This window comes from Brachybacterium fresconis (assembly GCF_017876515.1).
Classification (GTDB): domain Bacteria; phylum Actinomycetota; class Actinomycetes; order Actinomycetales; family Dermabacteraceae; genus Brachybacterium; species Brachybacterium fresconis.
Window position 1 is genome coordinate 4,052,133 of the sequence record NZ_JAGIOC010000001.1, and the last position, 114,422, is coordinate 4,166,554.

Here is a 114,422-nt window from a genome sequence, read left to right on the forward strand (position 1 = left end):
CCCACGGACACCAGGACAAGATGCTCGACGCCCTGCGCACCGCCCGGAAGGTGCTCGGGGACCGCGATGCGACACCGGTGCGCTTGGCGGCCGGGAACATCGTGACCGCCGAGGGGACCCGCGAGCTGATCGAGGCCGGTGCCGACATCGTCAAGGTCGGCGTCGGCCCCGGCGCCATGTGCACCACCCGGATGATGACCGGCGTCGGCCGCCCCCAGTTCTCCGCCGTCCTGGAGTGCGCCGCCGAGGCGCGGCGCCTGGGCGGGCACGTGTGGGCCGACGGCGGCGTCCGCCACCCCCGCGACGTCGCGCTCGCGCTCGCCGCCGGGGCGTCCAACGTGATGGTCGGCTCCTGGTTCGCCGGGACCTACGAGTCCCCCGGCCAGATGCGGGCCGACGAGAACGGCCGCCGCTACAAGGAGAGCTTCGGCATGGCCTCCAAGCGCGCCGTCTCCCACCGCACCGCCCACCAGGACGCCTTCGCCCGGGCCCGCAAGGGTCTGTTCGAGGAGGGCATCTCCACCTCGCGCATGTACCTGGCGGAGACCGGCGGCGGGGTGGAGGACCTGATCGACGAGATCACCGCCGGGGTGCGCTCCTCCTTCACCTATGCGGGCGCCACCAGCACCGCGGAGTTCCGTGAGCGGGCCGTGATCGGCCTCCAGAGCGCCGCCGGGTACGCGGAGGGGCGTCCGGTGAGCGGTTCCTGGAGCTGACGGCCCGGTAGGATGTCTCCCATGACGACTCTCGTGATCGGTGGCGCCGGGTACATCGGATCGCACGTGGTGCGACTCCTCCTCGACCAGGGGCAGAAGGTTCTCGTGGTCGACGACCTCTCCACGGGGATCCTGGCGCGGACCGAGGGCGCCGAGCTGATCGATCTCGACATCACCGGGCCCGACGCGAGCGAGAAGCTCGCCTTCCAGCTGCGCGCCTCCGGGGCCGACTCGGTGATCCACTTCGCCGCGCACAAGCAGGTCGGGGAGTCCGTGGCGAACCCCGAGATGTATTGGCACGACAACATTGGCGGTCTCGCCAACGTGCTGGCCGCCTGTGCGAGCGCCGAGGTGCGGGACGTGGTCTTCTCCTCGTCGGCGGCCGTCTACGGCATCCCGGACGTGGACCTCGTGACCGAGGACCTCACCCCGCGGCCGATCAACCCCTACGGCGCCACGAAGTACGTGGGGGAGTGGATGCTGGCCGATTCCGAACGTGCCCACGGCATGCGCACCGTCGCGCTGCGCTACTTCAACGTCGCCGGCGCCGGGTGGCCCGAGCTCGCCGACACCGCCGTGATGAACCTGGTGCCGATCGTGCTGGACCGCCTCGAACAGGGCAAGGCCCCCGTCGTCTTCGGCGACGACTACGACACCCCGGACGGCACCTGCATCCGGGACTACGTCCACGTCCTCGACCTCGCCCATGCGCACATCGCGGCGCTGGACTACCTGCGCGGCGAGGACCGTCCCCACCGGGTGTTCAACGTCGGGACCGGGGAGGGCTCGAGCGTGCTCGAGGTGATCGACGCGATCGCCCGCGCCAAGGGCATCGAGATCACGCCGGAGATGGGGGAGAGGCGCGCCGGGGACCCGGCCCGCTTGATCTGCTCGGGAGACCGCATCGCTGCGCAGCTCGGGTGGAAATCCGAGCACGGACTGGATGACATCGTCCGCTCCGCGGTCGAGGCCCGGTCACGGACCGTCACCGCCGATGTCGAGGCCTACCCCGGGGCCTGACGGCAGAGGCCCGCGACGGTCGGGCCGCCCTCGGGCGGCTCAGGTGAGGTAGCGGTAGATCGGATCGTGGGGATCGATGCGCTCGATGTCCATGTTCGAGGCCGCCATGCGCGACATCAGCGGCTCGAGGTCGCGGCGATCGCCGATCTCGAGGCCCACCAGCGCGGGCCCCTCCTCGCGGTTGTTGCGCTTGATGTAGTCGAACAGCACGATGTCGTCGTTCGGCCCCAGCACGCGGTCCAGGAACCGGCGCAGCGCCCCCGGCTCCTGCGGGAACGTGACCAGGAAGTAGTGCTTGAGCCCTTCGTGGACCAGGGACCGCTCGATGATCTCGTGGTACCGCGAGACGTCGTTGTTGCCGCCGGAGAGGACCACCACGATGTCGCCGGTCTCCTCCCCCGGGGAGGCGGAGTCCGCGGCCGGCAGCCCCAGGTGCTCGATCCCGCCGGTGGCGACGGCGGTGGCGGCCAGGGCCCCGGCGGGCTCGGCGATGATGCCGTCGACCTGGTAGAGCTCCAGCATCTCGGTGCACACCGCGCCCTCGTCGACCGCGGTCAGCTCGGGTTCGATGGCCTGCACCATGCGCAGCGGCTCCCCACCGACCCGACGCACTGCGGCGCCGTCGACGAAGCGGTCCATCTCGTGCAGGGTCACGGGATGCCCCGCTCGCAGGGCCGCCGCCATCGACACGGCACCGGCCGGCTCCACGCCGACGATCCGCACCGCCGGGGTGCGCTCCCGCAACCAGGCGCCGCAGCCGCCCAGCAGACCGCCGCCCCCCACGGGGAGCACCATCGTGCCGACCTCACGACCCTGCTCGGTGCGCAGCTGGTCCACGGCCTCGAGAGCCACGGTGCCCTGTCCGGCCATGATCGTCGGGTGGTCGAAGGGCGGGACCTGGGTGGCGCCGGTGCGGTCGGCGTCGTCGGCCGCGGCCTCGGCGGCGTCATCGAAGGTATCGCCCACCAGCACCAGCTCGACGAGGTCCCCGCCGATCGCGGTGATCCGCTCGCGCTTCTGGCGCGGAGTGCTGCCGGGGACATAGATCCGGCCGTGGATGCCGAGGGTGTGGCAGGCCTGGGCGACGCCTTGGGCGTGGTTGCCGGCGCTGGCCGCCACGACCCCGGCCTCCCGGGACGCCTGGTCCAGGGTGTCGAGGAAGAGCTGAGCGCCCCGCAGCTTGTACGAGCGCACCGACTGCAGGTCCTCGCGTTTGAGCCACACCGGGACCCCGGCGAGCTCGCTGAGGCGCCGGCTGCGGTGCAGAGGGGTGCGCCGCAGCACCGGGGCCAGGCGTTCCGCGGCGGCTTCCACGTCCTCGGCGGTCAGGGCCATGGTGGTGCTCTCGGTGGTCATCGCTCCTCCTCGCCGATCCGGGTCAGGCCGTGGTATCGCCGTCGATCCGAGCCAGGACGCGGTCGATGTCGTCGTAGGTGACCTGGGGATTGGTGCCCAGCAGCAGGGGCATGCCGGAGATCTGGGGGATCCCGAGGGCGGGGGGCAGTCCGACGGTGCTGACGACGAGGTCGGCGTGGAAATCGGCCGAGAGCAGGTCCATCACGGTGGCCTGGACCACGTGGGCGTCGCGGCCGCGGGACGTGAGGTGATCGCGCACCTGCTCCGCGACCAGCGCGGAGGTGGCGATCCCCGCGCCGCACACGATGGCGATGGTGAGCATGCGAACTCCTGAGGCGGTCGAGGACGGGGCGCCGGTCGACGGCCCCGGGGCGTGCAGGTCGGCAGGGTGCCACGGCACCCCGGCGATCATCGATTCTGTCATGCGTGTCCGGGCGGGCACGCGGGAACCCGAGGGTGGATGCTCAGGAGGCGAGGACCTCGTCGAGGATCGACTCGGCATCGGCCTCATCGGTCTTCTCCGCGAGGGCGAGCTCGGAGACCAGGATCTGACGCGCCTTGGCCAGCATGCGCTTCTCCCCGGCGGACAGGCCGCGGTCCTGATCCCGGCGCCAGAGATCGCGCACGACCTCGGCCACCTTCTTGACGTCTCCGGAGGCCAGCTTCTCGACGTTCGCCTTGTAACGACGCGACCAGTTGGTGGGCTCCTCGGTGTAGGGCTGACGCAGCACCTCGAAGACCTCGTCGAGACCTTCCTTGTCCACGACGTCGCGCACGCCGACGAGGTCGACGTTGTCAGCAGGGACCTCGATGGTCAGATCGCCCTGGGCGACCTTGAGCTTGAGGTAGGTGCGATCCTCGCCCTTGATGGTGCGGGTCTTGACCTCCTCGATGAGTGCGGCACCGTGGTGCGGGTAGACGACGGTCTCGCCGACAGCAAAATTCATGTGGTGGGTCCCCTTTCCGCGGGCCAGTCTAGCACCGGTGTGCCGTGCTAGGATCCGCGCCCTCGCGCAAATCCGCAGTTCATGGCCCTTTCTTGCTGGCCCGGGGGACCGTACGAGGGCGTCATGAGCCCAGGGCACGGGGGCGGTCCGCGGGATCCCGCCGCGACGGCCGGATCCGGTGCCGAGGTGGGGTAACCTGTCAGGGCTGTCCCCAGAACGTCCCGCCGTCCTCAGCGGCACCGAACAGGAGTCCCCCGTGAGCCGTACTCGCCGTCTCGTGCTCTCTGCAGCAGCCGTGGGCCTCGCCCTCTCTGCTTCCGGGTGCGCCTACTTCAGTCCGGTGCAGACACACGAGTTCTACCAGGCGGGCGACGGCAACAACGCCAACATCGAGCAGGCGGGCCGGCTCTACGCCGGCGTGCGCAACGCGCTCATCGTCTCCGATGCCGACGGCAGCAACCCGACGTTCTCGGCGACCGTGAAGAACTATTCGGAGGAGACCACGACGGTCGAGCTGGAGGGCGTCGCCGAGGGCACCACCATCTTCGCGACCTCCGTCTCCGTCCCGGCCGGCGAGACCGCCGAGGTCGGCCCCGGCGAGGGCCGTCAGGACGTCCCGATCACCGAGCTGCCCGCGAAGCCCGGCGAGCTGATCGACCTCGAGGTCACGGCGGCGGGCGAGACCACCACCATCAAGGTTCCGGTGATGCCGGTCTCGCTGGAGCACTACGGCCCGCCCGAGGCAGCCTGAGCGGGACCCGCTCAGCGGAGCCCAGGGCTCCGACGACCACCTCGGGAACGCCCCGCAGCCAGGCTGCGGGGCGTTCTTCATGGGAGAGTCAGCCGGCGGTCCCGGCGGAGTCGAACTTGTAGCCCAATCCGCGCACCGTCACCAGGTGCACGGGATTCTTGGGATCGTCCTCGATCTTGGCGCGCAGGCGCTTGACGTGGACGTCGAGGGTCTTGGTGTCGCCCACGTAGTTCGCGCCCCACACCCGGTCGATCAGCTGACCGCGCGTGAGCACCCGGTCCACATTGCGCAGCAGCATCTCCAGCAGCTCGAACTCCTTCAGCGGGAGCGAGACGTCCTCGCCGCGGACCTGGACCACATGCCGCTCGACATCCATCATGATGCCGCCCGCCGTCAGCGTCGCGTCCTCCTCGACCTCGGTCGGGTCCTGGCCGCGACGCAGCACCGCCTTGATGCGGGCGAGCAGCTCCCGCGAGGAGTACGGCTTGGTCACGTAGTCGTCGGCACCCAGCTCGAGCCCCAGGACCTTGTCGAACTCGTCGTCCTTCGCCGTGAGCATGATGACCGGGACGCTCGAGGTGCGTCGGATCTCCCGGCAGACCTCCGTGCCGCTCATCCCCGGCAGCATGAGATCCAACAGCACCAGGTCGGCGCCGTGCACCGAGAAGATCCGCACGCCGTCGGTGCCGTTGTCGGCGACCGCGACCTCGTATCCCTCCTTGCGCAGCGAGTAGGACAGGGGATCGGAGAACGACTCCTCGTCCTCCACGATCAGGATCCGCGTCATGTCAGCTTCCCTTTCTCTGCGCGTGGCCGTTCGCCACGCCGCGTGTCGTTCTGCGGGGCCCGGGAGTCCCGTCCGTGCTCTGAACCGTCCGGGCCTCGCCCGTCACGTCGGCCCGGCGCTCGCCGGCACCGGGTGCCGGGCCGTCGACCGTCCCGGGCGATGTCCGCGACTCCGCGGTGTCCGCGGGGTGGGAGCTCGGGGCCGTGATCGTCTCGGTGCGGCCCATCTCCGGCAGGTGGAGCGTGAAGGTCGATCCCTGACCGGGCATCGACCAGGCGGTGACCTCGCCCCCGTGGTCGGTCGCGATGTGCTTGACGATCGCGAGCCCCAGACCGGACCCGCCGGTGGTGCGGGAACGGGCGCGGTCGACCCGGAAGAAGCGCTCGAAGACCCGCTCGAGGTGCTCCTTGGTGATCCCGATGCCCTCATCCTTGACGGACAGCTCGACCATTCCGCCATCGCGCCTCACCGACACCCCCACCCGGGTCCCGGGCTCCGAGTACGCGATCGCGTTGGAGATCAGGTTCGACAGCGCGGTGGTCAGCATCGAGGCGGAGCCGAAGACCCGCAGACCGCTCGGCGCCCCGGTCGCCAGCTCGATGCTCGAACCGAGCGCGAGGTTGCGGCTGAGGGAGACCGCGTCGTCGACGACGTCGTCGATCTCGACCGGCTCCGCGTCCGGCAGGGAGGAGCTTCCCTGGACCCGGGAGAGCTCGATGATCTCCTGCACCAGGTGGGAGAGGCGGCGGGACTCGACCTGCATCCGCTCGGCGAAGCGGCGCACGGCGTCCGGGTCCTCGGCCGCGTCCTCCATGGTCTCGCCGAGCAGGGTGATCGCCCCCACCGGCGTCTTCAGCTCATGGGACACGTTGGCCACGAAGTCACGCCGGGTCTCCTCGACGCGGACGGCGCGGGTGAGGTCATCGGCCAGCAGCAGTGCCCCGTGCTCTCCGAGCGCCCCGATGCGCACGTCGATCACGGCGTCGGTGTCGCGCTGGCTGGAGCGGCGCAGGGTGAGACGCTCGTCGCGGAATCCTCCGTTGCGCCCGACGTCGGCCGCCAGCTCCATCAGCTCGGAGTTGGCCAGCCGGGGGTAGTCGCCCTCGGCGGCGCGCACGATGCCGTAGGAGTAGGCCAGCGGCGAGGCCCGCAGCACGTCGCCGCTGGCGTCGAGCACGACGTACGCCGAGGACAGGATGGCCAGCACCTCGGCGGTCGCCTCGGGGACGCCCTGCTGGCCGACCGACGGGATCGTGGCACGCCGACGGTCCGACCGCACGAACGCCGACGTCGCCGCGCAGCCGATCACGAGGCCGATCGCCGCAGCGAGCAGGAGGAGGGCAGTCAGGGGCACACCGACAGCCTAGGCCCCGCATCGCGTCGACCTCGCGGGGGACGGTCCCTCCGCGGGGACAGGGGGCCAGGAGTTCACGGGGCGGATGCCTGCCGTTCACCCCGGTGCGGTGGCCGTTCATCGGGCCTTGCGATACTGCGGGGTGAGGAACCCGTCGGACGAAGGAGAAACCATCATGCGCGAGGCGTACCAGAGCGACCTGCGGCATATCGTCGATGATCTGGTCGACATGGCCGACCTGGTCGGGAGGGCGCTCGAGGGGGCGACCCGCTCGCTGCTCGAGGGCGATCTGGGGCTGGCCGAGCGGGTGATCGCCGCGGACCCCCACATCGATGAGCGGCAGGTGGAGCTGGACGCCAAGGCGGTCGAGCTGCTCGCCCGGCAGGCCCCCGTCGCCACCGATCTGAGGCTGCTGGTCGCAGCGATGCGCATGAGCTCCTCGCTCGAGCGCATGGGCGACCTGTGCGCGCACGTGGCGCTGGTGGCCCGTCGCACGCACCCGTCGACGGCCGTCCCCGAGCAGCATCAGGAGCAGATCGCCCGGATGTCGTCCCTGGCGGGCGCCGCCCTGGCGGAAGCCGCCCAGGTGATCGCCGAGCGCGATCTGGCGCTGGCCGCCCAGGTGGAGAAGGACGACGACGAGATCGACGAGCTGATGCTGGAGATCGCCCGGGAGATCTCCCGCGGCGAGGGGTACTCCAACCGTCAGGTCGTCGATCTCACGCTGCTGATCCGCTTCTACGAGCGCATCGGCGACCACGCCGTCTCCCTCGTGCGCCGGGTCGGCTTCCTGGTCACCGGGGATTCCCTGGACACCCTGCACGAGAGTGTGGACGTCCCCGAGTTCTGAGTCCGTCGCGCGCTCCGTCCCGATCCACGGAGTCGTCATAGCAGGGCCGGCCCCACAGGAGCGCGCGGAACCCTCCACCGGAGGGTTCGACCCGCCGCCTACGCGCCGTTGTGCGCTGCACTTCCATCATCGGAAGCACAGCGCACAACGGCGGGTTGCTTTGGGGACGGGGCCGAGCCGGGGACAGGTCAGCCGGGGACGGGGCCGAGCCGGGGACAGGGCAACCGGGGACGGAGCCGAGCCGGGGACGGGGCTGAGCCGGGCCGAGCCGGGGGTCAGCCCCGGTTGGGGCGGGGACGCCGGCTGGTCAGGCGCTCGGTGCCCGACTTGGCGCCGCGCTTGGCCGCCATCCGCAGTCCTTGCAGCAGGACGCCGGAGACGGTCGCCCACAGCAGCATCTTCCAGATCGGCTGATCGTCCTCGGGGTCCTTGATGGCCTCGATCTCGGACTTCGGCAGGCCGTCCTTCTTGGCCTGCTTGCGGCGCTTCTCGGCGTCCTTCTGGGCGGCCTTGTTCGCCTTCACGGTCGGGGCGTCCTCCCCGAATACGGCGCCCCACCCCTTGGCGGCGGCCTTGTTGCCGACCTGGGACGCGATGATTCCTGCCACCGGGACGGCGATCTTGACGAGTGGATTGGCCACGGGATTCCTCCAGGTGTCGGTCAACGGCGGCGGACGGGACGTGAGATCAGTAGGTCCCGGCGTTCTGAGCGTAATAGGTTCCCATGTCATCCGTGCGCAGCGCCTCGCGCAGCACGTCCATCGCGTCCTCGTCGGTCGCCACGACGCTCGCCCCGCCGGAGGTGGTGGTCGGGCTCCCGTGCGGGACCGAGAGGTAGTGGATATCGCTGCCGCGGACCGAGCGCATCGAGAGCCCGAGCTCGACCATCTTCCCGCCGGTCAGCCCCGCATCGGTCGTGAGATACGGGGAGATGGACTCGATGGTGCTGGAGAGCTTGCCCGGATCGCTCAGGGTGTCGGCGCTGATCAGCTTGCTCGCGATGCCCTGGAGCACCGCCTGCTGATTCCGGTTGCGCTGGAAATCACCGCCGGAGAACTGCTTGCGCTCGCGGACGAAGGCCAGGGCCTCCTCGCCGTTGAGCGTCTGGGTGCCCTCGGTGAACTGATGGCCCTGCGCCTCGAAGGACTCCGGGATCTTCACGTCGACGCCGCCCAGGGTGTCGACCAGCCCCTCGATCCCCTCGAAGTCGATGAGGGCGACGTGGTCGATCGGCACCCCGACATAGTTCTCGACCGTGGTCACCGCCAGCCCCACCCCGCCGTAGGCCAGCGCGGAGTTGACGCGGTCCTTGCCGTGGCCGGGGACGTCGACGTAGAGGTCGCGCGGGAAGGAGGTGACGTAGACGCTCTTGTTGTCGTCGGAGATGTGCACCAGCATCATCACGTCCGAGCGCTGGCCGCTGACCCCCTCGGAGGCGGCGTCCTCAGGGGCGCGCTTGTCGGAGCCCAGCAGCAGGATGTTGCGGCCGGATCCTTCGATCTCCTCGGGGCGCTCCCCGTCGGAGGCGCCCCGGGTGATCTGCACGACCGTGCGCTTCTCGTAGGAGTTGCCGAGGCCGTGGAGGTAGTTCGCGACCACCAGACCCACTCCCAGCACGAGGACCGCGACCAGGCCGAGTCCGAGCAGTGCGAACTTGCGCCCACGGCGTTGGCGGGGGTCGGGCTGATCAGCGTCCTCCCAATCGGACGGGAGGTCGACGTCGTCGGGGGCGTTCATAGGGCTCGCTCTCACAGGAGCCGCCGCGGCGGCCGAGGTCCGGAGGATCTAGGTGGGGGCGCTTCCGGACTGCCGAGGCACCCGGGTGTACGCGAGATCCCATACTAGACGCCCGGCGCTGCGTCCCTTGGCCTCGAAGCTGGTCTTCACACGACCCTCGAATCGTGGGGCCCAACCGGTCCGGGGCATTCCCTCCGGCACGGCATCGCTGCTGTGGTCCCCGGGGCGGGGGCCCTCGGGGTGGGCGAGCTCGAGCTCCTCGCGGGCGTCGAGGAGGCGCCGCATGTGGTGGGCGTACTGCGCCCAGTCCGTGGCCAGGCGGAACGTCGCTCCGTCGGCCAGCAAGGGCAGCACCGCATCCAGGAACGGCGGGTTGATCAGCCGACGCTTGTGGTGGCGGGACTTGGGCCAGGGGTCCGAGAAGTACACCCACAGCTGCGCGATGGATGCTTCCGGCAGCAGGACGGGCAGGCTGCGCTGGGCGTCCAGCGGCAGCAGGCGGATGTTCTCCTGGAGACCCGCGCGCTCGAGGCGGCTGAGGGTCTGGGCGAGACCCGGGCGATACACCTCCACGGCCAGATGGTCCCGCTCGGGATGCTCGGCCGCGGCCGCGGCGATGTTCTCGCCCAGGCCGCTGCCCACCTCGACGACGAGCTCGGCGCGGCGGCCGAAGATCTCCTCGAGGTCGAAGGACGCCTCCGGGTCCGGCAGGGTGTCGCGCTCCCCGCGCGCCGGGTCGAGCACGTACCGGTCCGACCAGCGGTCCCAGGCCTTCTGCCTCCCGGACGAGAGCCGTTCGCCGCGGCGGACGAAGGAGACGATCTCGCGCGGCGGCTTGGGGGCGCGGCCGTCAGCGGACACGACGGACGGCACCGTCCTCGACCACCACGTCGATCTGGGGCAGGTGCCGGGTGGCCGGGCCGGCCAGCACCTCGCCGGTGTCGGCGTCGAACTTGGAGCCGTGGCACGGGCAGTCCAGCTCGTCCTGGAGCTGGCTCAGGGCACAGCCGTTGTGGGTGCAGTAGCCGGAGTAGGCGGTGAGGTCGTCGCCGGCGCCGCGGACCAGCAGCACGAAGGGCTGCTGACCGCCGAAGTTGACCATGGTGCTGGCGTTCTCCGGGACCTCGTCCAGGGGGACGGATCCGTCGTCGGCGCGGAGCGGCTCCGGATTGTCGGAGCCCTCCTCCTGGGGTCCGCAGGCGGCCAGGGTGCCGACACCTACGGCGGAGGTGGGCAGCAGGAGGGCATGACGACGAGAGAGGCACGGACGGCGTTCCATGCCTCCAGGGTAGCGATCATTGCTGGGGGGAGCGCCCGTCCGAGACCGGGCTGCGACGGTCCGGACGTGGAGGTCCGCCGCCGGGCTCCGATGCGCGCCGGGTGCTGACCGCTCAGACGTCCGCGGCCTCGACCTGCCGCGGGTCCCAGGCGCGCAGGCCCTCGGCCCGCCAGCCGCGCGCCGTCACCGCGTCGAGGGCCTCTCGTCGGCGGGCCGGCGTGAGACGGTCGAGGTAGAGGGTGCCCTCGAGGTGGTCGACCTCGTGCTGCAGCGCCCGTGCGAGCACGCCGCCGGTGTCCTCGACGACGACCTCCTGTCCGTCCAGGTCCATCCCGGTGACCCGCGCCCCGCGATGGCGGGCGGTCGGGAAGCCCTCGCCGGGCACCGACAGGCAGCCCTCCAGGGTCTCGTCATCCAGCGCGATACCGCCGAAGCGCTCCAGCCGCGGATTGACGACCACGCCGCGCTGCTCGATGCCCTGGGCGTCCTCGCAGGAGTAGACGAACAGCCGCCAGCGCGCGCCTACCTGAGGGGCGGCAAGACCGGCGCCGTCAGCCGCGTCGTTCGTCTCGAACATGTCCGCGACCAGGGTGCGGATGTCGTCGGTGACCTCGCGGACGCGGCGGGTGCGCTGGGTGAGGGCACGATGGCCGACGATCGTGATCGGGCGGACGCTCATGCGGCGGGGCCTCCTGTGCTCGGGGGGTCGGGGGGATCCGTCGGCCCGGAGGGGTCCGGGGGCCCGGAGGGATCCGGGGAGTCGCTGGGATCCGAGGGGTCGGCGGGATCCGAGGGGTCGGGGGCCGGGGGGACGGTGCGCTTCCTGGGTGGGTTCACCGCCAGCGGATTGCGGGCGTCGACGATCCACGGACCGCGCGCCCGGTGCAGGCTCGTCCCGGCGTGCGCGGCCGCGGCCACCTCACGGCTGAGCTCCTCGGTCTCGGCGGCGTCCCGGGCCAGGAAGTCCAGCGTATGGGTCGCATGGGAATCCAGCACGATGCTGTCCCAGGCAGGCAGTCCGCTCGCGATCTGTCGGGCGCGCAGGAACTCTGCGTCCAGCGCGGCGCCGGTGACGATCACGATGTTGGCCAGCCACAGCAGCAGCAGGATCGCGATCAGCCCGTTCAGCACGGTCAGCACCTCCGTGACGCGGGTCGCGTACTCCAGCAGGCGACCGGCGGCGATCGCGGATCCGAAGATCACCAGCACCGAGATGACCGACCCCAGGGACATCAGCCGGTAGCGGGGCAGACGCACATTGGGGAAGAGGTAGTAGGCCAGGGACACGCCGATGATCAGGATCACCAGCAGGATCGGCCACTTCACCAGGTTCCACGCGTTGAAGGCGATGCGGGGGATGCCGATGAAGTCGCCGATGCGCTGGGAGGCCTCGCCGCCGACGATGATCATGCCCAGGGCCAGCAGCACCACCGCCACGATCAGCACCGTCTCGCCGAACACGATGGTGCGGAACCACAGGAACGGCCGGCCCTCCCGGGTGTCGTAGACGCGGTGCAGCGCACGGTGGAACGCCGCGACGCCGTTGGAGGCCGACAGCAGCGAGCCGACGGTGCCCAGCGCGAGCCCCAGCAGCCCGCCGTTGCTCGTGGTGACCGCGTGGATGGCCGTGAGGAACGGGCGCGGGTCCAGGGTCGGGAAGATCTCGCTGAACATCCCCGACAGTGCCTCCAAGGTCTCGGCCTCGATGCCGATCAGCGACATCATCGACACCGCCGCGACCGCGCCCGGGAACAGCGAGAGCACCAGATAGAACGTCATGGTGCCCGCCACGTCCCACACCTGGATGTCCAGCAGGCGCATCCGGACCCGGTTCAGGACATGCAGGATGCTCAACCGGGGCCGGGGGTACTCGACCACCGGCTTCGGCCGACGGGGGCGGGATGCGGTCACCGTGCGCTCGTGCTCCGGGCTGTGGGGGAAGGTCAGGACGCCCGGAGCCTATGCCACCAGGGCCCCGGATGCCGGGATCAGGCAGGAGGTGCGCCGTGCCGGACCGGAGCTGTCAGGCGGGGCCTGCCGGGCTGTCCGGCCCCGGGGCGGGCCGGTCAGCGGTGGGGCTCAGGCCTCCTCGATGATGTCGTCGGGATCGGTCAGAGCCGGATACTCCCAGGGGTCCTCGGGGTCCCTGGGGACGAACGAGGTCATGATCGACCCGTCAGCACGCTGGTCACCGAGGCCGACGGGGGAGGCCAGCACCGCGTCGTCGAGCACGGGGCCCTGGTCCGGCAACGGCACCGAGGTGCTCGCGGCGGTGACGAGGACGCTCCGGCCGCGCACCGAGACCTCGACCTCGCTGCCGCTCACGAGCGTGAGGATGATCTCCTCGCGCAGCAGGCGGACCCGGAGGCGGGAGCCCCGCACCGTCAGAGGGAAGGACAGCTCCGGCCAGCCCTCGGGCAGGCGAGGGTCGAAGGAGAGCCGCCCCTGATCGTGCCGCATCCCGCCGAAGCCGTGCACCAGGGCGTTCCACACCCCGCCCGCGGAGGCGACGTGCACCCCGTCGGCGGTGTTGCCGTGCAGATTGCCGAGGTCGACGAACAGCCCGGCCCGGAAATAGTCCAGCGCCGCCTTCTGATGGCCCACCTCGGCGGCCATGATCGACTGCACCACGGCCGACAGCGAGGAGTCACCGGTGGTGATCGGGTCGTAGTACTCGAAGTCCGCGCGCTTCTCCTCGGCCGTGAACTCGCCGCCGCGCAGGAACAGGGCGAGAACCACATCAGCCTGTTTGAGCACCTGGAAGCGGTAGATGACCAGGGGATGGAAGTTCAGAAGCAGCGGAAAGACCTCGGCAGGGGTGCTGGAGAGGTCCCAGACCTCGCGCTCGAGGAAGCGGTCCTCCTGGAGGTGGATGCCCAGGGCCTCGTCCTTGGCGACGTACATCCCCTCGGCGCAGGCGTCCCACTGCTCGAGCTCCAGCTCATCGAGCTCGAGCTCCGCCAGCAGCACCTGGTACGCGGCCTCGTCGGCGTCCCGCAGCTCGCGCACCGCCCGCGCGGCTCGGCGCAGGTTGTGGCGGGCCATGACGTTGGTGAACATGTTGTTGTTGACCACGGTCGTGTACTCGTCGGGCCCGGTCACCCCGTTGATGTGGAAGCTGGCGTCCCCGTCGGCGGTCAGCCGCCAGAACCCCAGATCGGCCCACAACCGTGCGGTCTCGACCAGGACCCTCACCCCGTCGCGATGCTGGAAATCCACATCGCCGGTGACGTCCACGTACTGGGAGAAGGCATAGGCCACGTCGGCGTTGATGTGGTACTGCGCGGTGCCCGCCGCGTAATAGGCCGAGGCCTCGTCCCCGTTGATGGTGCGCCAGGGGAACAGCGCCCCGCGCTGGTTGAGCTCGCGGGCGCGCTCGCGCGCCTTGGGCAGCAGGTTGCTGCGGAAGCGCAGCGCATTGCGGGCCCAGCGGGGCTCGGTGAAGGTCAGGAAGGGCACGACGTAGATCTCGGTGTCCCAGAAGTAGTGGCCCTCGTATCCCGAGCCGGTGAGCCCCTTGGCGGGGATGCCCCACTGGTCGGAGCGGGCGGCGGCCTGGGCGAGCTGGAACAGGCACCAGCGGGTGGCCTGCTGCTCGACGGGCCGGCCCGGCAGCTGGACGTCCGAGCGCTCCCAGAAGTCCGCGAGGTAGTCGCGCTGGTCCTGGTACTGGGGCTCGAACCCGTCGGCCCGCACCCGATCCAGCGTGCGCCGGCAGCGGTCGAACAGCTCGCGGTGGGGGACCGAGCGGGAGGAGTGGTAGGAGATCGCCTTGCGGACCGTCAGGGAGCCTCCCTCCTCGAGTCGCGCGCGGAAGACCTGCCGACCGCGGTCCTCGCTGGTCTCCACCAGGCGCTCGACCTCGGCGTCCGACTCGACGCTGTGATCCGCGCCGACGGCGAGGGTCATGCCCGAGGTGGCCACGCGGTAGCCCAGCAGCATCCGTCGCTCGCTGTGCCAGTCCTGGAGCGGCTCGAGCACCCGATGGGAGAAGGCCGTGGCCCGTCGGGGATCGTCGGAATCGGTGACCGGTGCCCCATCCACCCCGCGCCCGTAGTCGTCGGTGATGTCCTGACGGTTGATGATCTGGGAGGAGACCGCGATCGGGGCGGATCCGTCGAGCATCGTGACCTGCAGAGTCATCAGCGCCAGGTGCCGCTGGGTGAAGGAGACCAGGCGGGAGGTGGAGACCTTCACCCGTTTGCCGGCGGGAGTGCGCCAGATCAGCTCCCTCCGCAGCACGCCCTCGCGGAAGTCGATCCAGCGCTCGTACTCCACCAGGTCCGCGATCGACAGCAGCAGCGGCTCGTCGTCGACGTAGAGCTTCATGACGGTCGAATCCGGCACCGAGATCATGGTCTGTCCGGTCCGGGCGAAGCCGAAGGCGGATTCGGCGTGATTGATCTGCCAGGTCTCGTGGAAGCCGTTGAGATAGGTGCCGTGGCTGTGGACGTCGCGGCCCTCCGCCGGGGTGCCACGCATCCCGAGGTAGCCGTTGGCGGTGGTGAACAAGGTCTCCATCAGCCCCAGGTCCCCTCCGGGGCGGGACTCCACCAGTCGCCATTCGTCCAGCGGCAGGCGGGTGCGGTCGACGGGGTCGGCGGGCAGCGAGCGCAGGCGGGTCACGCGATCTCCCCCAGGTCGGTCACGACGAGGGTGGCCCCGGCGGCGGCGAGCGCGTCGGCCCCGACGCCGCGGTCCACCCCGACGACGGCCCCGAAGCCGCCGTCGGCCCCGGCGCGCACGCCGGAGACCGCGTCCTCGTAGACCACCGCGTCGGCGGGGTCGACCCCCAGCAGGCGGGCGGCATGGTCGAAGGTAGCGGAGGAGGGCTTGCCGGGAAGACCCTTCTCGGCGGCGACGTTCCCATCGACGACGTGCTCGAACCGCGCGAGCAGACCGGCGCCGCGCAGCACCTCCTCGGCGTTGCGCGAGGACGAGACGATCGCGAGACGGGAGCGCGGCGGCAGGGCGTCGAGGTAGGCGAGGGTGCCCGGATACGGGGCGACGCCTTCGGTCCGGATCAGAGTCAGCACCAGGTCGTTCTTGCGGTTGCCGAGCCCGCGGACCGTCTCCTGCCCGGCCGGCTGGTCGCCGGGATCCTCGTCGTCGCCGTCGGGCAGCTCGAGGTCGCGGGAGGCGAGGAACGCACGCACCCCGTCATAGCGGGGCCGGCCGTCGACATGGGCGAAGTAGTCCGCGTCGGTGTAGGGCTCGGCGATCCCGCGTCCGGTGAGGAAGTCGCCGAACATGCGGGCCCAGGCGCGCATGTGGACCTCGGCGGTCGGCGTGATGACGCCGTCGAGGTCGAACAGATGGGCGGAGAAGGCGGACGGTCGGAAGGCGGCCTCGGCTATCACGCGTGCCATCGTACGGCGAGGTCCTCGCCCATCGGGTTCCGGTTCGTCCCCAGCGGATCCCGCCCCGTGGCGCCGGATGCGCCGGTCGACTAGTCTGCCAGCGTCCGCTCCCGCAGCGTCCGCCCCACGGTCGCGCCGGCGCGGAACAGGTCCGACCCTGCCGAGGAGAAGATGGCTGTCACTCAGTCGCCGTCCGTGGTCGATGCCGTGCGGCGTGCGCTCGAGATCGAAGACGTCGGGGATCATGACGCCGACGGGCGCCCCCTGGTGCGCACGACCGCGACCCTGACCACGAACGTCGCCCGGTCCCCGGCCCAGCTGTGGCCGCTGCTGACCGACCCCGCGCGCCTGGCCACCTGGTTCGGACCGGTGACCGGGGACCTGCGCGAAGGGGGACGATTCGCCGCGCCCGGCGCCCACGGGGCCGTGCGCCGGGTCGTCCCGCCCCATCTGCTCTCCCTGAGCTGGGAGCAGGACGGCACCGTCGATCCCCTGCTGATCCGCCTGGACCCCGAGGACGACGGCACCACCTCGCTGCGCCTGCGCTACACCACGCTCTACGATCGCGCACGATTCGACTCCGTCGGTCCGGGCCTGCGGGCACTGGACTGGGAGATCGCGCTGCTGGGGCTCGCCGCGGCCGCCGACGGCTGGCGCACCGTGTGCATGACCGAGGTGCCCACGCCGACGCCCGCATGGCTGACCGGGCCCGAGGGCCGCGAGATGCTGCGTGCCTGGTCGGTGCGCTGGGCGGCCGAGGCCGTCGCCGCCGGGGTCGACGAGGGCACCGCCCGCCGGGGGGAGAGGGCGACCACGAGCGCCTATCTCGACTGAGAGTCCGGCAGCGCTGCGGTCGCCCCCGCCCGTCCGCCCGCCGGGAACTGTTTGCCCGGGCTCACTATCCGGTGACAGACTCGCGCGGTGACCACCCCCGAGCCCGCGTCTCCCTCCGGGAGGTCGCGGCCCGCGAGACAGGTGCTGTGGTCCCTGGCCCCCTCGGTGTACATCCCCAGCCTGCTGGAGTTCTCCGGGCTGGCCGCCCTGATGCCGGTGATCCCGCTGCTGGCCCTCGATCTCGGATTCAGCGCCTGGCAGGCCGCGGCGCTGACGACGATCTTCGGGCTGACCTCGTTCCTGGGACCGATCCCGGCCGGGCATCTCATCTCCCGGGTCGGGGCGCGCAGCGCCCTGGTGGTCACCGGATGTCTGCTGGTGGTCGCGAACGTGATCGCCTTCGTGGTGCTCACGCCGGCGGTCCATGACGGGGCCACCCCGGTCCATCGCGTCGCCCTGGTGGTGCTGCTGCTGGTGATGGCCACGAACACGCAGGTGTGGCAGCTGGGGCGACAGGCCTACCTGGGCACGGCCCTGCCACCGATGATGCGGGCGCGCGGGATGACGCTGTTCGGCGGGGTGATCCGCATCGGCCAGGTGATCGGCCCGCTGCTGGGCGCGGTGGTAATGGCCACCGGCTCCGACACGGGGGTGTTCCTGCTGTTCGCGGTGACCGCAGCCGCCGCCACCGTGATGATCGCGGTCTTCCTCCCGCCGGGGGAGGCGCAGCTGGGCCCGGCGCGCCCGCGCGGACAGCGCCCGTCCCGCAGCCCGGCGCGGAAGACGTTGAATCGCGCTGTGCTGGCCCGGATGGCGGTCGTGGGGCTCGGGATCACGCCGGTGATGATGGCGCGGGTGAACCGGCCGGTGATCGTGCCGCTGCTGGGCGCGGCGCTGGGGCTGGACTCGGTATGGATCTCGATCGTGTTCGGCCTCAGCGCCGTCCTCGAGATCCTGCTGGTGATCCCGGCGGGGACCCTCATGGATCGCCATGGTCGTGCCGCCGTGGCGGTGCCGTGCGCGGTGCTGATGGGGGCCGGATACCTGCTGCTGGCGATCCTGGGGACCGCCTGGGCCGGGCAGGGGCAGAGCCTCGCTCTGCTCGCCCTGCTGCTGCCGAGTCTGCTGATCGGGATCGGCAACGGTCTGGGGTCGGGGATCGTCATGACGCTGGGGATCGATGTGTCCCCGGTGCACGACCGCACCCGCTACCTCGCCTGGTGGAACACGATGCTCGGTGCGGGGCGGCTCGCTGCGCCGCTGGTCGTCACCGGGGTCGCCCTGTTCGCCCCGATCACCGTGGCCGGGGCCGCGATGGGCGGCCTGTGCGTCGTCGGCGGAGCGTGGCTGGCGCGGGTCCTGCCGCGGGTCACACCGTCGGGAGGGACGAGGGCGCGGTGATGCGGAGCCCGATGACACGGAGCGCTCCGCCATCGTCGCGACTCCGCCCCGCGGCCGTCGGGCGCGCGGGGCGGGCGGAGCGACCGGAGGCGACCGGCGAGATGCGCGCAGCGCCGGGGGAGGGAGACCGCGAGGTGCGCGGTGCGTCCCGGGAGGGGGAGTGTCAGGCGGCGTCGCCGGGGGCGCCGGCCGCGACGGCACGCTCGGCGGTGTCCTGGATGAGGTGATCAGCCTGCTCGATGGTGATCGAGCGGGCGATCGCGATCTCGGCGGCGAGCGGGGCGATCGCCTGCTTGAGCAGGTTGCGCTCCGCCAGGCTGGAGGGCGTCCCACCCGAGTCGCCGAGGATGCCGCGGATGACTCCGATGCGATCCGAGATCCGTCCCGACTGCAACTGCATGGTCAGGGACTTGATCCGGTGGGCCCAGGAGGCCTTCTTCGCCGGCGGCTCGATCGGCTCGGCGAGCTGGACGAGGAGCTCACCGATCTCCTTCTCCACGAGCACGGCGCGCAGCCCGATGACGTCCCTGCCGTCGGCCGGCACGGAGATTCGCATCTCGTCCCCGATGACCTCCATGTCGACGTACTCCCGATCGGTTCCGCGGACGGCGCGGGTGCAGGTGGAGACGATGCGCACCGGGCCGTGGACCGGATGGGTGAGCACGTCGCCGGGGGTCGGGGCAGCGGTGTCGACGGACGCAGTGGCGACGGACAAGGGGAAACCTCCTGGACGGACCTGTGCGCCGTCGGTACCGCGGACCCGTCAGGGCAGGGCGGCCGTGCTCCGGGCCGCGATGACCCGGATCGGGGCGCGGCATCAGGGATATGGAGACGACTCGAGTGCTGCTCGACCTGCAGGAACAGGGTGGCGGCACCTACGACAGCGCCCTCCCATGATCTCATGGATCTGACACGATATCTAGAGGGTGACGTTTCCGGATGCGTCACACGTTCCGATGGGCGCGCGGACACCTGCCCCGGTCCACGAGCGCGCCCGCTGCGACCGGTCGACGGGCGCCATCGAGGAACAGACCGAAGTCGGAGGTCCGCCGGCGGTCCCGTGAGGATGATGAGGGGATGAGAGTCTCCGCAGCCCGTCCCGAGGGGAAGGATCGCACGCCCGTCCGCTTCGAGGACGTCGGCGTCGACCTCGACCAGAACGTGCTGCTGCGGGAGGCGACCGGTCGTGCGGAGGCGGGGGAGGTGCTGGCCCTGACCGGCGCGAACGGATCCGGCAAGACGACGCTGCTGCGCGTCCTCGCCGGCCTGCTCGCGCCCACCGAGGGCACGGTGCGCATCGCGGGCCGACGTCCTGATGACCGCGACCGGACCTTCCGCTCGGCGCTGGCAGCGCTGATCGGGCCGCCGCAGACGGCCCGCGATCTCACCGTCGTCGAGCATCTGCAGTTCATCGGCGCCACCTGGGGCACCGGGGCGAAGGATGCCCGCGCCCGGGCGCGGCAGCTGCTCGAGGAGCTGCAGATCTCCCACCTCGGGGGCCGTTTCCCCCATGAGCTCTCCAGCGGGCAGTCGCAGCTGGTCGCCCTCGCGCTCACGCTGGCCCGCCCGTGCAGCGTGCTGCTGCTGGACGAGCCCGAGCAGCGCCTGGACGCCGACCGCCTGGGCCTGGTGATCGGGGCGATCCGGTCCCGCGCCGAGTCCGGCAGCGCCATCGTGCTCGCCAGCCACAGTCCCCGTCTGCTCGAGGAGCTCGCCGATTCCCGCCTGCACCTTCAGGAGCAGCGGTGAACGGTTCGCTCGGTCCCGTGCGGGAGGTGTGGGCGCAGCGCGCCGAGGCCCGCACGACGGGAGACGTGCTCTACCTGGTGTACGTGGCCGTGCTCGGCCTGCTGGTCATCGGCGTCCCGGCGCTGCGGGCCGCCGGCGCCGGCCTGGCCCGACCGGACGTGCTGCCGGTGCTGGTCCTGGACCGGGCTCCCCAGGTCGGAACCGCTCTCACCCTCGCCGGGGGAGCAGCCGTGATGCTGCTCGGTGCCGTGCGAGGCCCTGCCCTGCTCTCCCCGTTCTTCACCGCGACGCTGGCCGCGAGCGGGATCCCGCGCCGCCGTGTGCTCTGGCGCCCCCTCGCCCGGGCCGTGACGGCGCTGGTGCTGGCCATGATCGTCCTGGCCGCTCTGATCGGCACCACCCTGATCGCTGCCGGGCGGGCGGGAACGGGCGCCGTGGTCGCCTTCGCCCTCGCCGCCGCGGGCACCGGTCTGCTGCTGACGGTCGCCTGGCTGCTCGGCCAGCTGCTGGCCGACGCCGCCCGTCGGATCCTCGCCGCGGTCCTCGCCGGCCTCGCAGCCGGGGCGCTGCTGCTGCCCGCGGGCCTCGGGATCGGTGGGGCCTATCCGACGTCGAACGCGCCGTCGACGCCCTCGGTGGTCGGCCTGCTGGTGATCGGGGCGCTCGCCCTCGGAGTGTCCGTGCCGCTGCTGGATCGGCTGCGCGGCGCCGTGCTCCAGGAGCAGGCGATCCGCTGGGAATCCGCCACCATGGCGGCGACCAGCATGGACATGGCCGGGGCCGCGGGGCTGCTGCGGGCCCTGCCCAGCACCGGTCGCCGCCTGCGGGCGATCGGTCCCGGCCCGCTGATGGCGCTGTACGCCCGACGGGACGCGATCGCCTGGCTGCGCAGCCCGGACCGCCTGGCGACCGGGGTGCTCGGCGTGCTCGCCGCCGCTGCCGCCCTCGCCGGGGCCACGCTCCTCACCGGACCGCTGGCCTGGTGCGGGGTGCTCGTCGGCTCTCTCGCCCTGTGGGCCGCGAGCGGGACCTTCGTGGACGGTATGCGCCACGGCGTGCACACGCTCGGGGCACCGCGGCTGTTCGGCCAATCCGCCGGGGGTCAGGTCCTGCTGCATGCGATCGCCCCGCTGCTGGCGCTGATCGTGCTCGGAGCGCTCGGCGGCAGCACGATGGGACTCGTGGCCGCCGACGGGGCGGGCGCGGTGATCGAGGCGTCCCTCCTGCCCGTCGCGCTGGCACCGGTGCTCATCGCGGGCCGGGCCCGGGATGCCGCGAAGGGGCCGATGCCGCTCGCGCTCAGCACGCCGATGCCCACCCCGCAGGGGGACCTGTCGGTGATCACGATGCTCGCCTGGCAGTCCGATGCGGTGCTGCTGGCGCTTGCGGGCGGGGCCGTCCTGCTGGCCGTCGGCCCGCTCGGCACGGCCTGGCCGTTGGCCGCCGCCGGTGCCCTGACCGCGCTGATGATCCTGATGACCCGGGGGCGCCTGCGCGCCCTGCGCTCGTGACGAGGGAAGGACCTGACCGATGGATATCCGCACCACGCCGAACCCGCTGATCCGCTGGGCGGGTCGCGCCCTGGGGACCGTGAACGCCCGGCATCCGTGGAGCCACAACGACCACTTCCATCCCTGGGTCCTGGGCGCTCTGCCCGGGCCGACCGCCCGGGTGCTCGACGTCGGGTGCGGGCGCGGGGAGCTGCTGGCCGCCCTGGCCGGGATCGCGGGAGAGGTGGACGGGATCGACGCGGACCAGGAGATGGCCTACCTCGCCGCCACCCGGTTCCAGGACGTCCCGCACGTGCGCGTCCGCCGTCGCACCCTCGCCGAGCACGCCGCGCTTCCCGAGCTCGCCGAGAGCTACGACGCGATCACGATGATCGCCTCGCTGCACCACATGCCGCTCGACGCCGCACTCTCCGAAGCCCGGCAGCTCCTGCGCCCCGGCGGGCGACTGCTGGTGGTCACGCTGACCACGCCCGTGGGCGCGCTCGACCAGGCCTGGGACGTGGCCAACGCGCTCACCAATCCGCTGATCGGACTGGTCAAGCATCCGCAGCCGGTGCGCGAGCCGGGCCCTGGGCGGCCGCAGCCGGTCCGGGACCCGGCGTGGTCGATCGCCGAGCTGCGGGAGCAGGCCGCCGCACAGCTTCCCGGTGCCGTGATCCGGCGGCGGGAGGGGTTCCGCGCCACCCTGCGCTGGCAGAAGCCGGGACGAGGGCGCTGACGCCGCGAGGGCGCCGGCACCGCGAGGGCGCTGACGTCGTGAGGGCGCCGGAACCGTGGGGGATGGCCTCGGGGGCGAAGCGGGGGCCGCCTCCCGCGACGACGCGGGTCAGGCCCGTCGGTGCTGGGCGATGACCTCGCCGAGGCGCTCGACCGCCCCCGCGATGACCTCGGGGGAGTGCGTCACGAAGCTCAGGCGCATGGTGGAGAGATCGGCGTGGTCGGCGTAGAAGGACCAGCCCGGAAGGTAGGCGACACCGGCCGCGACGGCGTCGGCGAGCATCCGCTGAGCGTCGTAGCCCTCGCCGAGCGCGGCCCACAGGAACATGCCGCCGTCGGGATGGGTCAGATGAGCACCCTCCGGCAGCACCGGCGCGATCGCGGAGGCCATCGCGTCGCGCCGTTCGCGATAGACGGCGCTGACCCGCGCGACGTGGCCGTCGAGGTCGGCGGTGTCCAGGTAGCGGGCCACGGTCAGCTGGTCCACCACGGAGGACTGCATCGAGATCGCGGCCTTGGCGACGGCCAGGGTGTCCAGGATCGGGCCCTCGGCGCGGATCCAGCCGATGCGCAGACCCGGGCTCATGAGCTTGCTCATGGAGTTCAGCAGCAGCGTGCGCTCACCCATCCCCGGCAGGGACGCGATCGGTGCCCAGGTGCTGCCCGTGAAGCTGAGCGCCCCGTACGGATCGTCCTCGACGAGGGGGACGCTCGTGCGCAGCAGGACGTCGGCCACCGCCTGTCGGCGGGCGACGGGCATGGTCCGGCCGGTGGGGTTCTGGAAGGTGGGGATCAGGTACACCATCCGCGGGTGATGGGTGCGGATCGCCTCCTCGAGCGCCTCCGGCACCACCCCGTCGTCGTCGGTGTCCACCCCGATCATGCGGGCGCCGTGCACGGCGAAGGCCTGGACGGCCGCGAGATAGGTGGGAGACTCCACCAGCACCACGTCGCCCGGCTCCAGCAGGGCCTCGGCCACGACGAACAGCCCTTCCTGCGATCCGGAGGTGACCCGGATCTGGGAGGCATCGGTGGGCAGGTCCCGCGAGAGCCGACGGGCGGCCTGCTCGCGAAGCTCCACCTCGCCCTCGCTGACCCCGTACTGCAGGGCGCGGTGCCCCTGGTGGCTCAGCACCCAGTCGTAGCAGGCGGCGACGTCCTCGAGGTCGAACAGCTCCGGGTCCGGGATGCCGCCGGCGAAGGAGACGACGTCCTGGCGGGCGGCGAGGGCGAAGATGTCCTTCAGCGGCGAGGACTCCATGCCCGCGTAACGGGCGGCGACGGGGAAGCGGTACGGCGCGGAGGGCGGGGGCATGGTCATCGGCCCATCGTGTCACGCGGTCAGGGCGCCCTCGAGGGCCAGCAGTGCCTGTTTCGTCTCGATCCCGCCCGCATAGCCGGTCAGCGACCCGCTGGTGCCCAGCACGCGGTGGCACGGCACCACGATCGAGATCGGGTTCGAGCCCACCGCCGCCCCGACGGCCTGGGCCGCGCGAGGACGCTCGAGGTCCTGCGCGATCCGGCCGTAGGTGGTGGTGGTGCCGCGAGGAATCGTCCGCAGCCGGGCCCAGACCGCGTGCTGGAACGCGGTCCCGCGCGGGGCCAGCGGCAGGTCGAAGTCCTCGCGCTCGCCGGCCAGGTAGGCGAGCAGCTGCTCCGCGGCGGCATCCAGCAGCGGATCCGCCGCCGGAGTCGGTTCCCCGAGCCGATCCGGCGCCGGGAAGTGGGACTGCTCCTCGCGCCACAGACCGGTGACGGCATCGCCCTCGGCGGCGATCACGTAGGTGCCCAGCGGGGTGGGCAGCCGACGGTGGCGGGGTCTCGACCCGGCGTGGTCGGCGCCGGGCGGGCGAGGTGTCGGTGAGGGGGTCGTGGACATGTCGGAGGTCCTTCCGTGAGGTCGGGAGAGTCGGTCGTCGGTGGTCGGTGGTCGGTGGTCGGTCGTCGGTGGTCGGTGGTCGGTGGTCGGTGGTGCGGTCCCGGGGCGGTTGTCAGCGGGTCGAGTCCCGACCGCGGGTCCTCGCCGCGGCGCGCTGCGTGGCCTGGTGCTGCCACAGGTGGGCGGCGGCGTACGAGCGCCAGGGGGAGGCGGCCTCGAGCGTTCGCCGCAGGGCGGCGTGGTCATCGGCCAGGCCCAGGTCGCGGGCTGCGCCGAGCAGGGCGACGTCCCGGACGGGGGCGACGTCGACCGCGCGCACGCCGCGCAGCAGCACGTAGTCCGCGGTCCACGGCCCGATGCCGCGCAGCGCCAGCAGGCGCTCGCGCAGCTCATCGATGCTCCCCGCCAGGGGAAGGCCCTGCTCGTCCTCGGCGATCGCCGGGACCGCGGAGACCAGCGTCTCCCGGCGAGCACGCGGCCCGCGGAACCACTGCGGTGCCGCGGCCGCTGCGGCGGCGGGATCCACCGGGGCGCGGTGGACGCCGGCCAGGTGCAGCGGCTCCGGCAGCGCGGCTGCCAGCAGATCCGTGGCCCGGCCGATCTGCTCCCGAGCCTGCGCCGTGGTGATCTGCTGTCCGGTGATCGCCCACAGCAGTGCTTCGGCGAGGCTCGGGGTCCCCGGCAGTCGCACCCCCGGCCGCGCCGTGAGCAGGGGGGCGAGGGCGGGCAGGGCGGATGCCAGCCCGGCGTCGATGCCGACGGGGTCCGCGTCGAGGTCCAGCAGCCGCCGCACCAGCGCGATCGCCGCGGCATGGTCTCGCAGGTCCGTCAGGCGCATCGTCACCGGCAGCGCCCCGTCGGCTCCGAGATCGACCTGCACCACGCCCGGCCCGTGGGGCAGCTGCACCGCCCGCGTCCAGAGCAGGCCGGTGACGTCCTCGACGCCGGGCACGGCCCGGTGGGCGAACCAGGCGGCGAGACCGGGGCCGTCGAAGGGGCGACGCACGGCCAGGCGCGCCATGACCACGGCGACGTCGTCGGCCGCAGGGACCGAGCTCACGGACTCACCGTCGGGCGCTCGGGAGCCCCGGATCCGCTCCCGGACCACCGAGGGGGCGTGGCCGAAGACCTCGGTGAAGGTCTCGTGGAACTGACGTTCGCTGCCGAAGCCGGCCGCATGCGCGATCCGTGCCAGCGGCAGCTGGGAGCCGACGACCAGCTCTCGGGCGCGTCGAGCTCGGCGCAGACGCGCATGGGCGAGGGCGCCCGCGCCGGTGGCCGCGATCAGGGCGCGGTGCAGCGTCCGCTCGGAGACCGCCAGGCGTCGGGCGAGGGAGGGCACCGTGCCCTCCTCGTCGAGAGCTCCCGCGTCGATCAGGCGCAGCGCCCGGCCGGAGAGCGAGCCCTGCGGATCGTCATCGGGGCTCCCGGGCGGGGCCGTCGGCCCGCAGCGCTTGCAGGCGCGGTAGCCGCCGGCGAGTGCCGCCGCGGCCGACGGCACGAACTCGACGCCGCCGCGCTGCGGTGTCCGGGCCGGGCAGGAGGGACGGCAGAAGATGCCGGTGGAGCGCACGCACGTGAAGAACATCCCGTCGAAACGGGTGTCCCGGGCGCGGATCGCGGCATAGCGCTCGTCATCGGTCATCACGGTCATGCATCCAGTGAACCGCGTCGCGGCCTGCGACACCAGCGGAAATCGGACAGCGCGGTCGAGGGCGTTCCAGCTGGACCGCCGGGTGGCGGGTGGGAGAGCAGGGGTGACCTGGCGCGAGAGCCCCTCGCGGGCGGAGAATAGGAGGATGGGGACATGTGCGATGCCGGAGCCGACGACGGCCGGACGGCACGATGCCCTCGTGGACCGGCTGCGCCGTGCCGGGTGCGTCTTCGCCGAGCAGGAGGCGACGGTCCTCGAGGGGGCCGCCTCGGATTCGCCGGAGCTGGAGCGCCTGTGCGCCCGCCGCGAGGCCGGGGAGTTCCTCGAGCACGTGGTCGGCGTCGTCGAGCTCTGCGGAGAGCGCCTGGCCGTCGGCCCTGGAAGCTTCGTGCCGCGCCAGCGCACCGCGCTGCTGATCGAGGCGGCCCTCGCCGAGGCGCAGCGACGGAGCCGACCCGTCGTCGTCGAGGCCTACTGCGGCGTCGCCCCCGTCGCCGCGCTGATCGGACGCCGGGTGCCCGCCGCCACTCTGCACGTGACCGACAGCGACCCCCGCCCGCTCGTCCACGCCCGCCAGAACCTTCCCCGCAGTGCCGGCGTGCACCGCGGATCCGGCCTGGAGGCTCTGCCGCGAGAGCTCGCGGGCACGGTGGACCTGCTGGTCGCCGTGCCTCCGTACGTCCCCGCCGGGCAATGGGACCTGATGCCGCGCGAACCGAGGGAGTGCGAACCCGCCGCGGCGCTCGTCGCCGGGAGGGACGGGCTCGACGAGATCCGGCGCCTGGTGGCAGAGGCGCCGCGCTGGCTCGCCCCCGGCGGGGTTCTGCTGATCGAGATGCATCGTGACCAAGCGCCGCCCGCGCTCGCCGCCGCCCGGGGGATCGATGCTTGCGCTGACTGGGGGACGGCGGACGGCGAGGACGGCGAGACGGTCCTTCTGCGCGCGACGATGCCGGCTCCCCTCCCGGACTCCGGTGCCCCCGCCGCGCCGATTCCCCCTGCCGCCTCCGCTCCGGCGGGCCCGGCCCCGGACCTCGTGCTGCTGCGGAGGGTGCGCGACCGGATCGACCGTGACCACGCGCAGCCCCTGGACGTCGAGTCCCTCGCGCGGTCGGTGCACCTCTCCGGCGGGCATCTCAGCCGCCGCTTCCGGCAGGAGTACGGAGAATCGCCCTACTCCTACCTCATGACCCGTCGGATCGAACGGGCGATGGCCCTGCTGCGGCACACCGACCGCTCCATCACCGACATCTGCATGGCCGTCGGCTTCTCCTCGCTGGGCACCTTCAGCACCCGCTTCAAGGAGCTGCTCGGAGTGTCGCCGTCGGCCTATCGCGCCCAGGGCGCCGAGGTGCTGGATTCGATGCCGCCGTGCATCGCGCGGCGCGTGACCAGACCGATCAGGAATCGAGAAGCGCCGGAGCCGGACCGCGCTTAGATTCGCGGTATGGCACCTGCACCCCGCTCCGCGTCCATCACCTGCTCCATCCACTCCAGCTTCCTGCCCCACACCGACGCCGACGCCTCCCTCGCCTTCTACAGTGACGTGCTCGGCTTCGAGGTGCGCCTCGACATCGGCGGCGGCCGGATGCGGTGGATGACCGTGGGCCCGCCCGGCCAGGACACCGCGATCGTGCTGCATCCGCTGTTCGAGGGCAACGGCATCACCCCCGAGGAGAACGCGGTGCTCGCCTCGCTCATCGCGAAGGGCTCCTACTTCGGGGTGAACCTCGCCGCCGAGGACCTCGATGCGACCTTCGCCGCCCTCGAGGAGGCAGGGGCCGATATCGTCCAGGAGCCCATCGATCAGGACTACGGGCTGCGCGACTGCGCCGTGCGTGACCCCGCCGGAAACCTCCTGCGCATCCAGCAGTCCGCCTGAGAGCGGCATGGGGAAGGGCACCGAGGCGTCGATGCACCACTCGCCCCCGAAAGTCCGCCGGGGAGCGGGATGGGAAGGGGGCGTCGGGGTCCAGCAGGCCCCGACGAGCAGGACGGCCCACCGGCGAGCCGGACCCGCTGGTGGCAAAGGTGCGGCGATGAGAAGAGCCGCGACCCGGAGGACGGGCCGCGGCTCTCGCGCTGGAGCGGGCGACGGGAATCGAACCCGCGTAATCAGTTTGGAAGACTGAGGCTCTACCATTGAGCTACGCCCGCGGACCGCACCATTGAACCAGATCAGCGCCCCGAAGGCACATCCGCAGTGGGCCAGAAGACATGGATCTGCTCACAGCGCCCCGGCACGAATCAGGCGCGGGGCAGGGGGAACGGGTAATATCCCCTGGGTTGCCCTCCGGGGTGTAGCTCAGCTTGGTAGAGCACCCGCTTTGGGAGCGGGAAGTCGCAGGTTCAAATCCTGTCACCCCGACTCCGTCTCCGGGTCGCCACCGCGTGCGAGCTCCGAGGCGTCCGTGAGAACAGACCATAGACCGACCATCCACAGGGAGACCTGACCAGTGAAGACCGAGTCCGAGAAGCTCAGCCCCACCCGGGTGAAGCTCACCGTCGAGGTGCCCTTCGACGAGCTGCAGCCGGCCGTCGAGACCGCCACGAAGAAGATCGCCGACCAGGTGCAGATCCCCGGCTTCCGCAAGGGCAAGGTCCCCTCCAAGCTCGTCGAGCAGCGCTTCGGCCGCCCCGCGATCATGCAGGAGGCCGTCAACGACGCGCTTCCCGACTACTACCAGCAGGCTGCGGCCGAGGCGGAGATCAAGCCCGTCGGCCGTCCCGAGGTCGAGGTCAGCGAGATCCCGGGCCTGGACGGCTCCTCGGAGGGGAACCTCGTGTTCGTCGTCGAGCAGGACGTGCGCCCCGAGATCGACCTGCCCGACTTCTCGACCCTCGAGGTCGAGATCGAGGAGCCCACCGTCGACGACGACGCCGTCGAGGTGCGCCTGACCGAGCTGCGCGAGCGCTTCGGCACCCTGGTGGGCGTGGACCGCCCCGCCGAGGACCGGGACTTCGTCTCGGTCGACCTCGTCGCCACCATCGAGGGCGAAGAGATCGAGACCGTCGAGGGCGTGTCCTACCAGATCGGTGAGGGCAACATGCTCGAGGGCCTGGACGAGGCCCTGATCGGCCTCTCGGCCGAGGAGACCACCACCTTCACCTCGAAGCTCGCCGGCGGAGATCGCGCCGGTGAGGAGGCCGAGGTGAAGGTGACCGCGCAGTCCGTCAAGGTGCGCGAGCTGCCCGAGGCCGACGACGAGTTCGCCGAGATGGCCTCCGAGTTCGACACCATCGACGAGCTCAAGGACGACCTGCGCACCCAGGCTGCGGCCGACGCCGAGGGCAATCGTGTGGCCCTGGCCCGCAACGCCCTGCTCGAGAAGCTCCTGGGAGAGCTCGAGATCCCCGTGCCCGAGCAGCTGGTCCAGGACGAGATCAACGCTCACCTCGAGAACGAGGGCAAGGAGGAGGGCGATCCGCACGGCGAGGAGATCCGTGAGGACACCGCCAAGGCCGTCCGCGCCCAGTTCCTGCTGGACGAGATCAACGCGACCCGCGAGGTCAGCGTCGAGCAGGACGACCTCATGAACTACATGACGCAGCTGTCGGCGCAGTACGGCATCGAGCAGAACCAGCTGCTGCAGATGCTGGCCCAGTCCGGCCAGCTCGAGCAGATCTTCGGCGAGGTGCAGCGCTCCAAGGCGCTCGAGGTCGTCCTGGCGGACGTCATCGTCAAGAACGCCGCCGGCGAGACGCTGGACCTGGACCTGCAGACCCCGGAGGAGGCGTCCGAGGACGAGTCCGACGAGGCCGTGGCCGAGACCGAGCAGGCCGACGCCCCGGCCGAGGCTGAGCAGGCCGAGGAGCCCGCCGCCGAGGAGAAGCCGGCCAAGAAGGCTCCGGCGAAGAAGGCTCCGGCGAAGAAGGCCGCTGCCGAGACAGTCGACGCCGACGCGGCTCCGGCCAAGAAGACCCCGGCGAAGAAGGCCCCGGCCAAGAAGGCTGATGCCGAGAAGGCCCCGGCCAAGAAGGCGCCGGCCAAGAAGGCCGACGCCGAGAAGGCTGACGACACCGAGGCGTGATCCTCGTGCCCGGCCTCGGCGCCGGGTGAGTCGACGACGGGCCGTCGCCCCCTTGCGGGGCGGCGGCCCGTCGGCGTGTCCGCGGTGTCATCGCTGGTGCTGGTGCTGGTGCTGGTGCTGGTGCTGGTGCTGGTGCTGGTGCTGGTGCTGGGGTCGGAGGACGGTGGGGTGGAGGGCGAGTACCTGCGGCTGCTGCACCGCGCCGTGCTCGCCGCGCCTCACCGCTGCGTTCAGGGTGTCCTCTGCGCCATCGGTGCGATGGCGCCGACTGCTGTGTCCAGGGAGCCGTCCGCGCCTACCGGTGAGACGGTGCCGATCGCTGCGTCCGGGGAGCTGTCCGCGCCTACCGGTGCGATGGTGCCGATCGCTGCGTCCTGTCGCTTCGACAGCCCACCGTTGCGTTCGCGGTGCTCTCCAGGTCTCGAAGCGCCATCTGTGCACCGGTGGGTGTCACAGGGACCGCTCGGGGCTGACGGCCGGGGCCCGGGCGACTCGATGCCGCGTCGGAGGAGCGCACGAGCCGTCATCTCCCGGCAACGGTCGGCAGGGATGGCGGCGGGACACGGTGCGGGCATGCGCGAGGGCCCGGCCTCCGTGTGGAGACCGGGCCCTCGGCGAACTGTGCTGCGTGGATCAGCGGTAGGTCACGAAGCCGATTGGGTTGCCCCAGATGCCGCGCTCGACGACCTGCTGCTTGGAGCCGGAGGCGTCGATGATCTCGCCGTTGCCGGCGTAGATCGCGACGTGGCCGGACCAGGCGACGATGTCGCCGGGCTGGGCCTCGGACTGCGAGATCCAGCGACCGCCGTTGGCGATCTGGCTGCTGGTGCGCGGGATGTCGATGCCGGCCGCCTCATAGGCGTAGTTCACGAGGCCGGAGCAGTCCATGCCGCCGAGGCTCGCGCCGCCCCAGCTGTAGGGGGTGCCGAGAGCGGAACGGGCGGCGTCCACGATGGAGCTGCTGTTCGAGGAGGACGGGGCCGGAGCCGAGGTGCCGCCGGAGGGGACCGAGGAGCTGCCGTTGAGGGCACCGAAGGTCTCCGGGCCGACGACGCCATCGACCTGCAGGCCGTTGGTGGCCTGGTAGTCCTTGACCGCACCGAAGGTGCGCGGGCCGAAGACGCCGTCCTCGGCGAGGTCCGCGCCGTGGTTGTTCAGCTCATCCTGCAGATCTTCCACGGTCGCGCCCTCGGAGCCCCAGCGCAGCTTCTGGCTGGTGTCCAGGTGAGCGGTCGGCGCGGTGGCGACCGGGGCGGCCGGCGCGGTCTGCGCGGCCGGAGCGGGGGAGGTGGCCGGGGCGGCCTGCGCGGCGGAGCCGGCGAACGCGGTCCCGACCAGGACGCCACCGAGGACGGCGGCGCCGCCGACGCCGCGGACGGCGCGCTGGGCGTGGTGGGTGGGGAGCTGGGCGCGTCCGATGGTGCGGTGCGTGTTGTGCTGGGCCATGATGTGCGGATCGTTCCTTCCGTTCCCGGCGCGGGAGGCCAGGGACTACCTGCTTGGTGAGCGACCACCGCTGTCAGGGCGATCGTCGTAGGGGCGATGGGAACCACCGTAGGAGCGCTTCGCCTGCAGGTCTCTGGGCTTGGAAGAGGTCGGCACGGAACTTGACGGGATTTTTGCGAGACCACGGGTCCTCGTGACCAGAACCAGGTCGAACTTGACGCTCCCCGGGGGAGCCAGGACACATGGGTCAAGGTGGCTGAGGTGGCTGAGGTGGCTGAGGTGGCTGAGGTGGCTGAGGTGGCTGAGGTGGCTGAGGTGGCTGAGGTGGCTGAGGTGGCTGAGGTGGCTGAGGTGGCTGAGGTGGCTGAGGTGGCTGCGGAGGCCGGCGTGGAGGCGGCGGCGATGCGCCTGCGGCGAACAGTGCACCGCGGCTTCCGGCGCAGGCAATAGAGTCGACGCAACGACGGATACCGCTACCTAGGAGACCTTGTGACCTCTCAGAGCATCCAGCCCTCCTCGCCCCGCGCCGCAGCCGGCGACGCGCCGATGGGCCTGGACGACAATGTCTACCAGCGCCTGCTGCGCGATCGCATCGTGTGGCTCGGCTCCGAGGTCCGCGACGAGAACGCCAACGCGATCTGCGCCAAGATTCTGCTGTTGGCCGCCGAGGACCCCGACAAGGACATCTTCCTCTACATCAACAGCCCCGGTGGCTCCATCACCGCGGGCATGGCCATCTACGACACGATGCAGTACGTCCAGCCGGACGTCGTCACGATCGGCATGGGCATGGCCGCGTCGATGGGACAGTTCCTGCTGTCCTCCGGCGCCAAGGGCAAGCGGTACGCCACCGCGCACACGCGGGTGCTGATGCACCAGCCGCTCGGCGGCCTCGGCGGCACCGCCACCGACATCAGGATCCAGGCCGACCTCATCCTGTCCATGAAGCGTCAGCTCGCCGAGCTGATCGCCGAGCAGACGGGCAAGAGCATCGAGCAGATCAACGAGGACTCCGACCGGGACCGCTGGTTCACGGCGCCCGAGGCCCTCGAGTACGGCTTCATCGACAAGATCGTCACCGGAGCGGCGGACGTCACCGGCGGCGGCGGCACCGACTGATCGCCCCCGGACGCACCCCGACCCGCTTCGAGCAAGGAGACCTCGTGACTTTCGATCCCCGCACCATCGGCGCCCTGCCGACCGCCCAGGCCGGGCGGACGGCCGCCACGGCCCCCATGCCGACCTCCCGCTACGTGCTTCCCCAGTACGAGGAGCGCACCGCCTACGGCATGAAGCGCCAGGACCCGTACACCAAGCTGTTCGAGGACCGCATCATCTTCCTCGGCGTGCAGGTGGACGACGCCTCCGCCGACGACGTGATGGCCCAGCTGCTGGTCCTGGAGTCCCAGGACCCAGACCGCGACATCACGCTGTACATCAACAGCCCCGGCGGCTCCTTCACGGCGCTGACCGCCATCTACGACACCATGCAGTACATCAAGCCGGAGATCACCACGGTCTGCCTCGGCCAGGCGGCCTCGGCCGCTGCGGTGCTGCTGGCCGCCGGCTCCCCGGGCAAGCGCCTGGCGCTGCCGAACGCCCGGATCCTGATCCACCAGCCCGCCATGGGTGGCGAGGGCGGCGGCGGCCAGGCCTCCGACCTGGAGATCCAGGCCAACGAGATCATGCGCATGCGCGAGTGGCTCGAGACCACCCTCGCCGAGCACACCGGTCGCACCCAGGAGCAGGTCAGCACCGACATCGAGCGCGACAAGATCCTCACGGCGTCCAGCGCGCTGGAGTACGGGCTCGTCGACCAGGTGCTGGAGTCGCGCAAGGCACCGCGGCGACCGATCACCTCGTGACAGCCCGCCGCGCCCGGGGATGAACGCTCCGGGGGTCGCGGCGACCGCAGCTGCTCCGTCGGCCCCTCGCCCTGCTGAGTGCGGGACGGGGGGCCGCACGCTGCGGCACAGCTGACCCGGCGGCGCCCCGCAGGGCCCGCCTCCCGCAGCGGGCCGCGCGGGCACGGTACCGTGGAACGGTTCGCGGATCCCGGGCCGACAGCCCGGGGCGGACGACGAACGCACTGATGGTGGCCCGACGAAAGGACACGGAGATGGCGCGCACGAGCGATGGGGCCGACGTGTTCAAATGCTCCTTCTGCGGGAAGTCGCAGAAGCAGGTCGAACGTCTGATCTCGGGCCCCGGGGTGTACATCTGCGAAGAGTGCATCGAGCTGTGCAACGAGATCATCGCCGAGGAGATCCAGGCCGCGCAGCCCGCCTCCGAGGAGCAGGCCCCGCTGCCGACCCCGCAGGAGATCCACACCTTCCTCGGCGACTACGTCGTGGGCCAGGAGCCCGCCAAGCGGGCCCTCGCGGTCGCGGTCTACAACCACTACAAGCGCGTGCGAGCGCGGGAGGACGAGGCCGTGCCCTCGTCGGCCAAGAGCGCCGCCGACACCCTGGCCGAGGAGACCGACGCTGACCGCGATGAGATCGAGGTCGCGAAGTCGAACGTCATGATGGTCGGCCCCACGGGCTGCGGCAAGACCTATCTCGCCCAGACCCTTGCGCGCATGCTCGACGTCCCCTTCGCGATGGCCGACGCCACCGCCCTGACCGAGGCCGGCTATGTCGGCGAGGACGTCGAGAACATCCTGCTCAAGCTGCTGCAGGCCGCCGACTACGACGTCAAGAAGGCCGAGCGCGGGATCATCTACATCGACGAGGTCGACAAGATCGGCCGCAAGTCGGAGAACCCGTCGATCACCCGTGATGTCTCCGGCGAGGGCGTGCAGCAGGCGCTGCTGAAGATCATCGAGGGCACCGTCGCCGCGGTGCCCCCGCAGGGCGGGCGGAAGCACCCCCACCAGGAGTTCATCCAGATCGACACCACGAACGTGCTGTTCATCGTGGCGGGCGCCTTCGCGGGCATCGAGGACATCATCGGCTCCCGGATCGGCAAGCGGGGCATCGGCTTCGGCGCCGAGCTGCACACACCGCTCGAGCAGGAGGCCATCTACGCCAAGCTGCTGCCCGAGGACCTGCTGAAGTTCGGCCTGATCCCCGAGTTCATCGGGCGCCTGCCGGTCATCACGAGCGTGTCGAACCTGGACCACGAGGCCCTCATCCAGATCCTCACCGAACCGCGCAACGCACTGGTCAAGCAGTTCCAGAAGATGTTCGCTCTGGACGGGGTCGAGCTCGACTTCGAACGCAGCGCGCTGGAAGCGGTCGCCGAGCGCGCGATCGAGCGCGGTACCGGTGCCCGCGGTCTGCGGGCGATCCTCGAGGACTCGCTGCAGGAGGTCATGTTTGACGTCCCCTCGCGCAGCGACGTCGTCAAGGTCGTCATCACCGAGGGCGTCATCACCGAGGGCCGTGCCCCGCTGATGGTCACGGGCAAGGACAGCGACCGCGAGGTCGAGCCCTCCCGGCAGGACCGGTCCGCCTGATGGCGCCCGAACGCGAGGCGAACGATCGCGACGACACCGCCCGGGCCCGCGAGCTGCTGGCCGAGGAGCGTCGCAGCATCGACAACATCGACGCCGCGCTCGTCCACCTTCTCGCCGAGCGCTTCGCACACACCCAGCGCGTCGGCGTCCTCAAGCACGCCCACGGCCTGCCGCCGGCCGACCCGTCCCGGGAACAGGAGCAGATCACGCATCTGCGCTCCCTGGCCGACACCGCGGGCCTCGATCCGGTCTTCGCCGAGGCGTTCATGCGCTTCATCGTCACCGAGGTGATCCGCCATCACGAGCGGATCCGTGACGAGGGGTCCGGCGCCGAGAGCGCCTGACCCCTCGTCCGGCTGGTAATCTGGATCACATGGCAGGATTTCAGTTTCTCGAGTGGCCGGTGATCCGGCAGCTGCGCGGCGCGGATCCGTCCGGCCGGGGCAGCGCGGTCACCTCGCAGGCGACTCGGAACATCGCTCCCCGCACGCGGGATGCGGACACCGTCGTCCAGAGCGTCTGCCCGTACTGCGCCGTCGGGTGCGGGCAGAAGGTCTACGCCAAGGACAACCGGGTCATCCAGATCGAGGGGGACCCGGACTCGCCGATCTCGCGAGGTCGGCTCTGCCCCAAGGGGGCTGCGAGCGAACAGCTGGTCAACTCCGCGCGCCGCGTCACGACGGTCCGCTACCGCCCTCCGTACTCCGCGGACTGGCAGGATCTCGACCTCGACACCGCCCTGGACATGATCACCGACCGCTTCCTCGAAGCGCGGCGCAATCACTGGGAGGAGGAGGACGAGGAGGGCCGCCCGCTGCGGCGGGCGATGGGGATCGCGTCGCTCGGCGGTGCGACCATCGACAACGAGGAGAACTACCTCGCCAAGAAGCTCTTCACCGCAGCCGGTGCCATTCAGATGGAGAATCAGGCGCGCATTTGACACTCCGCCACGGTCCCCGGTCTGGGGACCTCGTTCGGACGCGGTGGGGCCACCCAGTATCTGCAGGACATGGCCAATGCCGATTGCATCGTCATCCAGGGCTCCAACATGGCCGAGGCCCATCCGGTGGGCTACCAGTGGGTCATGGAGGCGCGGTCCCGTGGGGCGCGGGTCATCCACGTCGACCCGCGGTTCTCGCGCACCAGCGCGAACGCCGACAAGCACCTGCCGATCCGAGCGGGCACGGACATCGTGCTCCTCGGCGCCCTCATCAACTACGTGCTCGCTCATGACCTCTGGTTCGAGGATTACGTCAAGGCGTTCACCAACGCCTCCTCGATCCTCGAGGACGACTACGCCGATGCCGAGGACCTCGACGGCCTCTTCTCCGGGTTCGACCCCGCCACGGGCACCTACGACACCTCCTCGTGGCAGTACGCGGATGCGTCCGAGGAGGGTGAGAGCCGGGCGACGGGCACTCCGACGACCCACGGTGAGTCCCATGGCGAGTCGCACGGCTCCGGCGGTCCTCAGCTGGGACGCGGCGTGCCTTCGCGGGACGAGAGCCTCCAGGATCCCCAGTGCGTCTTCCAGATCCTGAAGCGCCACTACGCCCGGTACACCGCGGAGATGGTCGAGGAGGCGTGCGGGATCTCCCGCGCCGACTTCGAGTACCTGGCACGGTCGGTGACGGAGAACTCCGGGCCGGAGCGCACCACCTGCTTCGCGTATGCCGTGGGCTGGACCCAGCACGTCGGCGGCGCGCAGTTCATCCGGGCCGCCGGGGTGCTGCAGCTGCTGCTCGGGAACATGGGCCGCCCGGGCGGGGGGATCATGGCGCTGCGGGGCCACGCCACGATCCAGGGCTCGACCGATATCCCGACCCTGTTCAACCTGCTGCCCGGATACCTGCCGATGCCCAAGGTCGGAGCCCATGATTCGTTCCGGGATTATGTCGACTCGATCGGTACGAAGACCCAGAAGGGCTTCTGGGCGGACTCCGAATCGTATGCGGTGAATCTGCTGAAGGCGTGGTGGGGCGATGCGGCGACCGCGGAGAACGACTGGGCGTTCGACAACCTGCCCCGACTGACCGGCGCCCACGGCACGTACCAGACCACGATGCGGATGCTCGAGGACGGCGTCGACGGGTACTTCCTGCTGGGACAGAACCCCGCCGTGGGCTCCGCCAACGGTCGCCTCCAGCGCCTGGGCATGTCGCATCTGAAATGGATGGTCGTGCGTGACTTCTCCATGATCGAATCGGCCACCTGGTGGAAGGAGGGGCCGGAGATCGAATCGGGCGAGCTGAGGACCGAGGACATCGCCACCGAGATGTTCTTCCTGCCCGCCGCGAACCACACGGAGAAGGCCGGCTCGTTCACCCAGACACAGCGCCTGGTGCAGTGGAGGGAGCGGGCCGTCACCCCGCCCGGAGATTGCACGAGCGAGCTGACGTTCATGCACGAGCTCGGTCAGCGCATCCGGTCGCGGCTGAAGGATTCGCAGGATCCGCGTGACCGCCCGCTGCTGGACCTCACATGGGACTATCCGACCGATGAGCACGGTGAACCGGACCCGGAAGCGGTGCTCAAGGAGATCAACGGCTACCACGTCGGCGGGGAGAAGGACGGCACGCCTCTGTCCTCGTACACGGAGATGACGGCCGACGGCACCACCGCCGGCGGCTGCTGGATCTACGCCGGCGTGTACGCGGACGGGGTCAACCAGGCGGCCCGCCGCAAGCCCGGGAGCGAACAGGACAGCACGGCCGCCGAATGGGCGTGGGCGTGGCCGGCCAACCGCCGGATCCTCTACAACCGCGCCTCCGCCGACGCCGACGGCAAGCCCTGGAGCGAACGCAAGAGATATGTCTGGTGGGACGAAGACACCGAGCAGTGGACCGGGAAGGATGTCCCCGACTTCCCGCCGGACAAGCATCCCCACGACAGCGGGGACGCCGAGAAGGGCGGCTCCGCGGCTCTCGCCGGCAACGATGCGTTCGTCATGCAGGCCGACGGGCGCGGCTGGCTGTTCGCGCCCTCGGGCATGGTGGACGGCCCGCTGCCCACGCACTACGAGGCGGTCGAGTCGGCGATCCCCAACCCGCTGTACGCCCAGCAGGCGAACCCCACGCAGAAGACGATCGCGGACAGCAGCAACATGAACGCACCGGGCATCACCGGAACGGCGGCCCAAGGCGAGGTATATCCGTACGTGTTCACCACCTACCGCCTCACGGAGCATCACACCGCCGGCGGGATGAGTCGCTTCCTGCCGTACCTCGCCGAGCTGCAGCCCGAACTGTTCTGCGAGGTCTCCCCGGAGCTCGCGGACGAGGTCGGGCTGGCGCCGTACGGCTGGGCGACCGTGATCTCCGCCCGGTCGGCGATCGAGGCGCGCGTGCTGATCACCCGTCGCATGTCTCCGTTGCGCGCGGCCGGCCGCACGGTGCACCAGATCGGGATCCCGTACCACTGGGCACAGGGCAGCGAGGCGGTGGTCTCGGGTGACGCGGTCAACGACCTGGTCGGGATGAACCTCGACGCCAACACGCAGATCCAGAACTCGAAGGTCGTCGCCTGCGCGCTGCGACCCGGCCGTCGTCCGCGCGGACCGGCGCTGCGCGATCTGGTGGCAGACTTCCAGCGTCGGGCGGGAATCAGTCCGACGACGGGCGACGAAGCGATCGCACCCGCCGTTCACCCCCCGGAAGCTCGATCCGAGGGCACCCCTGGCCAGGACGATGACGCGGGCCGCGGGGCCGAGCGCACCACGCGAGAGGAGCACTGATGGGATCGATGATCGAATCCACAGGACGTCGGGGCACCGATGCCGGGTTGGAGCACGAGCATTCGCGCAAGGGCTTCTTCACCGACACCTCGATCTGTATCGGATGCAAGGCCTGCGAGGTGGCGTGCAAGGAGTGGAACCGCAACCCCGCCGACGGGGATCTGGAACTGCTCGGGTCGTCCTTCGACAACACCGGGGAGCTGGGTGCGAACACGTGGCGTCACGTCGCATTCGTCGAGCAGGAATCCGAGCGCATCGAGGAGGCCCGGGAATCGGGCCGACGCCTCGTCAGCTTGGGCATGCCCACCGTGGGCCCTCGCTCCGGCGGCCCCCGGCCCGGTGCGCCGTCCGTTCCCGGCGGTCGGCCCGGGGAGGACCTCAGCGACGAGGACACCGCCCCACCGGACACCCCTGAGTTCCGGTGGCTGATGTCCTCGGACGTCTGCAAGCACTGCACCAACGCCGGGTGCCTGGACGTGTGCCCGACCGGAGCGCTGTACCGCACGGAGTTCGGCAGCGTCGTCGTGCAGCAGGACATCTGCAACGGGTGCGGGACCTGTGTGGGCGGGTGCCCGTTCGGCGTGATCGAGCGCCGCGACGACGGCACCATCTCCCCGCGGTCCTCCAGCGAGGAGACCGAGCAGGACGTCCCCGAGCTCGGCACCGCCCACAAGTGCACCCTCTGCCATGACCGGCTGGTCGACGGCGAGACGCCCGCCTGCGCTCAGACCTGCCCGACCACCTCGATCAAGTTCGGTGATCACGAGGACATGGTCGAGTCCGCCGAGGAGCGGGTGCAGCAGCTGCACACTCAGGGCATGACCGAAGCACGTCTCTACGGCGCCAATGCGAACGACGGTGTGGGCGGCATCGGATCGGTGTTCCTGCTGCTCGACGAGCCCGAGGTCTATGGCCTGCCGCCCGACCCCCAGGTGCCCACGAAGGCGCTGCCGCAGATGTACCGCACGGCCGGGGTCGCCGCCCTCGGGATGATCACCGCGACCGCTCTCGCATTCCTCGGAGGGCGCCGGTGACGCACGCAGCGCATTCCGAGTACGACGCGTACCGCCCCCCGGAGCCGCCACGGCGGAAGCGTCGACACGACGGGCGACCCCGTCGGCGGTCCGGATCGGCCGGCGGAGGCGACGGCTCGCGCGAGACGCCCATGGTCGAGGACATCGAGTTCAGCTCCTACTACGGGCGCTCCGTGGTCAAGGCACCGCCGTGGGAGTGGCCGATCGGGCTGTACCTCTTCGTGGGCGGCCTCGCGGGCGGCTCCGCTCTGCTCGGCGCAGGCGGGGACCTCACCGGACGGCCCCGCCTGCGACGCAATGCACGGTTGACCGCGCTCGGCGCGGTCGGCGTCGGCCTCCCGGCGCTGATCCTCGACCTAGGACGCCCGGAGCGCTTCCTGCACATGCTGCGCGTGTTCAAACCGACGTCGCCGATGAGCGTCGGCACGTGGCTGCTGACGGCATTCGGCACGTCCGCCGGGTTCGCCGTGGCCGGAGAGCTGGATCGCATGACCGGCGAGCGCCTGCAGCTGGGCCGTCTGCGACGCCTCCTGCGTGCGGCCGAGGGCGCCGGAGGCGCGACAGCGGCGGTGCTCGGCGCGCCGCTGGCGGCCTACACGGCCGTGCTGCTCGGCGACACCGCCGTCCCGACCTGGGCGGCCTCCCGCAAGGGCTTGGCCTACGTCTTCGTCTCCTCGGCGGGTATCGCCGCCGGTGGGGCCGCACTGGTGACGACCTCCACGCAGGAGTCCGGACCGGCTCGGAGCCTGGCCGTGCTCGGCGTCGTGGGGGACGTGATCGGGATGCGCAGCATGAAGAGGCAGATGCACCCGCTGGAGTCCGAACCGCTCGAGACAGGCGGCGCGGGGCGGAAGCTCCGGCTGGCCGAGGGTCTCGCGATCGCGGGCGGTCTCGGAGCGCTGCTGGGCGGACGCCATCGCGGGATCGCGGTCCTCAGCGGGCTCGCGCTCGCCGGCGCCTCGGCGCTCACCCGCTTCGGTGTGCTGGAGGCCGGTCTGGAATCAGTCAAGGATCCGCGCCGCGTCATCGAGCCGCAGCGTGAGCGGCTCGCTCAGCGCCGCGCGGCCGGTGTCACCGATGACTCGATCACCACCGGCCCTCGTCCTGCGGGCCCCGGGCCCGTGGACCCCGAGCAGACCGGGCCGGGCCCCGAACGGCCCGAGGCCACCGAGCCCGGCTCGCTGGGCACGGGAGCCCCCGAAGGACCGGAGAACAGCGGGCGCTGACCGCGGCGGCACTGCCCGTGGTGAGCACCCTGCGCGGCGGGCGCATCGCGATCCGGCCGTCGCGGCGGGGCCGGGATCAGCGCACCTCGAGCCCCGAACCCTCGACGATCTCGCCGATGACCGGATGGCCGGGCACCTCGCCGACCACCAGCAGACCGCCGGAGGTCTGCGCGTCGGCCAGCAGCAGCAGGTCGTCCTCGGTGATGCCGGGCCCGGTCCGCAGGTGGTCGCGGACCCAGTCGAGGTTCCGTCGGGTGCCGCCGGAGACATAGCCGTCCCGCAGCGCCTCGGCGGCTCCGTCGATCAGCGGCACCGCGGAGCGGTCCACGACCGCTGCGACCCCGGAGGCCCGGGTCATCTTGTGCAGATGGCCCAGCAGCCCGAAGCCCGTCACGTCGGTCGCGGCCCGGGCCCCGGCGTCCAGGGCGGCCCGGGCCGCATCCCGGTTCAGGGTGGTCATGGTCTCGATGGCGGCCGCGGAGACCTCGGCGGTGGACTTCATCCGGTTGTTCAGCAGCCCGACGCCGAGCGGTTTGGTCAGCGTCAGCGGCAGGCCGGGGCGCGCGGCGTCGTTGCGCAGCAGGCGGTCCGGGTCGGCGGTGCCGGTGACGGCCATGCCGTACTTGGGTTCCGGGTCGTCCACGGAGTGACCGCCGATCACGGGCACGCCCGCCTCCTGGGCGATCGCGAGCCCGCCGGCGAGGACCTCGCGCAGCAGCTCCAGCGGCAGCACGCCGCGCGGCCAGCCCACCAGGTTGATCGCCACCACCGGGTCCCCGCCCATCGCGTAGATGTCCGAGAGCGCGTTGGCGGCGGCGATGCGCCCCCAGTCGTAGGCGTCATCCACCACGGGGGTGAAGAAGTCCGCCGTCGACAGCACGGCGGTGCCGCCCGCGATCCGCACCGCGGCGGCGTCGTCCCCGTCGTCGAGCCCCACGATCACCTGCTCGTACTGCTGGCCGGCGAGGGCACCGACCACCTCCTCGAGCTCGCCCGGCGGGATCTTGGAGGCGCAGCCGCCGCCGTGGGCCATCGTCGTCAGGCGGACCGCGGGGATCGCCGCGCTCATCGGCGCCGGGGTGATCGGGGCATCGGAGGTCGCAGGGTCGCAGGCCGGGGAGTCGCTCATGCCCGGAGCCTACCCAGCAGGCCCGGAATGTGCAGGTGGGACGGTGGTACGTTGTCGGCGGAGGCGTACGTGTCCTGGTGGGCGCCCCGGTCTTCAAAACCGGTGAGACCGAGCATCTCGGTCTGGCGGGTTCGATTCCCGTCCGCCTCCGCCAACGCCATGCCGCCCCGAGGAGGTTCACCGTGACCCAGGATTCGGTCAGCCGCCGGGCCACGGAGGACCGTGAGGCGCCGGGAAGCCCCGCGGGTCCGCTGCCCCGGCGGTCGACGGAGGACCCTCGGCGGCGCATCCCGCGCACGGACTCCCTGCTCGCCCACCCGGAGATCGTGCGAGCGAGCGCGACCATGAGCGCTCGCGTGGTGCGCGATCTCGTCCGGGCCGCCCAGGACCGCGCCCGGGGCGGACAGATCGCTCCAGAGCAGGTGCTCGACGAGGTCCTCGCCGCGCTCGGCGACGGCGCCGCCTCCTCGCTGCGCCCGGTGCTGAACGCCACCGGGGTCATCGTGCACACCAACCTCGGCCGGGCGCCGCTGTCCGGCACTGCTCGGGAGGCCGTCCAGGACGCCGCCGGGTACACCGACGTCGAGTTCGACCTCGCCACCGGGGCACGGTCCCGTCGCGGCGCCGGGGCCCGGGCCGCCCTGCGGGCCGCCTGCCCCGAGGCCGAGGACGCGCTGGTGGTCACCAACGGCGCCGCCGCCCTGCTGCTCGCGACGACCGCCCTGGCCGGGGCCGGCGAGGTGGTGCTCAGCCGCGGGGAGATGATCGAGATCGGTGCCGGGTTCCGCCTGCCCGACCTCATCACCTCCACCGGTGCGCGACTCCACGAGGTCGGCACCACCAACCGCACCCACCTGGCGGATTACGAGAACGCCCTCGGGCCCGACACCGGCTGCGTGCTGCGAATCCACACCAGCAACTACCGCGTCATCGGCTTCACCAGCGAGGTCCCCCTCGCCGAGCTCGCCGGCCCCTGCCGCGGCGCGGGTGTCCCTCTGGTCGCCGACGTCGGCAGCGGCCTGCTCGCCCCCGAACCGCTGCTGCCCTCCGAACCCGACGCCGCCACCGCCCTGCGCGACGGCGCAGACGTCGTCCTCGCCAGCGGGGACAAGCTCCTCGGCGGGCCCCAGGCGGGCATCCTGCTGGGGAGGGCCGAGGTCATCGCACGCCTGGCCCGCCATCCGCTGGCCCGAGCGGTCCGCGCCGACAAGCTCACCCTGGCCGCCCTCGAGGCGACCCTGACCGGCCCCACCCCGCCGGTGCTCGCGGCCCTGCGCACCGACGCGGGCCGGCTGCGCGAGCGCACCGCCGCTCTCGCCGAGCGGACGGGCGGGCGGCTCATCGCCCACGACGGCCGCGTCGGCGGAGGGGGAGGGGCCGAGGTGCCGCTGCCCGGCTGGGCGATCGCCCTCGATCCCGAGCTCGCCGGGCCCCTGCGCATCGGCAGCCCCGCGGTCGTGGCGACCGTGCGGGAGGACGCCTGCCTGCTGGACCTGCGCTGCGTCCCCGAGGATCAGGACGACGTGCTGATCGCCGCCGTCGAGGGGGCGCGGGCCCAGGGCGCGACCGCGGAGCCGCCCCGATGAGGCAGGTGGTCGCGACCGCCGGACACGTCGACCACGGCAAATCCACGCTGATCCGCGCCCTGACCGGCACCGACCCGGATCGCCTGCGCGAGGAGAAGCAGCGGGGGCTGACCATCGAGCTCGGCTTCGCCGGGATGACCCTGCCCTCGGGCACGGAGGTGTCCTTCGTCGATGTCCCCGGGCACGAGCGATTCCTGGGCACCATGCTGGCCGGCCTCGGACCCGCCCCGATCGTGTGCTTCGTGATCGCCGCCGACGAGGGCTGGAGCGCCCAGTCCGGCGACCACCGCGATGCTCTGGAGGCGCTCGGCATCGACCAGGGGCTGATCGTCATCACCCGCACCGACCTCGCCCTCGGCGGAACGGACACCACCCTCGATCGGGCCCGCGCCGAGCTGGCCGGGACCGGGCTCGCCGATGCCCCCGCCGTCGCCGTCTCCGCGGTGACGGGGGACGGGATGGACCAGCTGCGGGACCGGCTCGACGAGGTCGTGCGCAGCGCTCCGGCGCCGTCGGCGACACAGCGGGTACGGCTGTGGGTGGACCGCTCCTTCCCGATCTCCGGCGCCGGCACCGTGGTCACCGGCACGCTCCCGGCCGGGACCCTCGCACAGGGGGACCGGCTCGAGCTGGCCGGAGCCCGACGCGGGGGCGTGCTCACCGTCCGCGGTCTCCAGCATCTCGGCGGGCAGACCGACCGGCTCGTCCCGGTCACACGGGCGGCGGTGAACCTGCGCGGGGTGGCCGCCGAGGACATCGGACGCGGCGATGCACTGCTCACCCCCGGGACATGGACGCGCACCGCCGTGCTGGACGTGCGCCGCATGAGCGGTGACGGCTTCGAGAGCGCCCCGGCACAGCTGATGGTCCACCTCGGCACTGCGACCGTCGCGGCCCGGGTGCGGCCGCTGGGAGCGGACCACGCACGCTTCACCCTCGACCGGCCGCTCCCGCTGACGGTCGGGGACCGCCTGGTCCTGCGCGCCACCAGCTCCCGCGCCGTGCGCGGCGGGGCCCTCGTGCTCGACCTCGACCCGCCCCGCCTCGACCGCCGCGGGGACGGCCTGCGCCGAGCCCGGACCCTCACGGCGATGTCGGCCCGGGGGGACGCCGCCGCCGAGGTGGAACGCCGCGGCGCGATGCGCGAGGACACCCTGGTCCGCGCCGGGATCGCGGTGCCCGCGCAGCTCCCGGAGACGCTGGTCCGGCACGGGCCCTGGCTGGTGGACGCCCCCGCGCTGCGGTCCTGGTCCGCACGGCTGCGTGAGCTCGTCGCCGCGGACCGTGACGCCGACGCGCTGTCCCCGGGACTGCCGCGCAAGGCGGCGGCCGACGCCCTGGAACTGCCCGACCCCGATCTGCTGGCCCCCGTCCTCGAAGCCGCCGGACTGCACCAGGTGACCGGGCGCATCCGCGCGACGGCCGACGCCGGCTCCCTGGGCCCGGCCGAGCCCGCGGTGCGTCGGCTCGAACAGCGCCTGGGCGCGCACCCCTTCGTCGCCCCGGAGGCCGACGAGCTGGTCGTGCTGGGCCTGGGTCCGCGCGAGCTCGCCGCAGCCGCCCGGCAGCGGCGACTGCTGCGTCTGCCCGGGGAGGTGATCCTGCTGCCCACGGCGCCGGCGCTGGCCATGCGCGAGCTCGCCGCGCTGCCGCAGCCGTTCACCACCAGCCAGGCCCGGCAGGCACTGGGCACCACGCGGCGCATCGCGATCCCCCTGCTGGAGCACCTCGATGCCCGCGGCTGGACCCGCCGTCCGGACCCGGGCCACCGCGAGATCGTGCGCTGAGCCCCGGCGGCCGGCGCCTCCGGGGGATCGACCGGCGGCCGACGCCTCGCGGGGGATCGACCGGCGGTCAGCGCCGCCCGACGAGCCACTCCCGGTGCGCTGCCAGGAGCGCGTTCTGTGCCGTGGAGTGGTCTCCGGCGCCGAGCAGGGATCCCGGGGAGGTCGGGGACTCCCAGAGCGCCAGCACCTCGATCCGGGACCGGTCGCGGAGCTCGGCGATCGCCACGGTGCGGGACGAGCCCGGCGGCGGCGGCAGCAGCTGATGGAGCTGCTCCCAGCGCACGGACCGCTCCGCCCCGAGGAACCCGCACCAGGTGAAGCCGTCCGCATCGATCTGCAGTCGGGAGCGCCGCGCGCCGCGCAGCACGAAGGCTCCGCCGGCGAGCGCGAGCACGGCCGGGATGAACAAAGCGAGGAAGCCGGCGGACCCCAGCACGATCGTCAGCACGATCGCGGTGATCCCCGCGCCGATGCCGATCAGCATGACCAGGGGCCCGATGACGAGGTTCACGCGCGATCCTGCGCCGCGGATCGTCCGTGGCATGTGCGCCTCCGAAGGGTGGTGAGGTGTGGTGGGGCGGTGCCGACCGGGCCGTGATGCTCCGAGGGCCGCGCCCGGCGGTTCTGCGGGATCCACCCTATGGGGAGAACTCCCCATGGGCGGGACGGCCGGATCGTCGTACGCTCGCTCTCACGTCAGGGTCAGCGGAGGACAGCACGAGGGGAGTGGTCGTGGCCGGATTCTACGGTGGTGACACCGAGCAGATGCGGCAGCACGGCGCAGCGTGCACGCAGGGGGCGCAGCGGCTCGAGGAGCTCGTCTCGAGTGCGCAGTCCGCGATCGACAGCGCGAGCTGGGAGGGCCCGGACGCCGACGCCTTCCGGGAGCGCTGGCACGGCGCCGTGAGGCAGGAGCTGCTGGCCTGCAGCGAGGACGTGCGCGAGCGGGCGCGTCAGCTCGAGCAGCACGCCGAGCAGCAGGACGAGACCTCCAGCGACGGCGGCTTCTTCGACATCGTCTCCGGTCTGCTGCCCGGCGGGCTCCTCGGCCCGTTGATGCCGCTGCCGGCGTTCCCCGGCTCACCGCTGGGCCCGGGGATGCTCGGGGTGCTGGGCAACGGGCTGGGCTCCGGGGGCTCCGGGGGAGGAGGCCCTCTCTTCTACGGCGGCGAGGGATACGGCCCGGGCAATGCCGCCTCGAACACCCGTCCCGTCGGCGGGAGCGACGCGGGCGGATCGCACTGGGACGGCCGCGAGATCGACAATGAGCGCGGCTACTTCGACGGGTACGCGAACACGCGCGCGAGTGCGGGGACCAGCACGACGACCGACGAGTTCGGGTACACCACCCGGACCGCGGGCGCCCGGGCCGGGGCCGAGATCGGATTCGACGAGCAGCTGAACCTGCCGGGCGGGATGTCCTACCAGACCGACGGCCGCCTCGGCGCGGAGGCCTACGCCGAAGCAGGGATCACGACCGGTCCCGACGGGGCGAGCATGGGCGCCTCGGCCGGCGCCGGGGCCTACGGCGACATCCACGGCACCCTGAACGGCCCCCTCGGGTCCAGCAACACGATCGGCGTGACCGGATACGCCGGGGCCGAGGCCCACGTGAACTCCTACGCGCATGTGACGCGCAACGACGAGGGCGACGTCAACGGCTTCACGTTCGGAGCCGACGCCGGAGCGTTCGCCGGGGCCAAGGCCGATGCGGACTTCTCCTCGACCTCGCCGGGCGGCTGGTTCAGCTCGTCGGGCTCCTTCGGCGTCGAGGCGGGTGCCGGCATCGGCGGCAGCTATGGGGGGACCGTCTCGACGGACGAGGTCGGACTGGCCGTCGGCGGCGACATCGCCGCCGCCGTGGGGATCGATGCGGACCTCGCCGTCTCGATCCACCCCAACGAGATCGTCAACGACATCACGCCCGGGGACTACGACCTCGACGATGCCATCGGCGACGCCCAGGGCGCCTTCGAGGGGGCCGGCGACTTCGTCGAGGACACGTGGCCCTTCTGAGTATCAGCCCTGGTTCCGCGGCCGCTTGACCGGCGGCTCGCCCAGCTCGACGTCCTCGGCGAAGATGTCCTCGCCCTCCCCGGCGGCGAGATCGAACCGCTCGATCCGGCCCAGCGCGGTGAGGTCCGCCGACGCGGCCTCGAGATGCGCGAGGGATTCCTGCGGGGCCACCAGCTTCACCTGGAGGATCGGAGTCTTCTGGGAGACCTTCGCGTCCGACTTGATGCGCCGCACCGAGATCGCGGCCTGCGCGACCGATTCCAGGAGCGCGGCGTCCTGCCCGGCCGCGGCCTCGCGCAGCGGCTCCGCGACGGGCCACGCCTGGGTGTGCACGCTGCCGCCGCGCCACCACGACCAGACCTCCTCCGTGGCGAAGACGATCACCGGGGCGAACAGACGCAGCAGCACCTCCAGGGCGATCGCCAGCGCCGCGCGGGCCGACGCGGCCCCGGCCTCGCCCGAGGGTCCGTTGCCATGGGCACGCTCCTTGACCAGCTCGATGTAGTCGTCGCAGAAGGCCCAGAAGAACGGCTCGGCCACCTCGAGGCTGCGGGCGTAGTCCATCTCGTCGAAGGCGGTCGTGGCCTGGTCGACCACGCGGGCGAGGTCCGCCAGCAGGGCGCGGTCCAGCGGATCGGTCACGGCCGACGGGTCAGCGGCCAGGCGTCCGCTCGGGTCCGTCGGGGCGGCCCCGAAGCCGAGGGCGAACTTCGAGGCGTTGAGGATCTTGATCGCCAGACGTCGGCCGATCTTCATCTGCCCCTCGTCGAAGGCGGTGTCCACGCCCTGGCGGGCACGGCCCGCCCAGTAGCGCACCCCGTCGGAGCCGTGCTGGTGCAGCAGACCGATGGGGGTGACCACATTGCCCTTGGACTTGGACATCTTCTTGCGGTCCGGATCCAGGATCCAGCCGTTGATCGAGGCGTGCTTCCACGGCAGGGCGTCCTGCTGCAGATGGGAGCGGACGACGGTGGAGAACAGCCAGGTGCGGATGATGTCGTGGCCCTGGGGGCGCAGATCCATCGGGTAGACCTTCTCGAAGAGCCCGTCGGACTCCGGGCCGGAGTTCCAGCCGCCGGCGAGCTGCGGGCTCAGCGAGGAGGTCGCCCAGGTGTCGAGGATGTCCGGGTCGGCGACGAAGCCGCCGGGCTGATTCCGCTGCGAGGCGTCGTATCCGGCGGGCACGTCGATCGTGGGGTCGATCGGCAGCGACTCGACGGGCGGGGTGAGAACGGTGTCGTAGTCGGTCTCGCCGTCGGCGTCGACCGCGTACCAGAGGGGGAAGGGCACGCCGTAGAAGCGCTGGCGCGAGATCAGCCAGTCCCCGGTCAGGCCTTCGACCCAGTTGCGGTAGCGGGACTCCATGTAGGCGGGGTGCCAGGTCAGCTCGGATCCGCGGGCGATGAGCTCATCGCGCAGACCGCCCTCGGACTGGTCACGGCCTCCGTTGGTCAGGTACCACTGGCGCGAGGTGACGAACTCCAGCGGCTTGTCGCCGTTCTCGTAGAACTTCACCGGGTGGGAGATCTTCTCCGGCTCGCCGACCAGGTCCCCGGAGGCGGTGACCATCTCCACCACGCGCTTCTGGGCGCTGAACACCGTCAGCCCCACCAGCTCGGAGTAGGCCTCCTGGCCCTCGGCGGTGGTGATCCACGGCGCCTCCGGCAGGAACCGGCCGTCGCGGCCCACCACGGAGCGGGTGGGCAGCTCGAGCTCACGCCACCAGGTCACGTCGTTCGTATCGCCGAAGGTGCAGATCATCGCGATGCCGGCGCCCTTGTCCATCTGGGCGAGAGGGTGCGCCATCACGGGCACCTCGACGCCGAACAGGGGAGAGGTCACGGTCGAGCCGAACAGCTCCTGGTAGCGCTCGTCGTCCGGATGGGCCACCAGGGCCACGCAGGCCGGCAGCAGCTCGGGGCGGGTGGTCTCGATGAACACCGTCGGATCGGAGCCCTCCGGCGCGTCCGTTCTGGTGAATCCGATGCGGTGGTAGGCGCCGTCGCGGTCGCGGTCCTCCTGCTCGGCCTGGGCCACGGCGGTGCGGTAGGTGACGTCCCACATGGTGGGGGCCTCCGCCTGGTACGCCTGACCCTTCTCGAAGTTCTCCAGGAAGGCGCGCTGGGAGGTCGCTCGGGAGCGGGCATCGATCGTCTGGTAGCTGTGGTTCCAGTCCACCGACAGGCCCAGGGTGCGGAAGACCTCCTCGAAGGACTTCTCGTCGAGGGTGGTGAGCTGCTCGCACAGCTCGATGAAGTTGCGGCGAGAGATCGGCAGCTGGTTCGCGGCCTTGGAGGACGCGTTCGAGCCGCCTTCCTGCGGGGGCGTGAAGTCCGGGTCGTACGGCAGGCTCGGGTCGCAGCGCACGCCGTAGTAGTTCTGGGCGCGACGTTCGGTGGGCAGGCCGTTGTCGTCCCAGCCCAGCGGGTAGAACACGTTCTTGCCGCGCATGCGCTGATAGCGCACGATCATGTCCGCCTGCGAGTAGCCGAACACATGGCCGATGTGCAGCGAGCCGGACGCCGTCGGCGGCGGGGTGTCGACGCTGAAGACCTGGTCACGGGTGGTGTCCGGGTCGAAGGCGTAGAGCTCCTGCTCGCTCCATACGCCGTCCCACTTCTCCTCGAGGCCCTCGAGGGAGGGACGATCGGGGATGGCAGTACCAGTGTCAGGGCGCGGTGCGGTATCGGTCATGGGGTCATTGTTCCAGGTCTGCGCCTCGGTGCAACGCAGGCGTCCGCAGCGACCGCCCTCGCGCGACGCGGCGGCATGATCGGGCCCCGAGGTTCTCGTGCCGGGCGCGGGCGAGGGCTCCGGTGCCCGACGCGGGTCACGGCACGCGGTTCGTCCACGTCTCGGTGCTGAACTTGGTCTCGACCAGCTCCCGGGCCTTCTCCAGCTCGTCCTCGGTGTAGGTCGAGTCCACGGTGTCGTAGCGGGCGCGGAAGAAGTCCAGGAACCCGTCGATGATCTGCTCGCGGGCCAGGCCGGTCTGCGAGCGCATCGGATCCACGCGCTTGTTCGCGCTGCGGGTTCCCTTGTCCGAGAGCTTCTCCTTGCCGATCCGCAGCACCTCGCCCATCTTGTCCGCGTCGATGTCGTAGCTCATCGTCACGTGGTGCAGCAGCACGCCGCCGGCGAAGCGGCGCTGGGCGGCACCGCCGATCTTGCCCTGCTCCGAGGCGATGTCGTTCAGCGGCACGTAGTGGGCCTTCACCCCGATCTCCGCGAGCGCCCCCATCACCCAATCGTCCAGATAGGCGTAGGCCTGCTCGAAGCTGAGCCCCTCGACCAGCGAGGTGGGCACCACCAGGGAATAGGTGATGCAGTTGCCCTGCTCCATGAACATGGCGCCGCCGCCGGTGATGCGCCGCACCACGCCGATGCCGTGCTTGCGCGCCCCCTCGGCGTCGATCTCGTTGCTCAGCGACTGGTAGGAGCCGATCACCACGAGAGGGGAGTCCCAGTCCCAGATCCGGAAGTGGGGACGGCGGCGACCGGCGATCACCTCGTGGGGCAGCACCTCGTCGAGCGCGACGTGCATCACCGGCGGCAGCGAGACGGCGGGGATCACGTCGAAGGTGAGGTCCTCCCAGCTGGAGGCGTGGCCGAGCGCGCGCCGGGTCGCGATCGCGACCGCCTCCGCGTCGAAGCCGATCATCTCGACGGGATCGGGCCGGGTCTCGAGCCTGGCGGTGACGGCGGCGGAGAGCTCCGCGGCCGTGGCCTCGGTGGACATTCCCTCCAGGGCGGCGTTGAGGTCCTCCAGGGCGTCGTCGGGCTCCAGGAAGAAGTCGCCGAAGACATGGGCGGTGCCGATCCGACCGTCCTCGGCACTCAGCTCCACCGAGACCAGCTTGCCGCCACGGACCTTGTACTGACCATGCATCGTCGTGCTGCTGTCGCGCTCATCCATGCCCCCATCCTCTCGCACCGGAGCGGGCGTGGGCATCAGCTGTGCCGGGCCGGACGCGGGCGGCACGGGCCCGAAGCGGCGGAGGGCGGCACCGAACAGGGCCCGGGTGGATGAGCGGGGTCAGCCGATCCCGCCGCGGGCGTAGATCTCCCGCACCAGGTCCTCGACGGCGGGTTCGGTCAGCGCGAGGTCCCGCACCGTGGTCTGGGCGCCGATCGCCGACAGCAGCGCGGGCACCGTCAGCTCCGCCCCCGAGAAGCGGATGCGGTGGCGGATCCCCTCGGCCTCCACCGCCGCCGTCTCGGCGGAGCCCGGCAGGGCGAGGGCGGCGACCGGCTCGGCGAGGTCGACGACCAGTTCCCGGGGTGCGCCCAGATGCGCACGGAAGGAGTCCAGTGCTCCGTCGTAGGCGACCGTGCCCGCATTGACGACCACGATCCGTTCGCACAGCCGCTCCACGTCGCCCATGTCGTGCGTGGTCAGGAACAGGGTGGTGCCGCGCTCGTCGCGGTCGGTGCGCAGGAAGCGCCGCAGCCCCTCCTTGGAGACCATGTCCAGCCCGATCGTCGGCTCGTCGAGCACCACCAGGTCGGGGGAGTGCAGGAGCGCGGCCGCCACCTCGCCGCGCATTCGCTGGCCGAGCGAGAGCTGGCGCACCGGGCGGCCCAGGAAGCCGCCGAGGTCCAGCCCCTCGACCAGACGATCCAGCCGCGCCTCGCGCCGGCGGTCGGTGAGCCGGTGCATCGCGGCGAGGATCGTGTAGCTCTCCCGCAGCGGCAGGTCCCACCACAGCTGGGAGCGCTGGCCGAACACGACGCCGATCTCGCGGGCGAGGTGCCGCCGCTGGGGCACCGGATCGCGGCCGAGCACGCGCAGGTCCCCGGACGTCGGCCGCAGGATGCCCGTCATCATCTTGATGGTGGTGGACTTCCCGGCTCCGTTCGCGCCGACGAAGCCGACGGACTCGCCCCGGGCGATGGTCAGCGAGACGTCGTCGACCGCGCGCACGATCTGGCGGCGGCGTCGGCGCGAGCCCGCCACCCGCGAGCGCACCACGTAGTCGCGGCGCAGCGAGCTCAGCTCGACGGCCGGCCCGATGGGCGCTGCGGACGGGGGACCGCCGCGGGGATCGGAGGCGTCGATCGAGGCATCGGGTTCGGGGGCGGTCATCCACCTGCTCCTGTGTATCGGCGGACTCCCGCGCGCCAGGCCGTGCCGGCGACGATCCAGGTCAGGAGCGCGGCAGGCAGCCCGGCCCAGCCGGCCCACGCGGGGACCAGCAGGGGACCGGGCAGGTCCAGCAGCGCGAGAGTGGGGGCGTAGGCGATCAGCGTCGCGGGGACGACGAAGGTGAAGAAGGCGCGCAGCGGCAGGGCGAACACCGCGCCCGGGGTGGTGGCGACATAGTTGCCGCCGTAGGTGAAGGCGTTGGCGAACTCTCGGCCGTCGACGAGCCAGAACTGCAGGGCCCCTGCCAGGGTGAACAGCGCACCGAGGATCAGGGCACCGGCCGGCGGGGCCAGGATCGCGAGCGCCACCGTGGCGACGGTGGGCTGGAAGCCGGCGATCCCCAGCGCGGTCACGAACATCGCCAGCCCCACGACGATCCGGCCGATGCGGCGCAGCGACAGGTCCAGGCTGGAGATCTGCAGGAGCACCGGCACGGGTCGGATCAGCAGGGACTCGAGCTTCCCGGACCTGATGGCGCTCGAGAGACCGTCGATCTCCCCGAAGAGCATGTCGGCGATCCCGAAGGCCAGCGCGCCGAGGCCGTAGACCACCGCGACCTGGGGGAGCGTCATCCCGCCCAGGGTGCTGACCTGCGAGAGGATCACCCACAGCTCGAGGAACTCGGTGCCGACGATGAGCACCTGACCGGCGAGGTCGGCCAGGAAGCTGGCGCGGAAAGTCGCCTGGGAGCGGATCCGCGAGCCGTACAGGGTCGCCACCATGCGGGCCGTCGAGACCGGACGATCCGGGTCGCGGCGGCGCGGTGGGCGCGTCGTGCGGGCGGGACGGGGCCTCGGGTCAGCCACCTTGGACCTCCACGCTGCGCACACCCGAACGCAGCATCAGCTGGGCCGCGAGGGCGAGCACCGCCAGCCACGCCCCCTGGACCAGGACCAGGGGGAGTGCCTCGAGGGGCGGGATGCGGCCGGAGAGGGTGTCGATCGGGGTCTGGATCATCGAGGGGAACGGGGTGGCGCGGGCGATGGACAGCAGCCAGTCCGGGAACCACACGATCGGGATCAGGAAACCCGAGAGCAGGTTCATCACGCCGTTGTAGACGACGGTCAGACCCCGCGTCTCCAGCAGCCAGAAGGCCGCGAGGTTGACCATCATGTCGGCCAGGAACGCCACCGTGATCGCCAGCAGGAGCGAGACGGCCCCCAGCAGGTAGGAGAGGGGATCCTTCGGCAGCGCGAGCCCCGTCACCACGGCGCCCACCAGCAGGGGAGGGATGCCGCGCCCCAGCAGCAGGAACGCGGAGCGGCCGAGCTTCTGGGCGTAGTACAGGCCGAGGAACGCGGTGGGCCGCAGCAGGTCGACGGCCACATCGCCCTGGTGGACCCGCTGGGAGACCTCGCGGGTGCCGAAGGCCTCGATCGGCGCGAGCAGGGCCTGCCCGAGCCACACGTAGGTCGCGGCCTGGGCGACGGTGTACCCGCTGAGCTCGCCGCCCGCCGTCGTGATCGCGGCGATCAGGATCGAGGCACGGATGAGCCCGAAGACGGTGTTGGTGAAGACCCCGGCGGCGGTCGCCATCCGATAGGTCGAGTACTGGCGGAAGGCCGAGGCGATCGACCAGTACGTGGGCACTCGCGCGATCCTAGCGAGGTGTGGAGCCTGTCACAAGGTCCATCGCGGCGGGGTTCGCGGCCGGTGCGCGGCTCTAGCCTGACCCGGTCCCGACCCCGCAGCAGAACCGGATCGCTCATGAACACCGCCGCCCGCACCGTGGCCGCCGACAGAACCGACGAGGGGCCCGAGGCGGACCCCGCGCAGGATGCCCCTGGTGCACAGGGTCGCCAGGTGGGTCCCGACGCTCCGGGCGGGCCCGGGGCTCCGGAGGGTTCCGAGGCCGCCGCTCGGCGCCGCTCGCGGTTCGGCCTGCTCCCGCGCATCGTCCTCGCCATCGCACTGGGCATCCTGCTGGGCCTCGTGCTGCCGGAATCGATCGCCCGCGTCTTCACCACCTTCAACGGGCTGTTCTCGGGGTTCCTCGGCTTCCTCATCCCGCTGATCATCGTCGGCCTGGTGACGCCCGCGATCGGCGAGCTGGGCCACGGCGCCGGGAAGATGCTGGCGGCGACCGCGGGCATCGCCTACCTCTCGACGACCCTGTGCGGCGTCTTCGCCCTGGCCCTGTCCCTGCTCCTGCTGCCCCGCATGCTCCAGGGGCAGAGCATCTCCTCGCTGGAGAACCCCGAGGACTCCGCGATCGCCCCCTACGTCGAGCTCGACATCCCGCCTGTGTTCGACGTGATGACGGCGCTCATCCTCGCCTTCTGCCTCGGCATCGGCCTGACCCTGGTGCGCCGGGGCGCGCTGCAGGAATCCTTCGAGCAGCTGCGCACCATCGTCGTGCGCATCATCGAGGCGATCATCATCCCGCTGCTGCCGCTGTACATCTTCGGCATGTTCCTGGGCCTGACCCTGAACGGTCAGATCTGGACCGTGATCGGGACCTTCCTCACCGTGATCCTGCTCGTGCTGGCGATGACCGTGGTGGTGCTGCTGGCGCAGTACGCCGTGGCCGGGTGGGCCATGGGCCGCAACCCTCTGAGGATGCTGTGGACCATGCTCCCGGCCTACGCCACGGCGCTGGGCACCAGCTCCTCGGCCGCGACCATCCCGGTGACCACCGAGTGCACCAAGCGCAACGGCGTCCCGGACGCCATCGCGGACTTCGTCGTGCCGCTGTGCGCGACGATCCACCTGGCCGGCTCGACGCTGAAGATCACCACCTTCGCGGTCGCCATCATGATCGTCACCGGCATGCCGCTGACCATCGGGCCCCTGATCGGCTTCGTCCTCATGCTCGGCGTCGTGATGATCGCCGCTCCCGGCGTCCCGGGCGGCGCGATCATGGCGGCCGCGGGCGTGCTGTCCTCGATCCTCGGCTTCGGCGAGGCGGAGGTCGGGCTGATGATCGCCGCCTACATCGCGATCGACTCCTTCGGCACGGCCACCAACGTCACCGGCGACGGCGCGATCGCGGCGCTGATGGCGCGGCTGTCGAAGGGCCGGGTCTCCGGGCAGCCGCAGACCCCGGAGCATCCTCAGGTCCAGGGGGTCTGAGCTGCCCGAGGTCCCGGAGCGCTCCGCGGCCGTGACGACGGCCTCCGGCGGCTCCGCGGTCCGCCAGGTTCAGGCCCCGTACCCTGAGGTCATGATCGATTCGACCGCCGCTGCGCCCGCCCCACGTTCTTCCGCGCCCGATGCCGCACCGCTGACCGCCGTGGTCACCGGTGCCTCCTCGGGGATCGGCCGCGCGACGGCCGCCCGTCTCGTCGCCGACGGCTGGCGGGTCCTGGCCGTCGCCCGTCGCGAGGACCGTCTGGCCGAGCTGGCGGCCGAGACCGGCTGCGAGGTGCTCGGCGTCGATGTCACCTCCGATGAGTCCGTCGAGCGCCTGGTGGCGCGGACCGAGGAGCTCTTCGCGGGTTCGCTGAACGCCGTCGTGCACGTCGCCGGGGGCGCCCTCGGGGTCGAGCCCGCGGCCGAGGCCGATCTCGCCAAGTGGCAGCGCATGTACGACATCAACGTGCTCGGCGCCGTGCGCGTGACCCGTGCTCTGCTGCCCGCCCTGCGCACGAGCGGACGCGGAGACCTGCTGTTCGTCACGTCCGTCGCCGCGCAGGAGGCCTATCCCGGCGGTTCCGGGTACAACGCCGCGAAGGCCGGGGAGCACATGCTCGCCGGCGCCCTGCGCCTGGAGCTGAACGGCGAACCGATCCGCGTCATCGAGGTCGCTCCCGGCATGGTGGCCACCGAGGAGTTCTCCCTCGTGCGGCTCGGGGACCGGGCGGCGGCCGACGCCGTCTACGACGGGGTCGAGAACCCGCTCACGGCCGAGGACTGCGCCGACGTCATCGCCTATGCCCTGGGCGCTCCGCACCACGTCAACCTCGACCTGGTCACCGTGCGGCCGCTCGCCCAGGCCGCCGCGCACCGCGTGGCCCGACACCAGGGGATCTGAGCGCTCGCCGCACGGACCGGGGGTCGACTACGACCAAAGGTGTAGAAGGATCTCCTCCTCCGGCCCGATGCGCGCCGGTGGCGATGCGGGGGAGGATCGGGTCATCGCCCGATGCGGGACGCCAGGTGCTCCGCAGCACCTGACTCGCGGATCGGACGCTCACCGCCGCACCCGAGCCCCAGGACGTCATCATGGCGACGATGCCCCCCGACCGCTCCTCGCACGACCACCGTGGACGCAAGCCCTCCGTCGGTCGTCCGGCCCTGTTCGTCGTGCTGCTCGCGATCGCCTCGCTCGGCGTGCTCGGACTGCTCGTCGTCGGCCCCAGCATCACGCTTCCGGTCGCGGTGGCCGTGGCCGCCGGGCTGCTGGGGCTGGTCGGAGTCGCCTGGGCGGTGGCCGGCCCTCGTCTGTGACCTGTGCGCGTGTGCGACCGACGCGCGTCGGCGACCGGTTCGCTCCCGCGACCGACGCGCGTCGGCGATCCGCAGGCGGCGAGCCGGCTGCGCTGATCAGACGTCGATCCGGATCTCACCCTCGCCCCGCGAGACGCAGGTGGTTATCTGCTCGGCCTGCTCGTCCTCCCGGAGGAACTCGTCCAGGTGCTCGACCTGTCCGGAGACCAGGGGCACCACGCAGGCGCCGCAGACCCCTCCCTCGCAGGAGTAGTCCATGTCGATGCCGGCGTCCAGGAGCGACTGCAGGAGGGATTGCTCCTCGGCGACCTCGACCGTCATGCCGGACCTGAGGCGCCGGGCCGTGAAAGGCTCTCCGAACAGCGACATCCTCGCTCCTTCCGGGTGGGCCGCCCGGGGTGGCAGCTGGGCTCCCAGTTTCCCATGCCGGAGGTGTCGAGGAGGGGGTGAGTCGCGCCTCACCTGCGGTTTCCTACGCGTCGGCTTCGTCGGACTCCTCGTCCTCCGAGCGCGGGGGCGCGGAGATCGTCGCGGTCCCGGATTCGGCCGGGGAGGCCGAGACGCGAGCGGACGACGGAGCCGTCGTCGCGGACGGGCTCAGCGCGAGAGCAGCCGGGCCGAAGCTCAGCACCAGCAGGGCGGTCGCGCCGAGTGCGGCGGCTCCGGCCGTGGCGCGGCCGGCGAGCCCCCGAGGGACGGAGTGGAGATCATGGGCCGGAGCGAGCGTCGAGGGCAGCTCCGTGCAGACCGCGACCTCCGCCGTCGGCGTCGAGGGGCGCGACGCTGTGCCGGTCTCGTCGTCCATATCGGTTCCTCCTTCGGGAACTGCGGCGATCTGCCGAGGAACCCATTCCAGTCGCTGCAGCTGTGCTGGCGCTGTGCATGCGGATCGGGTTCCCTGTGATCCGTGCATCGCACTCGCGCACCGCCGGATGACCGTCCCGGGACGGACGCGTACACTGGCGCGCATCGGCATCGACCCGGCCATCACCGGTGAGCCGCGGGAAGAACCGCCCACCGCCGACTCGCGGAGGAGGGCGCAGTAGAACCCGCCGGGACCAGCCCGTCACAGCTGAGGAACGAGGGGAAGCTCCCGCACCGGTCCGCCGGTACGGACAGGGCATCAACCGAGGTGGTACCGCGCCGCCGATCTCCGGGTCGACGAGCGTCCTCGGACACCGTGATGTCCCAGCCGTCGTCCCCTGTTCTTCTTCGGAGGTCCGTCCCCATGGTCTACCCGGTCAGCGGAGACCCGCTCGTCCCCTCACCGAACCTGCCGGCGCTCGAGAACGCCATCCAGGAGTTCTGGCGCACCGACGACACCTTCCGCGCCTCGATCGCGCAGCGCGAGGGCGCCGAGGAGTTCGTCTTCTACGACGGTCCGCCCTTCGCCAACGGCCTGCCGCACTACGGACACCTGCTGACCGGCTTCGTCAAGGACGTCGTCCCCCGTTTCCGCACCATGTGCGGCAACAAGGTCGACCGCCGCTTCGGCTGGGACACCCACGGCCTGCCCGCCGAGCTCGAGGCGATGCGCGAGCTGGGCATGACGGAGAAGTCCGAGATCGAGGAGATGGGCCTGCAGGCGTTCAACAACGCCGCCCAGGCGTCGGTGCTGAAGTACACCAAGGAGTGGGAGGACTACGTCACCCGCCAGGCCCGCTGGGTCGACTTCGACAACGACTACAAGACCCTCGACGTCACCTTCATGGAGTCGGTGCTGTGGGCCTTCAAGACCCTGTACGACAAGGGCCGCGCCTACGAGGGCTACTACGTGCTGCCCTACTGCTGGAAGGACCAGACGCCGCTGAGCGCACACGAGCTGCGCATGGACGACGACGTCTACCAGGAGCGTCAGGACCAGACCGTCACGGTCACCTTCCCCTTCTGCGGGGACCGGGCCGAGCGGCTCGGCCTGGACGGGGTGAACGCGCTGGCCTGGACGACGACCCCGTGGACCCTGCCGACGAACTTCTCCCTCGCCGTCGGCCCCGAGCTCGAGTACTCGGTGGTCCCGGCCGGCCCGCTCGGGGCGGCCGACGGCGCCGCCGCGGGCGAGGCCCGCTATCTCATGGCGACCGCGCTGCTCGGCTCCTACGCCACGGAGCTCGGCTACGAGAGCGCCGAGGATGCCCTCGCCGCCTGCGAGGAGCGGGTCTTCCTCGGCTCCGAGCTCGAGCACATGGCCTACCGGCCGCTGTGGACCGTGTACTCCGAGGACCGCGAGAGGTGGGGCACGCAGAACGCCTGGATCGTCACCGTCGCGGATTACGTCTCCACCGACGACGGCACCGGCGTGGTCCACCAGGCCACCGCCTACGGTGAGGCCGATCAGCAGGTCAACGCCGAGTACGGCATCCCCGTGATCGTCTCGGTGGACGAAGGCGCCCAGTTCCTGGACTACTTCGCCGGCACCGAGCTCGACGAGATCGCCGGAGTGCAGGTGTTCGACGCGAATCGTCCGATCATCCGCAACCTCCAGCGCTCCGGGCGCCTGCTGCGCGAGGCCAGCTACGTGCACTCCTACCCGCACTGCTGGCGCTGCCGGAATCCCCTGATCTACAAGGCCGTGAGCTCCTGGTACGTCAAGGTCGCCGACCAGCGCCGGCGCATGCTCGAGCTGAACGAGCAGATCGACTGGGTCCCCGGCAACGTCAAGGACGGCCAGTTCGGCCGCTGGCTCGAGGGCGCCCGCGACTGGGCGATCTCCCGCAACCGCTACTGGGGCTCCCCGATCCCGGTGTGGAAGAGCGACGATGCGAACCATCCCCGCATCGATGTGTACGGCTCCCTGGCGGAGCTCGAGGAGGCCTTCGGCACCCTCCCGCGCGACGAGCACGGCGAGGTCAACCTCCACCGGCCCTACATCGACGAGCTCACCCGCCCCAACCCCGACGATCCGACCGGGAACTCCACGATGCGCCGCGTCGAGGAGGTCTTCGACGTCTGGTTCGACTCCGGCTCGATGCCCTACGCCCAGGTGCACTACCCCTTCGAGAACACCGACTGGTTCGAGTCCCACAACCCCGCGGACTTCATCGTGGAGTACATCGGCCAGACCCGGGGCTGGTTCTACGTCATGCATGTGCTCTCCACCGCGCTGTTCGACCGGCCCGCGTTCACCTCCGTGATCTGCCACGGCATCGTGCTCGGCGAGGACGGGCAGAAGATGTCCAAGTCGCTGCGCAACTACCCCGATGTGCGCGAGATGTTCGACAAGTACGGGGCCGACGCGATGCGCTGGTTCCTCATGAGCTCGCCGATCCTGCGCGGCGGCAACCTCGTCGTCGACGAGCCCAAGATCCGCGACGCCACGCGCCATGTGGTGCTGCCGCTGTGGAACGTCTGGTACTTCCTGGGGCTGTACGCCAACGCCGCCGGGGACAAGGACGAGCAGGGGCGGCCGACGGGCCACCGCGGGGCGACCCGCTACGGGTCCACCGACGTCATGGACCAGTACCTGCTGGCTCGCACCGGCGATCTGGTGCGGCAGGTGCGCGAGCAGATGACCGCGCTCGCGATCGCCGATGCCGCCGAGCTGATCCAGGACTACCTGGACATGCTCACCAATTGGTACGTGCGCCGCTCCCGCGACCGGTTCTGGGAGGGCGATGAACAGGCGATCGACGTGCTCTCGACCTGCCTGGCGACCCTGTGCCAGGTGACGGCGCCGCTGCTGCCCATGGTCACCGAGGAGATCTTCCAGCAGCTGACCGGCGAGCGCTCCGTGCACCTGACGGACTGGCCCGACGACTCCCTGTTCCCCCGCGACGCCGCGCTGGTCGCCCGGATGGACGACGTGCGCGCCATCGCGGGCGTCGGCAACTCCCTGCGCAAGAAGGAGCAGCTGCGGGCACGGCTGCCGCTGGCGGAGCTCACCGTGGTCCACCACGACCCCGCCTCCCTGGAACCCTTCGCCGCCCTGATCGCCGACGAGCTCAACGTCAAGGCGGTGCGCCTGCTGGACGTGGCCAGCGAGGAGGCCCAGGGCATGGGCGTCGAGCAGCGCCTGACCGTCAACGCCCGAGCTGCCGGCCCGCGACTGGGCAAGCAGGTGCAGACGGTCATCAAGGGTTCGAAGTCCGGGGACTGGTCGGTGGACGAGGCCGGCACGGTCGTCTCCGGTGGCATCGCCCTCGAGGCCGGCGAGTACTCGCTCGATCTCGTGGCCGGCCAGTCCGCCGCGATGGAGGGCCGGGCCGTGGGCGTGCTGCGCGGCGGCGACTTCCTGGCCCTGGACATCCGCCTGACCCCCGAGCTCGAGGCCGAGGGCACCGCCCGCGACGTGGTGCGCGCCATCCAATCCGCGCGCCGCGGTGCCGGGCTGGACGTCTCGGACCGGATCCGTCTGACCGTGGACGGCGACGAGCAGGTCGTCGAGGCGGTGGCCGCGCACCGCGAGCTGGTGGCCGGGGAGGTGCTGGCCGTCGAGCTGGCCGTGCCCGCCGCCCCCGCCGACGGTGCCCACTCCGCGAGCGAGAAGGTCACCGCCGGGGCCGTGACCGTCTCGGTCGCCGCCGTGTGAGCTGAGCGCGGCTGGGACCGGGTACGGTCGCGCCGCCGTCCCCGGCCGAGCTGGCGGCACCGCCGTGTCCGGCCGAGCTCTGCGCTGTCGTTGCCACAGCGGACTGTCGCTGACTGAGCTCTGCTTTGTCGTTGCCACAGCGGACTGTCGCTGACTGAGCTCTGCTTTGTCGTTGCCACAGCGGACTATGGCACCGACAAAGCAGAGCTCGGCCGAGGGGAGATGACGCAGAGCTCGGCCCGGGGGCAGACGACGCAGAGCTCGGCCGAGGGGACGGGACGGGGAAGGGTCCGGTGCCGCGGGCACGCGCGGCATGGGACACTCTCACCGGTCGCGACGATCGCGGCCGGCGGGCCGCACGGGTCGACCACTTCCCCGCAGCAGGGCGGCGGCGGGGGCCCGGCCCACGTCGAGAACGGACGGGGACGATGATGGGACGACGACGCCTTCTCACCGCGGGCCTCGCTCTGTCGGCGGCACTTCTCAGCGGCTGCGGGCTGCGCGGAAGGTCGCTGGACCGGACGCTCAACGAGGCGGCCCAGAGCGTCGACGGGGTCACCGCCTCCGCGCTCGAGACGGTCACCGGCGCCGAGTTCCAGCGCGCCATCCGGGGGCGGATCGAAACCTCCGCCGCCGAGCGGGACGCGGTGCTGGAGATCTTCGGGCAGGTGATGTCTGCGCTGGTCGCGGCGGTCGTGGAGCGCGGCGGCTCCGAGAGTGAGACGTCACGCGGGGTGGGAGCGATCACGGCCCTCGGCTCCGACGGCGAGGAGTACGACATGTGGGACCTTCGTCCGGATCTCGAGCGGTCCACGGGGCGGCTCGACGCGGTGATCCTCTCGGACTTCGCCGAGTAGGGGAGCGAGGATCAGCGCTGCTGATCCGGCTCAGGGCTCGCCGCGCCCCACGGTGACGACCTGGGACCGCGCGACGTAGGTGCCGTCGCCCAGATAAACCCCTGCGAGATCGTCCTGGAGCGCGGACAGGGTGGGATCGCTCGCCGTGCTCCGGGCGAGGGATCCCGAATAGCCCCCTGCGGGATCGTGACCCGATCCCATGGAGTCGTGGTTCGCGACCAGCACCGGCACGGGATCGATGCCGGTGACCGGGTAGGGATCCAGAGTCACTTCGTGGCGGTTGGGGGCGCCGAGGTGCGTCCCGCCGGGTTGGGCCCCGCCGAGATCCGTCTCGGCGATCAGGTCTCCGCTGAAGCCCTCGAGACCGGTCCCGGCCTCGTGACTCACGTTCACCGATCGGGTGGTGCCTTGAGCCGGGACGACGGTCTGCACCGGCGAGCCGACCGAGAAGGTGTGCGTGACGTTGTAGGTGCCGGGGTCCCCGGAGGTGCTGTTGAAGCTCGGGTCCGCTGCGAGCTGGTTCGCCACGATCCCTCCCTGGCTGTGTCCGACGATCAGGACATCGGCGCCGGGTGGGACGTCCGCCGCCGCCATCGCTGCCTGCACGTCGTCCATCGCCGCGGGATGCTGGCCGGCGACCAGGCGCAGGTTCGAGCCCCAATCACGGGAGTTGCCCTGCTCGCCGTATGCCCCGGGGACGTCGGTCGCCCCCGCCCCTTCCGTCGGCGGGACCTGCACGATGTAGGAGGGCCGGCCGCCGGAGGCACCGCGGACCTCCTGGATTCCGATCTGGCCCGCCTCCAGCGGGGCCTGCCCCGGGCTGTCCATCCGCAGCGCATCGTTGTCGGCCACCAGGTCCTGCAGATCCCGGGGCGACCGTGCACGTCCGTCGTCCGTGACCACGTCCGTCACGATGCCGCCGGGGCGGTCGTCGAGGAAGGGGGTGTCCTCGCCCGTGACGGCCTCGTACACGCCCACTCCGGCGGATCCCGTGGTCACCAGGGCGGCGGCTCCGAGCTCGGCGTAGGTCGGGACCCGCTCGCCGGTGGCCCAGTCCTCGAGGATCGTGCCGACATGGTCGGCGTCGCGCTGGAACTGCGCGATGCCGTCGGTCCTCACTCCGATGGACCCCAGCCCGTCCTCGACCAGGTCGATGCCGGTGTCGACGCCCCAGCCGATCGCGACGGACGTCACCCCGGCCACGCCGGACAGTCCCTCCTCCAGCGGAGCCTCGAGCCAGTCGGGCATCCACGGCGCATCGTCCTGGCGGTAGCCGTGTGCGATGTCCGCCGCAGGAGCGGGCGGGATCATGGCCCCGCCGCCGTCCGTCCCCGTCCCGCCGCCGTCCGTCCCCGAACTCCCGCCGTCCGGTGCGGAGGTCGCGTCCTGCTCGTCCGCCTCGGTGAGCGCCTGATCGCCGAGGCGGTCCAGCTGATCGCACAGAGCGGTCAGGGAGTCGGTGGCCTGCTCGCGCCACCGTCCGCGGAAGTCCTCGGCGTCCGGGCCCGCCCAGGAGACCGTTCGCACCGCGGCGTCGAGACGTCCGCGTCGATCCTCGAGGGCGCCGGAGGCGGCGTGCAGGCGCCCGGCGTACGAGCGCACCGCGTCGGGGGCCATCCCGTGGAAGCCGTTCATCGCGTTTGCGTCCGGTCGGAGCAGGCGGCGGCGAATCGCAGTCCCTCCTGCAGGACGGGCAGCACGGTGCCCAGCACGTCCCCGTCGGCCACCAGGTGGACCGGGCCGAGAGCCGCCTGCGAGTCATCCATGCGATACAGCGAGCGCTCGCCGCGCACCCACAACCGGGACCAGCTCTCGCTCGTCTCCGGGGCCTGCAGGTGTCGTCCGGAGGGATCGTGCAGCGTCAGCGAGACCGCGGCCCGCGCCCCGTCCGCGGTGAGCGCGTCCAGCAGATGCTCGTCGATCCCGTCGGCGCCGGAGAAGGCCTCCGGCGCAGCGGTGCCGCGGGAGAGCTCGTGACGGACCTGCTCGATCTGCCCCGGGGTGAGCCGGAGACCTGCCGACTCCCGTCGGACCCCGAGGTGGGGCGCGCCGCCGAGACCGACCGGGGCGAGGAGCTCCTCGACCAGGGCCGGGATCCGATCCCTGGAGACGCTGGCCCAGGTCGAGGGGGAGCGGCCGCGGGAGGCCTCGAGTGTCGCCGCGTCGGGGTGCAGCCCGATGCGCAGCCTCCTGGTCGAGGCTCCCTCCGTCGTGGCCACCACGAGCAGGGCGGGGGAGGTGAAGTGCCGGCGGAGGATCTCGGCGGACGTCGGGTCCTCCTGCCCCCTCCTGGCGGGAGCACGCTCCGGGGCCGGCACGAGGGCCCGGTACACGGGATTCCAGACCTCGGGCGGGACGGAGCCGGCGACGACCCGACGGGCCGCCTGCTCCACGTCGGCGGTCAGCGGTGGCATCGCCGTCTCCTCACACGGTCGAGCCGGAGTCCCCGGCGCTGGTGATAGCCCTGAGACTAGGAGCAGGGTCGACGCCGGCCCACGGGGGCCACTCCCCATGTGGACAGTCACCTCCTGGGGAGGAACGATTCCCCCGCGGCCCCTCGTAGACTGATCCCCGCCCCGCCCGCCTCACCCCAAGCCACCCCAGGAGCCTTCGTGCCGAGTTCTCCCCGCCCGGGCCCGTCCCGTCCGGCGCTGTCCCCCGAGCTGCGCGAGGTCTATGCCGCGCTGCTCGATCGCGCCCCGGAGAACCAGATCGAGCCGGACCTCTCGCGCATCATGCGCGTGATGGAGCTGATGGGCGACCCCCAGAACGCCTACCGCTCGATCCGCATCGCCGGCACCAACGGCAAGACCACCACGGCGAGGATCCTCGAGCGGATCCTGCGCGAGGCCGGACTGCGCACGGGACGCACCACCAGCCCCCACCTGCATTCACCGGTCGAGCGGATCGCGATCGACGGCGTCTCCATCGACGAGGAGGGCTTCCTCCAGGCCTACCGCGACGTGGAGCCGTTCGCCGCGGTCGTCGACGCCGAGCAGGAGGCCGCCGGCGGAGTGCGGCTGACCTACTTCGAGTACCTCACGGCGATGTCCTTCCAGGCGTTCGCCTCCGCCCCGGTCGACGTCGCGGTGGTCGAGACCGGGCTCGGCGGCACCTGGGACGCCACCGGCGTCGTCACCCCCGACGTCACCGTGATCACCCCCATCTCACTGGATCACCAGGACTACCTCGGCGACACCATCGCGGAGATCGCGGGGGAGAAGGCCGGGATCCTCACCGCCGAGGCCACGGCGATCCTCGCCAACCAGCCCTATGAGGATGCGGCCGACGTGCTCCGCGAGCGCATCACCGAGCTCGGCGCCGAGGCCGCCGTCGAGGATCAGCAGATCGGCGTTCTCGCCCGCACCCCGGGCGTGGGCGGCCAGATGCTGACCCTGCAGGGGATCGCGGGACGCTACGAGGAGGTCTTCCTCTCGCTGCTGGGCGAGCACCAGGCGCGCAACGCGCTGCTGGCCGTCGCGGCCACCGAGGCGCTGCTCGGCGACGGCGGCACCGTGCTGGACGGGGAGATGCTGGGCACGGCCCTGGCCTCGATCACCTCCCCCGGACGCGCCGAGGTGGTCCGGCAGTCGCCGACCGTCCTGCTGGACGCCGCCCACAACCCCGCCGGGGCCCTGACGCTCGTCGAGACCGTCCGCGAGAACTTCCGCTTCACCCGCACCATCGGCCTGGTCGGCATCCTGCAGGAGAAGGATGCCGAGGAGATCCTCGCGGTGCTGGAGCCGCTGCTGGACTACGTCGTGATCACCCAGTCCTCCTCGCCGCGGGCGATCCCCACCGACGTCCTCGCCGACCTCGCCCGGGACGTCTTCGACGACGAGGACCGCGTCCTCGAGCAGGGTGGCCTGCCGGATGCGATCCAGGCCGCCGTCGACCTCGCCGAGACCGAGGGCGACCAGTTCGGCGGCGTGGTGGTCGCCGGCTCCGTCACGCTCGCCGCCGAGGTGCGGGACCTGCTCGGCGTTCCGTGGGAGGACTGACCATGGCCCTGGACCTGACGCCGTCCCCGCGCCCCCACGGCGCGCAGCGGATGTTCTCCGCGACCACCCTCGTCATCGAGGCCTTCGTCGTGTTCTTCGCGGTCCTGGTCGCCCATCAGCTGGCCCCGGACTCCCGCGTCAGCACCTGGGTCTGGGGCCTGCTGACGGCCCTGGCCCTGGTGGCGTGCTCGGGACTGCTGCGGCGCGGGTCCTGGCCGTACTGGGCCGGGATCGTTCTGCAGGTCCCTACTGTCCTGCTGGGGCTGCGGGTGGGCGCGATGTGGGTGGTCGGTCTCGCCTTCGCGGCGCTGTTCGTCTACGGGGCCTTCAAGGGCCGCCAGCTGGACCGGGAGAAGGACACCGTCGACGCCCGCGTGCGCGCGGCGCAGGGAGAGGACCCCGCAGCACCGGACGACGCCTGATCCGTCGTCGGTCCCGTCGGCCACCGCGGGCGCCCTCGCCCACCGTCGACGCGACCAGCCCCGTCGTTCCCGCGACCCGGTTCGGTACCGGCGCAGGTCGTGGGTACCCTGGTGCCATGACCGCACAGCGCACCCTCGTCCTGCTCAAGCCCGACGCCGTCCAGAGCGGCCTGCGCGGGGAGATCATCCGCCGGATCGAGGCCAAGGGATACGACATCGTCGCCCTGGCCCAGCGCACCGCGAGCGCCGAGGAGCTCGCCGCCCACTACGCCGAGCACGAGGGCAAGCCCTTCTACCCCGGCCTCGTCGAGTACATGAGCGCCTCCCCGCTGGTCGCGATCGTCGCCGAAGGCGTGAACGTGATCCCGGGCTTCCGCTCCCTGGCCGGTGCCACCAACCCCACCGAGGCCGCCCCCGGCACGATCCGCGGCGACCTCGCCTGCGAGGACGACCTCCCGGTCATCCAGAACCTCGTGCACGGCTCGGACTCCGAGGAGTCCGCCACGCGCGAGATCGGCATCTGGTTCCCCGAACTCGGCTGAGCTCCTGGCGCCCGGCGCGTGAGGCGCGTCGCAGCGCAGGGTCCCGCCGATCCCCATCTGCGGCGTGCACACTGTGACCATGGCACTGTCCCTCGTCACCGTCCTGTTCCTGGGGCTCGCCCTGCTGGTCGGGCTCGGGATCCTGGTCTTCGTCGCGGCGCCGCACCTGCGTCGGCGCGGGGACGACGAGGAGTCGACGGCGGATCGGCCCCGGCGCCACTCCTCACGCACCGGCCGCTGACCGGAGCGCCTCGTCGCCCCTCGCGCCCCGGGCGCTGCATGCTGCGCCCGCCCGTCCCCGATACTCGGCTTCGTCGGGAGGGACCCATCGGGGCGTCCTAGACTGGCCGCTGGCCGCGCCGCATCGTCGGCTTCCCCGACCCCGGAGGTGACCCGTGGACCCCAATGACATCCTTGCCCTGATCGCCGGAGGCGGCGGCAGCGTCCTCGTGATCGGCGCCGGCGCCTGGGCCTACGTGCGCAGCCGCGGCAAGAAGAAGTCCTCCGACGATCGCACCTCACGGGACGGCACGGACCCGGCGGACAGGACCGCCGGATCGCGGAGTTCGACCGCCGTCAAGGACCGACCGGCGGCGCCCACGTGGGCGGACACCCTCTCCGCCCCCGCGACGAAGCCGGCCGAGGACCCGAGCGGAGCCACGGCGCCGGAGACGGAGGAGCAGCCGGCGGAGGAGAGCGCACCGACCTCGACGGACGGCGACCCGGGCACCGGATCCGTCGCCGAGGCCCCCCAGGATGCCCCCGCACCCGGCGCCGACACCGCGACCACCGAGGAGCAGGCCGGCACCCCGGAGCAGACCGCCGCCGCAGAGCCCGGGACGGCCGCGCCGGAACCGGCGTCGGACACGACGGCACCGCCCGCCGAGCCCACCACCGCTGCTGCGGAGTCCGACACCGCTGCTGCGGAGCCCACCACTGCTCCCGCGGAGTCCGACACCGCGCCCGCCGGGGCCGACACGGGCGCGCCCGCCCTGGAGACCCCCGAGGCTCCCGCCGATCGCATGGTGCGCCTGCGCGAACGCCTCTCCCGCTCCGGCGCCCTCGGCCGCGGCATCCTCGGTCTGCTCACCCGCGGCAGCATCGACGAGGGGACCTGGGACGAGATCGAGGAGACCCTGCTGCTGGCCGACCTCGGCCCCGACGCGACCGACGAGATGCTGGAGAACCTCCGCCGGCGCATCCAGGTCCTCGGCACCGACGACACCGCGGCCGTCCACGACGCGCTCCGCGAGGAGCTGCTGACGCTCGTCGATCCCTCCCTCGACCGCCGCCTGGCCGCCACCCGGCGCGACGCCCCCGACGGCACGGTGCTCCCCTCCGTGATGCTCATGGTGGGGGTCAACGGCACCGGCAAGACCACCACCGTCGGCAAGCTCGCCCGCGTCCTGGTCGCCGCCGAACGCAGCGTCGTCCTCGGAGCGGCCGACACCTTCCGCGCCGCCGCCGCCGAGCAGCTGACCACCTGGGGGTCCCGCGTCGGCGTCGACACCGTGCGCTCGGACCGCGAGGGTGCCGACCCGGCCGCCGTCGCCTTCGACGCCGTGAAGACCGGCATCGACCAGGAGGTCGACGTGGTCATCATCGACACCGCCGGCCGCCTGCAGAACAAGAAGGGTCTGATGGACGAGCTCGGCAAGGTGCGCCGCGTCGCCGAGAAGGGCCTGCACGGCGACGAGGTCGCCGAGGTGCTCCTGGTCATCGACGCCACGACCGGACAGAACGGCATGCAGCAGGCGCGCGTGTTCTCCGAAGCCGTCAACATCACCGGCATCGTCCTGACCAAGCTCGACGGCACCGCCAAGGGCGGCATCGTCGTCAACGTCCAGCGCGAGCTCGGCGTCCCGGTCAAGATGGTCGGCCTCGGCGAGGGCATGGACGATCTGACCCCCTTCGACCCGCACGGCTTCGTCGACGCGCTGCTGGGCGACTGAGCCTTCCCGCACTCGCCGGCCGCGGGTCGTTCCTCCTGTGAGCTGGTGACCGATGATCTGCAGATCATCGGTCACCAGCTCACAGTCGTCGGTGCGGTGCGGTGCGGTGCGGTGCGGTGCACGGTGAGACGAGGGCGAGGGGGAGCACGGGAGCGTCCACCCGGCGGGACGTCAGGTCACGGAATGATCACAGCGGCCTCCTGCCCTGGGCGCACGGGCCCCTCGGATACACCATGTGGACGACGACCTGCCCGGTCGTGCGGACTGCGGATCACCGCGATGGTCCCAGTCCGGTCCACTCCTGTTCGGAGACGCCATGGAGCCCTTCACCCTCGACACGGGGGCGACCGCGTGGATCCTCATCAGCGCGGCCCTCGTGCTGCTGATGACCCCCGGACTGTCCCTCTTCTACGGCGGGATGGTGCGTGCTCGCACCGTCCTGAACATGATGCTGATGTCCTTCACCGCGATGGCGGTGGTCGCCGTCGCCTGGACTCTGGTCGGATACTCGATCGCCTTCGGCTCCGACGTCGGCGGTCTGTTCGGCAGCCCCCTGGAGCATCTCGGTCTTTCCGGAACCGATGAGCAGTCGATCCTCGCCGGCAGCGGCGTGCCGTTCCTGGTCGCCGCCGGATTCCAGATGACCTTCGCGATCATCTCCACCGCCCTGATCTCCGGGGCGATCGCGGACCGCGTCCGCCTCGGCACCTGGATGGTCTTCTCCGCGGCCTGGGTCGTCATCGTCTACGCCCCGCTGGCCCACATGGTGTGGGGCGGCGGACTGCTCGGCGGTGACGGGATCTTCTCGACGATCGCCGAACCGGTCGACTTCGCCGGCGGCACCGTCGTGCACATCAACGCCGGTGTCGCGGGCCTCGTCCTGGCCGTCATCGTCGGCGCGCGCAAGGGATTCGGCAGGGAGCCGATGAAGCCCCACAACCTTCCGCTGGTCATGCTCGGCGCCGCGCTGCTGTGGTTCGGCTGGTTCGGCTTCAACGCCGGCTCCGCCGGCACCGCCGACAGCACCGCCGGCCTGGCCTGGGTGAACACCACCGTCGCCACAGCAGGCGCGATGCTCGGCTGGGCCCTGATCGAGCGGCTCCGCGACCAGCACGTGACCTCCCTCGGGGCCGCCTCCGGGGTCGTCGCCGGCCTGGTCGCGATCACCCCGGCGGCCGCCGCACTCACCCCGATCACCTCGATCATCCTCGGTCTCGTCGCGGGGGCGGCCTGCGCCCTCGCCGTCGGGCTCAAGAACCGCTTCGGCATCGACGACTCGCTGGACGTCGTCGGGGTCCACCTCGTCGGCGGTCTCGTCGGCACCATCGGCATCGGCGTCCTCGCGGCCGACGGCGGCCTGGTGCTCGGCGGCGGCGTGAACCTGCTGCTCGTCCAGGTCCTGGTGGCCGTGTCCGCGATGGTCTTCTCCGGCGTTCTCACCGCGGTGATCGCCCTGGCGCTGAAGCACACGATGGGCTGGAGGATCAGCGAGTCCGACGAGCGCGCCGGCATCGACATCTCCCAGCACGCGGAGGCCGGATACGATCTGGCAGGGGCGCTCGCATCGCGGCGGGATCGCGGAGTCCCCGCGGCGTCGTCCCCCTTCCCCGAGGCCGGGCGGTCCCCGGAGCCGCGCAACGCGGCTCCCGTCATGGAGACCTCGACCCCTGCTGACATCGCAGCCGAGGACAATCGGCCCGTCACCCAAGGAGAGCCCCGATGAAGCTCGTCACCGCGATCATCCAGCCGCACGCCCTCCAGCCGGTCACCGATTCGCTGCGCGAATACGGCGTCAGCGGCTTGACCATCACCGAGGTCGCCGGATACGGGCGCCAGGGCGGGCACACCGAGGTCTACCGCGGGGCGGAGTACACGATCGACACGATCCCCAAGATCAAGGTCGAGGTGCTCGCGGACTCCGCCGATGAGGCCGCGATCATCGATCTGGTCGTCGCCGCCTCCCGCAGCGGCCGCATCGGTGACGGCAAGGTCTGGACCACCGAGGTCAACACCGTCGTGCGGGTCCGCACCGGGGAACGGGACGCGGATGCCCTCTGAGGCACTGTCCTCCCGTCGGATCACGCAGGTGCTCCACGAGGGCTTCGCGGATCCGTCCGCCGGCCCCCGCCGCAGACTCGATCAGGCCGCCCTCGTGGACGACTGGCTGTCCGAGCTGTGGGCGGGGGCCGACGGCCCCGCCTCCGGGGCGGCGCTGGCCGCGATCGGTTCGCTCGGCCGACGGGATCTCGGCCCGGGGAGCGACCTGGATCTGGTGCTGCTGCTGGATCCGGACGGGCACGACCGGGTCTCCTCGGAGCGTCTCGCAAGCGCGCTGTGGTACCCGATCTGGGATTCCGGCACCTCGCTCGACCACTCCGTGCGCAGCCCGGAGGAATGCGAGCAGATCGCGCGGGAGGATCTGCGCGCCGCCGTGTCCCTGCTGGACCTGCGCCTGGTCGCCGGGGACGGCGAGCTCGTCGACGACACGGCGCGCCGGGTCCGTGCCCAGTGGCGGCGTGAGGCACGTCGGCGGGTCGCGGACCTGGTGGAACTGGCCACGGAACGCTCTCACCGCTACGGCTCCCTGGCGCACTCCAGCGAACCGAACCTCAAGTCCGACCGCGGGGGCCTGCGGGACGTGATCGTCATCCGGGCCATCGCCGAGAGCTGGCTGGCCGATCACGACCACGAGGTGATCGACGCCGCCGCCCGTACCCTGGCGGACGCTCGCGATGCCCTGCAGGCCGTGACCGGATCCTCGGGGACCCGGCTGGGGCGAGCCGATCAGGATTCCGTCGCGGCGCTGACCGGTCACGCCACCGCCGACGACCACCACGCCGTGCTCGCCGGGGCCGCCCGGGCGGTGACCTGGGAGCTGCACCGCACCGTGCGCGCGGCGGAGGCGGCGATCCGGCCCCGGGGAGCGGCGTCCCGCGGATCGGGCACGGAGCGACGACCTGCTCTCACCCGCCTCCCGCACGGTGTGCTCGTGCACTCCGACGAGATCTCCGTGGACCCCGATGCGCGCGACCTGCTGCGCGACGTGGCGGCCGTCCGTCATGCCGCCATCTCCGGCCTGCCCCTGGCCGACGCCACGCTCGCCCGCATGGCGCGGGGGGAGATCGACCCGCTGCTGCCCGCCCAGCGCGACGTGCTCGTCGACGCCCTGGCGGGGGAGCACTTCGCCGAGGTGTACGAGGCGCTGGACGTGACAGGGATCTTCGCACGATGGATCCCCGGCTGGGCCGCGGTCCGGAACCGCCCCCAGCGCTCCGCCGTGCACCGGTTCACCGTGGACCGCCACCTGGTCGAGACGGTGATCGAGGCCCAGCGATTCCTGCCCCAGGTGGCTCGGCCCGACCTGCTGCTGGTCGCCGCTCTGCTGCATGACCTCGGCAAGGTTCCCGGTCAGCGCGACCATGCAGCCGAAGGCGCCCCCCTCGCGGAGGTCGCCGCCGGCCATCTCGGCTTCGAGAAGGCGGACGTGCGCACGATCGGTCGACTGGTGCGCGAACACCTGACCCTGATCTCCCTGGCCACCGGACGCGACCTCGCCGATCCGGCGACGCTCCGGGAGCTGCTGCGCGTCGTCGACGATGACGCCGACACCCTCGAGCTCCTGCGTGCGCTCACCGAGGCCGATGCGCGCGCCGCCGGGCCTGCCGCCTGGTCCACATGGCGGGCCGATCTCGTCGGCCACCTCACCGATCTGGCGCGCGACGCCCTCAGCGGTACTGCGCCCGCCCCGCGCACCGTGCTGACTCCGCAGCGCGGAGTCACCGAGGCCGTGCTCGCCGCCGTGCAGGAGAGCGGCGGCGCGCAGGTGGTCTACCCGGCACCGATCGACGACGAGCCGATCAGCCAGATCTGTGCGGGGGCACCCGACGGGGACGGAGTGTTCGCCGCCATGGCCCGCGTCCTGGTGCGGCTGCGCCTGGACGTCCACAGCGCGGTCGTCCTGTCCCGCGATGGCGTCGTCGTGAACACGTGGTGGGTCGCGGCCGCCCCGTCGGACCTCCCGCACCCCTCCGTGCTGCGCAGCGCCCTGGATCGCGAGCTCGCCCGTCGTGACCGCGCGGATGCCCGGGTGCTCGAGCTGCCGCCGGCCCCGCCGCCGCGCACCACCGAGGACACCCCCGTGGTGACCGTCCTACCCGGCGCTTCCCGGGAGTCCACCGTCGTCCAGGTCAACGCCCGTAACCGACCGAGCCTGCTGGCCGACGTCGCGGAGGTGATCACCGAGCATGGCCTGCAGCTGCGCAGCGCCCACGTGCTGACCCTCGGTCGACGCGCCGTGGACGTGCTGTACCTGAGCGATCAGCACGGTCGGGCTCTCGATCCGCCGACGACGGGCAGGATCGTTGCCGCGCTCATGGACGCCGCGGCGACCTGAGGAGGTCCGGGGCCGCGCGCGAGGCGCAGACGGATGGCCGTCTGGACCCGCGGACCGATCCTCCTTCCTCGACGGCGGACCGTCTTCTTCGACAGCGGACCGTCCTCTTCGACGGTGGACCGTGGACACGTCGTCCCGGTGCCGAGCTCGGCCAGGGGCGTCAGGGCGGCGCCGCACCCCACCGGCCGCGTGCCGTTCGCCTCGACGACGTCACTCCGGCGTGCTCAGCCCGGGGGCGGCCACTACACTGATGCGGTCCGTCCGACCAAGGGGAAGCGCTTCGTGTTCAACAATCTCTCCGATCGCATCACAGCGTCGCTGAAGGGTCTGCGCGGCCATGGCCGCCTGTCCGAGGCGGACGTCGACAAGACGATCCGCGAGATCCGCCGTGCGCTGCTGGACGCCGATGTCGCCGTCTCCGTGGTGCGCGATTTCACCGGCCGCGTGCGCGAGCGCGCTCTGGGCGAAGAGGTCTCCAAGGCTCTCAACCCGGCCCAGCAGGTCGTCAAGATCGTCAACGACGAGCTGGTCGAGGTGCTCGGCGGTGCGACCGGTGAGCTGCAGTGGGCGAAGAAACCGCCGACGGTCATCATGCTGGCCGGCCTCCAGGGCGCCGGCAAGACCACTCTCGCCGGCAAGCTCGCGGCCTGGATGAAGTCCGAGGGCCACACCCCGCTGCTGGTCGCCGCGGACCTCCAGCGGCCCAACGCCGTGAACCAGCTGCAGATCGTCGGTGAGCGCGCCGGCGTCCCCGTGTTCGCGCCCGAGCCCGGCAACGGCGTGGGCAATCCGGTGCTGGTCGCCATGAACGGCGTCTCCACCGCTCAGTTCCAGCAGCACGACGTGGTCATCGTCGACACCGCCGGTCGTCTCGGCGTCGATGAGGAGATGATGCAGCAGGCGCGGGACATCCGCGACGCCGTCAACCCTCACGAGACCCTGTTCGTCGTCGACGCGATGATCGGCCAGGACGCGGCGCGGGTCGCCGAGGCCTTCCGGGACGGCGTCGGCTTCACCGGCGTGGTGCTCTCCAAGCTCGACGGCGACGCCCGCGGCGGTGCCGCCCTGTCGATCACCGGCGTCACCCAGCGTCCGATCCTCTTCGCGTCCACGGGTGAGGCTCAGCAGGACTTCGAGCGGTTCCACCCCGATCGCATGGCCGACCGCATCCTCGACATGGGGGACGTGCTCACCCTCATCGAGCAGGCCGAGAAGGCCTTCGACCAGGAGGAAGCGGAGAAGGCGGCCGCGAAGCTCGCCTCCGGCGAGGATTTCACGCTCGATGACTTCCTGACCCAGATGCAGCAGCTGAAGAACATGGGCAACATCAAGAAGATGCTCGGGATGCTGCCGAACATGGGCCAGCACCGCGAGGCGCTGGAGAGCTTCGACGAGGGCGAGATCGGCCGCATCGAGGCGATCATCCGGTCGATGACGCCCGAGGAGCGCAACAACCCCAAGGTCATCAACGGATCGCGCCGCGGTCGCATCGCCAAGGGCTCCGGCACCACGGTCCAGCAGATCAACCAGCTGCTCGAGCGCTTCAAGCAGGCGCAGCAGATGATGCGCAGCATGGGACAGGGCATGGCGGGCGGCGGTGGCGGCGCCGGGATGCCGGGGATGCCCGGTGGGCCCGGAATGGGCATGGGCAAGAAGTCCCGCGGCCGCCAGCAGGCGCCGAAGCAGGGCAAGAAGGCGAAGGCCTCGAAGAACCCGGCCAAGGCCGCGCGCGAACAGGCCGAGGCCGCCCGGAAGGCCGCGGCCGGCGAGGGACAGAACCAGGGCGGCTCCGCCTTCGGCGGCTCCTCGTCCCAGAGCGCCCCGGACGCCGCCGACTTCGATCCCAAGCAGCTGCCGCCGGAGATGCAGAAGCTCCTCGGCGGCAAGTGAGCCTCGGCGCGCGCCGAGCACGGGAATCCGGCGAGGCGTAGCGTCCCGCGAGGTCTGGCTTCCGGCGCACCCCATTCATGCGCGGTTCGGTTCCCTCACGCGGAACAGAACCGCGCATACCCCAAGATGGGCCCGCGTCTTCGTCGGTACGCTCGCACCATGAGTACCGCGTCTTCGGGCCCAGCGTCTGCCAGCCCCGTGTCTGCCGGTCCCGAGTTCGCCGGGCCCGAGTTCGCCGGTCCCGACTCCGTCGACCTCGCACCGGGGGCGTCCGCGCCGGTCCTGCACCTCACGGGTCCGATCCTGCTCGGGCCGGAGGAGGAGGTGTCCGAGGCGTGGGTCGCCGGAGGCCGGATCCTCCACGAGCGGCCCGAGCTGCCGGCCGGGGCCGAGATCCGCGAGCTCGACGGGTTCGTGGTGCCCGGGCTCGCGGACCTGCACTGCCACCTCGGCATCGGCGACGACGGCGCGGGGACCACCCTCGAGACGGCCCGCGAGCAGGCGCTCACCGACCGTGCGACCGGGGTGCTGTTGATCCGTGACGCCGGCTCGATCATCGACAACTCCCCGCTGCAGCAGCAGGACGACCTCCCGCAGCTGATCCGCTGCGGCCGACACCTCGCCCGGACCCGCCGATACCTGCGCGGTTACGCCCACGAGCTGGAGCCCGAGGATCTCCCGGCAGCCGTCACCGTCGAAGCGGAGCGGGGCGACGGCTGGGTCAAGCTCGTCGGCGACTGGATCGACCGCCGGGCCGGGGACCTCACCCCCTGCTGGAGCGGCGAGGACTTCGCTGCGGCAGCCCGGGCCGCGCACGCGGCCGGAGCGCGCATCACCACGCACACCTTCGACGAGGAGACGCTCCCGCTCGTGCTGGATGCCGGCTTCGACTGCCTCGAACACGCGACGGGCCTGACCGACGAGACGATCCGTACCGTCGCCGAGGCGGGCATCCCGGTGGTCACCACCCTCGTGAACGTCGATGAGTTCGAGACCTACGCGAGCCAGGGCGAGGCCAAGTTCCCCGCCTACGCCGCCCACATGCGTCGGCTGCGCGCCTCCCGTTTCGAGCGCACCCGGGATGCGCATGACGCCGGGGTCCCGCTGCTGGTGGGCACGGACGCCGGGGGAGTGCTGGGTCACGGCATCATCCACGAGGAGCTCGACGAGCTGGCACTCGCCGGGCTCAGCGCCACGGCGATCCTCGAGGCCGCCGCGTGGGCCCCGCGGCGCTTCCTCGGTGCTCCCGGGCTCGAGGACGGGGCTCCGGCCGATCTTCTGGTCCTGCCCCGGGACCCTCGTGGTGACCATCACGCTCTGCGCGAGCGGTCGGCCGTGGTGCTGCGCGGACGCGTCGTCGCCGAGGACTAGGAGGGGCGGCGCGCTGCTCGATCGGCTCTCACGCGGACGGCCCGCGCCACGGACGGTTCTCGACACGGACGGCCCGCCCCACGGACGGCTCGCGACGGCACAGGCGGCGCGCGACGCGCCGTCGGATCCGCGCGAATCCGCCGATGGTGTCCGAGCTCACCCTAGGATCGCGACCTATGGAAACGCAGAACGCTCCGGTCCGCTGGAAGCTCATCGGTCCCGGCCTCGCCGTGGCCGCCACCGGCATCGGCGCCGGGGATCTGATCGCCACGCTGGTGGCCGGCTCCCAGTACGGCTACGCCCTGCTGTGGGCCGCGGTCCTCGGCGTCGTCATCAAGATCTTCCTGGTCGAGGGGGCCGGACGCTGGTCGCTGGCCACCGGCCACACGATCTTCCAGGGCTGGCAGCGCGTGGGCCGATGGACGTCGGTCTACTTCGGTCCGTACATCCTGCTGTGGGGATTCGTCTACGGCGCCACCGCCATGAGCTCGACGGCGCTGCCGATCTACACCGTGTTCCCGCAGGTGCCGTTCATCGTCTGGGCGATCCTGACCGGGCTGATCGGGGCGGCGCTGGTGTGGAGCGGGCGCTACCACGCCTTCGAGAAGATGATCGCGGTCCTGGTCGGCGTCATGTTCGTGACGGTCGTCGGTGCAGCCGTCGTCACCGTGCCGAACCTCCCTGAGATCCTCGGCGGGCTGGTCCCGCGGATCCCCGACGGCGGCATCGTCTACACGCTGAGCCTCGCCGGGGGCGTCGGCGGGACGATCACGCTGGCCGCCTACGGCTACTGGCTGAAGGAGAAGGGCTGGTCGAGCCCGCGCTGGATGAAGGTCATGCGGATCGACAACTCCGTCGCCTATGTCATCTCCGGCATCTTCGTGGTCTCGATGCTGATCGTCGGCGCCGAGCTGCTGTACTCCGCCCAGATCGCGATCACCGACGGGGATGAAGGGCTCGTCGAGCTCTCCGGTGTGCTTCAGGAGCGCTACGGCTCGGTCATGCGGTACGTGTTCCTGCTGGGCTTCTGGGCCTCGTCCTTCAGCTCGGTGCTGGGGGTGTGGAACGGCGTCTCGATCATGTTCGCGGACTTCTGGGGCAACCTGCGCGGCCTGCCCGAGGATCACCCCGGACGAGGGATCGGCGGCACGTACTACCGCGGGTACATCCTGTGGCTCACCTTCCCGCCGATGCTCCTGCTCCTGCTGGGTAAACCGGTGCAGGTGATCATCGCCTACGGGGTGCTGGGCTCGCTGTTCATGCCGTTCCTGGCGCTGACGCTGCTGTTCCTGCTGAACTCCCGGCACATGCCGGAGCGATGGCGCAATGGATGGGTGCTGAATGCGATCCTGGTCGTCATCGCAGCGCTGTTCATCGTCCTGGGCATCCAGCAGCTGATCGGCGCGATCGCCGGCTCCTGAAGCTCCCCGCATCCCGCCGGCAGCCCACGCGGCTTCCCGGCGCCGCCCCGTGACGTCCTGCCGCGACGGTTGTGCCCCGGTGCACATCGGCCCGGCTGGTGCTGGAGCGCGGATCCCTGGCATAATCTGTTTCTGTATGCGTCCGGGCCGGCCCTCTACCCGCCCGGACACGTCACCCCGAGAACCGTCAGCGCCCGCATGACCCCACAGGCTGCGGCGGGACTCACCCGAACATCATTGAAGGAGAGTCCACCCACGTGGCTGTCAAGATTCGCCTGAAGCGCATGGGCAAGGTCCGTGCACCGCACTACCGCATCGTCGTGGCCGATTCGCGCAAGAAGCGCGACGGCGCCGTGATCGAGCAGATCGGTCAGTACCACCCGACCGAGGAGCCCTCGTTCATCGAGGTCGACTCCGAGCGTGCCCAGTACTGGCTCGGCGTCGGCGCGCAGCCGAGCCCGCAGGTCGCCGCGATCCTCAAGGTCACCGGTGACTGGGCGAAGCACTCGGGTGAGGGCGATGCCGCCGGCACGCTGAAGACCCGCGCGGACAAGCAGTCCGCCGAGGACCTCGTCGCCGAGGCCTCCAAGGCCGCCTCCACCTCCCGCGAGGGCGCCAAGGCCAAGAAGGCCAAGGCCGAGGAGGCCTCCGCCGCGGACGCCGAGGTCGAGCCCGGCTCCGAGGAGGTCCCCGCCGCGGGCGAGTCCACCGAGGACGCCGAGGCCGCGACGACCGACGAGGCCTGAGATGAGCGCCCGCGCCGAAGCCCTCGACCACCTCGTCCGCGGCATCGTCGACGACCCCGAGGCCGTGAGCGTGAACGAGAAGTCCACGCGCCGGGGGCCGTTGCTCGAGGTCCGGGTCGGTGCCGCCGACCTGGGACGCGTCATCGGACGGTCCGGCCGCACCGCCCGTGCCCTGCGCACGGTCACCGCAGCCCTGTCGGAGGACGACGTGCGCGTCGACATCGTCGACGTCGACCGGCGCTGAGGTGCCTCGAACGACCTCTGGGAGCGGCACTGCCGACAGGACGGACACCGTCCTGATCCGGCAGTGCCGCTCCTCGTCGTCCGGGCTGCTGCGGCGCCGAGTGCGCGCGATCAGCGCCCTGCTCGGCGCGTCGATGCTGCTGGCCGGATGCAGCACCGCCGGCGGGGGAGACCCCGAGGAGACCTCGAGGGCGGCTCCCGGCGCGACCGGACCGGCGGCCACCGACGCCTCCACCGCCGAGCCCGAGCTCGCCGATGCGTGCCGGACGTTCTGGGGCGACCCCGACTACACCGCACCGCTGTCCCGGGTCGTGCTCGACCGGGCCGCCACCGCCCCCGAGGCGGGCCCGTCGGACCCCTACTTCTACGCCACCACCGGCGACGAGATCGAGATGACCTTCGCCGAGGCTTCCGCGGACGCACAGGCCGCGGCCACCGACCTGGCGGGCTGGTTCCGCAGCGAGCCCGAGCAGGGCCAGGACGCCGACCTCGACGCCTTCGCCGCAGCCTGGGACGCCGTGGCCGCGTCCTGCGCGGGCAGCTCCGCCGCCGCCTCCTGGGCGCTCCACCCCGGCGACGACGGCACCAAACCAGCCGCCTTGACCTGCGCGGACGTGTTCGACACCCCGGGCACCCTGACCCATTTCGCCAATGCGAACGTGCTGACCTCGAATATGTTCAAGCTCGTCGGCCTGAGCCCGCGCACCGTCCCGGCCGACCGCATGGAGGACGTCCAGGACACCTCGGACCTGCTCGCCGCCGAGATCGCCGCGGTCGACGACGACGCCGTCCGCACGGCCCTGACCGAGGTGCGCGCCCCGTTCCAGGACGCCCTGGCGGGCGACCTGCGCTCCGACGGCCTGCGGGGGCCCCTGACCGACCTCGGCACGGCCTGCGAGGCGGCCGGATACGCCTCCCCCGAGCTCGACGAGACCGATGGCGGCGAGACCGCCGAGGACAGCGAAGGACTGGTATGAACACTCTGGACGTCACCGTCGCCACCATCGGCCGCGCCCACGGCCTGCGCGGCGAGCTCGCGCTGAACGTTCGCACCGACCAGCCCGAAGAGCGCCTCGGTCGCGGCGCCCGCTTCGAGGTCTCCACCGGCACCGGTCCGCGGACCCTCACTCTGCGCGGCACCCGTCGGCAGCAGGACCGCTGGTACGCCTCCTTCGAGGAGGTCACCGACCGCACCGACGCCGAGTCGCTGCGCGGCGTGGACCTCGTGCTGGCCGTCGACGCCGAGGACGAGGCCGAGGAGGACCCCGACGCCTGGTACCCGAGCCAGCTGACGGGCCTGACCGTGCGCCACGTCGACGGCCACGAGCTCGGCACCGTGCAGGGGGTGGAGCACTACCCGGCGCAGGACCTGCTGGTGGTGCGCACCCCGGACCGTCGCCGCGTCCAGCTCCCGCTGGTCGAGGCCCTGGTGCCCGAGGTGGACCTCGACACCGGCGTCGTCATCGCGAACCCGCCCGGCGGGCTCTTCGACGCCGTGGCCGAGGATGAGCAGGGTCCTGAGCCCGAGACCTCCGCGCCGCCCGCGCGCCCGCAGGACTGAGGCCGCGATGCGCATCGACGTCCTCACCCTCTTCCCTGAGTACCTCGCCCCGCTCGAGCTCTCCCTGATCGGGAAGGCCCGACGCGACGGGCGCGTCGACCTGCAGGTCCACGACCTGCGGGAGTGGACTCACGACCGTCACCGCACCGTGGACGACACCCCGCTGGGCGGCGGCGCCGGCATGGTGATGAAGCCCGAGCCGTGGGCGGAGGCCTTCGCCGGCGTCCGCGCCGCCGGGCAGGAGGCGCTCGGTGACGTGGAGCCGCTGGTCGTCTTCCCCAACCCGGCAGGCGTCCCGTTCGCCCAGGACACCGCGCAGGAATGGTCGCAGCGGACGTGGATCATCTTCGCCTGCGGGCGCTACGAGGGCATCGACGAGCGGGTCTACGAGCACCTGGCCGACTCCGGCTACGAGGTCGCCCTCTCGTCCCTCGGCGACTACGTGCTCAACGGGGGAGAGGTCGCCGTGCTCGCCATCACCGAGGCCGTGGTGCGTCTGGTGCCCGGTGTCGTCGGCAATGCCGAGTCGCTGGTCGAGGAGTCCCACTCCGACGGGCTGCTCGAGTACCCGCTCTACACCCGCCCCGCCACCTGGACCGACCCGATCGGCGTCGTGCGCGAGGCGCCCTCGATCCTGCTCTCCGGCGACCACGGGAAGATCGCCGCCTGGCGCCGTGAGCAGTCCGTCCAGCGCACCGGGGAGCGGCGTCCGGACCTGCTCGGGACCGACGGGAACGGCGCCGGGGAGGCCGACGGACCGACCACCACGCCCTGAGCCCGGGCCGGAGGCACCGCGCGCCGTGACGGAACCGACACCCGGGCGTGCGACTGACCAGGGGCATCGGCGGAGCGACGGCTTGCCGAGGACCTCCTGCGCTGGCACAATGTCTCCTTGTGCGCACCGCGCGTTCCTCTGCCTCAGGGGAGGGACGCAGCACGCGGTCGGGCAGGTCCGTGGCGATGGGAGTCGCCGCCAGAGGCCCAGCACACCGGTACGGGGAGCTCGCTCCTCGCCGGATCGACGGTTCATGACGGGCCCCGGCCATCCGGGTCGCCCGACGAACACGCCGTCCGACCTGAGGCGGAGGGCTGGAGATACACCATGCAGAAGCTCGATGAGCTCGACCAGGCGTCCCTGCGCGAGGACGTCCCCGATTTCCGCGCCGGCGACAACGTCAAGGTGCACGTGAAGGTCATCGAGGGCAACCGCTCTCGTATCCAGGTCTTCCAGGGCTACGTCATCGGCCGCCAGGGCCACGGCGTCGGCGAGACCTTCCGCGTCCGCAAGATCTCCTTCGGCGTCGGCGTCGAGCGCGTGTTCCCGGTGCACGCCCCGACCGTCGACAAGATCGAGGTCGTCACCCGCGGTGACGTGCGTCGCGCGAAGCTGTACTACCTGCGCAACCTCACGGGCAAGAAGGCCCGCATCAAGGAGAAGCGCACCCACTCCTGATCCCTCGATGACTCGAGATCACGTGAGCAGACGGCGGCGGCCCCACCCGGTGGTGGCCGCCGCCGTCTGCGTCGTGCTGCTCCTGGTCGCCGCCGGCGCCGTGCGGCATTTCGTGGTCCGCCCCTTCCGCGTGCCGTCGGCCTCGATGGAGCCCGCCCTCGTCCCGGGCGATGTGATCCTGGCCGATCGCTCCACGCGCGGGACCGCGACACGCGGGGACATCGTCGTCTTCGACGGCACCGGGTACTTCGCCCCAACGGCCGAGGACGGGGGGCGGTACTGGGTCAAACGGGTGATCGCCGTCGGCGGGGACCGGGTGAGCTGCTGCGATCCGGACGGCGCGATCACCATCGACGGCGAAGCTCTCCAGGAGCCCTACCTGGCCCCCGGCACGGCACCCAGTGAGATCGAGTTCGATCTGCGCGTGCCCGCCGGGCGCATGTTCGTGCTCGGGGACAACCGCTCGGACTCCACTGATTCGCGGCACCTGCTGGGAGCGCCGGGCGGCGGGATGATCCCCGTGGAGCGGGTCGTGGGCGACGCCGATCGGATCGTGTGGCCTCTCACGCGCCGTGGTGCGCTCTGACGCGCAGGTTGGGCGGATAGTATCGCCGCGATGAACGCGTCCGAAGAACCCCGCCGTGCCGTGTCCGATTCCCAGGACGCCGCACAGGAGGCGGACGCCTCCCGCGGGCATCGGTCCGCGAAGCGGCCCGGCCGCCGGGCCCGGATGCCGCTGTGGCTGGACACGGCGGTCACCATGGTCGTCGCCCTGCTCATCGCCGTGCTGGTCAAGACCTTCCTGATCCAGCCGTTCTACATCCCGTCGGCCTCGATGAACCCCACGCTGCTGGAGAACGACAAGATCCTGGTCTCGAAGCTGACCCCGGGCGTGTTCGATCTGCACCGGGGCGACGTCATCGTCTTCGAGGACCCGGACAACTGGATCCCCGGGGATGCGACCGAGAACCCCACCCCCCGGGTGCGGGTGATGATGGTGCTCAGCCTCGTCGGCCTCGCCCCCGACCCCTCCCAGGACCATCTGGTCAAGCGGCTCATCGGCCTGCCCGGCGATCACGTCGCGTGCGAGGAGCAGGGCGGCCCGCTGACGGTCAACGGCGTCGAGCTCGACGAGCCCTACACCAACCAGGCCGCCTCCCCCTGCCAGGTCGCCTTCGACGTCACCGTGCCGGAGGACCGGGTGTGGGTGATGGGCGACAACCGCCACGCCTCCGCGGACTCCGCCTGGCACGAGTCCCAGGGAGAGAACGGCTTCGTCCCCGAGTCGAACATCACCGGCAAGGCCGAGGTCGTCTTCTGGCCGGTCTCCCGGTGGAGCGGCCTGGGCGATGGCCGCGACAGCTTCGCCGACGTCCCCGCCCAGCCGTGACCGTCACCCTGCCCAGTCTCGACCTCGAGCTCTCCCTGGCCGGCCGCTGCGGCCCGGGCCGACGCCTCGTCGTCGGCCTCGACGAGGTCGGGCGCGGCGCGCTGGCCGGTCCCGTCGCCATGGGCGCCTGTGCGCTCGAGATCGTCGACGGTCGTGTCCCCGCGCTGCCCGAGGGCGTCCGGGACTCCAAGAAGCTCGCCCCGCGCCGCCGGGAGGAGCTGGTGGATCCGATCCTGGAGGCGGTCCATGCCGGTGCGGTCGGCTGGGCGAGTCCCGCCGAGATCGACGAGATCGGCATCGTCGGTGCGCTGACCCGCGCCGGTCTGCGCGCCCTCGAAGGCCTCGGTCTCGAGCCCGATGCGATCCTGCTGGACGGCGACGCCGACGTGCTCTCCGCCGCGCTGGTCCGTCCGGACCGGCCGGCGCCGCTGGTCCAGCTGCGGGTCGCGGCCGACCGGGACTGCGCGAGCGTCTCCGCCGCCAGCGTGCTGGCGAAGGTCGCCCGCGACGCGCACATGGTCGAGCTCGACGGCCTCGCCCCCGAGTACTGCTGGGCGTCGAACAAGGGATACGGCTCGGCCGCGCATCGGGAGGCCATCGACCGGCTCGGCACCCACGAGCAGCACCGCCGCAGCTGGCGACTCGGCTCGCTCCCCGCTGCCCCGGTGGCCCCGCTGACCGCGGTGGGGCCGGCGGACTCCGCGGTCACGAGGGAACGGACGTCCTCCGCGGTCCCGCGGGACCCGACGGTCCACCGCGCGCCCGAGACGCCGTCGCCCGCCCCCGTTCCGCCTGCTCCCAGCCCCGCTGGCGTACTGTGGAGCGATCAGTGGCCCCTGCAGCATGAGGAGGAGCGTCGGTGAGCGCGCAGGATCTCGAGAACTACGAGTCCGACCTCGAACTCCAGCTGTTCCGCGAATACCGCGACGTGGTCAGCCTGTTCACCTACGTGGTCGAGACCGAGCGACGCTTCTACCTCGCCAACCAGGTCGATCTCCAGGTCCGCTCCGGAGGCGGCGAGGTGTTCTATGAGCTGCGTCTGGCCGACGTGTGGGTCTGGGACATCTACCGCTCCAACCGCTTCGTGCGCTCGGTGCGTGTGGTGACCTTCAAGGACGTCAACATCGAAGAGCTCAACAAGCCGGACATCTCCCTGCCCTGAGCGGTGCCATGCCGTGGCCCCGGCGGTGCTCCGACGGGCGCCGTGGCCTCGAGGCGGACGTCCAGGTAGCAGTCGGCCGGCAGCAGCCGGCACCGGTCCGACCCGTCCTTCCTCCCCAGAGGGTGCTCGTCCACAGAACGGGCGACCCAGCTGTGGCGCGAGCAGGATCCGGCCACGCTGGCGGGCATGAACTCCCTCGCCTCCACCCCACGCTCCGCGACCGCCCGACGTCCTCGCTCCCGCTCCGACGGCGCGGCCCCGCCGCCGGAGGATTCCCATGTGGTCGGCGAGGCGGGTGATCCGCCGACGGCCGGGCCCGCCGCGCCGCCGCGACGACGCCGGGTCCGAGAGATGTCCACCGCCGACCTGGGACGGGCGGGGGAGGACCTCGCCGCCGAACACCTGGTGGCCTGCGGGTGGCAGATCATCGAGCGCAATCTCCAGCTCTCCCAGGGCGAGCTCGACATCGTCGCGCTCGCGCACACGACCCTCGTCTTCGTCGAGGTCAAGACCCGCCGCACCTTCGTCACCGGGGTGCCGCAGGCCGCGGTCACCACCGCGAAGCTGAGACGCCTGCGACGGCTGGCGGGGGAGTACCTCATGGAGCGGTCCACCCCGCACCGGGACGTCCGCATCGACGTCGTCGCCGTGCATGCGCACCTCGACGGGACCTTCTCCCTCGAGCATCTCGAAGCGGTGTGAGGATGGGCCACGCACGCACCCTCTCGGTCAGCCTCTCCGGGCTCGACGGGACGCTCGTCGAGGTCGAGGCCGACGTCTCCCCGGGGCTGCCGGCGTTCACCGTCGTCGGGCTGCCGGACTCCTCGACGCTGCAGGCACGGGAGCGGGTGAGGGCCGCCACCGCCCGCAGCGGCGTCCACCTGGCCGCCCGTCGGATCACCGTGAACATGACGCCGGCCTGGCGGCCCAAACGCGGCTCCGGCTTCGACCTCGCCATCGCGATGGCCGTCGTGGATGCCCAGGGCGACCTCCTCGTCCACGTCCCCGGCGACACGGTGCTGCTGGGGGAACTGGGGCTGGACGCGCGGGTCCGTCCGATCCCCGGGGTGCTGCCGGCGCTGCTGGCGGCGCGCAGCCTGGGGATCTCCCGGGCGGTGGTGCCGCAGCAGAACCTGACCGAAGCGCGGCTGGTCGACGGGCTCGAGGTCGACGGCGCCGAGGACCTCACCGACCTCCTGCACCGCTACGGGGCCGATGTCCCGCCGTCCCCGGTGCGCCAGAGCCTGCAGCTGACGGCGCCGCGGTCGGGCGCGCTGGATCAGCCCGGTCCCGCCGCCCCGCCGGACTTCGCGGACGTCCTCGGCCAGGCGCAGGCGCGCCGCGCCGCCGAGGTCGCGGCCGCCGGCGGGCACCATCTGCTGCTGACCGGGCCGCCCGGGGCCGGCAAGACGATGATCGCCGCCCGCATCCCCGGGATCCTCCCCGAGCTCGAGATCGACGACTCCCTGGCCGTCTCGGCGATCCACTCGCTCAGCGGCCGCTTCGACGCCGATGACGGGCTGTACCGCACGCCCCCGTTCGAGAGCCCGCACCACACCTCCACGCCGGCGGCGATCGTCGGAGGAGGATCCGGACTGGCGCTGCCCGGAGCGATCTCCCGCGCCCATGCCGGGGTCCTCTTCCTCGACGAGGCCCCCGAGTTCTCCCCCCGAGTGCTCGAGGCGCTGCGTGAACCGCTCGAGACCGGGGACATCACCCTCCACCGCGCCCGCGCGGTGACCCGCTACCCGGCACGCTTCCAGCTGGTCCTGGCGGCCAATCCGTGCCCCTGCGGCCAGGCCTACGGGAAGGGAGCCGGATGCTCCTGCACGGCGATGCAGAAGCGGCGGTACGCCGCGCGCCTGTCCGGGCCGGTGCTGGACCGCGTCGACATGCGCGTGCAGGTGGGCCCGGTGGACATCCGCCGCACCAGCGCGACGGAGGTCGAGCCCACCGCGATCATCGCCCAGCGCGTGGCCGCGGCACGGCGGCGCCAGCGGCAGCGGTTCGAAGGCCTGGCATGGCGCACCAACGCCCAGCTGCCCGGGCCCCGACTGCGCCGGGAGTTCTCCCCGCAGCCTGCCGAGCTCCGCCTGCTCGACCACGCCCTCGCCCACGGTCGGCTGACCCTGCGCGGCCATGACCGCGTGCTGCGTCTGGCCTGGACCCTCGCCGACCTCGACGGGGCGGACCGACCCGACGCCGAGCACATCGGCCTCGCCCTCACCCTGCGCGAAGGAGAACCACGATGACCCCCTCGACATCGGCCCCCGCACCGGCCGACGATGCCGCCGACCGGCTCGCCCGGATCACCTGGTCCCTGATCGCCGAGCCCTCGGATCCCGTCGCCCTGCTGGCCCGCAGCCTGCTCGGCCCCGTCGAGGCCCTGGCCCTCGCCCGCGAAGCCACCGAGACGGAGCTGACCACACGGCTCGGCGGCGAGCTCCCGGCCGACACCGCCGAGCCGGGAGCCCCGCACCAGCGGTCCCGGCGCGCCCTGGCCCGCTGGCGCACCCGGTGGGCCGAGGTCGACCTCGACGCGGTCCTCGAGGACGCCGAGCGCCGCCGGATCCGGATCCTCACCCCGGCGGACCCGGAGTGGCCCGCGTCGCTGGGGGACCTGCAGGAGACGAGCCCTCACTGCCTGTGGGTGCAGGGCCCGGGTCGGCTCGACGAGCTCGTCGCATCTCGCTGCGCCGCGATCGTCGGCTCCCGTGCCTCGACCCCCTACGGGGAGGACGCCGCCACCGGCTTCGGGGCGGAGCTCGCCGCCGGTGGCGGAACCGTCGTCTCCGGCGGCGCTTACGGGATCGACGCCGCCGCCCATCGCGGGGCGCTCGCCGCACCCGAGGGGGCGACGATCGCGGTGCTCGCCGGCGGGCTCGACCGCCTCTACCCTCGGGGGAACACCGAGCTGCTCGAACGCATCCGGGACCGCCATCTCGTGCTCAGCGAGGCGCCGCCGGGGACCGCCCCCACCCGGTGGCGCTTCCTGGCCCGCAATCGCCTGATCGCGGCACTGGGTCAGGCCGTCCTGGTGGTCGAGGCATCCTGGCGCTCCGGGGCGCTGTCCACCGCGCGCCTCGCGGACCAGCTGTCCCGTCCGGTCGGGGCGGTGCCCGGGCCGATCACCTCGGCCGCGAGCGCCGGATGCCACCGTGTGATCCGCGAACGGGGCGCCGTGCTGGTCACCGAACCGTCCGAGCTGCTGGACCTGCTCCCCGGCGGGCCCGCCGCCGGGGACGGGAGCTTCGCGGTCCAGGACGAGCTCGACCTGCTCAGCCCCTCCGATCGGCGAGTCCTGGATGCCGTGCCGCCGCGCTCGAGCCTCTCCCTCTCCCGCATCGCCCGCGAGATCGGTTTCGAACAGGCCGAGGTCGACGCCGCGCTGGCCCGCCTGTCCCTGCTGGGTCTGGTGGAGACGGTGGCGGATCGCGCCAGACGCGCCCGGACGAGCAGGTGACGAGGCCCTCGGGGGCGGGATGAGGGATCATGGGTCCATGACAGCCGCGTCGGAGCCATCCGAGGAGGCGGAGAACTCCCGCGAGGCGGTGGTGTCCGCCTTCGCCGAGCATCTCCGTCTCGAACGGGGACGCTCGGAGCACACCGTGCGTGCGTACGGTCGGGAAGCCGCGAGCCTGCTCGAGCACCTGGCCGCCGTCGAGCGGATCGAGCTGGTCGAGCTGGACGTGGCCGCGCTGCGCTCCTGGCTGGCGGAGCGTGCGGAGTCCGGGGCGGCGGCCAGCACCCTGGCCCGCTCGGCCGCGGCAGCGCGCACCTTCACCACCTGGCTCGCCACAACCGGTCGCATCCCGCAGGACGTCGGCGGGCGCCTGAAGGCCCCGCGCCGAGGTCGTCATCTGCCCACCGTGCTCTCCGGGGACCAGGCCGCGGATCTGCTCGACGGGGTCGCCGACCCGGGGAGCGTTCCGCGCCGCAGGCCGGAGACGGGGGAGACGGCCGGCCCGGACGAGGATCCGCTGCAGCACGCGATCGCCCTGCGTGACACGGCGGTGCTCGAGCTGCTCTACTCCTCCGGCCTGCGTGTGTCCGAACTGGTGGCGCTGGACCGCCACGGCATCGACCCCTCCCAGGGGACCGTCCGGGTGCGCGGCAAGGGGGACAAGGAGCGTGTCGTCCCGGTCGGGATCCCCGCGCTCGAGGCCGTGCAGCGGTGGGAGCAGGAGGGGCGTCCCGTCCTCGCCGCCCAGACCCGGCCCGCGGCGCGGACCCGCGGTACAGCAGGGGCGGGGAAGGCCCTGTTCCTGGGCGTGCGCGGCGGCCGACTCGGGGACCGTGCGGTGCGCACGCTGATCGATCGCTCCGCGACCCGGGCCGGCCTCACCAAGCACATCACCCCGCACACGCTGAGACACAGTGCGGCCACCCACCTCGTCGAGGGCGGGGCGGATCTGCGCAGCGTCCAGGACTTCCTCGGGCATTCCTCGCTCGCCACCACACAGATCTACACGCATGTCAGCGCGGATCGCCTGCGGAAGACCATCGACCAGGCCCACCCCCGCGCCTGACCGACACCGCCGAGGGCCCCAGGAGCAGGCGGCCCCGTCACGCAGCCGGTGCGATCTGAGCGCCCGCCCTGTCCTGCCCAGCTGCGCCCTCCGACCTCGCCGCCGCGGCCACGCCCTCCGCCACGGCGGCCCCGGCCTCCGCTGCGGCGGCCCCGGCGATCGCCGCCCGGTCCTCCGGGGCGCGGTGCCCCGCCACGGCGCTCCCTGCCGCCGCCCGTCCGTCCGACGACCAGGGCAGGAGCACGCTGGGGCCCCACGCCCCGAGCAGCACCTCCGGATCCAGGTATCCCTGGCCCCGGCGCGCGCCCAGATGCAGGCACGATCGACTCGAGCAGTGGGAGGCACCGTCGTCGGCGATCTCGCCCAGCACCTCGCCGGCGCGGACTTTCGCGCCCTTCTCGAGCGCCCCGGTGACCGGCTCATAGGTCGAGATGAGCCCGTCGGCGTGCAGCACCGAGACGACCCCGCGCCCGGCCACGTCCCCGCTGAAGCGCACGGTGCCCGCCTCGACAGCACGCACGGGCGTTCCGGCGCCGTCCACGGCCACATCGATGCCGCGGTGACCGGGCCCGTAGGGATTCTCCGGGGCATCGAAGGGGTGGACCACCGGATGCGGCCCCGGGACCGGCCACTGCCATCGCGGGCCCTCGCCCCGTGCCGGACCGTCAGTCCCTGCCGGGTCCTCGGCACCTGCTGGTCCCTCGGCCGGTGCTGGTCCCTCGGCCTGTGCTGGTCCGTCGGTCTGTGCCGTTCCCTCGGCCCCTGCTGGGCCCGGGACGGCGAGGGCGAGCAGCAGGCACAGCACGACCAGCATGATGCGCAGCACGCGCAGGACCATCGGACGGGGCGGCTGCGAACTGCTCGCGGACAGATGACGAGGAACCATCCAGGCATCCTCCTCGGCGGCGGTCGCGCTGTCCCGGGCCCAGCCGTCGCGGTGGACGCAGGGGCGTTGGGGAGGACGGTCGACGCCCCGGCGTGACGAATTCAGCACCGGAGGATGCGGCGACGTCGGATAGACTCTGTCCAGCATCCGGTCCGTTCGGATGACTTCGCGTGCCCACCAGGGCTCGTCGGCCTTCGGTCCTCGACCGTTTCGCACCTCGGTGCGAGCATCGTCGAGGCGGCCGGCACCCGGGCACCAGGCCCCGCACCGACCGGTGTCGGGGGAGAACTGAGAGAACAGGTCCTGCGCGATGACCACGGACGCCTCCGGGCGAGTCGTGTGAGCCCAGGCCCAGAACAGAGGACACCACCATGGCAGTCGTCACCATGCGCCAGCTCCTGGAGAGCGGCGTCCACTTCGGACACCAGACCCGTCGCTGGAACCCGAAGGTCCGTCGCTTCATCTTCACGGAGCGCAACGGCATCTACATCGTCGACCTCATGCAGACCCTGTCGTACATCGACAAGGCCTTCGACTTCGTCAAGCAGACGGTCGCCCACGGCGGCACCATCCTGTTCGTCGGCACCAAGAAGCAGGCTCAGGAGTCCATCCAGGAGCAGGCCACCCGCGTGGGCATGCCCTTCGTGAACAACCGCTGGCTGGGCGGCATGCTCACCAACCTGCAGACCGTCTCCGCGCGCGTGAACCGGCTCAAGGAGCTCGAGCAGATCGACTTCGAGGATGTGGCCGCCTCCGGCCGCACCAAGAAGGAGCTGCTGATGATGCGCCGCGAGAAGGACAAGCTCGAGCGCACCCTGGGCGGTATCCGCGACATGCCCAAGGCCCCGTCGGCCGTGTGGATCGTGGACACCAACAAGGAGCACCTGGCCGTCGACGAGGCGCAGAAGCTGAGCATCCCGGTCGTCGCGATCCTGGACACCAACTGCGACCCCGACGAGATCGCCTACCCGATCCCGGGCAACGATGACGCGATCCGCTCCGTCACGCTGCTGACCCGGGTCGTGGCCGACGCCGTCGCCGCCGGTCTGCAGGAGCGCCACGCCAAGGCCGCCGGCGGGGAGAAGAACGTCTCCGCCGTCGCCGCCGAGCCGCTGGCCGAGTGGGAGCAGGAGCTGCTGAAGCAGTCCGAGGTCCAGCAGCAGGACGCGCCGGCCGAGGAATCGGTCGCCGCCGAGACCGCCGAGACCGCCGAGGACACCGAGGCCGCGAAGGCTGCGGACGAGTCGTTGACCCCGGCAGCCCCCGAGGCCGCCGAGGTTCCCGGCAGCTCGGCCCCGGCCGATAACGCGCCCGCCGCCGCCGAGGCGCAGGCCGCCGAGACCGACGAGGCCACCTCCGCCGAGTGAGCGTCCGGAACCGGGGAGGCCACGCGCCTCCCCGGTTCCCGGCACGGCCCGCCCGACACGACACTTCACGTCCCCGAGGGAGACATTTATGGCCAAGTACACGGCCGCAGACATCAAGGAGATCCGGGAGATCACCGGCGCCGGCATGCTCGACGTCAAGAAGGCTCTCGACGAGGCTGACGGCGACAAGCCGAAGGCCATCGAGGTCATCCGCGTCAAGGGGCTCAAGGGCATCGCCAAGCGTGAGGCCCGCACCGCGTCCGAGGGCCTCATCGCCGTCGACATCCGCGACGGGGAGGGCGGCCGGACCGGTACCCTCGTCGAGCTCAATTCCGAGACCGACTTCGTGGCCAAGAACGACAAGTTCGTCGCCCTGGGCGACGAGGCCGTGGCCGCGGCGGTCGCCTCCGGCGCCGAGCAGCCCGAGGACCTCTCCGAGACCGAGTTCGGCGAGGCCCTGACCAACGCCGGCGCCACCATGGGCGAGAAGATCCTGGTGCGCCGCATCGGCCGCGTCTCCGGCGAGGCCGTCACCGCCTACATGCACCGCACCAACAAGGACCTGCCCCCGCAGGTCGGCGTGCTCGTCGCCTCCGATGCGGCCGGCGCCGAGGTCGCGCGCGACGTCGCGATGCACATCGCCGCGTTCTCCCCGACCTACCTCACCCGGGAGGAGGTCCCCGAGGAGATCGTCGCCAATGAGCGCCGCATCGCCCAGGAGACCGCCGAGAACGAGAACAAGCCCGAGAAGGCGATCCCGAAGATCGTCGAGGGCCGTCTGAACGGCTACTACAAGGAGAACGTCCTGCTCGACCAGGCGTTCGCCAAGGACCCGAAGCAGAGCGTCGGCGCCATCGTCGAGGCCGCAGGGGGCTCCCTGAGCGGATTCGTCCGCTTCCGCGTCGGCGGCTGAGACCGCCCCGGGGAATCGGACCTCTCGGCCCGGTGCCCCTCCGGCCCCGCGTGAGCGAGGCCACCGACCCGCGGCCCCGCACCATCGGTGCGGGGCCGCGCCGGTATCATCGCCGAGGACCCAGTGCGGAAGGACCCTCATGACCCAGACGTTCACGTCACCCATCCCCGTTCTCCCCCGGAAGCAGGATGGACGCCGAGTCCTCCTGAAGCTGTCCGGCGAAGCCTTCGGGGGCGGTGCCGTCGGGGTCGACCCCGACGTGGTCTCCCGTGTCGCGGGGGAGGTCGCCGAAGGGGTGGCCCAGGGCGTCGAGTGCGCCATCGTCGTCGGCGGCGGCAACTTCTTCCGCGGTGCCGAGCTCTCCCAGCGCGGCATGGACCGCCGCCGCGCCGACTACATGGGGATGCTCGGCACCGTCATGAACTGCCTGGCGCTGCAGGACTTCCTCGAGCAGCGCGGAGTCTCCACCCGCGTGCAGACCGCCATCGAGATGGGCCAGGTCGCCGAGCCCTACATCCCGCTGCGCGCCGTGCGGCACCTGGAGAAGGGCCGCGTGGTCATCTTCGGCGCCGGCGCCGGCATGCCCTACTTCTCGACGGACACCGTCGCTGTCCAGCGCGCCCTGGAGATCGGCTGCGAGGAGGTCCTGATGGGCAAGAACGGGGTCGACGGCGTCTACGACGCGGATCCCCGCACCCACCCCGACGCCGTGAAGCTGGATCACGTCACCTACAACGACGCCCTCCAGCGCGGCCTCAAGGTCGTCGACTCCACCGCCTTCAGCCTGTGCATGGACAATGCCCAGCAGATGATGGTGTTCGGCCTTGACGCGCCGGGCAACATCACCCGGGCCATGCGCGGCGACCGGATCGGCACGGTCGTCACCCACGACTGACCACCCCTCCGCCCGCCGCCGTCGACCGACATCGACGTTCTGCGCCGTCCGCGGTCCGGGCCCGCCCCGCGCGTGCCGCACCGGCTTGACGGTGCGGGACAATGGACCCACCACCCCCCGAGAATCGAGGAGCACTCGTGAGCGACGACCCCGCCAGCATCCTGAAGGACGCCAAGACCAAGATGTCCAAGTCCGTCGAGGTCACCAAGGAGGAGTTCACCGCGATCCGTACCGGCCGAGCCTCCGCCGCGATGTTCCAGGGCATCACGGTGGAGTACTACGGGGCGCCGACGCCGCTGAACCAGCTCGCCTCGCTCCAGTTCCCCGAGGCGCGCACGGTCATCGTCACGCCCTACGACAAGTCCGCCATGGCGCAGGTGGAGACCGCGCTGCGGGACTCCGACCTAGGGGTGAACCCCACCAACAACGGTGACACCCTCCGCGTCGTCCTGCCCGCGCTGACGGAGGAGCGGCGCCGGGACTACGCCAAGCTCGCCAAGACCAAGGCCGAGGACGGCCGGGTCGCGGTGCGCGGCTCCCGCGGCAACGCGAAGAAGGCGCTCGAGAAGCTGGTCAAGGACGGCGAGATCGGCGAGGACGAGGGCTCCCGCGCGGAGAAGGAGCTGGAGACGCTGACCAAGACCGCCAACGAGCAGATCGACGAGGCCCTGTCCCTGAAGGAGACCGAGCTCGAGACGATCTGAGCTCTCGACCGACTCCTGACCGCGCCCCGTGAGCATCGCCCCGGACACCCCGCCGCCGACGTCCGCCTCGACCCCTGTCGAGGCGGACGTCGACGCGGGCGATCCGGCGCACGCCAAGCGCCGCGGCCCGGGCCGCAACCTCCCCGCGGCCATCGCCGTGGGGGCGGGGCTGGGCGTCGTGCTGCTGTGCACGCTGTTCCTGCTCCCGCAGGCGTTCCCCGTGCTGGTGGCCGCGGTGATGGTGCTGGCGGTGCTCGAGCTCACCCGGGCGCTGGCCCAGGGCGGCCTCGAGGTTCCGCCCGTCCCGCTCCTGGTCGGCGTGATCGGCATGGCCGTCTCGACCGTCGTCTTCGACACGGAGGGACTGCTGGTGGCCACCGCCGTGGCCGTCTGCGTGCTGATCCTGTGGCGAGTCTCCGAATCCATGGGGCTGACCGCCCTGCGGGATGTCGCCGGGGGAGTATTCTGCCTGGCCTGGGTCGCGTTCCTGGGATGCTTCACCCTGCTGCTGTTCAACCTCGAGCAGGGGCCGCTGCTGGTGCTGCTGGCGGTGCTCGGCTCCGTCGGCAACGACATCGGCGGTTACGTGGCCGGAGTGCTGTTCGGGTCCCACCCGATGGCGCCGGGCATCAGCCCCAAGAAGAGCTGGGAGGGATTCGCCGGCTCCCTGATCATGGGCGTCGCCGCCGTCACCGTCGTGGGCCTGCTCGCGCTCGACCTGCCGTGGTGGATCGGGGTGCTCCTCGGCGTGGTCCTGGTGACCGTCTCCACCTGCGGCGACCTGTCCGAATCGCTTCTGAAGCGGGATCTCGGGATCAAGGACATGGGCCACCTCCTGCCGGGCCACGGCGGAGTGCTCGACCGCGTGGACTCGATCCTGATCGCCGCGCCCACCACCTACATCATGCTGGAGGTCCTGCTGCCATGAACCATCCTGTCGACCGCCCCTCGGACCGTCCCGCCGGCCGCCCGGAGAAGACGGCTCCCGCCGGTGCGGGTCTGCCCGACCTCTCCCGCGAGGCCGTTCCCGGCGAGAAGATCGCCCTCGCCCCCGGCCAGCTGCAGCTGCGTCCCGCCCGCCGCGGCAAGCCGCCGGCGCACCTGGCGGACCTCACCCTCGACGAGCGCATCGCCGCGGTCGAGGAGATGGGCCTGCCCGGGTACCGCGCCAAGCAGCTGTCCGTGCACTACTTCGAGCACTTCACCACGGACCCCGATGACCTCACCGACCTGCCGAAGGACCGCCGCCAGGAGCTCGTAGACCGCTTCTTCCCGCCGCTGCTGAGCGTCGTCTCCCGGCAGTCCGCGGACCACGGCGCGACCCAGAAGTTCCTGTGGAAGCTGTTCGACGGCCCGATGGTCGAATCGGTCCTGATGCGCTACAGCGACCGCGTCACCCTGTGCATCTCCTCCGAGGCCGGCTGCGGCATGAACTGTCCCTTCTGCGCGACCGGCCAGATGGGTCTGACCCGCAACCTCTCGGCCGCCGAGATCCTCGAGCAGGTCCGCATCGCCAACAAGCTGCTGGCCGACGGCGAGCTGCCCGGCGGGCCCGGGCGCGTCTCCAACATCGTGTTCATGGGGATGGGCGAGCCGCTGGCGAACTACCGGCCCGTGGCCACCGTGTGCAAGCGGCTGAACGCCCCCGCGCCCGAGGGCTTCGGCATGGGCGCGCGCCACATCACCGTCTCGACCGTGGGTCTGGCCGCGGCCGTGCGCAAGCTGACCGCCGAGAAGATCCCGGTCACCCTCGCCGTCTCCCTGCATGCGCCCGACGACGCGCTGCGCAACGAGCTGGTGCCGATCAACACCCGCTTCGACATCGACGAGATCCTCGACGCGGCCTGGGAGTACTTCGAGGCCACCGGGCGCCGCGTGAGCATCGAGTACGCCCTGATCCGGGACATCAACGACCAGGCGCATCGGGCCCAGCTGCTCGCGGACCGTCTGATCGCCAAGGGTGGGGCCCACTGGATCCACGTCAACCCGATCCCGCTCAACCCCGTCAAGGGATCGAAGTGGACCGCCTCCGATCCCTTCGTCGAGAAGCAGTTCGTCCAGACCCTGCGCGACGCCGGCATCTCCGCGACCATCCGCGACACCCGCGGCTCGGACATCGACGGCGCCTGCGGCCAGCTCGCGGCCGAGGTCATCGAGACCGATGAGCATCGCGAGGACCGCGAGGCGCGGATCGCGCGCGTCGAGGCCGTCGCCGGAGCGGTCGACTGAGCGCGCCGCCCGCCTCCCCGAACCCCACCTCCCCTCCCGCTACAGTGGGACCCCGACAGCACCGAGGAAGGATCCACTGGTGAGCACATCGTTCGAGCGCGTCTCTCGCTTCAGCGTCGGATACGACATGCGCGAGGTCGACGACTTCCTCGCGCGCGCCCGCACCGCCTACGAGGGGCGCGACCCCGAGTTCTCCGGGGCGGACATCACCTCGGCCAGCTTCGGGACCGAGCGCGGCGGCTATGACATGCGGGTGGTCGACGAGGCGCTGGACCGCCTCTCCGACGCCTTCGCCCTGCAGTCCCGCGACGACGCCATCGCCTCGACGGGCGAGGACGTCTGGGTCGCCCAGCTCACCGAGCGCGCCGAGAGCCTCAAGGAGCGCCTGGAGCGCCCCGCCGGGGACCGCTTCGCCCCGGCCTCGCAGGGCGAGCCGTCCTACGACAAGGCCGACGTCGATGCGCTGTGCGATCAGCTGGTCGCCTACTTCACGGACGGACTGCCGATGAGCGTCGACGACGTGCGGCGATCCGCCTTCCGGCGCCGTCGCGGAGCCGAGGGCTACCGCGAGGCCGTGGTCGACGTCTACCTGGACCACGTCGCGGACGTGATGGCCTCCGTGCCGTGACCGGTGCCGACGCCGCCGGCGGCGACGGGTCGGCGCGATGAGCGCGGCCCTGTTCGCCCTCGGCGTCCTGGTCGTCGCCGCGGGCCTGGCGCTCTCGATCGCCCTGCACGAGATCGGGCACCTGGTCCCGGCCAAGCTCTTCGGCGTCCGCGTCACCCAGTACATGATCGGCTTCGGGCCGACGATCTGGTCCCGCACGCGCGGCGAGACCGAGTACGGCGTCAAGGCCTTCCCCCTCGGCGGATACATCCGCATGATCGGCATGTTCCCGCCGCACCGCGGCGAGCCCGAGGGCACCATCCGCGAGGACTCCACCGGTCTGCTCCAGCAGATGACCGAGATGTCCGAGGACGCCAAGGCCTACGAGACCTCCCAGTACGGCCCCGAGGACGCGCACCGCACCTTCGTGGCGCTGTCGGTGCCCAAGAAGCTCGTGGTGATGCTGGGCGGGCCGACGATGAACCTGCTGATCTCCGTGGTGCTGATGACGGTGATGGTCAGCGGTATCGGCATGCCGGCGGTCACCCCCACGGTCCAGGCGGTCTCCGAGTGCGTGCTGCCGGCGGAGGCTCCCGCCGACACGAGCTGCGAGGGCGAGCAGCCCGCTCCCGCCCTCGCCGCCGGGATCCGACCAGGGGACACCCTGCGCTCCATCGACGGCCGCGAGATCAGCACGTGGTCCGACGTGACCAGCGCGATCCGGGCCAGCGGCGACCGCACCGTGCCCGTGGTCGTCGAGCGGGACGGCGAGACGCTCGAGCTCGAGGCGACCCCGATCGTCGACGCCCGCCCGGTGCTCGACGAGGACGGGGCCGCCGTGCGGGACGCGGAGGGGAACCTGGTCACGGAACAGGTCGGCTTCCTCGGGGTCTCGGGCACCCCCGATCTGGTGCCCCGGTCCCCGGCCGTCGTGCCGGAGCTGGCCTGGACCACCTTCTCGCGGACCGGGGAGCTGGTCCTCACCCTGCCCGTGCGGCTGTACGAGGTCGGCCAGGCCGCTTTCGGCAGCGCCGAGCGCGACCCGAACGGCCCGCTCGGCGTGGTCGGCGTGTCGCGCCTGGCCGGGGAGGTCGCCGCCGCCGATCAACCCGGGTTCGAGCTGCGCGAGAAGGTCGGCACCATGATCTCGATGCTGGCCTCGCTGAACATGGCTCTGTTCGTGTTCAACCTGGTGCCGCTGCTGCCGCTGGACGGCGGCCACGTGGCCGGAGCGCTGGTCGAGGGGGTGCGACGGCTCCTGGCCCGCCTGCGCGGGAAGGGGGACCCGGGTCCCGTGGACATGTCGCGCCTGCTGCCGCTGACCAATGTGGTCGCGCTCGTCTTCCTGCTGATGTCGGTGCTGCTGCTGTACGCCGACATCGTCAAACCCATCACGCTGTTCCCCTGAGGTCGTGGGCCCACGGTCGGGACGGGACGTCCATAATGGGAGCGTGACCTCTGTGAGCCCGGGCATCCCAGCCGCGTCGACCGCGCGGCTCGCGGCTCCGTGTCCCCCCGCCGACCCGGAGGGCGAGGTGGTCGCCGCTCCCGGCTCCGCCTCGGTCTCCGCAGGCTGAGGGCGATGTTCCGGCGCGGTGGCCGGATCCGACCGGTCCGACCCAGCGGTCTCGATGCCGCGCTCACGCACGCCCTGCGGGACCCGGTGGCCAACGCTCTCGCGGGTGCTCGACTGCGGGAGGTCGGGCGCCATCCCGCCGTCTCCCAGGAGTTCTCCTACGCCGGCGACGAGAAGGACCCCGACGGTCTGCTGTGGCACGGGGTGAACCTCTCGCCGCTGTCGGCGACCGAGGAGGCCCTGGGCGACTTCGGCCGCCACATGGCCGCACGCTCCCGCCGGGCCAGCTCGGTGGTGGGCCGGCGCCGAGCGATCGAGACGCTGTGGGAGCCGCTGGCCGACTCCTGGGGCGGGGGCGTGCGCGAGTATCGCTGGAGCCAGCCGCTGCTGCTGGCCGGTGACGCCGGGAGCGCCGGAACGTCCCGGCTGCGGCCCGCGCTGCCCGAGGAGGAGAACGCCGTCTTCCCGGCCGCCGTCGCGATGTTCCGGGAGGAGGTCGGCATCGATCCGCTGCTGGGCGACGGCGGGCGCTCCTATCGGTCCCGGATCAAGGAGCTGATCCGACGTGGCCGCACCTACATCGTCATCGAGGACGGCCAGGTGCTGTTCAAGGCCGACGTCGGCTCGCTGTTCGGCCCGGTCGCCCAGATCCACGGGGTATGGGTGCGGCCCGACCACCGCGGACACGGCCTGGGGCGCACCGCCATGGCGGACCTGGTGCGGCAGGTGCGCCGCGATCACGCCCCGCAGGTCTCCCTCTACGTCAACGACTTCAACGAACCGGCCCGACGGGCCTACGCCGCCTCCGGCTTCCACCAGGTCGGGGAGCTCTCCACGATCCTGTTCTGACCGGCTTCCGCTCCGCTCAGTCCTCGTTCAGCGCATCCAGCGCCAGCAGCACGTTCGCCGCCGTCCAGGCCAGCGGCGCGACCGCGGCGGGTCGCCCGTCGAAGAGCACCTTCTCGGGCAGCGATCCGGCCTCGGTGCGGTGCTGGGCGAGCCAGAGCAGGAGCTCCACGGCCTCCGTCGTCCGCCCGGAGCGGGCGAGGGCGAGGGCGAGCAGGCTGGTCGACGGCGTCCAGCTGATCCCGTCGGCCTTCCAGGACGCGCCGGGGGCGATCCCTCCGGCCGGACGGGCGAGCTCCTGGCGCAGGGAGAGCAGCTGATCGGCCGAGGCGATTCCGTGGCAGCCGGTGGCGTCCAGGAACGCCAGGGCCGAGTCGGCGCCGCCGCCGCGCCGGTGGCGCTGATAGCCGTGCGCCCCGAAGGTCTCCGTCAGCAGGGACCTGAACGCCTCGGCGGCGCGACGGGCGCGATCTCCGCCGGTCAGCTCCGCCCCCGCCCGCAGCCCCGCGAGCGTGGTCGCCATGATCCCGAGCGTCACGGAGCGCTCATGGACCTCCCAGTAATCGGGGGAGACCGGCGGCATCACCGTGCCGTCCCCGGTCGAGGCCAGCAGCACCTGCTGGGAGGTGCTGATCAGCCCGGCCAAGCGGCCTCTGACCGCTGCGCGCCGCTCCCGGGGCGCGGTGGCCACCACCTCGGCGGCGGCCCAGAGCACCAGACCGGTCCCGTCGAACTGGCGGGCGCGGTCATCGGGCGCCCGATCCGTCCCGGGGACGTAGCGGGCCTCGTACCAGCCGTCGCCCGCCTGCAGGGACTCGAGATGCGTCAGGACGTCCAGGGCTCGGTCCGGGTGCCCGATGCGGGCGAGGGCCACCGCGGCGAAGGCCGCGTCGCGCGGCCAGATGAAGCGCCAGTTGCGACTCCAGCCCGCGACCGGGGCGGGCAGGTCGTCGGTGAGCACCCACAGGTCGGCCAGCGCCGAGGAGGCGAGCTCGCGCAGCGCGGGGCGGGAGGAGAGAGCCCCGGAGCCCTCGGCGAGAGCGTCCGTCCACCGGGCGGTGCCGGCCAGGAATTCCGCAGCGCGTCCACGGACCGCCGCCGTGTCGGGAACTGCGCTCAGCAGCCGGGTCCCGGGATCCAGGGAGTCCGTGCCGGTCCCGGTCCCGTCGGCCTCGATCAGCTGTCGGGTCTCGGAGGCGTCGTAGGCCACCGTGGCCGAGAACAGGGGGACGACGGTGCGGGGATCGACCGGGGGCGAGAACCGCCGGCGGAGCGTATAGGCCCCGGTCCCGGCCGCGCCGAGGACGGCCAGCGTCCCGGCGCCGCGCAGCACGCGCCGGCGGGACGGGGACGCGGGCACGGCATCGCCCTCCTCCGTCCCCGTCGAGACCTCCGGGACGGAGGAGCACGGCGACTGCTGATGTCCTGGCCGGTGCATCCCTCCAGGGTACTGCGGGACCGGTGACGCGCCCGGGGCGGGTGGGGGCCGGTCAGTCGTTCTCGGCGACCGCCCCGGCGGCAGCGGCCAGCTCGCTGATCCGCCGCGCCATCGCGAGGTCCCGCTGCGTGATCCCGCCGACGTCATGGCTGGTCAGGGTGACGCCCACGGAGCCATAGGCGAGGGTCAGGTCGGGGTGATGATTCGCCTCCTCGGCGGCTGCCCCGATCTGGTCCACCAGGACCAGCGCGGAGGCGAAATCCTTCGTGCGGTACCGGGCCGCGAGCACCGGGGTCGGCGGGGCGAAGTCGGCGAGGTCGGCGGCGGCGATCTCGGCAGGGGTGAGGACGGTGGTGTTCTCGCTCATGCCGCCACCCTGCCACCGGGGCGCGGCGGGCGGAAGGGCACGCACCGGTCGGTTCGCCGATAGGATCCTCCCCAGACTCCTGCCCACGATGAGAGGCCGCCCCGCCATGATCCGTATGTCGTCGTCGTTCGTCCGCACCCTGCGGGAGGACCCGGCCGACGCCGAGGTCGCCAGCCACCGGCTGCTCGTGCGCGCCGGCTACATCCGCCGCAGCGCCCCGGGGGTCTACACCTGGCTGCCGCTCGGACTGAAGGTGCTGCGCAAGGTCGAACAGATCGTGCGCGAGGAGCAGGACCGCATCGGTGGCCAGGAGCTGGTCTTCTCCGCGCTGCAGCCGCGCGAGCCCTATGAGGCGACCGGACGCTGGCAGGAGTACGGCCCCACGCTGTTCCGGCTGCAGGACCGCCGGGAGGGCGATTATCTCCTCGCTCCCACCCACGAGGAGATGTTCACCCTGACGGTGAAGGACCTCTTCAACTCCTACAAGGATCTGCCGACGATGCTGTATCAGATCCAGACCAAGTTCCGCGACGAGGCGCGGCCCCGGGCGGGCCTGCTGCGCACGCGGGAGTTCATCATGAAGGACGCCTACTCCTTCGATGTGGACGACGCCGGGCTGGACGTCTCCTACGAGAACCAGCGCGGCGCCTACCAGCGCACCTTCGACCGGCTCGGACTGCCCACCGTGATCTGCCGGGCCGACGCCGGGGCGATGGGCGGATCCCGCTCCGAGGAGTTCCTCCACCCCACCCCCGTCGGCGAGGACACCTTCGTGGTCTCCGACGGCGGCTACGCCGCGAACGTCGAGGCCGTCACCACCATCGGCCCCGCGCCGCTGGACGCCGCGGCGATGGCCGCGCTGCCGCCCGCCCGGGACGTCACCACGCCCGGCACCGGCACCATCGCGAGCCTCGTGGACCACCTCAACATCCACGAGCCGCGCGAGGACGGCCGGGACTGGCAGCGGACCGACACCCTCAAGGCGCTGGTGTACATGCTCCACCACCCCGACGGCTCGACCCAGCCGCTGCTGGTGATGATCCCGGGAGATCGCGACGCCGATCCCAAGCGGCTCGAGGCCGCCCTCGCCCCGGCCGTCGCCGTGCCGTTCACGGAGGAGGACTTCGCGGCGCACCCCGCGCTCACCAAGGGGTTCATCGGTCCGGTCGGGCTGGGCGAGGACTCCGCCTCGGGGGTCAAGGTGCTGATCGATCCGCGGGCGGCCGACGGGACCCGCTGGGTCGTCGGCGGTCTGGCGCCGGACGTGCACACGATCGATGTGGTGCCCGGGCGGGACTTCACCCCGGACGGGTACCTCGAGGCCGCCGAGGTGCGCGAGGGCGATCCCGCCCCTGACGGCTCCGGCCCCCTGCATCTGACCCGCGGCATGGAGATGGGGCACATCTTCCAGCTCGGCCGGAAGTACGCCGCGGCGCTGGACCTGCGGGTGCTCGACGTCAACGGCAAGTCCGTCGTGGTGACCATGGGGTCCTACGGGATCGGGGTCACCCGCGCGGTGGCCGCGATCGCCGAGCTGAACCATGACGACAAGGGCCTGGTGTGGCCCCGCCGGATCGCCCCGGCCGACGTGCACATCATGGCCACCGGCAAGGGCCAGGAGGTGTACGACGAGGCAGAGCGGATCGCCTCCGAGCTCCAGGCCCGGGGCCTCGAGGTGCTCTACGACGACCGTCCGAAGGTCTCCCCGGGCGTGAAGTTCACCGATGCCGAGCTGCTCGGCGTGCCCACCTCCGTAGTGGTCGGCAAGGGACTGACGACCGGTGTCGTCGAGGTCCGCGACCGTGCGAGCGGAGCGATCGACGAGGTCCCGCCCCAGGAAGCGGTCGAGGTCGTGCTCACGGCGGTCCGCGCCGGCTGACCCCGGCGCGCTCAGTCCCCGTCGCCGGGCGGCGGGTCCTCGACCTCCAGGCTCGGCAGCGGCCGCATCTGCTCGGCGCGGCCCACCAGCGTCTCCGCCTCCTGCATCGCGGCGACGATGGACAGGGGGCGGCGGGCGAACGGCGCCGCCCCGACCAGGGCGACGTGGTCGACCAGCAGGGAGCGGGCCAGCTGCGCAGGCAGACGAGAGGCGGACCCCTCCTCGAGTGCGCCGTCCGGCAGCGCGTAGACCGCCTGCCGCGGCACCACGGGGGCGCCGTCCTCCTCGGCGAACGTCGCGAGGGTCTCTGCCCGCTGCCGGTGCCGGTCACGGAGGACGAGGTGCCCCTCGCGCGCGTCACCGCCGGTGCGCGCGGCCAGCACCTCGTGGACATATCCGGTGTACCACTCCGTCTGCTGCGCCTGCTCGAGCGTGGAGTGGTAGTCCGTCTCCGCCCCGACCGACGGAGGATCCGTCGCGGGCACCTCGCGGCGCGGCCGGATCTCCTCGCTCGTGCGCAGGTCGCGCACCTCGCCGGCGTGCGCGGCCTGGTGCAGGACGTGCACGCTCCAGGCGGTGCGGGCGGCGATCGCGACCACCGGTCGGGCGAGGGATCCGGAGACCTGGCGGGCGGCGTCGGCCGCGGTCTCCCGCAGCTGCCCGAGCACGGCGACCAGTCCCGCCGCGTCCTCGGGCGCGTCCGGGGGCGGCGGGGAGGTGGGCATCGCGGGATCCGACGCCGCCTCCTGCTCCCGCTCGTACTGCGCTCCGGTCAGCAGCGCTGTGCGCTGGACGGGCAGGGTCTCGGCGAGATCCGCGAGCGCCGCCGTCAGGGCGGAGGATGCCGCGTCCCCGGCATCCGCCTCCTGAGCCACCCTGCCCCGCCCGGCCTCGGCCCGGGCGAGCAGCGTCAGCAGGTCCGAGCGGTAGAGATCGTCGATCCCCGGGGGAGGGGGCGTGTACGGCGCGGGTCCGCCCAGGCGGATCGGGCCGCAGCCGGTCAGCGCGGCGGGCAGCGCGAGCACGCCGATCGTGCCCACGGTCAGCAGACGGCGTCGGCTGACCAGGCGGGCCGGGAAGGACGGGCGAGCGGGACGGTGCACAGGAGGATTCTCGCATCGGGACCCCCCGAGGAGGCACCTGCGGCCCGGGGCCACTATCCTGGGGGCACACCGCCGGGGCATCGCCCCCGGTGAGCACAAGCATTCATAGGCAGGAGGAGGTGAGCGAGCGATGAGCGATCCTGACGATCATCCGGCACACACCGCCCTGCGGGACGCGGCGAGCGAGATCCTGACCCCCCATGGCCTCGTGCTCGAGGAGATCGTGGTGGCGGGTCCCCGCACGCGCCCGGAGGTGCGACTGGTCGTGGACCTGCCCGAGGACAGCCTGGGCAGCGCCGATCTCGACACCGTCACCACCGCCTCGCGGGAGCTGAGCGCACGGATCGACGCGGATGACTCCCTGCTGGGACCGGACCCCGTCGTCCTCGAGATCACCACCCCCGGGGTGGAGCGCGAGCTCACCGCCGCCCGGCACTTCCGCCGCTCCCGGGGCCGGTTGCTGGACCTGACCGTCGCCGACGACACCCGGTACCGGGCCCGCCTGCTCGGTCTCACCGCCGGTGACGTGCTCCTGCTGCGCCAGGAGCCCGGGCGCGACGACCGCGGCCGCCCCCGCCGTCGGCCGGCGGGCACCCCCGAGAGACTCGAGATCCCGCGGGCCGATATCGTCTCCGCCCGGGTGGAGATCGAGTTCGACCCGCCCGCCGACCTCGCGCAGCTGATCGCTGACGCCGAGAGCACCGCATCGGACCCCACTGCCACGACGAAGGAGAGCTGAGATGGACATCGACATGGGTGCCCTGCGGGCCCTCGAGCGCGAGCGCGACATCCGCCTGCCCGTCCTGCTGGACGCCATCCGCTCGGCTCTGCACGCCGCCTACCTGCACACCGACCATCCGGTGCGGGACTCCGAGGTGATCATCGACGAGTCCACCGGCGAGGTCGCGGTCATCGCCCGGGAGCGCGACGGGGACGGCACCGTCCTCGAGCAGTGGGACGACACCCCCGAGAACTTCGGGCGGGTGGCGGCCTCCACGGCGCGGCAGGTGATCTTCCAGCGCATCCGCGACCTCGAGGACGACGCGGTGCTCGGCGAGTACGCCGACCGGGCCGACGACATCGTCTCGGGGATCATCCAGCAGGGCCGCGATCCGCGCATGGTGATGGTGGACCTCGGGGAGGTCGAGGCCGTCCTGCCGCCGCACGAACGGGTGCCGGGAGAGGACTACTCGCACGGACGACGGCTGCGTGCCTACGTCACCGAGGCACGCCGCGGCCCCAAGGGTCCGCAGATCACGCTCTCGCGCTCCCACCCGAATCTGGTGCGCCGCCTGTTCGCCCTCGAGGTCCCGGAGGTCGCCGACGGCACCGTCGAGATCACGGGTCTGGCCCGCGAGGCCGGCCACCGCACCAAGATGGCGGTGCACGCGACCGTGCCCGGCGTCAACGCCAAGGGAGCGTGCATCGGCCCGATGGGCGCGCGCGTCCGCGCCGTGATGAACGAGCTGGCGGGGGAGAAGATCGACATCGTCGACCACGACGAGGACCCCGCGACCTTCGTCGCCAATGCCCTCTCGCCCTCGAAGGTGTCCAGCGTGACCGTGATCGACGAGGTGGGCAGAGCAGTGCGCGCGATCGTCCCCGAGGCGCAGTTCTCGCTCGCGATCGGCAAGGACGGGCAGAACGCCCGCCTCGCCGCGAAGCTCACCGGCTGGAAGATCGACATCCGCCCCGAGGGGGACCCCGACGCCGGCACGGTGGTCGACGGGACGCAGGCGAACTCATAGATCAGGTGGGCAGGGAGACCTGAGGTGTGGCTCACGCCTCCCGCAGCAGCGAGCCTCGCGGCGTGTCCGCTACACTGGGGAGGCTGTTCGTCGAGGCGCTCCGCAGACCGTCCGCGGTCCTGTGTCCGCCCCGACGAAAGCGTTCGGAACGGAGGTGGAGCTGTGGTCACCCGCTCCTCGGCCTCCCGCCCCGAACGCACGTGCGTCGGGTGCCGTCAGGTGTCCCCGCGCGATCAGCTGGTGCGTCTGGTCCGGGAGTCCGCTCCCGACGGCGCCGCCCCGCGGGTCCGTCCCGATCCCACCGGATCGGCCGTCGGCCGCGGCGCGTGGCTCCACCCCGACACGTCATGTCTCGACCTCGCCCTGCGGCGGGGCGGTTTCGCCCGGTCCTTCCGCGGCGCGGTCGACACCGGGCTCCTGGCCCGGGACCTCGAGAATCCCGATTTCACCCGAACGTGGAACAGGTAGAAGAACCATGGACATCCGATGAGTACTCACCCATGAGCACCCTCAGGAATTGATGGTCCGCGCCCTCTTGTCGGCCGGACCGAGACAGGAGAAATGTGGCTAAGGTCCGCGTCCACGAGCTCGCCAAGGAGCTCGGACACCCCAGCAAGGCCGTTCTGCAGAAGCTGCAGGACATGGGCGAATTCGTGCGCTCCGCCTCCTCGACCATCGAGGCGCCCGTCGCCCGCCGTCTGCGTGAGGAGCTCCCCGCCAAGAGCGGGGACGACGCCTCCGCCCAGAGCACCTCCGGCACGAGCGGGTCGACCAAGCCCGCCCCGGCCGGCAGGCCCGGCGGCTCCCCCAAGCCCGGCAGCGCGCCGAAGCCGGGAGCGAAGCCCGCCCCGGCCGCGGCTCCGGCCGAGGAGAAGCCCGCCGCCCCCGCCCCGGCCGCCGAGGAGCCGGCCGCCGGGACATCCGAGAAGCCGGCCGCCGAGGCGCCGGAGCAGTCGGAGACCCCGCAGGCCCCGGCCGAGTCCGCCCCGGCGACCGAGGAGCCCGGTTCCGGCGCTCCGAAGCCCGGCGGCGAGCGCCCGACCGCACCGAAGCCCGGCGGTGAGCGCCCCGCAGCCCCGAAGCCCGGCGGCGCACGCCCGGGCAACAACCCCTTCGCCAGCGCGCAGGGCATGCCCCGTCCCGGTGCCCGCAAGCAGGGCCAGGACGGCGGACGCCCGCCGCGCGAGGGCGGTCCGCGCCCCGGCGGCCCCCGTCCGGGCAACAATCCCTTCGCCAGTGCGCAGGGCATGCCCCGTCCCGGTGCCCGCAAGCCGGGCCAGGGCGGCGACCAGTCCGGATCCGGCCGACCGCCCCGCGAGGGCTCCGGCTCCGGCTCCGGCGGTCCCCGCCCCGGGATGCCGACCCCCGGCATCATGCGACAGCACTCGCACGGCGGTCTCGCCGATGCCCGCCCCAGCGGCGGCCCCGGCGGCGGTCGCGGTCGCGGCGGGCGTCCCGGCCCCAGCGGGGGCGGTCCGGGCGGCCCCGGTCGTCCCGGCGGCGGTCCCCGCGGTCGCGGCGGACGCGGCAGCACGCAGGGAGCCTTCGGGCGGGGCGGCAAGCCCGCCCGCTCGCGCAAGTCGAAGCGCGCCAAGCGTCAGGAGTTCGAGCAGCAGCATCAGGCGCCCGCGCCCGGTGGCGTCTCGATCCCCCGCGGTGACGGCAGCACCCCGATCCGCCTGCGCCGCGGCGCCTCGCTGACCGATTTCGCCGACCGCATCGACGTCAACCCGGCCTCGCTGATCACCGTGCTGTTCGCGATGGGCGAGATGGCCACGGCCACGCAGTCGCTGGACGAGGAGACCTTCGACCTGCTCGGCACCGAGCTGGGCTACAAGATCGAGATCGTCTCCCCGGAGGACGAGGAGCGCGAGCTGCTGGAGCAGTTCGACATCGATCTGGATGCCGAGCTCGCCGAGGAGAACGAGGAGGACCGTGCTCCGCGCCCGCCCGTCGTGACCGTCATGGGCCATGTCGACCACGGCAAGACCCGCCTGCTGGACACGATCCGGAAGGAGACGGTCGGCGCCGGCGAGGCCGGCGGCATCACGCAGCACATCGGTGCCTATCAGGTGCCGGTGGAGCACGAGGGCCAGGAGCGCTCGCTGACGTTCATCGACACCCCGGGCCATGAGGCGTTCACCGCCATGCGTGCCCGTGGTGCGGACGTCACCGACATCGCGATCCTCGTGGTCGCCGCCGATGACGGCGTCATGCCGCAGACCATCGAGGCGCTCAACCACGTCCAGGCGGCGAACGTGCCGATCGTGGTCGCGGTCAACAAGATCGACAAGCCCGATGCGAATCCGCAGAAGATCCGCCAGCAGCTGACCGAGTACAACCTGATCGCCGAGGAGTACGGCGGCGACACCATGTTCGTCGACGTCTCCGCCCGGGAGAACCAGAACATCGAGGATCTGCTCGAGGCGGTCCTGCTGACCGCGGATGCCGCCCTCGAGCTCACCGCGAACGCCGACAAGGACGCCCGCGGTGTGGCCATCGAGGCGAACCTGGACCGCGGTCGCGGCCCGGTCGCCACGGTGCTGGTCCAGCAGGGCACGCTGCACGTCGGCGATGCCATCGTGTGCGGCGTCGGCCACGGCCGCGTCCGCGCGATGCTCGACGAGAACGGCGACACCGTCTCCGAGGCGGGTCCCTCCCGTCCGGTGCAGGTGCTCGGCCTGACCTCGGTCCCCGGCGCCGGTGACTCGTTCCTGGTCGCCCAGGACGAGCGCACGGCCCGACAGATCGCCGAGAAGCGCGAGGCCGCCAAGCGTGCCGCGTCGCTGTCCAAGGCCCGCAAGCGCATCAGCCTCGAGGACATCACCAAGTCGATGGCCGAGGGCAAGGTCGAGACCCTCAACCTCATCCTCAAGGGCGACGCCGCCGGTGCGGTCGAAGCCCTGGAGGAGTCGCTGCTGGGCATCGACGTCGGCGAAGGCGTGGACCTGCGCATCATCGACCGCGGCGTCGGCGCGATCACGATGAACAACATCAACCTCGCCGTCGCCTCGGACGCGATCATCGTCGGCTACAACGTGCGGGCCGAGGGCCCGAACGCGCAGTACGCCGACCGCGAGGGCGTGGAGATCAAGTACTACAGCGTGATCTACAACGCCATCGATGAGATCGAGCAGGCCCTGAAGGGCATGCTCAAGCCGGAGTACGAGGAGGTCGAGCTGGGCTCGGCGGAGATCCGCGAGATCTTCCGCTCCTCGAAGTTCGGCAACATCGCCGGCTCGATCGTGCGCGGCGGTCTCATCAAGCGCGGTGGCAAGGCCCGCATCACACGCAACGGCGTGGTGATCACGGAGAACCTCGAGATCGCCGGGCTGCGTCGTTACAAGGACGACGTGACCGAGGTCCGCGAGGGCTTCGAGTGCGGTGTCAACCTGGGGTCCTTCAACGACCTGCAGATCGGTGACACCATCACGACGTACGAGATGCAGGAGAAGCCCCGCAGCTGATCCGATGACGGGTCGGGCGACCTCGCTCGCCCGACCCGTCGACGCGGGGGAGGAGCGACGCATGGAGACGACGTCCCTCCTCCTCCGCGCCCCCTCGGCCAACCGGGTCTACACGGCGGCGGCCGGGCCGCTCGCCCGGGCCGAGGCACGCTGGGTCCTCGGCGCCCATCTCGGCACCGCCCCGGAGGCGCGCGAGCGCCGTATCGGCGGGATGGACGCCCTGGAGATCCATGCGTCCGAGCTCGCCTCCGACGAGGGCGCTCGCCTGCTGGGCTCGCTCTCGGCGACGCTCGGGGTGCTCGACCTCGTCGAGGACGATCCCGAGACCCCTGTGCTGCGTCCGCGCAACCCGCCGGACCTGTTCCGCCATCCGGCCGACCTGGAGACCATCCTCAAATATCCGGGCAAGACCAATGAGCAGTTCACCGCGCTGCTGGTGAACCTCGCCGCCGCGCTGAGCACGCGGCGGTCCGGCCTGTTCGACGGCTCGCTGTCCCTGCTCGATCCCCTGTGCGGACGAGGCACCACCTTGAACCGGGCGCTGCGGCTCGGCCTCAGCCCGCTGGGTGCGGACCTCGACCGCACCGACCACGAGGCCTATCGGGCCTTCCTGTCCACCTGGCTGCGCGACCACCGCTACAAGCACACCGTCTCCGCCACGGCGCTCACCGTGCACGGCGAGCGTCTCGGTCCCCGCCTGGACGTGGAGCTCGCCGCCGACAAGCAGACCCTGCGCGCGGGGCGCGGTCAATCCCTGACCATGCTCTGCTGCGACACCACCCGCCTCGGGGAGCTGCTGCCGGCCCGCTCCGTCGACGCCCTGGTGGCAGATCTACCCTACGGCGTCCAGCACGGCGCCCGCGCCGACGGCGCCTGGCAGCGATCTGCGCGCGAGGTGCTGCGCTCCGCCGCCGACGGGTGGCGTCGCCTGCTGCGCGACGGGGGCGGCCTCGCCCTCGCCGTCAACCGCCGCACCCTCGACCACGAGGCCGCCGACGAGGTGCTCGCCGCCGCCGGCTTCCGGATCCTCAGCCGCGACGGCGCCTTCCGCCACCGCGTGGACCGCTCCATCGACCGCGACGTCCTGCTCGCGGTCCCCACCGACCACCCCCAGCTCGAGCAGCTCTCAGCTCTCGACGCCGACCAGGAGACTGACCGACCATGAATGACAACCCCCGCGCCCTCAAGCTCGCCGACCGCATCAAGGTCATCGTCGCGACCATGCTCGACACCCGGGTCAAGGACCCGCGGCTCGGGTTCGTGACCATCACCGATGTGCGCGTGACCGGCGACCTCCAGCACGCCACGATCTTCTACACCGTCTTCGGCACCGACGAGGAGCGGGAGGGCACCGCCGCCGCGCTCGTCAGCGCCACGGGGATGCTGCGCCGCGAGGTGGGCCGCCAGACCGGCGTCCGCCTCACCCCGACCCTCGAGTTCATCGCCGACGCCATCCCCGAGAACGCACGCGTCATCGAGGACCTCCTGAGCGAGGCGCGCGGCCGCGATGCCGAGCTCGCCCGCTCGAAGGAGGGTGCCGCCTACGCCGGGGAGGCCGACCCCTACCGCACCCCGCACGAGGAGCAGGACGACGACGGGACCGGCGACGTCGACCCTGCCGGGATCGACGGGCGCGGTCGCGAGGAGGCGTGAGCGCCCCGCACGGGATCCTGCTGGTCGACAAGGCACCGGACCGCACCAGCCACGACGTCGTCGCCCGGGTCCGCTGGCTGCTGGGGACCAAGAAGGTCGGGCACGCCGGCACCTTGGATCCGATGGCCACCGGACTGCTGATCCTCGGCATCGGGCAGGGCACCCGTCTGCTCACCCATCTGGTGGGCCTGGACAAGACCTACGAGGCCACGATCCGCCTGGGCCGCGCCACCACCACGGATGATCGGGAGGGCGAGGAGCTCGGCGAGGTCGTGGATGCGAGCGGGCTGGAGGACGCCGCGATCGCTGAGCGGCTCACCTCGCTGTGCGGTGACATCGAGCAGGTCCCGTCCACCGTCAGCGCCATCAAGGTCGACGGCCGTCGCGCCTACGCCCGGGCGCGGGCCGGTGAGGACGTCGAGCTCGCCGCACGCCCCGTGCGGATCTCCCGCTTCGAGCTCACCGCACGACGCACCGACGGCCCGTATCTCGACCTCGACGCCGTGATCACCTGCTCCTCGGGAACCTACGTGCGCGCCCTGGCCCGCGACCTCGGCGCCGCCCTCGGCGTGGGCGGACATCTCACGGCCCTGCGCCGCACCAGCATCGGTCCCTTCGCCGCAGCGGACGGAACGCCCGTCCCTGCCCGCGGCGAGGGCGACGACGTCGAGCTGCCGCTGCACGGACTGGGGGACAGCGCCGCCCGCGTGCTGGCGACCCTCGACGTCGACGAGCAGGGAGCCCGCGATCTCGCCGACGGCCGGCGCATCTCGCGCGGCGCAGAACCCTTGCCGGCCCCCGCGGGTCTGCGAACCGGCCCGCGCACCGGGAGCGAGGAGGGCGAGCTCGTCGCCGCCCTCGGCCCCGACGGGGTCCTGTGCGCCGTGCTCCGCCCCCGGGGCGAGCACTGGCAGCCCGTGCTGGTGGTCCCGGCCGACGCCCGCAGCTGACCCGCCCGCAGCGGAACCAACGACGGTGGTCCCGCCGCTCGCGGCCCCGTCGGCGGTGGTCCCACCACCCGCGGCCCCGTCGGCGGTGGTCCCACCACCCGCGGCCCCGTCGGCGGAGGATCCGCCCGGCGCGGAGCCGCCCTACGAGATCGGCGGCCCCTCCCGAGAATTCGGGAGGGGCCGCCGTCGCGGGCGGGGATCAGGCGCGAGAGATCAGGTGTGGACCTCGACGCGGGTGCCCATCGACGCCCAGTCGTACAGCCACTTGGCATCGGAGACCGGCAGGTTGATGCAGCCGTGCGAGCCCGAGTACCCGAAGGAGGAGCGCCACGGCGCGCCGTGGAAGCCGTAGCCGCGGTGGAAGTACTGCACCCAGGGCACGTCCTCGGTGAGGTAGTACTTCGGATGCCCCTCGGGGTAGTAGGCGGCGTTGGTCATGTCCTGCTGGTCGTAGCGCAGGTAGATCTCGTAGGAGCCGGTGGGCGTCTCATTGCCCTCCTTGCCGTCGACCATCGAGCGGGGTCCCCACACCGGGGTGTCGCCGACGTAGGCGGTGACGGTCTTGTTGGTCAGGTCGACGTCGATCCACTTCTCGCCGGTGGGCTCCGCGGCCTCCTCGGACTCCTCCTCGTCGGTGCCCTTCTCGTCCGTGGCCTTCTCCTCGGAGTCCTTCTTGTCGGAGTCCTTCTCGTCCTTCTTCTCGTCGTCCGTGGACGGCGCGTCGACCTCCTCGACCTCGGCCTCGACCGTCTTGGTCTCGAAGGCCGCCTCGAGGGGCGTGGTGCCGTTCAGCGCCGCGATCAGCTCGTCGGCGACCGCATCGGAGTTGGTGATCTTCAGGCCGTCCTGCTTCTCGGCGACGACCTTGACGACCTCGCCGTCCTCATCGACCTGCTCGATGCCGTCCTTGACCTCGACGGAGTCCTGGTCGGCCTGAGCGGCGACCCACTCGCGCACCGCATCCTCGTCGACGGAGACGGTCAGGGCCTTGCCGGAGTCGTCGGGGGCGACCGACAGCCAGCCGCTGCGGCGCTCCGGCGAGACGTCGTGGGTCGCGCCGTCGGCCCCTTCGATCGACATCGGCTGCTCGAGCAGGGAGGAGACGGCGCCGACCGTCTTCTCGGCCTCCGCGGTAGTGATCGCCGGGGCGATCTCCTCGATCGGCTGCTCGACGCTGAAGTCCTCCAGTGCGGGCGCCTTCTGCGTCACGGAGTCCACCAGGACCTGCGGGTCCACGCCCTGACCGTTGGTGCCGGGGACCGCCTTCCAGCTCTGGGCGTCCTCGTCGAAGGAGACCTTCGCGTCGACCGGCTCGGTCTTGTCCTCGGGGATGAGCCCGGAGGCGAAGTCCGCGACCGCGGCCTCATCGACGCTGACCACGGGATCGACCGAATTCTCGCCGGACCAGGTGGAGGAGACGATCTCCGAGAAGGACCCCTCGGTGTCGACGGCCGCCTGGGCGGTGGCCTCGGCATCCACGGTGACCCCGAGATCGGCGAGCGAGACCTCGTGCTCCTGGTCGCCGGCGGTGACCGTGACGGTCACGGACTTCCCCTGCTCGGCGACGAGCGCGGCGATCTGCTCCGGAGTCTTGCCGGCGACGTCCTGGCCGAGCACCGTGGTGCCGGGCAGAGCTTTGCCCTCGTACTGCTTGGCATAGGCGAGCGCGCCGGTCGTGAGGACGACGGCGAGGACGGCGATGACGGCGCCCAAGATGATCAGCGCACGTCGACGGCCGTGGCGGCCGGAGGGTCGGGACGGGCCGCCCGTCGCGGCCTGCTCGGTCACGTTCGTCATGAGACATCGATCCGATCTCAGCGGCTGTCGTGTCAGCCCCCGCATGAAACGCGGGAGGGCATAGGGGTCCCTCCCCGGCGCCGCCTTGCCCTTCAGGGTAACGGAGGGACGGGCAGGGCGACATGACCTCCGCACCGACCTTCGTCACAGCTCGGTCACGTCGCGATCCCCGAGCGGGAGCCCGCGGGCGTTACAGTGTTCCCCGGTGTTCGCCGCCGCATCGCGTGCGCGACCGCCGCGCCACCCGTGGGTGCCCCAGCGCACCCGGCCTGGAAGGACATGACCGCGCCGTGACCCGCACCCCCATCTGGCACTCCGTGCAGGACGTGCCCGCCGACTTCGGGGCGACGGCCGTCTCCATCGGCAACTACGACGGGATCCACCGCGGCCACCGCTTCGTCCTCGACCAGCTGCTGCGGCATGCCGAGGCGCGCTCGCTCACCCCGGTCGCCCTCACCTTCTGGCCCCATCCGCGTCATGTCATGCGCGGCGTCGCCGAGCCCCCGCTGATCACCGGGCACGCCGACCGCGACCGCCTCCTGCTGCTGGCCGGGGTCGGGGGAGTGCTCGATCTGGAGTACACCCTCGAGTTCGCCCAGCACTCCCCGGAGGACTTCGTGCGGACCTTCCTCGTCGAGGGCCTGCACGCCCGGT

At 71.9% G+C, this 114,422-nt stretch carries 105 protein-coding genes and 3 tRNA genes (2 of these 108 cut by a window edge); 73 read left to right on the top strand and 35 right to left on the bottom strand.

The features are described 5' to 3' along the window. Positions 1–716, top strand: the final stretch of a protein-coding gene (locus tag JOF44_RS17940) for a GuaB1 family IMP dehydrogenase-related protein (protein ID WP_209894731.1). Its footprint begins 754 nt before the window's first position; 716 of the gene's 1,470 nt are visible here — the last part of the coding sequence; its start codon lies beyond the left edge, outside the window; the stop codon is at positions 714–716. A 21-nt stretch (positions 717–737) separates the two neighbouring features. Then, a complete protein-coding gene (gene galE, locus JOF44_RS17945) occupies positions 738–1,736 on the top strand; it encodes a UDP-glucose 4-epimerase GalE (RefSeq protein ID WP_209894733.1) in 999 nt (332 codons plus the stop codon). 39 nt (positions 1,737–1,775) lie between these two features. Here the strand turns inward: galE and ilvA are convergent, their stop codons facing one another. From ilvA to JOF44_RS17960, 3 genes are all read right to left on the bottom strand, one after another. Beyond that, positions 1,776–3,092: a threonine ammonia-lyase IlvA gene (ilvA, locus tag JOF44_RS17950; protein ID WP_209894735.1), complete on the bottom strand. Its 1,317-nt coding sequence runs from the start codon at positions 3,090–3,092 to the stop codon at positions 1,776–1,778. A 22-nt stretch (positions 3,093–3,114) separates the two neighbouring features. Continuing rightward, the gene (locus tag JOF44_RS17955) at positions 3,115–3,414 is read right to left on the bottom strand and encodes a PTS sugar transporter subunit IIB (RefSeq protein ID WP_209894744.1); all 300 of its coding nucleotides are present in this window, start codon (positions 3,412–3,414) and stop codon (positions 3,115–3,117) included. A 142-nt stretch (positions 3,415–3,556) separates the two neighbouring features. After that, complete coding sequence (locus JOF44_RS17960) at positions 3,557–4,039, bottom strand: CarD family transcriptional regulator (protein WP_114856532.1); 483 nt, start codon at positions 4,037–4,039, stop codon at positions 3,557–3,559. 256 nt (positions 4,040–4,295) lie between these two features. Between JOF44_RS17960 and JOF44_RS17965 the strand changes: the two genes are divergently transcribed. Continuing rightward, positions 4,296–4,790 carry a hypothetical protein gene (locus JOF44_RS17965; RefSeq protein WP_209894747.1) on the top strand — a complete coding sequence of 165 codons (495 nt, stop codon included), beginning with the start codon at positions 4,296–4,298 and terminating at the stop codon, positions 4,788–4,790. 88 nt (positions 4,791–4,878) lie between these two features. On the opposite strand, the gene JOF44_RS17970 is transcribed toward JOF44_RS17965, so the two are convergent. Both JOF44_RS17970 and JOF44_RS17975 read right to left on the bottom strand, forming a co-directional pair. Further along, positions 4,879–5,577, bottom strand: coding sequence for a response regulator transcription factor (locus JOF44_RS17970; RefSeq protein WP_209894749.1), 699 nt, complete (start codon positions 5,575–5,577; stop codon positions 4,879–4,881). 1 nt (position 5,578) lies between these two features. After that, positions 5,579–6,931: a sensor histidine kinase gene (locus JOF44_RS17975; protein WP_209894751.1), complete on the bottom strand. Its 1,353-nt coding sequence runs from the start codon at positions 6,929–6,931 to the stop codon at positions 5,579–5,581. Positions 6,932–7,106: 175 nt separating this feature from the next. On the opposite strand from JOF44_RS17975, the gene phoU reads away from it, so the two are divergent. Further along, positions 7,107–7,781, top strand: a complete 675-nt coding sequence (gene phoU / locus JOF44_RS17980; RefSeq protein WP_209894753.1) for a phosphate signaling complex protein PhoU — start codon at positions 7,107–7,109, stop codon at positions 7,779–7,781. A 275-nt stretch (positions 7,782–8,056) separates the two neighbouring features. Here the strand turns inward: phoU and JOF44_RS17985 are convergent, their stop codons facing one another. From JOF44_RS17985 to JOF44_RS18020, 8 genes are all read right to left on the bottom strand, one after another. After that, positions 8,057–8,422: a DUF4235 domain-containing protein gene (locus JOF44_RS17985; RefSeq protein WP_209894755.1), complete on the bottom strand. Its 366-nt coding sequence runs from the start codon at positions 8,420–8,422 to the stop codon at positions 8,057–8,059. A 46-nt stretch (positions 8,423–8,468) separates the two neighbouring features. Beyond that, positions 8,469–9,518 (bottom strand): LCP family protein, encoded by a 1,050-nt coding sequence (locus JOF44_RS17990; RefSeq protein ID WP_209894758.1) that lies wholly within the window; start codon positions 9,516–9,518, stop codon positions 8,469–8,471. A 48-nt stretch (positions 9,519–9,566) separates the two neighbouring features. Next, positions 9,567–10,379 carry a tRNA (guanosine(46)-N7)-methyltransferase TrmB gene (gene trmB, locus JOF44_RS17995; RefSeq protein ID WP_342591833.1) on the bottom strand — a complete coding sequence of 271 codons (813 nt, stop codon included), beginning with the start codon at positions 10,377–10,379 and terminating at the stop codon, positions 9,567–9,569. Next, positions 10,369–10,797, bottom strand: coding sequence for a QcrA and Rieske domain-containing protein (locus JOF44_RS18000; RefSeq protein ID WP_209894762.1), 429 nt, complete (start codon positions 10,795–10,797; stop codon positions 10,369–10,371). Before JOF44_RS18000 ends, trmB begins: the two co-directional genes overlap by 11 nt. A gap of 112 nt (positions 10,798–10,909) precedes the next feature. Next, positions 10,910–11,476: a peptide deformylase gene (gene def, locus JOF44_RS18005; protein WP_209894764.1), complete on the bottom strand. Its 567-nt coding sequence runs from the start codon at positions 11,474–11,476 to the stop codon at positions 10,910–10,912. Next, entirely contained in the window at positions 11,473–12,708 is a 1,236-nt protein-coding gene (locus JOF44_RS18010; RefSeq protein ID WP_209894766.1) for a YihY/virulence factor BrkB family protein, read from the bottom strand. Before JOF44_RS18010 ends, def begins: the two co-directional genes overlap by 4 nt. A 168-nt stretch (positions 12,709–12,876) precedes the next feature. Next, on the bottom strand, positions 12,877–15,423 hold the full coding sequence (locus JOF44_RS18015) for a glycoside hydrolase family 65 protein (RefSeq protein WP_209894768.1): 2,547 nt from the start codon (positions 15,421–15,423) through the stop codon (positions 12,877–12,879). After that, complete coding sequence (locus JOF44_RS18020) at positions 15,420–16,166, bottom strand: HAD family hydrolase (RefSeq protein ID WP_209894770.1); 747 nt, start codon at positions 16,164–16,166, stop codon at positions 15,420–15,422. The genes JOF44_RS18015 and JOF44_RS18020 overlap by 4 nt, the downstream gene beginning before the upstream one ends. Positions 16,167–16,328: 162 nt before the next feature. Between JOF44_RS18020 and JOF44_RS18025 the strand changes: the two genes are divergently transcribed. Continuing rightward, a complete protein-coding gene (locus JOF44_RS18025; RefSeq protein WP_209894779.1) occupies positions 16,329–16,991 on the top strand; it encodes an SRPBCC domain-containing protein in 663 nt (220 codons plus the stop codon). 87 nt (positions 16,992–17,078) lie between these two features. Further along, positions 17,079–18,392 (top strand): MFS transporter, encoded by a 1,314-nt coding sequence (locus JOF44_RS18030; RefSeq protein WP_342591834.1) that lies wholly within the window; start codon positions 17,079–17,081, stop codon positions 18,390–18,392. Positions 18,393–18,555: 163 nt separating this feature from the next. Here JOF44_RS18030 and JOF44_RS18035 read toward each other — a convergent pair whose 3' ends face one another. Further along, entirely contained in the window at positions 18,556–19,107 is a 552-nt protein-coding gene (locus JOF44_RS18035; protein ID WP_209894781.1) for a CarD family transcriptional regulator, read from the bottom strand. A 362-nt stretch (positions 19,108–19,469) separates the two neighbouring features. On the opposite strand from JOF44_RS18035, the gene JOF44_RS18040 reads away from it, so the two are divergent. Genes JOF44_RS18040 through JOF44_RS18050 form a run of 3 tightly spaced genes read left to right on the top strand, consistent with a single transcriptional unit; the run spans position 19,470 to position 22,370 of the window. Further along, positions 19,470–20,141: an ABC transporter ATP-binding protein gene (locus tag JOF44_RS18040; RefSeq protein WP_209894783.1), complete on the top strand. Its 672-nt coding sequence runs from the start codon at positions 19,470–19,472 to the stop codon at positions 20,139–20,141. Further along, the gene (locus JOF44_RS18045) at positions 20,138–21,652 is read left to right on the top strand and encodes a hypothetical protein (RefSeq protein ID WP_209894785.1); all 1,515 of its coding nucleotides are present in this window, start codon (positions 20,138–20,140) and stop codon (positions 21,650–21,652) included. The genes JOF44_RS18040 and JOF44_RS18045 overlap by 4 nt, the downstream gene beginning before the upstream one ends. 19 nt (positions 21,653–21,671) lie before the next feature. Next, positions 21,672–22,370 (top strand): class I SAM-dependent methyltransferase, encoded by a 699-nt coding sequence (locus JOF44_RS18050; RefSeq protein WP_209894786.1) that lies wholly within the window; start codon positions 21,672–21,674, stop codon positions 22,368–22,370. 108 nt (positions 22,371–22,478) lie between these two features. On the opposite strand, the gene JOF44_RS18055 is transcribed toward JOF44_RS18050, so the two are convergent. The 3 genes from JOF44_RS18055 to JOF44_RS18065 form a co-directional block, all read right to left on the bottom strand. Beyond that, positions 22,479–23,690, bottom strand: coding sequence for an aminotransferase-like domain-containing protein (locus tag JOF44_RS18055; RefSeq protein ID WP_209894788.1), 1,212 nt, complete (start codon positions 23,688–23,690; stop codon positions 22,479–22,481). Between the two features lie 12 nt (positions 23,691–23,702). Further along, complete coding sequence (locus JOF44_RS18060) at positions 23,703–24,248, bottom strand: methylated-DNA--[protein]-cysteine S-methyltransferase (RefSeq protein WP_209894790.1); 546 nt, start codon at positions 24,246–24,248, stop codon at positions 23,703–23,705. Between the two features lie 112 nt (positions 24,249–24,360). Next, on the bottom strand, positions 24,361–25,902 hold the full coding sequence (locus JOF44_RS18065) for an Ada metal-binding domain-containing protein (RefSeq protein ID WP_209894792.1): 1,542 nt from the start codon (positions 25,900–25,902) through the stop codon (positions 24,361–24,363). 991 nt (positions 25,903–26,893) lie between these two features. On the opposite strand from JOF44_RS18065, the gene JOF44_RS18070 reads away from it, so the two are divergent. Beyond that, positions 26,894–27,340: a helix-turn-helix transcriptional regulator gene (locus tag JOF44_RS18070; RefSeq protein WP_342591892.1), complete on the top strand. Its 447-nt coding sequence runs from the start codon at positions 26,894–26,896 to the stop codon at positions 27,338–27,340. Positions 27,341–27,349: 9 nt separating this feature from the next. Further along, positions 27,350–27,784, top strand: coding sequence for a VOC family protein (locus JOF44_RS18075; RefSeq protein WP_209894794.1), 435 nt, complete (start codon positions 27,350–27,352; stop codon positions 27,782–27,784). Between the two features lie 201 nt (positions 27,785–27,985). Here the strand turns inward: JOF44_RS18075 and JOF44_RS18080 are convergent. After that, positions 27,986–28,059, bottom strand: a tRNA-Gly gene (locus JOF44_RS18080). Positions 28,060–28,196: 137 nt separating this feature from the next. Here JOF44_RS18080 and JOF44_RS18085 point away from each other — a divergent pair. After that, a tRNA-Pro gene (locus tag JOF44_RS18085) sits at positions 28,197–28,270 on the top strand. Positions 28,271–28,358: 88 nt separating this feature from the next. Continuing rightward, positions 28,359–29,933 (top strand): trigger factor, encoded by a 1,575-nt coding sequence (gene tig / locus JOF44_RS18090; protein ID WP_209894796.1) that lies wholly within the window; start codon positions 28,359–28,361, stop codon positions 29,931–29,933. A 633-nt stretch (positions 29,934–30,566) separates the two neighbouring features. Here tig and JOF44_RS18095 read toward each other — a convergent pair. Continuing rightward, positions 30,567–31,379, bottom strand: coding sequence for a C40 family peptidase (locus JOF44_RS18095; RefSeq protein ID WP_209894798.1), 813 nt, complete (start codon positions 31,377–31,379; stop codon positions 30,567–30,569). A 261-nt stretch (positions 31,380–31,640) separates the two neighbouring features. Here JOF44_RS18095 and JOF44_RS18100 point away from each other — a divergent pair, with 261 nt between their 5' ends. The 8 genes from JOF44_RS18100 (at position 31,641) to nrfD (ending at position 40,832) form a co-directional block, all read left to right on the top strand. Then, positions 31,641–31,829, top strand: coding sequence for a hypothetical protein (locus JOF44_RS18100; RefSeq protein ID WP_209894800.1), 189 nt, complete (start codon positions 31,641–31,643; stop codon positions 31,827–31,829). A gap of 96 nt (positions 31,830–31,925) precedes the next feature. After that, positions 31,926–32,498: an ATP-dependent Clp protease proteolytic subunit gene (locus JOF44_RS18105; protein WP_209896191.1), complete on the top strand. Its 573-nt coding sequence runs from the start codon at positions 31,926–31,928 to the stop codon at positions 32,496–32,498. Positions 32,499–32,614: 116 nt separating this feature from the next. Continuing rightward, positions 32,615–33,244: an ATP-dependent Clp protease proteolytic subunit gene (locus tag JOF44_RS18110; protein ID WP_209896193.1), complete on the top strand. Its 630-nt coding sequence runs from the start codon at positions 32,615–32,617 to the stop codon at positions 33,242–33,244. A gap of 254 nt (positions 33,245–33,498) precedes the next feature. Beyond that, positions 33,499–34,839, top strand: coding sequence for an ATP-dependent Clp protease ATP-binding subunit ClpX (clpX, locus tag JOF44_RS18115; RefSeq protein ID WP_209894801.1), 1,341 nt, complete (start codon positions 33,499–33,501; stop codon positions 34,837–34,839). Then, positions 34,839–35,183 carry a chorismate mutase gene (locus JOF44_RS18120; RefSeq protein WP_209894803.1) on the top strand — a complete coding sequence of 115 codons (345 nt, stop codon included), beginning with the start codon at positions 34,839–34,841 and terminating at the stop codon, positions 35,181–35,183. The genes clpX and JOF44_RS18120 overlap by 1 nt, the downstream gene beginning before the upstream one ends. A gap of 29 nt (positions 35,184–35,212) precedes the next feature. Next, positions 35,213–38,572: a formate dehydrogenase gene (gene fdh / locus JOF44_RS18130; RefSeq protein ID WP_245349007.1), complete on the top strand. Its 3,360-nt coding sequence runs from the start codon at positions 35,213–35,215 to the stop codon at positions 38,570–38,572. An 8-nt stretch (positions 38,573–38,580) separates the two neighbouring features. Next, a complete protein-coding gene (locus JOF44_RS18135; protein ID WP_209896195.1) occupies positions 38,581–39,606 on the top strand; it encodes a 4Fe-4S dicluster domain-containing protein in 1,026 nt (341 codons plus the stop codon). Between the two features lie 131 nt (positions 39,607–39,737). Next, a complete protein-coding gene (gene nrfD, locus JOF44_RS18140; protein WP_245349008.1) occupies positions 39,738–40,832 on the top strand; it encodes an NrfD/PsrC family molybdoenzyme membrane anchor subunit in 1,095 nt (364 codons plus the stop codon). A gap of 76 nt (positions 40,833–40,908) precedes the next feature. Here the strand turns inward: nrfD and selD are convergent, their stop codons facing one another. Next, positions 40,909–41,901, bottom strand: coding sequence for a selenide, water dikinase SelD (gene selD / locus JOF44_RS18145; RefSeq protein WP_209896197.1), 993 nt, complete (start codon positions 41,899–41,901; stop codon positions 40,909–40,911). A gap of 119 nt (positions 41,902–42,020) precedes the next feature. On the opposite strand from selD, the gene JOF44_RS18150 reads away from it, so the two are divergent. The 3 genes from JOF44_RS18150 (at position 42,021) to selB (ending at position 45,334) form a co-directional block, all read left to right on the top strand. Next, positions 42,021–42,115 (top strand) — tRNA-Sec (locus JOF44_RS18150). A 97-nt stretch (positions 42,116–42,212) separates the two neighbouring features. Continuing rightward, positions 42,213–43,547, top strand: a complete 1,335-nt coding sequence (selA, locus tag JOF44_RS18155) for an L-seryl-tRNA(Sec) selenium transferase (RefSeq protein WP_209896199.1) — start codon at positions 42,213–42,215, stop codon at positions 43,545–43,547. Continuing rightward, positions 43,544–45,334, top strand: coding sequence for a selenocysteine-specific translation elongation factor (gene selB, locus JOF44_RS18160; protein WP_209894820.1), 1,791 nt, complete (start codon positions 43,544–43,546; stop codon positions 45,332–45,334). Before selA ends, selB begins: the two co-directional genes overlap by 4 nt. A 67-nt stretch (positions 45,335–45,401) precedes the next feature. Here selB and JOF44_RS18165 read toward each other — a convergent pair whose 3' ends face one another. Further along, the gene (locus JOF44_RS18165; protein WP_342591836.1) at positions 45,402–45,845 is read right to left on the bottom strand and encodes a hypothetical protein; all 444 of its coding nucleotides are present in this window, start codon (positions 45,843–45,845) and stop codon (positions 45,402–45,404) included. 221 nt (positions 45,846–46,066) lie between these two features. Between JOF44_RS18165 and JOF44_RS18170 the strand changes: the two genes are divergently transcribed. Further along, positions 46,067–47,350: a WXG100 family type VII secretion target gene (locus JOF44_RS18170; protein ID WP_209894824.1), complete on the top strand. Its 1,284-nt coding sequence runs from the start codon at positions 46,067–46,069 to the stop codon at positions 47,348–47,350. A 3-nt stretch (positions 47,351–47,353) separates the two neighbouring features. Here JOF44_RS18170 and valS read toward each other — a convergent pair whose 3' ends face one another. From valS to JOF44_RS18195, 5 genes are all read right to left on the bottom strand, one after another. Further along, positions 47,354–50,044: a valine--tRNA ligase gene (valS, locus tag JOF44_RS18175; protein WP_209894827.1), complete on the bottom strand. Its 2,691-nt coding sequence runs from the start codon at positions 50,042–50,044 to the stop codon at positions 47,354–47,356. Positions 50,045–50,180: 136 nt separating this feature from the next. Next, complete coding sequence (gene lplAB, locus JOF44_RS18180) at positions 50,181–51,239, bottom strand: lipoate-protein ligase LplAB (RefSeq protein WP_209896201.1); 1,059 nt, start codon at positions 51,237–51,239, stop codon at positions 50,181–50,183. Positions 51,240–51,386: 147 nt separating this feature from the next. Next, a complete protein-coding gene (locus JOF44_RS18185; RefSeq protein ID WP_209894829.1) occupies positions 51,387–52,436 on the bottom strand; it encodes an ABC transporter ATP-binding protein in 1,050 nt (349 codons plus the stop codon). Continuing rightward, positions 52,433–53,302, bottom strand: coding sequence for an ABC transporter permease (locus JOF44_RS18190; RefSeq protein WP_342591837.1), 870 nt, complete (start codon positions 53,300–53,302; stop codon positions 52,433–52,435). The genes JOF44_RS18185 and JOF44_RS18190 overlap by 4 nt, the downstream gene beginning before the upstream one ends. Next, positions 53,295–54,086, bottom strand: a complete 792-nt coding sequence (locus tag JOF44_RS18195; RefSeq protein WP_209894831.1) for an ABC transporter permease — start codon at positions 54,084–54,086, stop codon at positions 53,295–53,297. Before JOF44_RS18195 ends, JOF44_RS18190 begins: the two co-directional genes overlap by 8 nt. Before the next feature lie 117 nt (positions 54,087–54,203). Here JOF44_RS18195 and JOF44_RS18200 point away from each other — a divergent pair, with 117 nt between their 5' ends. The 3 genes from JOF44_RS18200 to JOF44_RS18210 all read left to right on the top strand — a co-directional run bounded on the left by JOF44_RS18200 (position 54,204) and on the right by JOF44_RS18210 (position 56,885). Then, positions 54,204–55,568 carry a dicarboxylate/amino acid:cation symporter gene (locus JOF44_RS18200; protein ID WP_245349009.1) on the top strand — a complete coding sequence of 455 codons (1,365 nt, stop codon included), beginning with the start codon at positions 54,204–54,206 and terminating at the stop codon, positions 55,566–55,568. 91 nt (positions 55,569–55,659) lie between these two features. Next, positions 55,660–56,469, top strand: coding sequence for an SDR family oxidoreductase (locus tag JOF44_RS18205; RefSeq protein WP_209894832.1), 810 nt, complete (start codon positions 55,660–55,662; stop codon positions 56,467–56,469). A 191-nt stretch (positions 56,470–56,660) separates the two neighbouring features. Continuing rightward, positions 56,661–56,885 carry a hypothetical protein gene (locus JOF44_RS18210; RefSeq protein ID WP_209894834.1) on the top strand — a complete coding sequence of 75 codons (225 nt, stop codon included), beginning with the start codon at positions 56,661–56,663 and terminating at the stop codon, positions 56,883–56,885. A 96-nt stretch (positions 56,886–56,981) separates the two neighbouring features. Here JOF44_RS18210 and JOF44_RS18215 read toward each other — a convergent pair whose 3' ends face one another. Both JOF44_RS18215 and JOF44_RS18220 read right to left on the bottom strand, forming a co-directional pair. Then, complete coding sequence (locus JOF44_RS18215; RefSeq protein ID WP_209894836.1) at positions 56,982–57,254, bottom strand: 2Fe-2S iron-sulfur cluster-binding protein; 273 nt, start codon at positions 57,252–57,254, stop codon at positions 56,982–56,984. A 103-nt stretch (positions 57,255–57,357) separates the two neighbouring features. Then, positions 57,358–57,690: a hypothetical protein gene (locus JOF44_RS18220; RefSeq protein WP_209894838.1), complete on the bottom strand. Its 333-nt coding sequence runs from the start codon at positions 57,688–57,690 to the stop codon at positions 57,358–57,360. Between the two features lie 423 nt (positions 57,691–58,113). Between JOF44_RS18220 and ileS the strand changes: the two genes are divergently transcribed. Both ileS and JOF44_RS18230 read left to right on the top strand, forming a co-directional pair. Then, positions 58,114–61,410, top strand: a complete 3,297-nt coding sequence (gene ileS / locus JOF44_RS18225) for an isoleucine--tRNA ligase (RefSeq protein ID WP_209894840.1) — start codon at positions 58,114–58,116, stop codon at positions 61,408–61,410. Between the two features lie 428 nt (positions 61,411–61,838). After that, positions 61,839–62,267, top strand: coding sequence for a hypothetical protein (locus JOF44_RS18230; protein WP_209894842.1), 429 nt, complete (start codon positions 61,839–61,841; stop codon positions 62,265–62,267). A 30-nt stretch (positions 62,268–62,297) separates the two neighbouring features. Here JOF44_RS18230 and JOF44_RS18235 read toward each other — a convergent pair whose 3' ends face one another. Continuing rightward, the gene (locus tag JOF44_RS18235) at positions 62,298–63,902 is read right to left on the bottom strand and encodes a WXG100 family type VII secretion target (RefSeq protein ID WP_209894844.1); all 1,605 of its coding nucleotides are present in this window, start codon (positions 63,900–63,902) and stop codon (positions 62,298–62,300) included. Beyond that, positions 63,899–64,681, bottom strand: coding sequence for a hypothetical protein (locus JOF44_RS18240; protein WP_209894846.1), 783 nt, complete (start codon positions 64,679–64,681; stop codon positions 63,899–63,901). Before JOF44_RS18240 ends, JOF44_RS18235 begins: the two co-directional genes overlap by 4 nt. Before the next feature lie 198 nt (positions 64,682–64,879). Between JOF44_RS18240 and JOF44_RS18245 the strand changes: the two genes are divergently transcribed. From JOF44_RS18245 to JOF44_RS18365, 25 genes are all read left to right on the top strand, one after another. Beyond that, positions 64,880–66,268, top strand: a complete 1,389-nt coding sequence (locus tag JOF44_RS18245) for a bifunctional folylpolyglutamate synthase/dihydrofolate synthase (RefSeq protein WP_342591838.1) — start codon at positions 64,880–64,882, stop codon at positions 66,266–66,268. A 2-nt stretch (positions 66,269–66,270) separates the two neighbouring features. Continuing rightward, positions 66,271–66,690, top strand: coding sequence for a DUF4233 domain-containing protein (locus JOF44_RS18250; protein WP_209894848.1), 420 nt, complete (start codon positions 66,271–66,273; stop codon positions 66,688–66,690). Positions 66,691–66,806: 116 nt separating this feature from the next. Further along, on the top strand, positions 66,807–67,232 hold the full coding sequence (gene ndk / locus JOF44_RS18255; protein ID WP_209894850.1) for a nucleoside-diphosphate kinase: 426 nt from the start codon (positions 66,807–66,809) through the stop codon (positions 67,230–67,232). A gap of 79 nt (positions 67,233–67,311) precedes the next feature. After that, a complete protein-coding gene (locus JOF44_RS18260; RefSeq protein ID WP_209894852.1) occupies positions 67,312–67,473 on the top strand; it encodes a hypothetical protein in 162 nt (53 codons plus the stop codon). Positions 67,474–67,627: 154 nt separating this feature from the next. Then, positions 67,628–69,184, top strand: coding sequence for a signal recognition particle-docking protein FtsY (gene ftsY, locus JOF44_RS18265; protein WP_209894854.1), 1,557 nt, complete (start codon positions 67,628–67,630; stop codon positions 69,182–69,184). A gap of 316 nt (positions 69,185–69,500) precedes the next feature. Then, positions 69,501–70,907, top strand: coding sequence for an ammonium transporter (locus JOF44_RS18270; RefSeq protein ID WP_209894856.1), 1,407 nt, complete (start codon positions 69,501–69,503; stop codon positions 70,905–70,907). Then, on the top strand, positions 70,904–71,242 hold the full coding sequence (locus JOF44_RS18275) for a P-II family nitrogen regulator (protein WP_209894858.1): 339 nt from the start codon (positions 70,904–70,906) through the stop codon (positions 71,240–71,242). Before JOF44_RS18270 ends, JOF44_RS18275 begins: the two co-directional genes overlap by 4 nt. Then, positions 71,232–73,577: an HD domain-containing protein gene (locus JOF44_RS18280; RefSeq protein WP_209894860.1), complete on the top strand. Its 2,346-nt coding sequence runs from the start codon at positions 71,232–71,234 to the stop codon at positions 73,575–73,577. Before JOF44_RS18275 ends, JOF44_RS18280 begins: the two co-directional genes overlap by 11 nt. Positions 73,578–73,859: 282 nt before the next feature. Then, entirely contained in the window at positions 73,860–75,467 is a 1,608-nt protein-coding gene (gene ffh, locus JOF44_RS18285) for a signal recognition particle protein (RefSeq protein ID WP_209894869.1), read from the top strand. Between the two features lie 282 nt (positions 75,468–75,749). Further along, positions 75,750–76,838 (top strand): amidohydrolase family protein, encoded by a 1,089-nt coding sequence (locus JOF44_RS18290; protein ID WP_245349592.1) that lies wholly within the window; start codon positions 75,750–75,752, stop codon positions 76,836–76,838. A gap of 176 nt (positions 76,839–77,014) precedes the next feature. Continuing rightward, entirely contained in the window at positions 77,015–78,259 is a 1,245-nt protein-coding gene (locus JOF44_RS18295) for an Nramp family divalent metal transporter (protein WP_245349010.1), read from the top strand. A 257-nt stretch (positions 78,260–78,516) separates the two neighbouring features. Further along, the gene (rpsP, locus tag JOF44_RS18300) at positions 78,517–79,005 is read left to right on the top strand and encodes a 30S ribosomal protein S16 (protein ID WP_209894875.1); all 489 of its coding nucleotides are present in this window, start codon (positions 78,517–78,519) and stop codon (positions 79,003–79,005) included. A gap of 1 nt (position 79,006) precedes the next feature. Then, complete coding sequence (locus JOF44_RS18305; RefSeq protein ID WP_209894877.1) at positions 79,007–79,249, top strand: KH domain-containing protein; 243 nt, start codon at positions 79,007–79,009, stop codon at positions 79,247–79,249. 1 nt (position 79,250) lies between these two features. Then, positions 79,251–80,225 (top strand): hypothetical protein, encoded by a 975-nt coding sequence (locus tag JOF44_RS18310; RefSeq protein ID WP_342591841.1) that lies wholly within the window; start codon positions 79,251–79,253, stop codon positions 80,223–80,225. Further along, a complete protein-coding gene (rimM, locus tag JOF44_RS18315) occupies positions 80,222–80,809 on the top strand; it encodes a ribosome maturation factor RimM (protein ID WP_209894879.1) in 588 nt (195 codons plus the stop codon). The genes JOF44_RS18310 and rimM overlap by 4 nt, the downstream gene beginning before the upstream one ends. A 7-nt stretch (positions 80,810–80,816) precedes the next feature. Continuing rightward, a complete protein-coding gene (gene trmD / locus JOF44_RS18320; RefSeq protein WP_209894881.1) occupies positions 80,817–81,584 on the top strand; it encodes a tRNA (guanosine(37)-N1)-methyltransferase TrmD in 768 nt (255 codons plus the stop codon). A 327-nt stretch (positions 81,585–81,911) separates the two neighbouring features. Next, complete coding sequence (rplS, locus tag JOF44_RS18325) at positions 81,912–82,262, top strand: 50S ribosomal protein L19 (RefSeq protein WP_076811630.1); 351 nt, start codon at positions 81,912–81,914, stop codon at positions 82,260–82,262. Positions 82,263–82,269: 7 nt separating this feature from the next. Next, positions 82,270–82,848, top strand: coding sequence for a signal peptidase I (gene lepB / locus JOF44_RS18330; RefSeq protein ID WP_209894883.1), 579 nt, complete (start codon positions 82,270–82,272; stop codon positions 82,846–82,848). A gap of 30 nt (positions 82,849–82,878) precedes the next feature. Then, the gene (gene lepB, locus JOF44_RS18335) at positions 82,879–83,652 is read left to right on the top strand and encodes a signal peptidase I (protein ID WP_209894885.1); all 774 of its coding nucleotides are present in this window, start codon (positions 82,879–82,881) and stop codon (positions 83,650–83,652) included. Continuing rightward, positions 83,649–84,515, top strand: a complete 867-nt coding sequence (locus JOF44_RS18340; protein WP_209894888.1) for a ribonuclease HII — start codon at positions 83,649–83,651, stop codon at positions 84,513–84,515. Before lepB (JOF44_RS18335) ends, JOF44_RS18340 begins: the two co-directional genes overlap by 4 nt. After that, complete coding sequence (locus tag JOF44_RS18345; RefSeq protein WP_076810501.1) at positions 84,512–84,814, top strand: DUF2469 domain-containing protein; 303 nt, start codon at positions 84,512–84,514, stop codon at positions 84,812–84,814. The genes JOF44_RS18340 and JOF44_RS18345 overlap by 4 nt, the downstream gene beginning before the upstream one ends. A gap of 186 nt (positions 84,815–85,000) precedes the next feature. Next, the gene (locus JOF44_RS18350; RefSeq protein ID WP_245349011.1) at positions 85,001–85,516 is read left to right on the top strand and encodes a YraN family protein; all 516 of its coding nucleotides are present in this window, start codon (positions 85,001–85,003) and stop codon (positions 85,514–85,516) included. A 2-nt stretch (positions 85,517–85,518) separates the two neighbouring features. After that, on the top strand, positions 85,519–87,066 hold the full coding sequence (locus tag JOF44_RS18355) for a YifB family Mg chelatase-like AAA ATPase (RefSeq protein ID WP_209894890.1): 1,548 nt from the start codon (positions 85,519–85,521) through the stop codon (positions 87,064–87,066). Further along, complete coding sequence (gene dprA / locus JOF44_RS18360; RefSeq protein WP_209894893.1) at positions 87,063–88,277, top strand: DNA-processing protein DprA; 1,215 nt, start codon at positions 87,063–87,065, stop codon at positions 88,275–88,277. Before JOF44_RS18355 ends, dprA begins: the two co-directional genes overlap by 4 nt. Positions 88,278–88,314: 37 nt before the next feature. Further along, positions 88,315–89,343 carry a tyrosine recombinase XerC gene (locus tag JOF44_RS18365; protein ID WP_209894895.1) on the top strand — a complete coding sequence of 343 codons (1,029 nt, stop codon included), beginning with the start codon at positions 88,315–88,317 and terminating at the stop codon, positions 89,341–89,343. 37 nt (positions 89,344–89,380) lie between these two features. Here the strand turns inward: JOF44_RS18365 and JOF44_RS18370 are convergent, their stop codons facing one another. Continuing rightward, positions 89,381–90,229, bottom strand: a complete 849-nt coding sequence (locus JOF44_RS18370) for a murein hydrolase activator EnvC family protein (protein WP_245349012.1) — start codon at positions 90,227–90,229, stop codon at positions 89,381–89,383. Between the two features lie 371 nt (positions 90,230–90,600). Between JOF44_RS18370 and rpsB the strand changes: the two genes are divergently transcribed. The 9 genes from rpsB to JOF44_RS18415 all read left to right on the top strand — a co-directional run bounded on the left by rpsB (position 90,601) and on the right by JOF44_RS18415 (position 99,369). After that, entirely contained in the window at positions 90,601–91,596 is a 996-nt protein-coding gene (rpsB, locus tag JOF44_RS18375; protein WP_209894897.1) for a 30S ribosomal protein S2, read from the top strand. 88 nt (positions 91,597–91,684) lie between these two features. After that, entirely contained in the window at positions 91,685–92,509 is an 825-nt protein-coding gene (tsf, locus tag JOF44_RS18380; RefSeq protein WP_209894900.1) for a translation elongation factor Ts, read from the top strand. A 139-nt stretch (positions 92,510–92,648) separates the two neighbouring features. Then, entirely contained in the window at positions 92,649–93,404 is a 756-nt protein-coding gene (pyrH, locus tag JOF44_RS18385; protein ID WP_209894902.1) for a UMP kinase, read from the top strand. Positions 93,405–93,541: 137 nt separating this feature from the next. Then, positions 93,542–94,108 (top strand): ribosome recycling factor, encoded by a 567-nt coding sequence (frr, locus tag JOF44_RS18390; protein WP_209894904.1) that lies wholly within the window; start codon positions 93,542–93,544, stop codon positions 94,106–94,108. 28 nt (positions 94,109–94,136) lie between these two features. Continuing rightward, positions 94,137–95,036, top strand: a complete 900-nt coding sequence (locus JOF44_RS18395; protein WP_209894906.1) for a phosphatidate cytidylyltransferase — start codon at positions 94,137–94,139, stop codon at positions 95,034–95,036. Continuing rightward, positions 95,033–96,337: a dual-specificity RNA methyltransferase RlmN gene (gene rlmN, locus JOF44_RS18400; RefSeq protein ID WP_245349014.1), complete on the top strand. Its 1,305-nt coding sequence runs from the start codon at positions 95,033–95,035 to the stop codon at positions 96,335–96,337. Before JOF44_RS18395 ends, rlmN begins: the two co-directional genes overlap by 4 nt. A 79-nt stretch (positions 96,338–96,416) precedes the next feature. Then, complete coding sequence (locus tag JOF44_RS18405; protein ID WP_209894908.1) at positions 96,417–96,965, top strand: DivIVA domain-containing protein; 549 nt, start codon at positions 96,417–96,419, stop codon at positions 96,963–96,965. Positions 96,966–97,002: 37 nt separating this feature from the next. Then, positions 97,003–98,352 carry a M50 family metallopeptidase gene (locus JOF44_RS18410; RefSeq protein ID WP_209894910.1) on the top strand — a complete coding sequence of 450 codons (1,350 nt, stop codon included), beginning with the start codon at positions 97,003–97,005 and terminating at the stop codon, positions 98,350–98,352. 174 nt (positions 98,353–98,526) lie between these two features. After that, entirely contained in the window at positions 98,527–99,369 is an 843-nt protein-coding gene (locus JOF44_RS18415; RefSeq protein ID WP_209894912.1) for a GNAT family N-acetyltransferase, read from the top strand. Positions 99,370–99,385: 16 nt separating this feature from the next. On the opposite strand, the gene JOF44_RS18420 is transcribed toward JOF44_RS18415, so the two are convergent. Continuing rightward, positions 99,386–100,726 (bottom strand): hypothetical protein, encoded by a 1,341-nt coding sequence (locus tag JOF44_RS18420; RefSeq protein WP_209894914.1) that lies wholly within the window; start codon positions 100,724–100,726, stop codon positions 99,386–99,388. A gap of 130 nt (positions 100,727–100,856) precedes the next feature. Next, positions 100,857–101,171: a 4a-hydroxytetrahydrobiopterin dehydratase gene (locus tag JOF44_RS18425; RefSeq protein ID WP_209894916.1), complete on the bottom strand. Its 315-nt coding sequence runs from the start codon at positions 101,169–101,171 to the stop codon at positions 100,857–100,859. A gap of 106 nt (positions 101,172–101,277) precedes the next feature. Between JOF44_RS18425 and JOF44_RS18430 the strand changes: the two genes are divergently transcribed. After that, the gene (locus JOF44_RS18430; RefSeq protein ID WP_209894918.1) at positions 101,278–103,050 is read left to right on the top strand and encodes a proline--tRNA ligase; all 1,773 of its coding nucleotides are present in this window, start codon (positions 101,278–101,280) and stop codon (positions 103,048–103,050) included. Between the two features lie 11 nt (positions 103,051–103,061). Here the strand turns inward: JOF44_RS18430 and JOF44_RS18435 are convergent, their stop codons facing one another. Next, a complete protein-coding gene (locus JOF44_RS18435; protein WP_342591842.1) occupies positions 103,062–104,153 on the bottom strand; it encodes a DUF4439 domain-containing protein in 1,092 nt (363 codons plus the stop codon). 130 nt (positions 104,154–104,283) lie between these two features. On the opposite strand from JOF44_RS18435, the gene JOF44_RS18440 reads away from it, so the two are divergent. From JOF44_RS18440 to truB, 7 genes are all read left to right on the top strand, one after another. Next, the gene (locus tag JOF44_RS18440) at positions 104,284–104,892 is read left to right on the top strand and encodes a ribosome maturation factor RimP (protein ID WP_209894922.1); all 609 of its coding nucleotides are present in this window, start codon (positions 104,284–104,286) and stop codon (positions 104,890–104,892) included. Position 104,893: 1 nt separating this feature from the next. Further along, positions 104,894–105,901, top strand: coding sequence for a transcription termination factor NusA (nusA, locus tag JOF44_RS18445; protein WP_209894924.1), 1,008 nt, complete (start codon positions 104,894–104,896; stop codon positions 105,899–105,901). 162 nt (positions 105,902–106,063) lie between these two features. Continuing rightward, a complete protein-coding gene (locus tag JOF44_RS18450; RefSeq protein ID WP_209894926.1) occupies positions 106,064–106,369 on the top strand; it encodes a YlxR family protein in 306 nt (101 codons plus the stop codon). Positions 106,370–106,464: 95 nt separating this feature from the next. Further along, complete coding sequence (gene infB, locus JOF44_RS18455; protein ID WP_209894928.1) at positions 106,465–109,368, top strand: translation initiation factor IF-2; 2,904 nt, start codon at positions 106,465–106,467, stop codon at positions 109,366–109,368. 61 nt (positions 109,369–109,429) lie between these two features. After that, positions 109,430–110,533, top strand: coding sequence for a TRM11 family SAM-dependent methyltransferase (locus JOF44_RS18460; RefSeq protein ID WP_209894931.1), 1,104 nt, complete (start codon positions 109,430–109,432; stop codon positions 110,531–110,533). Continuing rightward, complete coding sequence (gene rbfA / locus JOF44_RS18465; RefSeq protein ID WP_209894932.1) at positions 110,530–111,021, top strand: 30S ribosome-binding factor RbfA; 492 nt, start codon at positions 110,530–110,532, stop codon at positions 111,019–111,021. Before JOF44_RS18460 ends, rbfA begins: the two co-directional genes overlap by 4 nt. Then, a complete protein-coding gene (truB, locus tag JOF44_RS18470; RefSeq protein WP_342591843.1) occupies positions 111,018–111,971 on the top strand; it encodes a tRNA pseudouridine(55) synthase TruB in 954 nt (317 codons plus the stop codon). Before rbfA ends, truB begins: the two co-directional genes overlap by 4 nt. 213 nt (positions 111,972–112,184) lie before the next feature. Here the strand turns inward: truB and JOF44_RS18475 are convergent, their stop codons facing one another. Next, the gene (locus JOF44_RS18475) at positions 112,185–113,768 is read right to left on the bottom strand and encodes a L,D-transpeptidase family protein (RefSeq protein WP_209894934.1); all 1,584 of its coding nucleotides are present in this window, start codon (positions 113,766–113,768) and stop codon (positions 112,185–112,187) included. A 290-nt stretch (positions 113,769–114,058) separates the two neighbouring features. Between JOF44_RS18475 and JOF44_RS18480 the strand changes: the two genes are divergently transcribed. Continuing rightward, on the top strand, positions 114,059–114,422 hold the 5' portion of the coding sequence (locus JOF44_RS18480) for a bifunctional riboflavin kinase/FAD synthetase (RefSeq protein ID WP_209894936.1). The gene runs 653 nt beyond the window's last position; the window shows 364 of its 1,017 coding nt (coding positions 1–364); it begins with the start codon at positions 114,059–114,061; the stop codon falls past the right edge of the window.

Bases quoted from the DNA above. Each gene is read 5' to 3' on its own strand.
- galE (WP_209894733.1), top strand. From the start codon at position 738: ATGACGACTCTCGTGATCGGTGGCGCCGGGTACATCGGATCGCACGTG.
- ilvA (WP_209894735.1), bottom strand. From the start codon at position 3,092: ATGACCACCGAGAGCACCACCATGGCCCTGACCGCCGAGGACGTGGAA.
- JOF44_RS17955 (WP_209894744.1), bottom strand. From the start codon at position 3,414: ATGCTCACCATCGCCATCGTGTGCGGCGCGGGGATCGCCACCTCCGCG.
- JOF44_RS17960 (WP_114856532.1), bottom strand. From the start codon at position 4,039: ATGAATTTTGCTGTCGGCGAGACCGTCGTCTACCCGCACCACGGTGCC.
- JOF44_RS17970 (WP_209894749.1), bottom strand. From the start codon at position 5,577: ATGACGCGGATCCTGATCGTGGAGGACGAGGAGTCGTTCTCCGATCCC.
- phoU (WP_209894753.1), top strand. From the start codon at position 7,107: ATGCGCGAGGCGTACCAGAGCGACCTGCGGCATATCGTCGATGATCTG.
- JOF44_RS17990 (WP_209894758.1), bottom strand. From the start codon at position 9,518: ATGAACGCCCCCGACGACGTCGACCTCCCGTCCGATTGGGAGGACGCT.
- JOF44_RS18000 (WP_209894762.1), bottom strand. From the start codon at position 10,797: ATGGAACGCCGTCCGTGCCTCTCTCGTCGTCATGCCCTCCTGCTGCCC.
- def (WP_209894764.1), bottom strand. From the start codon at position 11,476: ATGAGCGTCCGCCCGATCACGATCGTCGGCCATCGTGCCCTCACCCAG.
- JOF44_RS18020 (WP_209894770.1), bottom strand. From the start codon at position 16,166: ATGGCACGCGTGATAGCCGAGGCCGCCTTCCGACCGTCCGCCTTCTCC.
- JOF44_RS18025 (WP_209894779.1), top strand. From the start codon at position 16,329: ATGGCTGTCACTCAGTCGCCGTCCGTGGTCGATGCCGTGCGGCGTGCG.
- JOF44_RS18040 (WP_209894783.1), top strand. From the start codon at position 19,470: ATGAGAGTCTCCGCAGCCCGTCCCGAGGGGAAGGATCGCACGCCCGTC.
- JOF44_RS18050 (WP_209894786.1), top strand. From the start codon at position 21,672: ATGGATATCCGCACCACGCCGAACCCGCTGATCCGCTGGGCGGGTCGC.
- JOF44_RS18055 (WP_209894788.1), bottom strand. From the start codon at position 23,690: ATGACCATGCCCCCGCCCTCCGCGCCGTACCGCTTCCCCGTCGCCGCC.
- JOF44_RS18060 (WP_209894790.1), bottom strand. From the start codon at position 24,248: ATGTCCACGACCCCCTCACCGACACCTCGCCCGCCCGGCGCCGACCAC.
- JOF44_RS18065 (WP_209894792.1), bottom strand. From the start codon at position 25,902: ATGACCGTGATGACCGATGACGAGCGCTATGCCGCGATCCGCGCCCGG.
- JOF44_RS18075 (WP_209894794.1), top strand. From the start codon at position 27,350: ATGGCACCTGCACCCCGCTCCGCGTCCATCACCTGCTCCATCCACTCC.
- JOF44_RS18095 (WP_209894798.1), bottom strand. From the start codon at position 31,379: ATGGCCCAGCACAACACGCACCGCACCATCGGACGCGCCCAGCTCCCC.
- JOF44_RS18105 (WP_209896191.1), top strand. From the start codon at position 31,926: ATGGGCCTGGACGACAATGTCTACCAGCGCCTGCTGCGCGATCGCATC.
- JOF44_RS18110 (WP_209896193.1), top strand. From the start codon at position 32,615: ATGCCGACCTCCCGCTACGTGCTTCCCCAGTACGAGGAGCGCACCGCC.
- clpX (WP_209894801.1), top strand. From the start codon at position 33,499: ATGGCGCGCACGAGCGATGGGGCCGACGTGTTCAAATGCTCCTTCTGC.
- JOF44_RS18120 (WP_209894803.1), top strand. From the start codon at position 34,839: ATGGCGCCCGAACGCGAGGCGAACGATCGCGACGACACCGCCCGGGCC.
- JOF44_RS18135 (WP_209896195.1), top strand. From the start codon at position 38,581: ATGATCGAATCCACAGGACGTCGGGGCACCGATGCCGGGTTGGAGCAC.
- nrfD (WP_245349008.1), top strand. From the start codon at position 39,738: ATGGTCGAGGACATCGAGTTCAGCTCCTACTACGGGCGCTCCGTGGTC.
- selD (WP_209896197.1), bottom strand. From the start codon at position 41,901: ATGAGCGCGGCGATCCCCGCGGTCCGCCTGACGACGATGGCCCACGGC.
- selB (WP_209894820.1), top strand. From the start codon at position 43,544: ATGAGGCAGGTGGTCGCGACCGCCGGACACGTCGACCACGGCAAATCC.
- valS (WP_209894827.1), bottom strand. From the start codon at position 50,044: ATGACCGATACCGCACCGCGCCCTGACACTGGTACTGCCATCCCCGAT.
- lplAB (WP_209896201.1), bottom strand. From the start codon at position 51,239: ATGCATGGTCAGTACAAGGTCCGTGGCGGCAAGCTGGTCTCGGTGGAG.
- JOF44_RS18185 (WP_209894829.1), bottom strand. From the start codon at position 52,436: ATGACCGCCCCCGAACCCGATGCCTCGATCGACGCCTCCGATCCCCGC.
- JOF44_RS18200 (WP_245349009.1), top strand. From the start codon at position 54,204: ATGAACACCGCCGCCCGCACCGTGGCCGCCGACAGAACCGACGAGGGG.
- JOF44_RS18205 (WP_209894832.1), top strand. From the start codon at position 55,660: ATGATCGATTCGACCGCCGCTGCGCCCGCCCCACGTTCTTCCGCGCCC.
- JOF44_RS18210 (WP_209894834.1), top strand. From the start codon at position 56,661: ATGGCGACGATGCCCCCCGACCGCTCCTCGCACGACCACCGTGGACGC.
- JOF44_RS18215 (WP_209894836.1), bottom strand. From the start codon at position 57,254: ATGTCGCTGTTCGGAGAGCCTTTCACGGCCCGGCGCCTCAGGTCCGGC.
- JOF44_RS18220 (WP_209894838.1), bottom strand. From the start codon at position 57,690: ATGGACGACGAGACCGGCACAGCGTCGCGCCCCTCGACGCCGACGGCG.
- ileS (WP_209894840.1), top strand. From the start codon at position 58,114: ATGGTCTACCCGGTCAGCGGAGACCCGCTCGTCCCCTCACCGAACCTG.
- JOF44_RS18230 (WP_209894842.1), top strand. From the start codon at position 61,839: ATGATGGGACGACGACGCCTTCTCACCGCGGGCCTCGCTCTGTCGGCG.
- JOF44_RS18235 (WP_209894844.1), bottom strand. From the start codon at position 63,902: ATGAACGGCTTCCACGGGATGGCCCCCGACGCGGTGCGCTCGTACGCC.
- JOF44_RS18240 (WP_209894846.1), bottom strand. From the start codon at position 64,681: ATGCCACCGCTGACCGCCGACGTGGAGCAGGCGGCCCGTCGGGTCGTC.
- JOF44_RS18250 (WP_209894848.1), top strand. From the start codon at position 66,271: ATGGCCCTGGACCTGACGCCGTCCCCGCGCCCCCACGGCGCGCAGCGG.
- ndk (WP_209894850.1), top strand. From the start codon at position 66,807: ATGACCGCACAGCGCACCCTCGTCCTGCTCAAGCCCGACGCCGTCCAG.
- JOF44_RS18260 (WP_209894852.1), top strand. From the start codon at position 67,312: ATGGCACTGTCCCTCGTCACCGTCCTGTTCCTGGGGCTCGCCCTGCTG.
- JOF44_RS18270 (WP_209894856.1), top strand. From the start codon at position 69,501: ATGGAGCCCTTCACCCTCGACACGGGGGCGACCGCGTGGATCCTCATC.
- JOF44_RS18275 (WP_209894858.1), top strand. From the start codon at position 70,904: ATGAAGCTCGTCACCGCGATCATCCAGCCGCACGCCCTCCAGCCGGTC.
- JOF44_RS18280 (WP_209894860.1), top strand. From the start codon at position 71,232: ATGCCCTCTGAGGCACTGTCCTCCCGTCGGATCACGCAGGTGCTCCAC.
- JOF44_RS18295 (WP_245349010.1), top strand. From the start codon at position 77,015: ATGGAAACGCAGAACGCTCCGGTCCGCTGGAAGCTCATCGGTCCCGGC.
- JOF44_RS18305 (WP_209894877.1), top strand. From the start codon at position 79,007: ATGAGCGCCCGCGCCGAAGCCCTCGACCACCTCGTCCGCGGCATCGTC.
- rimM (WP_209894879.1), top strand. From the start codon at position 80,222: ATGAACACTCTGGACGTCACCGTCGCCACCATCGGCCGCGCCCACGGC.
- trmD (WP_209894881.1), top strand. From the start codon at position 80,817: ATGCGCATCGACGTCCTCACCCTCTTCCCTGAGTACCTCGCCCCGCTC.
- rplS (WP_076811630.1), top strand. From the start codon at position 81,912: ATGCAGAAGCTCGATGAGCTCGACCAGGCGTCCCTGCGCGAGGACGTC.
- lepB (WP_209894883.1), top strand. From the start codon at position 82,270: ATGACTCGAGATCACGTGAGCAGACGGCGGCGGCCCCACCCGGTGGTG.
- lepB (WP_209894885.1), top strand. From the start codon at position 82,879: ATGAACGCGTCCGAAGAACCCCGCCGTGCCGTGTCCGATTCCCAGGAC.
- JOF44_RS18350 (WP_245349011.1), top strand. From the start codon at position 85,001: ATGAACTCCCTCGCCTCCACCCCACGCTCCGCGACCGCCCGACGTCCT.
- JOF44_RS18355 (WP_209894890.1), top strand. From the start codon at position 85,519: ATGGGCCACGCACGCACCCTCTCGGTCAGCCTCTCCGGGCTCGACGGG.
- dprA (WP_209894893.1), top strand. From the start codon at position 87,063: ATGACCCCCTCGACATCGGCCCCCGCACCGGCCGACGATGCCGCCGAC.
- JOF44_RS18365 (WP_209894895.1), top strand. From the start codon at position 88,315: ATGACAGCCGCGTCGGAGCCATCCGAGGAGGCGGAGAACTCCCGCGAG.
- JOF44_RS18370 (WP_245349012.1), bottom strand. From the start codon at position 90,229: ATGGTTCCTCGTCATCTGTCCGCGAGCAGTTCGCAGCCGCCCCGTCCG.
- rpsB (WP_209894897.1), top strand. From the start codon at position 90,601: ATGGCAGTCGTCACCATGCGCCAGCTCCTGGAGAGCGGCGTCCACTTC.
- tsf (WP_209894900.1), top strand. From the start codon at position 91,685: ATGGCCAAGTACACGGCCGCAGACATCAAGGAGATCCGGGAGATCACC.
- pyrH (WP_209894902.1), top strand. From the start codon at position 92,649: ATGACCCAGACGTTCACGTCACCCATCCCCGTTCTCCCCCGGAAGCAG.
- rlmN (WP_245349014.1), top strand. From the start codon at position 95,033: ATGAACCATCCTGTCGACCGCCCCTCGGACCGTCCCGCCGGCCGCCCG.
- JOF44_RS18410 (WP_209894910.1), top strand. From the start codon at position 97,003: ATGAGCGCGGCCCTGTTCGCCCTCGGCGTCCTGGTCGTCGCCGCGGGC.
- JOF44_RS18415 (WP_209894912.1), top strand. From the start codon at position 98,527: ATGTTCCGGCGCGGTGGCCGGATCCGACCGGTCCGACCCAGCGGTCTC.
- JOF44_RS18425 (WP_209894916.1), bottom strand. From the start codon at position 101,171: ATGAGCGAGAACACCACCGTCCTCACCCCTGCCGAGATCGCCGCCGCC.
- JOF44_RS18430 (WP_209894918.1), top strand. From the start codon at position 101,278: ATGATCCGTATGTCGTCGTCGTTCGTCCGCACCCTGCGGGAGGACCCG.
- JOF44_RS18440 (WP_209894922.1), top strand. From the start codon at position 104,284: ATGAGCGATCCTGACGATCATCCGGCACACACCGCCCTGCGGGACGCG.
- nusA (WP_209894924.1), top strand. From the start codon at position 104,894: ATGGACATCGACATGGGTGCCCTGCGGGCCCTCGAGCGCGAGCGCGAC.
- JOF44_RS18460 (WP_209894931.1), top strand. From the start codon at position 109,430: ATGGAGACGACGTCCCTCCTCCTCCGCGCCCCCTCGGCCAACCGGGTC.
- rbfA (WP_209894932.1), top strand. From the start codon at position 110,530: ATGAATGACAACCCCCGCGCCCTCAAGCTCGCCGACCGCATCAAGGTC.
- JOF44_RS18475 (WP_209894934.1), bottom strand. From the start codon at position 113,768: ATGACGAACGTGACCGAGCAGGCCGCGACGGGCGGCCCGTCCCGACCC.